This is a genomic window from Vibrio sp. 2096, from assembly GCF_033339595.1.
In the GTDB taxonomy this organism is placed as follows: Bacteria; Pseudomonadota; Gammaproteobacteria; order Enterobacterales; family Vibrionaceae; genus Vibrio; species Vibrio alginolyticus.
Map to the genome: position 1 here is coordinate 173,015 of NZ_JAWOUX010000006.1, position 112,254 is coordinate 285,268.

95 protein-coding genes and 2 pseudogenes (1 of these 97 running past the window's edge) are annotated in these 112,254 nt (G+C 44.7%); 36 read left to right on the plus strand and 61 right to left on the minus strand.

Annotation, left to right across the window (positions count from 1 at the left end; translation table 11 throughout):
* The 6 genes from R7Q41_RS13765 to R7Q41_RS13790 all read right to left on the minus strand — a co-directional run.
* On the minus strand, positions 1 to 175 hold the start of the coding sequence (locus tag R7Q41_RS13765) for an ANTAR domain-containing response regulator (protein WP_213891300.1). It extends 407 nt beyond the left edge of the window; only the first 175 of its 582 coding nucleotides appear in the window; the start codon lies at positions 173 to 175; its stop codon lies beyond the left edge, outside the window.
* A 73-nt stretch (positions 176 to 248) separates the two neighbouring features.
* On the minus strand, positions 249 to 1,166 hold the full coding sequence (locus R7Q41_RS13770) for a dienelactone hydrolase family protein (protein WP_009704599.1): 918 nt from the start codon (positions 1,164 to 1,166) through the stop codon (positions 249 to 251).
* A gap of 229 nt (positions 1,167 to 1,395) precedes the next feature.
* Entirely contained in the window at positions 1,396 to 2,349 is a 954-nt protein-coding gene (locus tag R7Q41_RS13775; RefSeq protein ID WP_213914828.1) for a glycosyl transferase family protein, read from the minus strand.
* Positions 2,346 to 3,251 (minus strand): uroporphyrinogen-III C-methyltransferase, encoded by a 906-nt coding sequence (gene cobA, locus R7Q41_RS13780; protein WP_213905199.1) that lies wholly within the window; start codon positions 3,249 to 3,251, stop codon positions 2,346 to 2,348. The genes R7Q41_RS13775 and cobA overlap by 4 nt, the downstream gene beginning before the upstream one ends.
* 20 nt (positions 3,252 to 3,271) lie before the next feature.
* Positions 3,272 to 5,935: a nitrate reductase gene (locus R7Q41_RS13785; RefSeq protein WP_258470231.1), complete on the minus strand. Its 2,664-nt coding sequence runs from the start codon at positions 5,933 to 5,935 to the stop codon at positions 3,272 to 3,274.
* Between the two features lie 292 nt (positions 5,936 to 6,227).
* Entirely contained in the window at positions 6,228 to 6,662 is a 435-nt protein-coding gene (locus tag R7Q41_RS13790; protein WP_054574324.1) for a GNAT family N-acetyltransferase, read from the minus strand.
* A gap of 379 nt (positions 6,663 to 7,041) precedes the next feature.
* Between R7Q41_RS13790 and R7Q41_RS13795 the strand changes: the two genes are divergently transcribed.
* The 5 genes from R7Q41_RS13795 to R7Q41_RS13815 all read left to right on the plus strand — a co-directional run bounded on the left by R7Q41_RS13795 (position 7,042) and on the right by R7Q41_RS13815 (position 13,678).
* Positions 7,042 to 8,298: an aromatic amino acid transport family protein gene (locus R7Q41_RS13795; RefSeq protein WP_017820237.1), complete on the plus strand. Its 1,257-nt coding sequence runs from the start codon at positions 7,042 to 7,044 to the stop codon at positions 8,296 to 8,298.
* A gap of 611 nt (positions 8,299 to 8,909) precedes the next feature.
* Positions 8,910 to 10,823, plus strand: a complete 1,914-nt coding sequence (locus tag R7Q41_RS13800) for a tetratricopeptide repeat-containing diguanylate cyclase (protein WP_213867764.1) — start codon at positions 8,910 to 8,912, stop codon at positions 10,821 to 10,823.
* A 10-nt stretch (positions 10,824 to 10,833) separates the two neighbouring features.
* Complete coding sequence (locus R7Q41_RS13805) at positions 10,834 to 11,175, plus strand: hypothetical protein (RefSeq protein ID WP_025767691.1); 342 nt, start codon at positions 10,834 to 10,836, stop codon at positions 11,173 to 11,175.
* Positions 11,176 to 11,431: 256 nt separating this feature from the next.
* A complete protein-coding gene (locus R7Q41_RS13810) occupies positions 11,432 to 13,210 on the plus strand; it encodes a S8 family peptidase (protein ID WP_167415988.1) in 1,779 nt (592 codons plus the stop codon).
* A 12-nt stretch (positions 13,211 to 13,222) separates the two neighbouring features.
* Positions 13,223 to 13,678, plus strand: a complete 456-nt coding sequence (locus tag R7Q41_RS13815) for a hypothetical protein (protein WP_025767689.1) — start codon at positions 13,223 to 13,225, stop codon at positions 13,676 to 13,678.
* A gap of 146 nt (positions 13,679 to 13,824) precedes the next feature.
* Here the strand turns inward: R7Q41_RS13815 and R7Q41_RS13820 are convergent, their stop codons facing one another.
* The 3 genes from R7Q41_RS13820 to R7Q41_RS13830 form a co-directional block, all read right to left on the minus strand.
* The gene (locus tag R7Q41_RS13820; protein WP_318144527.1) at positions 13,825 to 14,754 is read right to left on the minus strand and encodes an SRPBCC family protein; all 930 of its coding nucleotides are present in this window, start codon (positions 14,752 to 14,754) and stop codon (positions 13,825 to 13,827) included.
* Between the two features lie 137 nt (positions 14,755 to 14,891).
* Positions 14,892 to 16,133, minus strand: coding sequence for a sensor histidine kinase (locus tag R7Q41_RS13825; protein WP_054576761.1), 1,242 nt, complete (start codon positions 16,131 to 16,133; stop codon positions 14,892 to 14,894).
* A complete protein-coding gene (locus tag R7Q41_RS13830) occupies positions 16,105 to 16,773 on the minus strand; it encodes a response regulator transcription factor (protein ID WP_017820242.1) in 669 nt (222 codons plus the stop codon). Before R7Q41_RS13830 ends, R7Q41_RS13825 begins: the two co-directional genes overlap by 29 nt.
* Before the next feature lie 89 nt (positions 16,774 to 16,862).
* On the opposite strand from R7Q41_RS13830, the gene R7Q41_RS13835 reads away from it, so the two are divergent.
* Positions 16,863 to 18,062: a DUF5666 domain-containing protein gene (locus R7Q41_RS13835; RefSeq protein WP_054574328.1), complete on the plus strand. Its 1,200-nt coding sequence runs from the start codon at positions 16,863 to 16,865 to the stop codon at positions 18,060 to 18,062.
* Positions 18,063 to 18,210: 148 nt separating this feature from the next.
* Positions 18,211 to 18,507 carry a hypothetical protein gene (locus R7Q41_RS13840; RefSeq protein ID WP_054574473.1) on the plus strand — a complete coding sequence of 99 codons (297 nt, stop codon included), beginning with the start codon at positions 18,211 to 18,213 and terminating at the stop codon, positions 18,505 to 18,507.
* A 95-nt stretch (positions 18,508 to 18,602) separates the two neighbouring features.
* On the opposite strand, the gene R7Q41_RS13845 is transcribed toward R7Q41_RS13840, so the two are convergent.
* A complete protein-coding gene (locus tag R7Q41_RS13845) occupies positions 18,603 to 19,652 on the minus strand; it encodes a hypothetical protein (RefSeq protein ID WP_054574329.1) in 1,050 nt (349 codons plus the stop codon).
* Positions 19,653 to 20,091: 439 nt separating this feature from the next.
* Here R7Q41_RS13845 and R7Q41_RS13850 point away from each other — a divergent pair, with 439 nt between their 5' ends.
* The 4 genes from R7Q41_RS13850 to R7Q41_RS13865 all read left to right on the plus strand — a co-directional run bounded on the left by R7Q41_RS13850 (position 20,092) and on the right by R7Q41_RS13865 (position 23,795).
* Entirely contained in the window at positions 20,092 to 20,553 is a 462-nt protein-coding gene (locus R7Q41_RS13850; protein ID WP_005388493.1) for a hypothetical protein, read from the plus strand.
* Between the two features lie 93 nt (positions 20,554 to 20,646).
* Complete coding sequence (locus R7Q41_RS13855; protein ID WP_042521048.1) at positions 20,647 to 21,120, plus strand: copper chaperone PCu(A)C; 474 nt, start codon at positions 20,647 to 20,649, stop codon at positions 21,118 to 21,120.
* Positions 21,121 to 21,728: 608 nt separating this feature from the next.
* Positions 21,729 to 22,484, plus strand: a complete 756-nt coding sequence (locus R7Q41_RS13860) for an SDR family NAD(P)-dependent oxidoreductase (RefSeq protein WP_017634222.1) — start codon at positions 21,729 to 21,731, stop codon at positions 22,482 to 22,484.
* Between the two features lie 429 nt (positions 22,485 to 22,913).
* Positions 22,914 to 23,795, plus strand: a complete 882-nt coding sequence (locus R7Q41_RS13865) for an NAD(P)-dependent oxidoreductase (protein ID WP_054574330.1) — start codon at positions 22,914 to 22,916, stop codon at positions 23,793 to 23,795.
* A 485-nt stretch (positions 23,796 to 24,280) separates the two neighbouring features.
* Here R7Q41_RS13865 and R7Q41_RS13870 read toward each other — a convergent pair whose 3' ends face one another.
* The 4 genes from R7Q41_RS13870 to R7Q41_RS13885 all read right to left on the minus strand — a co-directional run bounded on the left by R7Q41_RS13870 (position 24,281) and on the right by R7Q41_RS13885 (position 28,493).
* Positions 24,281 to 26,038 (minus strand): sodium:solute symporter family transporter, encoded by a 1,758-nt coding sequence (locus tag R7Q41_RS13870; protein ID WP_017821226.1) that lies wholly within the window; start codon positions 26,036 to 26,038, stop codon positions 24,281 to 24,283.
* A gap of 450 nt (positions 26,039 to 26,488) precedes the next feature.
* On the minus strand, positions 26,489 to 27,112 hold the full coding sequence (locus R7Q41_RS13875) for a bifunctional 4-hydroxy-2-oxoglutarate aldolase/2-dehydro-3-deoxy-phosphogluconate aldolase (protein WP_005388506.1): 624 nt from the start codon (positions 27,110 to 27,112) through the stop codon (positions 26,489 to 26,491).
* Positions 27,113 to 27,190: 78 nt separating this feature from the next.
* The gene (locus R7Q41_RS13880; protein ID WP_005437155.1) at positions 27,191 to 28,123 is read right to left on the minus strand and encodes a sugar kinase; all 933 of its coding nucleotides are present in this window, start codon (positions 28,121 to 28,123) and stop codon (positions 27,191 to 27,193) included.
* Positions 28,124 to 28,157: 34 nt separating this feature from the next.
* Entirely contained in the window at positions 28,158 to 28,493 is a 336-nt protein-coding gene (locus tag R7Q41_RS13885) for a cupin domain-containing protein (RefSeq protein WP_005450851.1), read from the minus strand.
* Positions 28,494 to 28,913: 420 nt separating this feature from the next.
* On the opposite strand from R7Q41_RS13885, the gene R7Q41_RS13890 reads away from it, so the two are divergent.
* The 3 genes from R7Q41_RS13890 (at position 28,914) to R7Q41_RS13900 (ending at position 35,336) form a co-directional block, all read left to right on the plus strand.
* Positions 28,914 to 31,079 carry a heparinase II/III family protein gene (locus R7Q41_RS13890; RefSeq protein ID WP_248486268.1) on the plus strand — a complete coding sequence of 722 codons (2,166 nt, stop codon included), beginning with the start codon at positions 28,914 to 28,916 and terminating at the stop codon, positions 31,077 to 31,079.
* A gap of 17 nt (positions 31,080 to 31,096) precedes the next feature.
* Complete coding sequence (locus tag R7Q41_RS13895) at positions 31,097 to 33,262, plus strand: heparinase II/III family protein (RefSeq protein WP_318144541.1); 2,166 nt, start codon at positions 31,097 to 31,099, stop codon at positions 33,260 to 33,262.
* Positions 33,263 to 33,584: 322 nt separating this feature from the next.
* The gene (locus tag R7Q41_RS13900) at positions 33,585 to 35,336 is read left to right on the plus strand and encodes a polysaccharide lyase family 7 protein (protein WP_053349965.1); all 1,752 of its coding nucleotides are present in this window, start codon (positions 33,585 to 33,587) and stop codon (positions 35,334 to 35,336) included.
* Positions 35,337 to 35,806: 470 nt separating this feature from the next.
* On the opposite strand, the gene R7Q41_RS13905 is transcribed toward R7Q41_RS13900, so the two are convergent.
* Together R7Q41_RS13905 and R7Q41_RS13910 are read right to left on the minus strand one after the other, a co-directional pair.
* Positions 35,807 to 37,372 carry a polysaccharide lyase family 7 protein gene (locus R7Q41_RS13905; RefSeq protein WP_318144528.1) on the minus strand — a complete coding sequence of 522 codons (1,566 nt, stop codon included), beginning with the start codon at positions 37,370 to 37,372 and terminating at the stop codon, positions 35,807 to 35,809.
* A gap of 76 nt (positions 37,373 to 37,448) precedes the next feature.
* Positions 37,449 to 38,222 (minus strand): oligogalacturonate-specific porin KdgM family protein, encoded by a 774-nt coding sequence (locus tag R7Q41_RS13910; protein WP_017634227.1) that lies wholly within the window; start codon positions 38,220 to 38,222, stop codon positions 37,449 to 37,451.
* Positions 38,223 to 38,793: 571 nt separating this feature from the next.
* On the opposite strand from R7Q41_RS13910, the gene R7Q41_RS13915 reads away from it, so the two are divergent.
* Complete coding sequence (locus R7Q41_RS13915) at positions 38,794 to 40,539, plus strand: hypothetical protein (RefSeq protein ID WP_318144529.1); 1,746 nt, start codon at positions 38,794 to 38,796, stop codon at positions 40,537 to 40,539.
* Positions 40,540 to 40,767: 228 nt separating this feature from the next.
* Here R7Q41_RS13915 and R7Q41_RS13920 read toward each other — a convergent pair whose 3' ends face one another.
* The 3 genes from R7Q41_RS13920 to R7Q41_RS13930 form a co-directional block, all read right to left on the minus strand.
* Positions 40,768 to 41,811, minus strand: a complete 1,044-nt coding sequence (locus tag R7Q41_RS13920; protein WP_318144530.1) for a polysaccharide lyase family 7 protein — start codon at positions 41,809 to 41,811, stop codon at positions 40,768 to 40,770.
* Between the two features lie 197 nt (positions 41,812 to 42,008).
* Positions 42,009 to 43,298: an MATE family efflux transporter gene (locus tag R7Q41_RS13925; protein ID WP_411979065.1), complete on the minus strand. Its 1,290-nt coding sequence runs from the start codon at positions 43,296 to 43,298 to the stop codon at positions 42,009 to 42,011.
* A 189-nt stretch (positions 43,299 to 43,487) separates the two neighbouring features.
* A complete protein-coding gene (locus R7Q41_RS13930) occupies positions 43,488 to 44,204 on the minus strand; it encodes a FadR/GntR family transcriptional regulator (RefSeq protein WP_054574339.1) in 717 nt (238 codons plus the stop codon).
* A 560-nt stretch (positions 44,205 to 44,764) separates the two neighbouring features.
* Between R7Q41_RS13930 and R7Q41_RS13935 the strand changes: the two genes are divergently transcribed.
* The 4 genes from R7Q41_RS13935 (at position 44,765) to R7Q41_RS13950 (ending at position 50,673) form a co-directional block, all read left to right on the plus strand.
* Positions 44,765 to 45,484, plus strand: coding sequence for a FadR/GntR family transcriptional regulator (locus tag R7Q41_RS13935; protein WP_318144532.1), 720 nt, complete (start codon positions 44,765 to 44,767; stop codon positions 45,482 to 45,484).
* A 142-nt stretch (positions 45,485 to 45,626) separates the two neighbouring features.
* Complete coding sequence (locus R7Q41_RS13940) at positions 45,627 to 47,489, plus strand: putative nucleotidyltransferase substrate binding domain-containing protein (RefSeq protein WP_017634232.1); 1,863 nt, start codon at positions 45,627 to 45,629, stop codon at positions 47,487 to 47,489.
* A complete protein-coding gene (locus R7Q41_RS13945) occupies positions 47,489 to 48,205 on the plus strand; it encodes a 3'-5' exonuclease (RefSeq protein ID WP_005388533.1) in 717 nt (238 codons plus the stop codon). Before R7Q41_RS13940 ends, R7Q41_RS13945 begins: the two co-directional genes overlap by 1 nt.
* A gap of 686 nt (positions 48,206 to 48,891) precedes the next feature.
* Positions 48,892 to 50,673, plus strand: a complete 1,782-nt coding sequence (locus R7Q41_RS13950) for a sodium:solute symporter family transporter (RefSeq protein ID WP_031781211.1) — start codon at positions 48,892 to 48,894, stop codon at positions 50,671 to 50,673.
* A gap of 350 nt (positions 50,674 to 51,023) precedes the next feature.
* Here the strand turns inward: R7Q41_RS13950 and R7Q41_RS13955 are convergent, their stop codons facing one another.
* The 3 genes from R7Q41_RS13955 to R7Q41_RS13965 all read right to left on the minus strand — a co-directional run bounded on the left by R7Q41_RS13955 (position 51,024) and on the right by R7Q41_RS13965 (position 52,887).
* On the minus strand, positions 51,024 to 51,650 hold the full coding sequence (locus R7Q41_RS13955; protein ID WP_154203902.1) for a hypothetical protein: 627 nt from the start codon (positions 51,648 to 51,650) through the stop codon (positions 51,024 to 51,026).
* A gap of 325 nt (positions 51,651 to 51,975) precedes the next feature.
* Entirely contained in the window at positions 51,976 to 52,296 is a 321-nt protein-coding gene (locus R7Q41_RS13960) for a DOPA 4,5-dioxygenase family protein (protein WP_005375836.1), read from the minus strand.
* A gap of 396 nt (positions 52,297 to 52,692) precedes the next feature.
* Positions 52,693 to 52,887, minus strand: coding sequence for a hypothetical protein (locus R7Q41_RS13965; RefSeq protein ID WP_152560954.1), 195 nt, complete (start codon positions 52,885 to 52,887; stop codon positions 52,693 to 52,695).
* A gap of 65 nt (positions 52,888 to 52,952) precedes the next feature.
* Here R7Q41_RS13965 and pdhA point away from each other — a divergent pair, with 65 nt between their 5' ends.
* Genes pdhA through R7Q41_RS13980 form a run of 3 tightly spaced genes read left to right on the plus strand, consistent with a single transcriptional unit; the run spans position 52,953 to position 56,168 of the window.
* Entirely contained in the window at positions 52,953 to 54,047 is a 1,095-nt protein-coding gene (pdhA, locus tag R7Q41_RS13970; RefSeq protein WP_025998586.1) for a pyruvate dehydrogenase (acetyl-transferring) E1 component subunit alpha, read from the plus strand.
* Complete coding sequence (locus tag R7Q41_RS13975) at positions 54,040 to 55,023, plus strand: alpha-ketoacid dehydrogenase subunit beta (RefSeq protein ID WP_017634235.1); 984 nt, start codon at positions 54,040 to 54,042, stop codon at positions 55,021 to 55,023. The genes pdhA and R7Q41_RS13975 overlap by 8 nt, the downstream gene beginning before the upstream one ends.
* Positions 55,020 to 56,168, plus strand: coding sequence for a dihydrolipoamide acetyltransferase family protein (locus R7Q41_RS13980; protein WP_005375831.1), 1,149 nt, complete (start codon positions 55,020 to 55,022; stop codon positions 56,166 to 56,168). Before R7Q41_RS13975 ends, R7Q41_RS13980 begins: the two co-directional genes overlap by 4 nt.
* A gap of 67 nt (positions 56,169 to 56,235) precedes the next feature.
* Here R7Q41_RS13980 and R7Q41_RS13985 read toward each other — a convergent pair whose 3' ends face one another.
* Positions 56,236 to 57,201: an electron transfer flavoprotein subunit alpha/FixB family protein gene (locus R7Q41_RS13985; RefSeq protein ID WP_318144533.1), complete on the minus strand. Its 966-nt coding sequence runs from the start codon at positions 57,199 to 57,201 to the stop codon at positions 56,236 to 56,238.
* 137 nt (positions 57,202 to 57,338) lie between these two features.
* Between R7Q41_RS13985 and R7Q41_RS13990 the strand changes: the two genes are divergently transcribed.
* Entirely contained in the window at positions 57,339 to 59,000 is a 1,662-nt protein-coding gene (locus R7Q41_RS13990) for an electron transfer flavoprotein-ubiquinone oxidoreductase (RefSeq protein WP_206949041.1), read from the plus strand.
* Positions 59,001 to 59,059: 59 nt separating this feature from the next.
* On the opposite strand, the gene R7Q41_RS13995 is transcribed toward R7Q41_RS13990, so the two are convergent.
* On the minus strand, positions 59,060 to 59,944 hold the full coding sequence (locus R7Q41_RS13995) for a LysR family transcriptional regulator (protein WP_042521059.1): 885 nt from the start codon (positions 59,942 to 59,944) through the stop codon (positions 59,060 to 59,062).
* Between the two features lie 117 nt (positions 59,945 to 60,061).
* On the opposite strand from R7Q41_RS13995, the gene R7Q41_RS14000 reads away from it, so the two are divergent.
* On the plus strand, positions 60,062 to 60,733 hold the full coding sequence (locus tag R7Q41_RS14000; protein WP_318144534.1) for a type 1 glutamine amidotransferase domain-containing protein: 672 nt from the start codon (positions 60,062 to 60,064) through the stop codon (positions 60,731 to 60,733).
* 84 nt (positions 60,734 to 60,817) lie between these two features.
* Here the strand turns inward: R7Q41_RS14000 and R7Q41_RS14005 are convergent, their stop codons facing one another.
* A complete protein-coding gene (locus R7Q41_RS14005; RefSeq protein ID WP_017634240.1) occupies positions 60,818 to 61,465 on the minus strand; it encodes a glutathione S-transferase family protein in 648 nt (215 codons plus the stop codon).
* A 118-nt stretch (positions 61,466 to 61,583) separates the two neighbouring features.
* Between R7Q41_RS14005 and R7Q41_RS14010 the strand changes: the two genes are divergently transcribed.
* Positions 61,584 to 62,414, plus strand: coding sequence for a LysR family transcriptional regulator (locus tag R7Q41_RS14010; RefSeq protein ID WP_318144535.1), 831 nt, complete (start codon positions 61,584 to 61,586; stop codon positions 62,412 to 62,414).
* A 9-nt stretch (positions 62,415 to 62,423) separates the two neighbouring features.
* Here R7Q41_RS14010 and R7Q41_RS14015 read toward each other — a convergent pair whose 3' ends face one another.
* The 5 genes from R7Q41_RS14015 to artP all read right to left on the minus strand — a co-directional run bounded on the left by R7Q41_RS14015 (position 62,424) and on the right by artP (position 66,039).
* Complete coding sequence (locus R7Q41_RS14015; RefSeq protein WP_104976564.1) at positions 62,424 to 62,996, minus strand: protocatechuate 3,4-dioxygenase; 573 nt, start codon at positions 62,994 to 62,996, stop codon at positions 62,424 to 62,426.
* 138 nt (positions 62,997 to 63,134) lie between these two features.
* Positions 63,135 to 63,803, minus strand: coding sequence for an arginine ABC transporter permease ArtM (artM, locus tag R7Q41_RS14020; protein ID WP_009696340.1), 669 nt, complete (start codon positions 63,801 to 63,803; stop codon positions 63,135 to 63,137).
* Positions 63,800 to 64,489, minus strand: coding sequence for an arginine ABC transporter permease ArtQ (gene artQ, locus R7Q41_RS14025; protein WP_206949043.1), 690 nt, complete (start codon positions 64,487 to 64,489; stop codon positions 63,800 to 63,802). Before artQ ends, artM begins: the two co-directional genes overlap by 4 nt.
* Position 64,490: 1 nt before the next feature.
* A complete protein-coding gene (locus tag R7Q41_RS14030; RefSeq protein ID WP_054576777.1) occupies positions 64,491 to 65,222 on the minus strand; it encodes a lysine/arginine/ornithine ABC transporter substrate-binding protein in 732 nt (243 codons plus the stop codon).
* 88 nt (positions 65,223 to 65,310) lie between these two features.
* Positions 65,311 to 66,039 carry an arginine ABC transporter ATP-binding protein ArtP gene (gene artP, locus R7Q41_RS14035; protein WP_155489438.1) on the minus strand — a complete coding sequence of 243 codons (729 nt, stop codon included), beginning with the start codon at positions 66,037 to 66,039 and terminating at the stop codon, positions 65,311 to 65,313.
* 425 nt (positions 66,040 to 66,464) lie between these two features.
* Between artP and R7Q41_RS14040 the strand changes: the two genes are divergently transcribed.
* Both R7Q41_RS14040 and R7Q41_RS14045 read left to right on the plus strand, forming a co-directional pair.
* Positions 66,465 to 68,699: a hypothetical protein gene (locus R7Q41_RS14040; RefSeq protein WP_318144536.1), complete on the plus strand. Its 2,235-nt coding sequence runs from the start codon at positions 66,465 to 66,467 to the stop codon at positions 68,697 to 68,699.
* A 141-nt stretch (positions 68,700 to 68,840) separates the two neighbouring features.
* Positions 68,841 to 69,836: an ABC transporter substrate-binding protein gene (locus R7Q41_RS14045; protein WP_318144537.1), complete on the plus strand. Its 996-nt coding sequence runs from the start codon at positions 68,841 to 68,843 to the stop codon at positions 69,834 to 69,836.
* Between the two features lie 82 nt (positions 69,837 to 69,918).
* On the opposite strand, the gene R7Q41_RS14050 is transcribed toward R7Q41_RS14045, so the two are convergent.
* The 7 genes from R7Q41_RS14050 to R7Q41_RS14080 form a co-directional block, all read right to left on the minus strand.
* Entirely contained in the window at positions 69,919 to 70,296 is a 378-nt protein-coding gene (locus tag R7Q41_RS14050; RefSeq protein ID WP_031777276.1) for a nuclear transport factor 2 family protein, read from the minus strand.
* 142 nt (positions 70,297 to 70,438) lie between these two features.
* Positions 70,439 to 71,170, minus strand: a complete 732-nt coding sequence (locus tag R7Q41_RS14055; RefSeq protein ID WP_025767672.1) for a DUF3726 domain-containing protein — start codon at positions 71,168 to 71,170, stop codon at positions 70,439 to 70,441.
* Entirely contained in the window at positions 71,167 to 72,903 is a 1,737-nt protein-coding gene (locus tag R7Q41_RS14060) for a hypothetical protein (protein ID WP_318144538.1), read from the minus strand. Before R7Q41_RS14060 ends, R7Q41_RS14055 begins: the two co-directional genes overlap by 4 nt.
* Positions 72,904 to 73,004: 101 nt before the next feature.
* Positions 73,005 to 74,606, minus strand: a complete 1,602-nt coding sequence (locus R7Q41_RS14065; protein WP_318144539.1) for a BCCT family transporter — start codon at positions 74,604 to 74,606, stop codon at positions 73,005 to 73,007.
* Between the two features lie 109 nt (positions 74,607 to 74,715).
* Positions 74,716 to 75,705, minus strand: a complete 990-nt coding sequence (locus R7Q41_RS14070) for a membrane dipeptidase (RefSeq protein ID WP_006742451.1) — start codon at positions 75,703 to 75,705, stop codon at positions 74,716 to 74,718.
* A gap of 69 nt (positions 75,706 to 75,774) precedes the next feature.
* Complete coding sequence (locus tag R7Q41_RS14075) at positions 75,775 to 77,235, minus strand: aldehyde dehydrogenase family protein (protein WP_033906957.1); 1,461 nt, start codon at positions 77,233 to 77,235, stop codon at positions 75,775 to 75,777.
* A 73-nt stretch (positions 77,236 to 77,308) separates the two neighbouring features.
* Positions 77,309 to 77,707 carry a RidA family protein gene (locus R7Q41_RS14080; protein WP_005375789.1) on the minus strand — a complete coding sequence of 133 codons (399 nt, stop codon included), beginning with the start codon at positions 77,705 to 77,707 and terminating at the stop codon, positions 77,309 to 77,311.
* Between the two features lie 155 nt (positions 77,708 to 77,862).
* Between R7Q41_RS14080 and R7Q41_RS14085 the strand changes: the two genes are divergently transcribed.
* Positions 77,863 to 78,753: a LysR family transcriptional regulator gene (locus R7Q41_RS14085; RefSeq protein ID WP_005375788.1), complete on the plus strand. Its 891-nt coding sequence runs from the start codon at positions 77,863 to 77,865 to the stop codon at positions 78,751 to 78,753.
* A gap of 80 nt (positions 78,754 to 78,833) precedes the next feature.
* Here the strand turns inward: R7Q41_RS14085 and R7Q41_RS14090 are convergent, their stop codons facing one another.
* The 13 genes from R7Q41_RS14090 to R7Q41_RS14150 form a co-directional block, all read right to left on the minus strand.
* Positions 78,834 to 79,940 (minus strand): NADH:flavin oxidoreductase, encoded by a 1,107-nt coding sequence (locus R7Q41_RS14090; protein ID WP_170897001.1) that lies wholly within the window; start codon positions 79,938 to 79,940, stop codon positions 78,834 to 78,836.
* Between the two features lie 662 nt (positions 79,941 to 80,602).
* A complete protein-coding gene (gene cyoE, locus R7Q41_RS14095) occupies positions 80,603 to 81,517 on the minus strand; it encodes a heme o synthase (RefSeq protein ID WP_033906955.1) in 915 nt (304 codons plus the stop codon).
* Complete coding sequence (gene cyoD / locus R7Q41_RS14100) at positions 81,478 to 81,789, minus strand: cytochrome o ubiquinol oxidase subunit IV (RefSeq protein WP_033906954.1); 312 nt, start codon at positions 81,787 to 81,789, stop codon at positions 81,478 to 81,480. The genes cyoE and cyoD overlap by 40 nt, the downstream gene beginning before the upstream one ends.
* Positions 81,789 to 82,391, minus strand: coding sequence for a cytochrome o ubiquinol oxidase subunit III (gene cyoC / locus R7Q41_RS14105; RefSeq protein WP_033906953.1), 603 nt, complete (start codon positions 82,389 to 82,391; stop codon positions 81,789 to 81,791). The genes cyoD and cyoC overlap by 1 nt, the downstream gene beginning before the upstream one ends.
* Positions 82,381 to 84,417 carry a cytochrome o ubiquinol oxidase subunit I gene (cyoB, locus tag R7Q41_RS14110; protein WP_033906952.1) on the minus strand — a complete coding sequence of 679 codons (2,037 nt, stop codon included), beginning with the start codon at positions 84,415 to 84,417 and terminating at the stop codon, positions 82,381 to 82,383. Before cyoB ends, cyoC begins: the two co-directional genes overlap by 11 nt.
* Positions 84,418 to 84,422: 5 nt before the next feature.
* Entirely contained in the window at positions 84,423 to 85,304 is an 882-nt protein-coding gene (gene cyoA, locus R7Q41_RS14115; protein ID WP_005388604.1) for a ubiquinol oxidase subunit II, read from the minus strand.
* Between the two features lie 798 nt (positions 85,305 to 86,102).
* A complete protein-coding gene (locus R7Q41_RS14120) occupies positions 86,103 to 86,861 on the minus strand; it encodes an SDR family oxidoreductase (protein WP_005375778.1) in 759 nt (252 codons plus the stop codon).
* A 110-nt stretch (positions 86,862 to 86,971) separates the two neighbouring features.
* Positions 86,972 to 87,877 (minus strand): 3-hydroxyisobutyrate dehydrogenase, encoded by a 906-nt coding sequence (gene mmsB, locus R7Q41_RS14125; protein WP_053307783.1) that lies wholly within the window; start codon positions 87,875 to 87,877, stop codon positions 86,972 to 86,974.
* A gap of 11 nt (positions 87,878 to 87,888) precedes the next feature.
* Positions 87,889 to 89,028 carry an enoyl-CoA hydratase/isomerase family protein gene (locus R7Q41_RS14130; RefSeq protein ID WP_318107836.1) on the minus strand — a complete coding sequence of 380 codons (1,140 nt, stop codon included), beginning with the start codon at positions 89,026 to 89,028 and terminating at the stop codon, positions 87,889 to 87,891.
* A gap of 8 nt (positions 89,029 to 89,036) precedes the next feature.
* A complete protein-coding gene (locus R7Q41_RS14135; protein WP_248525408.1) occupies positions 89,037 to 89,822 on the minus strand; it encodes an enoyl-CoA hydratase in 786 nt (261 codons plus the stop codon).
* Between the two features lie 38 nt (positions 89,823 to 89,860).
* Positions 89,861 to 91,015 carry an acyl-CoA dehydrogenase family protein gene (locus tag R7Q41_RS14140; protein WP_262645958.1) on the minus strand — a complete coding sequence of 385 codons (1,155 nt, stop codon included), beginning with the start codon at positions 91,013 to 91,015 and terminating at the stop codon, positions 89,861 to 89,863.
* 19 nt (positions 91,016 to 91,034) lie between these two features.
* Positions 91,035 to 92,528, minus strand: a complete 1,494-nt coding sequence (locus tag R7Q41_RS14145; protein ID WP_064354633.1) for a CoA-acylating methylmalonate-semialdehyde dehydrogenase — start codon at positions 92,526 to 92,528, stop codon at positions 91,035 to 91,037.
* 23 nt (positions 92,529 to 92,551) lie between these two features.
* Entirely contained in the window at positions 92,552 to 93,763 is a 1,212-nt protein-coding gene (locus tag R7Q41_RS14150) for an acetyl-CoA C-acyltransferase (RefSeq protein ID WP_017821196.1), read from the minus strand.
* Between the two features lie 275 nt (positions 93,764 to 94,038).
* Here R7Q41_RS14150 and R7Q41_RS14155 point away from each other — a divergent pair, with 275 nt between their 5' ends.
* The 5 genes from R7Q41_RS14155 to R7Q41_RS14175 all read left to right on the plus strand — a co-directional run bounded on the left by R7Q41_RS14155 (position 94,039) and on the right by R7Q41_RS14175 (position 99,056).
* On the plus strand, positions 94,039 to 94,413 hold the full coding sequence (locus tag R7Q41_RS14155) for a MerR family transcriptional regulator (protein ID WP_262635907.1): 375 nt from the start codon (positions 94,039 to 94,041) through the stop codon (positions 94,411 to 94,413).
* 66 nt (positions 94,414 to 94,479) lie between these two features.
* A complete protein-coding gene (locus R7Q41_RS14160) occupies positions 94,480 to 95,649 on the plus strand; it encodes an isovaleryl-CoA dehydrogenase (RefSeq protein ID WP_158159375.1) in 1,170 nt (389 codons plus the stop codon).
* Positions 95,650 to 95,674: 25 nt separating this feature from the next.
* Positions 95,675 to 97,279: a carboxyl transferase domain-containing protein gene (locus R7Q41_RS14165; protein ID WP_262635908.1), complete on the plus strand. Its 1,605-nt coding sequence runs from the start codon at positions 95,675 to 95,677 to the stop codon at positions 97,277 to 97,279.
* 29 nt (positions 97,280 to 97,308) lie between these two features.
* Positions 97,309 to 98,148, plus strand: coding sequence for an enoyl-CoA hydratase-related protein (locus tag R7Q41_RS14170; protein ID WP_017821060.1), 840 nt, complete (start codon positions 97,309 to 97,311; stop codon positions 98,146 to 98,148).
* The gene (locus R7Q41_RS14175; protein ID WP_318076899.1) at positions 98,148 to 99,056 is read left to right on the plus strand and encodes a hydroxymethylglutaryl-CoA lyase; all 909 of its coding nucleotides are present in this window, start codon (positions 98,148 to 98,150) and stop codon (positions 99,054 to 99,056) included. Before R7Q41_RS14170 ends, R7Q41_RS14175 begins: the two co-directional genes overlap by 1 nt.
* Positions 99,057 to 99,102: 46 nt before the next feature.
* On the opposite strand, the gene R7Q41_RS14180 is transcribed toward R7Q41_RS14175, so the two are convergent.
* The 4 genes and pseudogenes from R7Q41_RS14180 to R7Q41_RS14190 all read right to left on the minus strand — a co-directional run bounded on the left by R7Q41_RS14180 (position 99,103) and on the right by R7Q41_RS14190 (position 102,269).
* Positions 99,103 to 99,981 (minus strand): DMT family transporter, encoded by an 879-nt coding sequence (locus R7Q41_RS14180; protein ID WP_053303726.1) that lies wholly within the window; start codon positions 99,979 to 99,981, stop codon positions 99,103 to 99,105.
* Positions 99,982 to 100,372: 391 nt separating this feature from the next.
* Positions 100,373 to 100,909, minus strand: coding sequence for a methyl-accepting chemotaxis protein (locus R7Q41_RS24500; RefSeq protein WP_372036153.1), 537 nt, complete (start codon positions 100,907 to 100,909; stop codon positions 100,373 to 100,375).
* Positions 100,907 to 101,686, minus strand: a pseudogene (locus R7Q41_RS24505) (PAS domain-containing protein); the annotation flags it as partial. The pseudogene R7Q41_RS24505 and the gene R7Q41_RS24500, both read right to left, overlap by 3 nt.
* A 412-nt stretch (positions 101,687 to 102,098) precedes the next feature.
* Positions 102,099 to 102,269: a hypothetical protein gene (locus R7Q41_RS14190; protein WP_318107830.1), complete on the minus strand. Its 171-nt coding sequence runs from the start codon at positions 102,267 to 102,269 to the stop codon at positions 102,099 to 102,101.
* A 174-nt stretch (positions 102,270 to 102,443) separates the two neighbouring features.
* Here R7Q41_RS14190 and R7Q41_RS14195 point away from each other — a divergent pair, with 174 nt between their 5' ends.
* Positions 102,444 to 102,884 (plus strand): phosphate-starvation-inducible PsiE family protein, encoded by a 441-nt coding sequence (locus R7Q41_RS14195; RefSeq protein WP_005375731.1) that lies wholly within the window; start codon positions 102,444 to 102,446, stop codon positions 102,882 to 102,884.
* Between the two features lie 420 nt (positions 102,885 to 103,304).
* Here R7Q41_RS14195 and R7Q41_RS14200 read toward each other — a convergent pair whose 3' ends face one another.
* Together R7Q41_RS14200 and R7Q41_RS14205 are read right to left on the minus strand one after the other, a co-directional pair.
* The gene (locus tag R7Q41_RS14200) at positions 103,305 to 103,913 is read right to left on the minus strand and encodes a MarC family protein (RefSeq protein ID WP_017635732.1); all 609 of its coding nucleotides are present in this window, start codon (positions 103,911 to 103,913) and stop codon (positions 103,305 to 103,307) included.
* 278 nt (positions 103,914 to 104,191) lie between these two features.
* Positions 104,192 to 104,617 carry a TraR/DksA C4-type zinc finger protein gene (locus R7Q41_RS14205; RefSeq protein ID WP_017821066.1) on the minus strand — a complete coding sequence of 142 codons (426 nt, stop codon included), beginning with the start codon at positions 104,615 to 104,617 and terminating at the stop codon, positions 104,192 to 104,194.
* Positions 104,618 to 104,807: 190 nt separating this feature from the next.
* Between R7Q41_RS14205 and zigA the strand changes: the two genes are divergently transcribed.
* Positions 104,808 to 106,007, plus strand: a complete 1,200-nt coding sequence (gene zigA, locus R7Q41_RS14210) for a zinc metallochaperone GTPase ZigA (protein ID WP_017821067.1) — start codon at positions 104,808 to 104,810, stop codon at positions 106,005 to 106,007.
* Between the two features lie 148 nt (positions 106,008 to 106,155).
* Here the strand turns inward: zigA and R7Q41_RS14215 are convergent, their stop codons facing one another.
* The gene (locus R7Q41_RS14215; protein WP_318107827.1) at positions 106,156 to 107,370 is read right to left on the minus strand and encodes a CobW family GTP-binding protein; all 1,215 of its coding nucleotides are present in this window, start codon (positions 107,368 to 107,370) and stop codon (positions 106,156 to 106,158) included.
* A gap of 523 nt (positions 107,371 to 107,893) precedes the next feature.
* The gene (locus tag R7Q41_RS14225; protein WP_318144540.1) at positions 107,894 to 109,165 is read right to left on the minus strand and encodes a peptidoglycan DD-metalloendopeptidase family protein; all 1,272 of its coding nucleotides are present in this window, start codon (positions 109,163 to 109,165) and stop codon (positions 107,894 to 107,896) included.
* A gap of 147 nt (positions 109,166 to 109,312) precedes the next feature.
* Here R7Q41_RS14225 and R7Q41_RS14230 point away from each other — a divergent pair, with 147 nt between their 5' ends.
* Positions 109,313 to 110,185 (plus strand): aspartoacylase, encoded by an 873-nt coding sequence (locus tag R7Q41_RS14230; RefSeq protein ID WP_318107824.1) that lies wholly within the window; start codon positions 109,313 to 109,315, stop codon positions 110,183 to 110,185.
* 207 nt (positions 110,186 to 110,392) lie between these two features.
* On the opposite strand, the gene R7Q41_RS14235 is transcribed toward R7Q41_RS14230, so the two are convergent.
* The 3 genes and pseudogenes from R7Q41_RS14235 to R7Q41_RS14245 form a co-directional block, all read right to left on the minus strand.
* Positions 110,393 to 111,406 carry a CobW family GTP-binding protein gene (locus R7Q41_RS14235; RefSeq protein WP_021707804.1) on the minus strand — a complete coding sequence of 338 codons (1,014 nt, stop codon included), beginning with the start codon at positions 111,404 to 111,406 and terminating at the stop codon, positions 110,393 to 110,395.
* Entirely contained in the window at positions 111,396 to 111,956 is a 561-nt protein-coding gene (locus R7Q41_RS14240) for a carbonate dehydratase (protein ID WP_017821071.1), read from the minus strand. Before R7Q41_RS14240 ends, R7Q41_RS14235 begins: the two co-directional genes overlap by 11 nt.
* 44 nt (positions 111,957 to 112,000) lie before the next feature.
* Positions 112,001 to 112,177, minus strand: a pseudogene (locus R7Q41_RS14245) (dihydroorotase); the annotation flags it as partial.
* Between the last annotated feature and the right edge of the window lie 77 nt (positions 112,178 to 112,254).

A 112,254-nucleotide genomic window follows, 5' to 3' on the forward strand; every position in this document is an offset into this window, starting at 1 on the left:
GCCATCCAACCACAACGCTTGCCGACGGTTCTCGTTGCATTAACGTTTCTAGTTGTGCCAATTGGCAACCGATGATGTTGTCGTAATCTTTGCTCAATAAGCCGGACAATCGAGCCTGCTCTTGTAGGCTATCACAGCACACTATGATGGGTGTTTTTGACGTTGATTGAGTCATGCACATTCCTTGTTTATATCTCACTCACTAAGAGAGACATAACAAGGAATGTGCCAACTAAAGCTGAAGCGTTTTAACTAGAGGCAAGATGTTCTTTGAAGAAGCCGAGTGTGCGCTCCCAAGCGAGTGCTGCTTCTTCCGGTGCGTAGCGTGCTGTTGAGTCGTTATGGAAGCCGTGGTTGACGTTCTCATACATTAACGCTTGATACTGTGCGTCGGTTGCGATCAATTGCTGCTCATAAGCAGGCCATGTGTCGTTAACACGCTTATCGAGCCCTGCAAAGTGAATCATCAACGGCCCTTTGACTTGCTTTTGGATCTCTTGCGCCGCTGGCGTTCCATAGAAAGGCACACCTGCATCGAGCTCTTCTGGCATTACCGCTGCAAGCATGTTGACAATGTATCCACCGAAGCAGAATCCAACCGCGCCCAATTTACCGTTGCCACCCTCGTATTGTTTGAGGAAGTTAGCGGCTGCAATAAAGTCTTGTTCGATCTTGGCTCTGTCCATCTCTTTCTGCATGGCGCGACCTTCATCGTCGTTCCCCGGATAGCCGCCGAGTGGATAAAGTGCGTCTGGAGCGAAAGCAATAAAGCCATCTTTTGCAAGTCGTCTTGCGACATCTTTGATATAAGGGTTCAGACCTCGATTTTCATGAATCACCAACACGGTCGGCGATTTTAAGGTCTTCTTCTGTGGCATCACCAAATAACCACGCCCTTCTCCATGCCCATTTGGAGATGGAAAGGTTTCGTAAGTTGCTTTGATGTCAGGATCGTTAAATGAAACTTGTTCTGCCAGTGCGTAATTCGGGGTTAGCGCGTCGACCAGTGCTGTCATGCTAAAGCCAAGCACAGCAAGGCCACCCAGCCTATTTAGAAACTCACGGCGCGAGATTTTTCCGTGGGCGTATTCGTCGTACCAATCGAAGGCTTCTTGCGGGATCGGATGAGAAGCCTTTTCACTAGGAGTGGTATGCTTTAGAACCATTATCCATGTCCTCTGTGTCTTACCATATGGGATTTTCTCATTCTCAAACGCGAAGCTAAAAACGAACGCGATTGAGGCTAAAACTGCGGTTTCACCACTCTGATACGGAGCAAGGTGGTGAAACACATCATTGGCGAGCTAGGATCTTTTACCTTCTTCAAACAATAGATAATGGATTCAGATTCAACAACTTTGCGTCGTTGGTTTTACATTAATTGACAATAGTGCGTTATTGCAGGCCGCAATAGGCTTGCCAGTACGAGAAGGCGCGTTCGAATGCTTTTTCTCTGTCGTGCATCTGTGCAAACAAGACCACTGTCATGGTCGCAAGAACCGTATTCGCCATTTGGTTCATGTCATCTTCTGACGTCCCAAACGGGCAGTTCGCAGGCATTGGCACCTCAGACAGCATTTGCTCCGTCCAGTAGTGCGATGTCACGCCGCTTGTTTGGCTTAACCATAATGTTTGGCTTACTTTCGGGTTGTATTCTGACTCACCCGATTGTCCTTTGAATGACACAACAGCGTGAGCGGTTTGACCAATCTCGTATTCGACTTCAGCATGAAGTTGTTGGAACCCAGGATGGAAGCTACCACGAATACCAATCGTTGCTTGCCCCGGGTTCAATGCTCGAACCACGGTATTAATCGGCGTTCTAAGCCCATAACGATTCTTCCAACCAATCATGGTTTCTGCTTGAGGAGCAAACGCACTCAGCGGCAGATACACAATGTTTTGTGTTTCTAATACACGCTTTGCGTCTTCTGCTGATTCCGCTTTCGTAATAGCAAATTTGTCGAGGTAGTCTTCAGCGTGTAAACGACCAGATTGACGGTCGTGATAGCCGTGCATCAACACTTTATGGCCATTATCGGCGAGGATCTTCGCTGCCAACAGGTGCCAAGGTTGACCTGCCGCTTCACGTTTACCTGCATAACATGGCCAGTCGATGTCTGCACCAATAGCAGGCATGCGGGATTGGAATGCTTTCACAAAGCCAGCGATTTCTTGTTGAGTCTCGTTCTGTACACGAATCAGCATCAATAACATTGCCATCTGATCATCATCGCACTCACCGTTTAGGTATTCATCCATAACTCGAAACGCTTGGTCAAAGTTCAGTGGTTTTCTACCACGTTCGCCACGACCGACTGTTCTAATACATTCCAAAATGCTGCTCATATTCCCTCGTATTCCGTCACTGACTGTACGGTTTCTATTAGTTGTTCGCGCAGTTTGACAACTTCTCCCATCACAATCAATGCTGGGCTCACGCCTTTAAGTGTAATCGATAAATCATTGAGCTGATTGAGTTGTGTAACGTGCACTTGTTGTTGAGGGCTGCAACCATGAGTGATGATCGCGACTGGGAAATCTGCTCTCAAACCGGAGTTGATTAAACCCGTTTGTATTTGAGATGACTTTTCTAACCCCATATAGAAGACTAACGTTTGTCCGCTTTGCATCAGTTGGCTCCACGCTTCAAATGCGCCTGTTACTACTTGCCCCGTCACAAAGGTAACGCTGCGAGCAACGCCACGATGAGTCAGCGGAATCAAGCTGTTTGCTGAACATCCAATCGCAGCGGTAATGCCGGGAATGACTTCGTACGCGATTGAGTGTTTGACGAGTGCTAACGCCTCTTCGCCTCCACGGCCAAATACGAATGGATCTCCCCCTTTTAAGCGTACAACTCGCTTTCCTTGCTGAGCGAGCGACACCATCAAGTCACAGATTTCTTCCTGACCAATGCTAGGTTGTCCGCATCGTTTGCCCACGTAAATCCAATCGGCTTGTGGCGAAGCCAACTCCAAAATATCTTTGTTAACCAAACGGTCGTAAAGCAGAACCTCTGCCGACATAATCGCTTTCACTGCCTTTACGGTTAACAAGTCAGGATCGTGGGGCCCAGCTCCGACAATCGAGACAAAACCTTTGTGGTTCGCGTCCAGGTCTAGTGAATGGTCTTCTAAAAGTTGGTTCAGTTTGCTTGCTTGGTCATGCTTAGAAAAGCGAGACGAGCGTTCTTGATTCTGACTCGCTTGTCCTTTCTTAAACCAAGACTTTTGATAAGGCGCTTCCATGTGCTTATCCTCTTTATGACTTACTTTATTTGAATCGCCAGACTTTGCTGGTTCGCTTGCTGTTTGCCCTTTTGATGCTGATGGCTGTCGACCATTTGTTTGATTTGAGAAACGCACGAGCCACAGTTAGTGCCGCATTTGAGTTTGTTTTGAAGTTGAGTCAGTGACGTGCAGTCTTGTTTCTCCATCGCGTCATGTATTTGTTTATCGGTGACACGGAAACAACTACAAACCAGTTTGGCACTGCTTTGCGATTGAGTGATGGTAAGCAGTTGCAATAGCTCCATCGGTTTGCCAATCAAGCCGGTAAAGTTGGTGTAGTCGGTTTGAATCGGTTCATTAGACACCACTAAAACAGAGCGAATGATACGAACGTCTCCAACAAGGTCGTAATCCACCGCTAGCCAACCTTGGGCAATATCTATCGTAATCCTGCGGCTCTTTTCCGTTCGACAAAAACTCTGCTTCTTTGGTCGCTTATCGTGTGCAAAGCGCCAAATGCCCAAATTGCTTTCTGCTTGAAATGCGCTGTAGAGAAACTTGCCGGAATCAAACTGTGTACCGATGAACATACCGAAGGTTTTTACCGCCGCATCTTGCACTTCAACATAAGACGACTTAAATGCAGGCTGCCCTGAAATAGGGTCTTTTGCGCTGTTTACTATCGCATTAACACTGCTTTCACCGCCATATCGACCCGCCCAGTGCATTGACATAAACAGCTCCTGAAAACCCAAACCTTCATCAATGGCAACTTTGGCATAAATACCGGTGTTTGAAGCAGGCTGAAACAGCTTGGTGAGCTGTCCTGCTTTTAAGCGATTTTGAGTGGCAGAGAGCGTGTTCATGTACACGGTTGGTTCTAACTCTGAGGCGGCAAGGTGGGCGATATGCCCTGTGCGCGTCATGGTATGCCATTGGTCACGTTGTCTGCCCGTATTGAGCCACCAGCCTTTTGTTCTTTCTAAGCGCGTTGGAGATTCACTGGTCACGACAAAACGCGCTTTTCCATCTGGGTGTGAATAGACGCCATCAGCAAAAGGGCGCTCTCCTCCCCATTGTGTCGGCACCCACTCTTCGTATTCTTGCTCGGTTAAGTTGGCGTATTGAGAAAGATCTAGCTTCAATGGCGAATCTGCATTCATGCCTGTCATCGCGGCATATTCCCTGAATACCGCCCGCTCAGAAGTAAACGCAAAGCCATTTTGTGTCTTTTCCAATGCACACAGAGCTTGCCCAACTTGGCTTATCGCCCACCAATCTGATTTTGCTTCACCGGGAGGCGTTTGAAACTGGCGCTGCCTTGAAAGTCGACGCTCAGAATTGGTCACCATGCCTTGCTTCTCCCCCCAGCCAGCGGCGGGTAGCAATAGGTCCGCGTAATGCGCTACATCCGAATCCGCTGTGATATCGGAAACAATCACAAACGGACAAATCTCTAGTGCACGTTTTACCAATTGGTTATCTGGCAAAGAGACAACAGGATTGGTTGCCATGATCCAGAGAACTTTAATCTCACCACGTTCTACCGCCTCAAACAGTTCAACAGCTTTTAAACCGGGCTGAGTGGCAATTTCTGGTGAATCCCAAAACGCCTGCACTTGCTTTATAGACTTTGCGTCAAAAGCACGATGAACCGCTAACTGGTTTGCCAATCCACCGACTTCTCGCCCACCCATCGCATTGGGCTGACCTGTAATAGAAAACGGCCCACAACCTGACTTGGCAATTTTACCCGTCGCCAAGTGTGCATTAATGATTGCATTGCCTTTGTCGACGCCATTTTCGGCTTGGTTTACCCCTTGGCAAAACAACGTAATTGCGGTTGGGCTTTGCGCAAACCATTGGAAGAATGTCGTGAGTTTTTCTTCTGAAATGCCAATGGAAGACGTCAAATTAGTGACATCGTAACGCAAATCAGAAACTTCTTCTCTAAGTGCATTAAATCCGTCGGTATAAGAATTTATGTATTCAGAATCAATCAATTGTTGTTCAATAAGAAACTTGAGCAGCCCATTGAAGAGTGACACATCACCATCGTTTTTAATCGGTAGATGCAAATCCGCTTGCTGTGCGGTGACCGTTTCACGCGGGTCAATGACCACCAGCTTGAGGTTAGGATTGTTTTCTCTCGCTTGTTGAATACGTCGGAATAAAACAGGGTGCGTCCAAGCGGTATTAGCACCGCAAATGATCAATAGCTCAGTCTTATCAATATCGTCGTAATTGACGGGAACGACATCTTCACCAAATGCTCGTACATGAGCCGCAACCGCCGAAGACATACACAAACGCGAGTTCGTATCGATGTTTGCGCTGCCAACATAGCCTTTCATGAGTTTGTTGGCGACGTAATAGTCTTCCGTTAACAACTGCCCTGACACGTACATCGCGACGGAATCCGGTCCAAACTCCGCTTTCGCTTGATGAATCTTTTCAGCAATCAGATCCGTGGCTTGTTGCCATTGCACCTCTTGCCCTTGAGGTCGTTGCTTGGTGATAAGCTTTGGATACAACAAGCGCGAAGGCATATTCAAACTCTCTGCCAGCGCGACACCCTTCACGCACAGTGATCCCGCATTTGCAGGATGACACGCATCCCCAACGATTCCTTTCGCATTGACCTCGACACCACATCCAACACCACAATAGGGACAAGTGGTTTTTTTGCATCCTTGCGACATAACACCTCCAGTGTGATTCAGCCCAACTTACTAGCAAAAAAAAGCCTCTCCCGAATCGAGAGAGGCAGCAATGCCTTTAACGCTGTTAGTACATTTTCAAAAAGTAATACCCTATACCGCTCTCGCCTGCTATTAAGAGCGGCGCATCGAGTTATCGATGAACGTTTATGTAAAGCAAGTGAGGTGCCAAGATTAAAAACCCTTACCATACAAAAGGTTAGCTTAAAACCAATTATAGCAACGTAATGCTACGCACTGATTGTGTGCAAATTTCGGTCATTATCGTGCAGTATTACTTTACTAATTCCATGACTAACCTGGATTCTTCGTCACCAAAATAATGCGCTTCTTCTTCTAACGTTTTAAAGCCAAGGGAGAGGTATAAAGACAATGCAGGTTGGTTCTTAGGATCGACAGTCAATTTCACGCTTGAGCCTAACGTCAACGGCGCAATAACGTTTTCTAGGAGGGAACGCGCAATACCTTTACCTCTATGTTGAATATCGACGGCCAATGACATGATCCAATATTGATGTGCATTTGTGCTAGTCGTTAGCAATATATACCCTGCGACCTGCTCTCCCTCTTTTGCTACCAGTAAGGTCTCTCCCCAACAATCAAAAGCTTGCCGAAAGAAAAATTGAGGATAGGCGTGTTCTCCAAATAAAGTATTTTCGAGCTTATATATGGCAAATAAGTCCTCTTTTTGCGCAGACAAGATGTCCATTCAATGACTCCTTCTTTAACATGAATGGCAGCAGTATACCTAAATCTCATCTAAATGACGGGACACAAACATCTCAATTAAGTGCTTAAGAAATGTAATATTCTTCCTGAAAATTAGGCCTAACTCACTTAGAACATACATCCGTGATTAAGTTTTAACCGCAAAATCAAAAACCACACAAGATGAAAATTTCAACACATACAACCATTAAACGCATTAAATTTAAGAACTTTATTCTGGTTTATTGAAAAATTCATAGTTGGATAATTTACAACCACCCCAAATTCACAGCATTATTCACCAAGCTTCGCGTGTGATAATAAACACTAAAACCTTTACCATTTTCAGCATTATTATTTTTATAAAAGCGAGTTTTAAAGTGAAAGAATCTCGAAATGCCTTAAATCCTAGTGAAATAAACACAACCACAGCTTGGTCAAAACATGATACACATTGGGTTCTTAGCCTATTTGGAACAGCCGTTGGCGCAGGCATCCTGTTTCTGCCAATTAACCTTGGGATTGGTGGTTTTTGGCCTTTAGTCGCGATGGCAGTACTTGCTTTTCCAATGACCTATCTTGCGCACCGTGGCTTAGCTCGTTTTGTACTATCTTCTAAGATCAAAAACGCAGACTTCACTGATGTAGTGGAAGAGCACTTCGGCGCAAAAGCAGGCCGTTCTATTTCACTGCTGTATTTTCTTTCGATCTTCCCGATCCTGTTGATATATGGTGTTGGAATAACAAACACAGTAGATAGCTTCATGGTAAATCAGGCTGATATGGCTTCTTTACCTAGACCTTTGCTTTCTGGCGTACTAGTGTTTGCACTAATTGCTATTATGATGGCGGGTGAAAAAGTAATGCTACGGGCCTTTGCCATTATGGTGTTCCCACTTGTTGCCATTCTTGCCTTTCTATCATTTTACTTAATACCGAACTGGACCATGCCTGTCATGGATGTGCCAGAAGCGTCAGCTTTTGCTAGCACTATGTGGTTAGCAGTTCCTGTAGTGATTTTCTCGTTTAGTCACGCAGCTGCAATTTCAAGCTTTGCAAATGTACAACGTCGCCATTACGGTAAGCAGGCAGATGCCAAATCCGAAGTTATTCTTCGTCGCACTAGCATCATGCTGATTGCCTTTGTTCTTATTTTTGTATTTTCCTGTGTGTTAACACTGTCACCTGAACAATTGGCTCAAGCAAAAGAACAAAACGTATCCGTATTGTCTTACTTAGCGAACGCAACCGATAATCCATTTATTGCAACACTTGGTCCTTTAGTAGCGTTTGTTGCTATCACTTCATCTTTCCTTGGGCATTTTTTAGGTGCGCGTGAAAGCTTAAATGGTTTAATTAACAAGCATTTTAACCTATCTGAGAAGCGTGTTGATCGTATCAGCGTGGCAGCACTGTTCTTCTCAATCTGGGCGGCGGCGATCATGAACCCAAGTATTCTTGGTATGATGGAAGCATTGTCAGGGCCTGTTATTGCAATGATCTTATTTATTATGCCAATGTTAGCGGTGTATAAAATCGAGGCGATGAAACAATATCGAGGAAATGTCTCTACTTACTTTGTTCTAGCAGCAGGCATTGTGGCGGTAAGTGCATTGATTTTTAGCTTCTTCAGCTAATAACTAAAGACTAGCTTGGATTTTCAGGGGAATACCTTACACAAGGTTAAGGTGATTCCCTGAATTTTCTTACTCTTTAAAAGGTAATCATCGTTACCCTTGACTCTTAAATAAGAGCGAAAACACCCGCAATCATAAGTACTGAAGCGATGCAGGTACGGCCGATAATGCCGAAGTGCGAAGGTTGAATCATTTCATTATGCATAGTTAATCTCCTATTTATTATAAAAGCCATTTTTTATTGGCTTAATAACACTATGTCTAATATCCAGTTTTTTAACAACCCATACAAACATTAAATATTTATGACAGAAACGTAATTTTTTACACTTCACTCTGATTTCGAGCGATGAATCCGCGGCTTAAATCATTAGATTGAGTCCACCGAATATGCTCACTTACCTTCCATCGTTACCCTACCTATGCCATCTTCCAATCATTACATAAGTTTTCAATAGATTTTGTTTTTATAAATCATAATATTATAGAGATCCTTCTCGTCTCTCACTCCCAAAGCACTTTGCCACTGGGAATCCATCCGCACTTAACCAACAAGAAATGGTAGACTTAACTGGTATTCGGTTAAGAGATCACATTTTATTAATACGCTCATGCACTTCTCAATTAAAAAACTGGCTTGCGCACTTTGTACTGCACTTGGACTTTTCTTGCATCCGACCAACGTGCTGGCGAGTACCGAAAAGCAAGCTTATCTGGAAGAACACATTTCAGCAGAAAGCAAGCCCATGTTAAAACTCTACTTTCGCTCGATGGGTAAGCCGCGATCAATTCAAAAAGATGAGTTAAATACGCCACAGCATGCATCAGCGGAGTCTCTTGCTCTGTATTACTTTGCACGAAAGTACCTTAAGCGTTACGAAGGCGTTCCATTACCGAAAGATATGCCCGATTTAATCGAATTCGGTAAAAAGCACCATTTGGAATGGGTCGTCGCTGAAGCACAGCTCAATAAGGCAGTAACAATGATTGAGCAAGACGATAACTGGAACGCAGAATTGTTACTCCATGACGTTGTTTCTACAGCCCGTGATCTTGGTTATCTAGCATTAGAAGGCCGTGCTTACCGCTGGTTAGGCAATCTAGAAGTATCTCGAAATCAACTACGCAGTGGCCTAAAATATTATCGCAATGCCTATGAGTTATTAGAAAAAACAGTATTTGAAATACAAGTCGCGATGACACTGAACAACATTGGGACGGTCTACATCGACGCATCAGATTGGGCTCGGGCCAACAGTTACCTAACGCAAGCTCTCGACACTTACCTAGAGAGCGAATATCAATACGATAATAGCTTTTTTATGGGGGTTATCTACGCAAACCTTAGCATCGTTCACTCGAGCCTCGGAGATAACAAAGAAGCGGAATATTATTTCAATGAAGCCATTCGACTTTCAATGCAAACAGGGTCGGACACAGTCAAGCACCACTCTTTATCCAGCTTTTCACAAATGTTGAGCTCGGTAGGAAAAATTGATGATGCATTAATGGTCGCACAGCGTTGCGTAGACCTGCCCATTCCAAAAAATCTAGAAATGCTAAAAACGTCTTGTTACGAGGCATTTGCAGAGGCTTACCTCGCAAACAAACAATACGATAAAGCTATTACAACAGCACTTAACGTTCTAGAACAAACCAAATCAACCAGTGAATTAGAGCTGCGTCAGCGTATTGATATGCTTTCGGTACTGGTAAACGCTCATCAAATTCTTAATGACTATGAAGCGGCTTTTCATTATTTAACCCAATTAAGAGAGCTAGAGGCTGAGTTTTCTCATCATATTCATGGTGAAGAGATGATTAACATTAAGTTTGACCTCGAAGCTAAGTTAGCCCAGAAAGAACTCAAATTGCTAGAAACAAAAAATGCGCTACAAGCCTCTGAGCTGCGTTCACAGCGCTATCGAGAAATGTTCTACTTTATCGCTATTGCGGCAATTGGAGTCGTTGGTTTTCGTTACGTACTGCGCGTTAGACGTATTAATAAAGCACTCACTCAAGAAAATACTACCGATCCATTAACTCAACTGCATAACCGTCGCTATCTTCACATTTGGTTGGACAAAATGGCTCGTAGAAGCCCAGATAGAACATTTGCCTTAGCCGTTTTAGATGTCGATCATTTTAAAACCTTTAATGATCAATATGGACACGATATTGGCGATAAAATGCTGACTCATATTGCCACGCTATTTAATGAATCCACCCGCTCTGGTGACCTACTCATTCGTTGGGGTGGAGAAGAGTTTGTCCTATTATTCGAAGTACAGCGAGTTGAAGATTGCGCTAAGTTTTTGGAGCGATTGAGATATACTGTTGAAAACACACCATTGGTGGTTGACTCTAAACCATTAAGCGCGACAATTTCCCTTGGAGCAGTGGACAAACTGTCGGCACAAACAATTAAACAAGAATGGGATCAGTGGTTTTTCTTGGCAGACCAAGCTTTGTATGATGCGAAGCAAGCTGGCAGAAACCAGTTCATCATTCACCCTACATCATAAAAAAGCACACATGAAAAAAAATCTAATCATTATTACTTTTGCGCCTCTATTTCTTATGGCGTGCAGTAATCAGCAAGCATCTCAACTGGGAATGCGCAGCAGCAGTGTCAATGTATATGCCCAGCAAATGAGTAACACTCAACTATGTGAAACTCTCTACTACAACCGTGCAACCAACCAAACCAAAGTGGCGATTGGTGCTGAGTTCAATCGACGTGGATTAAACAAAAAGTGGTGTGATAAAGAATTCGATAAGTTGTACATTAAAAAGTGGATTGATAACGTGCTGCCTAAGGAAAAAGCCGAACCCAAGAAACCAATCGCAACTATTCAACCCGCTTCAACTAAATAACCCACCATCTTGAAGCAGACGGTACACTCGTATTTTCTGCTTTTCATTTTTCATTTTTCATGCATGTTCGATGCGACATATAAAAACCTCATGGTTTCAGTAAATTAACAAAGACTTATGTTGTCCATCGAACTTTTAATGTAAACAAGTTGTAAATGGTTTTCGTCCTTATTCTTTGTCGTTAGCTTTGTTTGTTCCTGTTAGCGGAATATGAAACAGGAACTAAAAAATTCCAAACAAAGACATGAGGTCAAAAATGGAAATACGCATTAATCGCCTATTTGCAGCTATGTTGGCAGTAGGCATTGCACCTGCCGTCTCGGCGTTTGATCCACTCTATTCTGAACAATGGCACTTAGACAACACGGGGCAAACTGCGTTTGCGGCTAATCCTGCTGTTGCTGGGAACGACTTAAACACTAAGCTCACTCAGGCAATGGGGATTGCAGGTGTTGGTGTGAAAGTTGCCGTTATTGATTCTGGAGTGCAGATCGATCACCCCGACCTTGCAGGTAATATAGTTACAGGTAGCAGAAACTTCGTCGAAGACTCTTCATTCCCACCAAGTTATCCGGTTGATACTAATGGTCATGGCACTGCTGTAGCCGGTTTGATTAGCGCCGTCGGCAACAACGGTGAAGGCGGACGCGGTGTCGCTTCTCACTCTTCCCTCATCGGTTTTAACTGGTTAGCCAACCAGACATTAGAAGGCTGGTTAATCTCCCATGGCATGGACCCAGCAACACGCGATGTTCGCGTATTTAACCAAAGTTACGGTTTCAGCCCTATAAACCCGATTACTTTTGATGAAAGCGACCCTCAGCTAAAACTTGAAATGGACGTGATGAAAAACGTCAGCAACAGTAACGCCTGGGGTCGAGGTGCTGTATTTGTAAAGTCAGCAGGTAATGGTTACCGCTATTTCAATGCAGGGCGATTCTTCGTATTGCCAAGTAACTTCTTTGCTGGTGGAGACAATCAAGGCTTACCGATGCACAACTCTGCTCAGTCTTATGATAACGCCAATTACTTCAATTTAGTCACTAGTGCACTACGAGCGGATGGTACGCGAGCGAGTTACTCATCGGTGGGTTCGAACGTGTGGGTTGCAGCACCAGCAGGTGAATATGGGCAAGATTTCCCTGCTATGGTCACCACTGATTTAATGGGTTGTGAAGAAGGGCAAAATACCAGTGAAGGCCTTGGCATTAATGGGTTACACGGCGGAACGGAGCTCGATCCGAACTGTAACTATACCAGTACGATGAACGGAACCTCATCGGCTGCGCCAAACACATCGGGTGCCATCGCGGCAATCATGTCAACCAACCACGCACTTTCTGCTCGTGATGTACGTGCTTTACTAGCGGAGACAGCAAAAGTAACGGATAAAGCGCATCCAGGCGTACAGCTTGAATTTACTAACCATAAAGGTGAACAGGTTAGCTACGAGGCCATTGCCCCTTGGCAGAAAAACGCAGCAGGCGTAGATTTCCATACTTTTTATGGCTTCGGTGCTGTAGATTTAGATGAAGCGATGCAACGTGCCCGGATGACGAATCGTGTTTTACCAGCTCAAGTCATTACGCCATGGGTTAATAACGCTACAGAAGTAAGTGTACCCGATGCAAGTCTAGTTGGTGGTTCTTCAAGTATCGCCATTGCCGATGAGCTGACAGTAGAATCCGTTCAAGTGACATTGACATTGGACCACGCTCGTCTGCCCGACTTAGCTATCGAGCTCATTTCGCCATCAGGGACTCGTTCCGTTTTGCAAACACCGCGCAATGGTCTTGTTGGTCAATCTCTTGATCCAACGATTACAGGCTACAAAGATCAATTAATGTTGTCTAACCAATTTTATGGCGAAGATGCAAAAGGCGAATGGACGTTGCGAGCAATAGATACGAACGGCGATGAAGTCTATTCTTACATTGCATATTTCAATTCTTCCACCATCTATGACGTTCCGATGGCAAACAACGCTCAGCCCGGTGTTATTAAGAACTGGTCGATGCGCATATTTGGACACTAAGGAGTCAATAACATGAAATACAAATCATTTTCTATGCTGGCTCTCGTTATCATGACGTCGAGTGTATACGCTGAGCAACAGCTCTCTCAACAACCTGCACCAGAACTGTTTGTGCCATCAGAAGCGGTTGAGATTAATGGCCAAGATTATCGAAAAGTGCAAACTGGCACTGTTAGAACCCTATCTGAAGACGTAAAACTTCAAGCGGGTGATGAGGTGTTTAAGAATGCGTTTAGTAACGTATCCAAAGCCACTGGACTGGTTTATATCACCGTAAACAATCCTAACGAAGCGAAAGCAGTCGCCAAAGAGTTAAAATTAGAAGTTATCTTCGCAGAAGGGGAATCAGCGGTGTTAAAAGCATCTCAAGATCAAGATCTGCTAAGTATTAGCGACTACCTAAACGCAGACAGCCGGGTAAAAGCGTCTAAAATTGAACTAAACAGCGGTAAATACCGTGCACAATAATTCTCTAACAAGAGAAGTTGGCCTGTAAAACCATGCCTCAGCGATTGCTGAGGCATTTTTTTGGGTAGGAACAGATACGCTATTATTCTTTAGTAACATTTCGCATAACTAGTATGATACCTAAACACCCTACTCGCCTGCGCCTGTCATTTCTTAAACAAAATAATTTCCGTTCTTAGCTCTTCTTCCGTGGTTTCCTTCGGACTATTCAGATAGCGTTCGATTCCTAAAGGACTGGTTTTGACTTTCATACCACTCTGACGAACCAAGTTCATCGCTAAAGCCCATGCATTTCCCAAAAACTGATATTCACCTCGGTGTTCAACGACAAATGTTTCACTCTCAGGAATGGTACCGGTAACCGCCCCTTGAGGCGCTGGTACTGAGTTATGAAGAGGAAAGCAAGTGATAAACTCGAATGTACCTTTCTGCATATCCATCGACTGGTAATAACAAAACAATTCACCATTCACGGATAGGGTTTCGTCACTAATTAACTGTTCTAGTTGCTGAACATGCTTCTCAATTACCGAACCTAATTCCTGCAAGCTAGCCACACCCTTGATCCCAATATAATGAATTTGAGGCAACGTTCGGTTCCCAATTTCGACTAAGTCTGAATGCACTCTTCCGGTTTTAAGCTTACTTTTAAGCATGCGTAACCCACGTTGATAATCCATCTCTATCATCGACTTAAACATACTTTTCAGAAAGAACAGATACCAAGGGACGCGAGATTGCATTTGCCATTCGACTAAACAGCCATTTTGTGACGGCGTCACGATTAGAGTCACCTTTCCATGGCTCTTGATTGGACGAAAGAAATGCAGCTCCATATCTAATCGATGCTCTTGAGTACTTTCCAGTACAATCGCGCCAGTCCCAATACGCTGACCATTCCATTGATAACCAGCTCCAACGTGGCCCTGATTATCACTGAATGTCAGCTCGCAGCTTGGTTCAAGAATGATCCATGGTGACCAGCTGGGCCAGTGTTTGAAGTTCTTGAGATAGCCAATAATTTCACTTTGATTCTTATTAATTTCAATACTTCGGCTGACCTGATAAGAGAGCATAACGGTTCCTCGAGTTTCCGCTTCACTAACTTCAGTCTAATTCAAATTCCAGTTTTTTCTTGTTTGACTGCGGGTTAGATGCGTACGACAAGAAAAAGCCAGAGCGTTAAGTCTCACTTGAATCAATACGCACAAAGCTAAGAGCAGAACTCCACTTTTGCACTAAATCGAACACCATCATCGTCCAGTACTAACGCCCACCCCATCCGTTCACATATTCGTTGTACGATAACAAGCCCACAACCATAACCAGCGTTGTACGTCTCGTTGCCATCGTGACGGTTTAGGATCTTAAGCGCATGACCTTTCAACTCAATTTCAATATCTCCCACACTATAGCTAAAGGCGTTTTTAATCAGATTGTTGATTACAATGGTCACAAAACTCTCCGGTGCATTCACGACACCACTATGTTGTTCGTGCAAAGCGTAGTTCGAATCTTGCTTGGCAAATAAAGGAGCCAGCTCTTCCAGTTGTTTTTGTAAACAAGTAAGAAGCTGATGCTCTCCGTAATGCTGAGGCTCTATTTTCTCTTTACCAAGTAAGAGAAACGCTTCTGTCAGTACACGCATCTCGTCACAAGCTGACTGCATCCTCGTGATGGCTTTTTGCGCAACTCGAGGTTGATCAGGAAGACGCGTCAGAATGTCTGTTGAGCCTTTAATCACCATGATTGGCGTTCTCAACTCATGCGATGCAAAACGGCTAAATTCTTGTTCTCGTTTGAAGTAGCCCGCGATATCGTTCTTATTATCCAGCAAAGTCTGCTCTATCTGGCGTGTTTCGCTGAACTTAGTTTCAACTTGGAAAGCGGGTTGATCCGGTGACATTTGGCTAATTTTGTCTTCAATTTGCGCTAATGGCCGAGACAATATTCGCACCATGTAAATGCCATACCCAACCATGACAAATGAAAACAAACCACCGAGCAGCAGCGTAAACTGATGCAGCGAGCTTTCGTATTCGTCCAAGTAATCATCTGAGTCATCTTGAAATACAATGTACATAAGCCCCTTCCCTGAGGGATGGTTCAATACAACAAAGTGTTTATCTTCTTCACCAAGCAGGTATTCGTAAAAACCAGGTGAAGTAAAAGAGAGCAACCAATCCGGTGTCGGAGCTTCACTCCAATATGAGTTGAACTCCAATACGTTTGGCAATGGCGCATCCCAGCCCTGTTTCTCGAAATTCTCACTATAAAGCGCAGCTTCAGTATCGAGCCAGTGATGTAAACTCAGCACTTCCAGTTTGTTTTCTGCCACATAAATCAGCGACCAAAAAAGAGTAAACATCACAAACGTCATGACCCCAAAACCCCAACGGATCTTGCGATAAATGCTTGGATATTCGTTATGCTTTAAGTCGGTAACCTTGTCCATGAATAGTCTCTAATCGTGATTCTTCAAAACCTTTGTCTAGTGCGGTTCTTAAACCATAAATATGGCTACGAAGTGCATCACTTCCAGGTGGTTCGTCTCCCCACACACTATCGATCACTTCTGTGCGCGAGACCGCTGCTGGAGCACGTTGGAGGAGCAATTTTAAAATTTTAGTTTGAATTCGACTCAGCTTAATTTCTTTGTCTTTTCTCGTTACTTTTCCTGTCCGCGCATCTAAACAAATATCTGCAAATTTGAGCGTTCCGATATCTTGTCTTGGACCACGATTAGCCAAAGCATGAACACGCAAACTGAGCTCTTCCATCGCAAATGGCTTCATTAAATAATCATCTCCCCCCGCTTTAAAAGCCGCGATTTTGTCCTCTAGCGTATCTTTTGCCGTTAGGAAGAGAATTGGCGTTCCACATAACTTATCTTGTCGAAGCTTCTGTACCGTACTGATGCCATCGAGCTTCGGCATCATGATATCCATGATGATTACATCGTAATGATTTTCCTCGATTAACTTAATCGCAGCCTCTCCATGAAACGCACAATCGATAATCATGCCTTCGAGCTCAAGATAGTCTGCAATCGTCTCCGAGACGTTATGGTTGTCATCTACAATTAAAATTTTCATAAAATCACATTTCTTCACGATCTCTTCACGATATGCCCAATAAGATACAGGCAATTTCCTAAACTCGCTCGTAAATTGAGGTTAATACAATGAAAAAACTCGCTCTTATTTCTGTAGTAGGTTTGGCATTGTCTGGTTGTGGTGGTTCAGGTGGTGGCAGCAATAGCGATAGCACACCAACTCAACCAACAGTGAAACCAAGTGTAGCGATTGGCTCTGTTGAAGCGGTCAACGCTGAAGAAAGCACGTTAACCGTCAATGGACATACGTATCGTGTGTCTGAGGTGGTTTATGACGACACACAAGTGCAACTGGCCGATGTAAAACCAAAAATGGTGGTTCGCGTGGGGTCAGATATTCGGCAAGCTTCGAATAATGGCGTCCGAGTCACACTTGAACCAACCATTACAGGACGTGTCACAGCGATTGATCATGTGAAGAAAACATTTACGGTAAACGGCGTAGATCTGCAGTTTGACGGTTTAAGTGATGATATAGAGGTCAACGACTGGGTGATGGTGTCATCATTGCCAACTGCTGATGCGGGTTATCGAGTGTTGTCTGTGGTCGAACTCGACGTAGATAACGATTACCCAGTACTTGATAACGACTACGAACTGGAAGGCCGTATTACCAGTATCGATGAAAATGCTGGCACGTTTGAGCTTGGTACAAATATAACCGTATCTTACGACAACATTAGCCAACTTAGCATCGGCCAATGGGTGGAAGTAGAAGGTGAAATGCAAAACGGTATCTTCATGGCACATGAGGTACAAGTTGAAGACTACGACGATCTAAAAAATGACAGCGATGTGGAAGGTATCGTGACTTGGGTTGCCAAGGATTATAGTGAGTTCTCTCTAAACTACCGAGGAGCATTCTTCATCGATAACGCAACACGATTTGAAGACGGCAGCAAAGCGAACCTAAAACAAGGCCAAGAAGTGGAAGTAACGTCTGTCATGAAAAATGGCAAACGCATCGCTACCGTTATTGAGTTTGAGCAACCAGACTTTGACGATAACAACCAATGGCAAGGTAAAGAATTTGAATGTGAAGGATACGTATCAAACTACGATGCTGAAGCAAGAACATTTGAAATCGAGCGTTGCGAAAACGACGCAGATCAATTGCTAAACAACACGACCGTTGTGATTGATGCACAAACACGCTTCCAAGGCATCGAAGAACTCAACCTAAATGGTGCTCGTGTCGAAGTCGAAGGTGTGATCATTAACGACCAAAATATTGCCCGTGAAGTGGAATTAGACGTTTACGACAACTAATCCCTTCTACGCTTAAGAAAAAGTGTCACTTCGATGGCACTTTTTCTTTTCACCTTACTTTGCTTCCCAAGCTCAAACCAACAAATTCTCAGCCAAAGCCTTTTCTCTCCGTTACACTTTACCTATGTTCACAACATTGGTGACAACTATGAAAAAACGCAACCTCATTTTGTTAATCTTGTTTTTTGGTTCAGCCACGAGCTTAGCTAGCGTTATGGATCCTGACTGCGATGCAGAAAAGGCAGCTAAAGCCGCTGCGACAAAAGCCGTGGTTGGTGTTGGGGGTCGCTGTACGCCTAAAGAGGCACTGAAAGATACCGCAGTAGATGCAGGAAAAGACAAATTGCCAGATGAAGGGATGGCGGGTAAAGCTGTTGATGCAATGACACCGGGAAAAGAGAAGAAAACGGTGAAAGACGTAACCAAAAAGCTCAATAAAGATTGATACGCTTTCTTGTAGTTAACTTTAATAGCGAAAGTCCCCCCCCCAAAAAAAAGAGCGCCGATTGACGCTCTTTCCGATCTCTAATAGATAACCAATTATGCGGTCTCTGCTTCACCTATCCAATGATAATGGTGGTTGGCTTTTTTCCCCACTAAACCGAGCTCTGCCAATTCTTCAAATACCTGGTCTACCTCTTCCGCAGACAGCCTAAACTGTTTAGCAACAGCTTTTTTGGTGCACGTAATTTGATGCGTTTTAAGTGCATCGCTAACTTGCTCTAACAAAGTTTTCGGTTCCTTTGGTTCTTCTGGCTCCGGCACTACTGGTATTTCTTGCTCTTCTTCCTCTTTTATATGAGGAAGATAACCCGCAGGCGCTGGATCTATATCGCGAACTGTTTTCAATATCATGCCCTCATTTCTGCGATAGAAATATCGGAACCGTTGCTCTTCACCAATCAAGCCAACAAAAAATGCAGCAAAGAAGTCCAAAAGAATCGAAAGAAATATAACCAAGCCAAGCTGAGCTTGCTGAGAGGTGGTACCAAATGCGTTAGCTAGACTATCAATTAAACCAATCACTGAGCCTTGCGTCACCGGCGGTAAACTATCACGCTCCATAGCCAAGCGTTGCTGCTCTTCACGTAAGGTTTTGTTTTGCTCCTGGATGCGAGTTACACCAGTCGCGATACGTTCCATCTCGATGTATTTCTGCGCTGCCATATTGTTGAGCTCAATCTGCTTATCGATTGCCGCAATCTGACGATTAAACGCTTCCACTTTCGCCTGCTCTACCGAAATATGACTTTGTGCACTATTGGTTGCACTATTAATCCCACCAATACTACCGCCAATGGAAATCGCAGCTAAGACTAAATAAAACACGAGAGCGGTTGCTGCTCCTGTGTAGTTGCGATGGGCTCGGCGCTCACCGTATTCATACCAAGCGTAAAATTTACCTGCTTCAAAAATGATCGCTAAACCACCAAATAAGGTTTGCATCATCGGGTTTTCGTCGATAGACAAAAACAGCAATAGAGAAAAAATAGTCGATGCTAAAATCGCAGCACCGGTGAATGCATATACACTCACCATGGCAAATCGACCTTTAGGGTATCGATATCCAATCTGTTGTTCGTATTTCATTTGAGAAATTTCTTAAGATTAATCGCCCCTCCGACTAAGTAGGACGGACGTTTCTGGCATGTACAAAGGAGCGCAGAATACCGTATCCTTTATTAAATTACTGTCATAATTCCGTTAATGGAAAACAAGTGAAGATTCGGTGTGCATTTTGAATCGATATCAGCCAAATCTAGCACGTAAAAACACCACCACGACACCCACTAACCGAAGCTTCAGTGACATATAAGAGAGATTAATTCGGTATCTTCAGAAGCGACTAAGCAAGACTGACAAGTTGAATTGGAGGTTGTGAATGTCAGCCGAATCAAGACATTAAAGCGTTAAAAATAGGCAACAAAACAAATAATGCACACTTGCATCACCTTTTAGTAAACTGATAATTACATTGTTTGGTTAATTTGTTAGTATCCCGCGCCGAAGAAGATAAGCACTCAATTGTATGGAAAACACTCTAATACAGCACAAACACCATCGCTTGCACGCTATTGCGGTTATTATCGCGGTGTTGTTTCAGTTGTATTTAGCGTCCACAGCCGCTCTTAATCCTACACAAGTTCACAGCACAACTTGGCTCAACAAAGTCCAAAGTGAAAAGGTTTTACTGTGTACCGCAGATGGTTTCAAATGGGTGGATATCAATACGTTGATTGAGGCTAACGCTCAATCTTCTTCTAAGCTCATCCAAGATCTTAACTTACACGACGGCTTTCAGTTTGAATGTCCGCTTCTTCAAGCTGTTCAATTCTTTCTTCTGGTTGCGATTGGGCTTTACCTGACAACCATCCATTGGCTGCGCCGAGTAAAGTATGCACTGACGACTTATCATTTTTCAAAATGCGATAAGCTCGTTTACAAACACATCGCGCCTAAGCACTCTCCGCCGAGTGTTTTTCCTGCCTAACAGGCATCTAATCATTGACAACTTTATTCAAAAATAACGATGACTCTGTTTGTTGTCCATTCAGAGAAGCTATTCATTCAAAAGGAAAAACACATGCTTAAATCATTTAAAACCGCCGCTATCGCGCTTATTGCTGTCATCGCTAGCCCACTGAGTTTAGCGCACGATTATGAAGCAGGAAAAATTCATATCGACCATCCATGGAGCCGCGAAGCGCCACCAAACGCACCTGTTATCGGTGGTTTTTTTCAATTAACCAACCACGGTGACAGTGAAGATGCATTGATCGCAGCAGAAAGCCCAATCGCAGGGCATGTCGAAATTCACACGCATAAGAAAGAAGATGGTGTGATGAAAATGATTAAGATTGACGAAGTGCGCGTTCCAGCCAATGACTCAGTGTTGTTTAAGCCAGGCAGCTTCCATTTAATGATTTTTAACCCAACACAAACTCTTAAAGAAGGCGACCGCTTCCCTATGACGTTAACATTCAAAAACGCGGGTAAAGTGGAAGTAGAAATGGCGGTTGAAAAACAAGGTCACATGGAAAAACACATGCACCATTAATGACGTAAACAAAAGTGCCCGCTGATTTAGCGGGCATTTTTATCTCAGCTTAGTCAAAATCATTATTCCGGTAGATCCTAACTCGACTCTTCAGAATAATGGTGATGAATAACGCTCGGCGAAACGGGGTCACATATCATAACAGCGTGCTCGGGCAAGAGATTCTAAATCACGCTCGTCCCTCACTATTCAGAATGACCTTGAAAGACTTAAGATCCTAAAAAGGTTCCCTACCCGCTTAAAACTCAACCTCTCGACAAAGTTCTCCAACCATCACTTGGCAAGCCTAAATGAAATCATAAGTTTGGCAACAAAGACCCACTGTTAATCGGCTTTCTTTCTACTTGAAACAAACCTCAGCCCAACGAGCTAAGCCGGCAGCTATATGCTCAATTGTTTATATATCCCGATTCTCCTGACTAGATACAAATCATGCACGACCGTAAAAGTCGATATATGCCACTGGATGAGTCAGCATCTCAAAAAAGTACGTGATCGACTTCTCATTGTTGGTGTTTCTCTGTTTATTAAAACCATTTGTATTACAATAATACCCTATGTTAAATGAAAAATCCTTTCCAACTCTACAAACATGAGAGAACACCATTATGTCTACTAAAATTGCATTTATTTCTGGTGCTACTGGCGGTATCGGCTTCCAAGTGGCAAAGCGTCTTGGTCAGGATGGATACACGGTCATTCTAAACGGCATTGAAGATGAAAAAGGTTCGGAGTGTGTCTCCAAACTACATAACGCAGGGATTGAGGCTGAATACTACGGTTTTGACGTTACAGATGAACATGCCGTCGATGAAAACATCAATGCTATTGGTGAAAAATACGGCAAAATCGATGTTGTCGTTAATAACGCAGGTGGTCTTGGTGGTCGTAGTCCTATTGAAGGTATGGAAACTGCTTTTTTCCGTAAAGTCATGGCTTTAAACCTCGATAGTGCATTCTTCGTATCACGCGCAGCGATTCCATTTCTAAAAAAGTCTGATAACGCATCAATTATCAACTTCACTTCAAACGCTGCTTGGAATGCAGGTGGTCCAGGTGCAGGTATTTACGGTACATCAAAAGCCGCCGTTCATACATTAACTCGCGCTTTAGCTAAAGAGTTAGCTCCGGCAGGAATTCGAGTCAATGCAGTATCTCCTGGCACTATCGATACACCATTCCATGCTCAAATCAAAGCAACCAAGCCTGAAGTATTTGCTTCTTGGGCAGACAGTATTATGCTTGGACGCCTAGGCCAGCCAGAGGAAGTCGCCTCTGCTATCTCTTTTCTGGTAAGTAAAGATGCATCATTCATTACCGCAGAAACACTGCAAATTGGTGGTGGTCAAGCTTTAGGCATTTAGTACCAATAAGTCTTTTTACCTATCAGTAAGTACGCTTTAGTACTGATTTGATAACGGCCGCAGTATGTTTGTACTGCGGCTTATCCTTATACCACCTCGCCTTTCACCCCATCTGGAACGTTTCACCCATTTTTGGTATAGACAGTATTCCTCTAGCTGAAACAAAATCACTTGTATTACAATAAATCTTATTTTTACGTTATTTAAGCCTCCTAAAGGCTTTGTTCACGATAAAATGGAAGCGTGATGAATCCGCTTTTCTTATATACACTGATGAATAAAACCCCCACAAACCTTACTTACATCTCACTTTTAGAAAAAATTCATCCCAAGCCCGCTATGCTCATAATTTTCAATTGCAAAAGCCACAATAGTCATTATGATTACCAACAAGCAATATAATCATACAATAGTATTTTTGGAGTTAAAATGACTAAACCTATCATTGGTTTCATCGGCCTAGGCTTGATGGGCGGAAACATGGTTGAAAACCTACAGAAACGTGGTTACGAAGTTGCTGTAATGGACCTCAATAAAGATGCTGTTGACGCAGTACTAGCTCGTGGAAACGCTTCTGAAGCTTCTTCAGGTAAAGAGCTAGCAGAGAAAAGTGATATCGTGATGCTGTGCCTAACAACATCTGAAGTTGTCGAAAAAGTTGTTTACGGAGACATTGGTGTTCTAGCTGGCATGTCAGAAGGTAAAACACTCATCGACTTCGGTACATCTATTCCAGCTTCAACGAAGAAGATTGGCGCTGACCTTGCTAAGAAAGGGGCTGGTATGATTGATGCGCCTCTAGGTCGTACACCTGCCCACGCAAAAGATGGTTTACTGAACATCATGGCCGCAGGCGACGTCGAAACATTCAATAAGGTTAAGCCAGTGCTGGACGATCAAGGTGAAAACGTATTCCACCTTGGCACACTAGGCTCTGGTCACGTAACTAAGCTTGTGAATAACTTTATGGGTATGACAACCGTAGCAACAATGTCTCAGGCATTTGCTGTTGCTAAACGTGCTGGTGTTGATGGTCAACAATTATTCGACATCATGTCTGCAGGACCATCAAACTCACCATTTATGCAATTCTGTAAGTTTTACGCCGTAGATGGCGAAGAAAAACTAGGCTTCTCTGTCGCAAACGCAAACAAAGACCTCGGTTACTTCCTTGCTCTATGCGAAGAGCTTGGTACAACTTCCCTGATTGCAGAGGGCACTTCTAGGAGTCTACAAGCAGCAGTTGATAAAGGCCTTGGTCAAAATGACGTTCCAGTCATCTTCGACTACTTTGCAGAGCTAGAAGCTTAGTCACACTCAGTTGTAACTAAAAGCCCAGCTACCAATGTAGCTGGGCTTTTTTTGTTTTTCCCCAGACGCTCATCACTCCTTGATACCCTAGCCACTCCTTTAAAGTTTTGCAGGGCAGCCTCTTCCAATTCTCTTATATATTTTCCACTCACACTTCAAAACCTCTCTCCTATTTCTGGCGTACACCTCATTAAAGCTACGTCTGATTTAATGCTTTTTCTTTGCTAAGAAGGCACACATATTTATTTAAATAGACAAAGCATCAGGTTTGGGGTGTAAAGTGTAAACACGGCGTGCAAAGAAAGTTAGATTGCTTTTTCGCTTTAGGCTGACGACTCTAATGTGAATATAGTCGCACCTTATTGGGAGTTCCCCAATACAACGAATAACAACAAACGATGCGCCACGCTTTCTCAGTCAGCTTGATCAAAAAATCCCACGGCTTTAACACCGCGGGATTTTTCATTGAGAGTCTTTAACTTTGGTTAGCTTTTCGCGTTAGCTAACTTTGGGCTTTTAGGCCCTCGGGCTGCGTTCACCAATAGAACACCCACCGAGAGAACAATCGCACCACACAAGATAAACAGTAGTCGACCAGATGGTTCATTTGGAATTAGAGCCATAGCTAGGATACCGAAGCCCGCTACGCTGATAAGCTTACCAAGCATGCCGCGCTGTTTTGTATCTAGGTTCTGCTGCTCTTCGCTGTCAGCCACAAGTGGCGTATTCCAGTTCTCGAACAATTGGTCCACTTCTTTCTCACGTTCAAGTGATAGACCTTTGTAGAAGCGCGTTGTCAGCAAGAAGAAACCACCGGTGAAGATAACGTGTGCCGCTAAGCTCAAGCCAACTTTTAGGTCTGCCCACTCACGTCCTGTAAACGCTTGCTCTAGACCGAATAGGCGCTCTACATCTTCTGCTTGTAGTGAGATACCGAAGATGTAAGAAACAAAGCCACCAACAACCAGTGTTGCCCAACCAGCCCAATCCGGCGTCTTACGAATCCACATACCAAGTAGTACAGGAATCAGCATTGGGAAACCAATTAATGCACCGACGTTCAGTACGATATCGAACAGGCTCAAGTGACGTAGTGAGTTAATGAATAGACCGATACCAATGATGATGAAGCCCATCACGATAGTCGTTGCTTTACTCACGATAACCAGTTCTTTTTGCGACGCTTGTGGACGCACAATCGGGCTGTAGAAGTTCATCACAAAGATGCCCGCGTTACGGTTAAGACCAGAGTCCATTGAAGACATGGTCGCCGCAAACATTGCTGACATCAGAAGACCCACCATACCTGCTGGCATTACGTTTTGTACGAATGCTAGGTAAGCTGCATCACCACCTACTGAGCCGTATTGCTCTGCGAAATCAGGCATAAATGCCGCAACGTACCAAGGTGGTAGGAACCAGATGATAGGACCAACAATCATCAGCACACATGCAAGACCTGCAGCTTTACGTGCGTTTTCACTGTCTTTTGCACATAAGTAGCGGTAAGCGTTGATGCTGTTGTTCATGACACCGAACTGTTTAACAAAGATGAACACAACCCAAAGGATAAAGATACTGAAGTAGTTCAGGTTGTTACCCAGCATGAAGTCGCCGTGGAAGTTCGACACGATGTTGCCAATACCGCCACCATGGAAGTATGCCGCCACCGCACAAGTGATCGTCACTGCCATGATAACCAGCATCTGCATAAAGTCAGATGCAACAACTGCCCAAGAGCCACCCGTTACCGCCATTAGCATTAGCACTAAACCCGTAACGATGATGGTCGCTTCCATAGGAATGTTGAAGACCGCTGCCACGAAAATCGCAAGACCATTCAACCAAATACCGGCTGAGATCAAGCTGTCTGGCATACCAGCCCAAGTGAAGAACTGCTCTGAAGTCTTACCAAAACGTTGACGAATTGCTTCAATCGCCGTCACTACACGTAACTGACGGAACTTTGGAGCAAAGTAGAGATAGTTCATGAAGTAGCCAAATGCGTTGGCTAAGAATAGGATTACAACAACGAAACCGTCATTGAACGCGCGTCCTGCGGCACCTGTAAACGTCCATGCTGAAAATTGCGTCATGAAGGCGGTAGCACCTACCATCCACCATAACATCTTACCGCCCCCTCGGAAGTAGTCACTGGTTGAGGTAGTGAACTTACGGAACATCCAACCAATTGCAACTAAGAAGAAGAAGTAGGCAAGAACAACAAGAGTATCAATAGTCATTTTTTCAGCCTTTCAAGTTTGATCATTTTCTAACGTCTAGACTACTCTTCTCATAACCCCATTTGTACTACAATAAGCTTTAATTGTGATCTAAAGCATAAGTTATTCAACGAAAAAAACACGTCAAATCCCTTACTTTCTTAGACCAATGGCTTTCTAGGAGATAATTGCCACTCAGAACACCTCAACATATTGTAATACAAATTGTCTAATTGAAATTTATTAGAGTATGGAATATTTTTCTTCTTCGCGCTTTGTCTGAAGATCAAAAATGCGCGGCATTTCTTTGAAGGAAACGTAATGAGATGTTTCGAAAAAATTGGATAGAAAGTAGGATTTATATGAATGCGATTCTTAACTCTCGCCTCTTTCAAACTTTCAAACACAAAAAAGCGAGCATTGATGCTCGCTTTTCATTCTTTCGCTAGTTTTATCGGGGTGTTACGACACTTATGCTACGTGAGCTACTGCGTCGCGAACCAGTGTCCCTAGTTCATCCCACTTACCTTCATCGATAAGTTTTGTTGGCACCATCCAAGTGCCGCCACATGCCAGTACTGAAGGGATAGACAGGTACTCGTCTACGTTACCTAGGCTCACGCCACCTGTTGGCATGAATTTCACTGGGTAAACCGCCGTTAGTGCTTTAAGCATACCAACGCCGCCAGATGGCTCAGCAGGGAAGAACTTAAGTGTACGCAGACCCATTTCCATCGCTTGCTCAACTAGGCTTGGGTTGTTTACGCCAGGTACGATAGCCACGCCTTTGTCTAGGCAGTATTGAACCGTGCGAGGGTTAAAGCCAGGGCTTACGATAAAGTCCACACCAGCTTCGATCGCTTGGTCAACTTGCTCGTTAGTTAGGATCGTACCTGCACCGATCAGCATTTCTGGGAACTCAGCGCGCATAGCACGAATCGCTTCTGCAGCACACTCTGTGCGGAACGTGATTTCTGCGCAAGGCATACCGTTTTCAACCAACGTGCGGCCTAGAGGGATCGCATCTTCTGCTTTGTTGATGGCAATAACAGGAATTACTTTTAGGTTTGCTAATTGTTCGTTTAATGTCGTCATAAGAGTGTACTCGTCGTCGTTAACTTGAGTTCAATAAATCACTGCGGAGCGCCGATTACTCAACGCTCCGCAAAAGAATTACAAAGGAAGATCTGGCATCACTTCACGTGGAATGATGGCACCTTTATGTTGAATTACCGCGCCAGCCATACAGTGGCCAGAGTAAGCCGATTCCGCTGCATTGCCGCCAGTCAAGCGCTTCGCCAAGAAGCCCGCACTGAAAGAATCACCAGCCGCTGTTGTATCAATCACGTTGTCGACTTTGTTTGGCGCCACGTATTGCGCTTCGCCATTCGCCACAACCAAGCAATCTTTGCTACCACGTTTGATGATGATTTCATCCACGCCCAGTGCAGAGGTTCTCTCGATGCACTGTTCTAGATGCTCGTCACCGTAAAGCATTTGCTCATCTTCAAATGTGAGCAGTGCGATATCTGTGTGCTTAAGGATCTTAAGGTACCAAGACATGGCATTCTCGCGGCTTTCCCACAATTTAGGACGGTAGTTGTTATCGAAAATAACCTTACCACCTTGTGCCTTGAAGCGCTCAAGGAAGCCAAACAGTTGTGTCTTACCTTCTTCAGTAAGGATCGCTAATGTAATACCGCTCAAGTAAACCGCATCGTACGAGTAAAGTTTGTCAACTAATAGCGGAGACTCGTTTTGTTCGAATAGGAACTTAGCGGCCGCTTCGTTACGCCAGTAGTGGAAGTAACGCTCGCCAGTTTCATCGGTTTCGATGTAGTAGATACCTGGTTGCTTTTCTTTAACGGAAAGAACCAGACTAGTATCGATGCCCTCTTCTTGCCATGCTGATAGCATTTCTTGGCTAAAAGGATCGTTACCCAGAGCCGTTACATAGCTGGTTTTGATATCGTGAGCTTTGGTCAAACGAGATAAATACAGTGCGGTATTCAACGTATCACCACCGAATGACTGCTTTAGCTGACCTTCCTTTTTCTGTAGCTCAACCATACATTCGCCAATGACCGCGATGTTTAATGATTTCATGTTGTCACCTTAGCAACTGAGGTTGCGCTATAGATTATTTTAAGAAGTCTTCACGAGCTGGGTTGAAGATGTCTAGAAGAATGCTGTCTTGCTCTAGTGCAACCGCACCGTGCATCATGTGCTTACGAGCAAAGTATGCATCGCCTTCTTTAAGTACTTTCTTCTCGCCTTCGATTTCTGCTTCAAAGCTGCCACGTACCACGTAACCGATTTGATCGTGAATTTCGTGAGTATGCGGAGCGCCAATCGCGCCTTTGTCGAAACATAGGTGAACCGCCATTAGGTCATCTGTGTAAGCAACAATTTTACGTTTGATACCGCCGCCTAGCTCTTCCCACGGGTTCTCATCTAATACAAAGAAAGAATTCATCGTCATACTCCTAAAAAGTCTCTATTAAAGCGAACCCTACGGCACTTCATTCTTAACCATGCTTTATTAAAAGGTCCTCTTAAAAAAGCGTCGTATTGATAAAAGTGAAACGCGAAGCGAAAGGGTCTGCTGTCGAATTGGTAACGAGCATATCCGATCCTCTTTAATTGTCATACAATATATCTAAAAATATGTGATATTCATCAAACGGTGCTCGTTAAAGCATTCCACTTAACGATTGATAACGCCGAAACATCAGTCACAACAAGGATTATCACAACAATACAAATCAATGGGTTAGCTAAATTCGCGTGATTTCACTCTCCCTTTTTGCCACAAAAACTACACCCAAACTTAATATTGTATTACTTTATAGAAAGTTTAAGAAAACAACACACTTCATCTGAGGGTGGTAAAGAAATGACTACACAACCGATTTTGTTGACTGAAGCAGAAGTCGAACTACTAAGAAAGGAAGTCGGAAAGCCGAGCTTAATGGGCAAATCCATTGAAGCGAATCGCAAGGAACTTGAAGCCTTCATGCGTCTGCCTCTAGACGTACCAGGTCACGGCGAAGCGGGTGGCTACGAGCACAACCGCCACAAACAAAACTATACCTACATGAACTTAGCGGGTCGTTTGTTCTTGATCACTCAAGAAGAAAAGTACGCGCAGTTCGTTAAAGATCTTCTCGCTATTTACGCAGAGAAGTACCTCACTTTTGATTTCCACGTACAGAAAAACACTAACCCAACAGGTCGTCTTTTCCACCAGATCCTTAATGAACACTGTTGGTTAATGTTTACTAGCCTTGCTTACTCTTGCGTGGCATCAGTGATGACAGAAGAAGAGCGCACAGCCGTTGTTGAGCGCATTTTCGAACCAATGCTAGACATGTTCACAGTGAAATACGCGCACGATTTCGACCGTATTCACAACCACGGCATCTGGGCAGTTGCTGCTGTTGGTATTTGTGGCCTAGCCATTGGTAAACCTGAATATCTAGAGATGTCGGTATACGGTCAAGACCGTGATGATACTGGCGGCTTCCTAGCGCAAATCTCACAGTTGTTCGCCCCTTCTGGTTACTACATGGAAGGCCCTTACTACCATCGTTATGCGATTCGTCCAACTTGTGTATTTGCAGAAGTAGTACACCGTCACATGCCTGAAGTAGACATCTACAACTACAAAGACAAAGTGATTGGCAACACAGTACAAGCGATGCTGGCAACGGCTTATCCGAATGGTGAGTTCCCTGCCCTAAACGACGCATCTCGTACCATGAGCATTACCGACATGGGTGTTCAAGTTGCAGTGAGCGTTTACAGCAAGCACTACGGTCTAGACGATAACATCCTAGGCATGGCGAAGATTCAAAATGCCGTTTGGATGCACCCATGTGGTCTTGAGCTTTCTCAAGCCTACGATAAAGCCATCGCAGACCGTGAAATCGGCATGCCTTTCTGGCCAAGTGTGGAACTAAACGAAGGTCCAACCGGTAACAACGGTGCACAAGGCTTTATCCGTATGCAGGATAAAACCGGTGATGTGTCACAGCTTGTGATGAACTACGGTCAACACGGTATGGGACATGGTAACTTCGATACGCTTGGCATTACTTTCTTCAACCGTGGTCAAGAAGTGCTGCGTGAATACGGCTTCTGTCGCTGGGTAAATGTAGAGCCTAAATTCGGCGGTCGTTACCTAGACGAAAACAAATCGTACGCACGTCAAACTATCGCGCACAACGCGGTAACGATTGATGAGCAATGTCAGAATGGTTTCGATGTAGACCGCGCTGATTCAGTGCACGGTTTGCCTCACTTCTTTAAAGTAGAAGGCACTGAAATCAACGGTATGAGCGCGTTTGCGAACGACCATTACCCGAACACAGACATGCAGCGCAGTGTGTTCATGCTTAACCTAGATGAGCTTGAAGCACCGCTATTGCTAGACCTTTACCGCATCGAAGGTGAAGGCGGGCATCAGTACGACTACTCTCATCAATACGATGGTCAAATCGTACGTACTAACTTCGATTACCAAACCTTTGGTGAACTGAGCACGCTTGGCGATGACTTCGGTTACCAACACCTTTGGAAAGTAGCAAGCGGCAAAGTGCAAGATATGGCGCTGGTTAGCTGGCTACAAAACAACACCTACTACACTTGGTTAGGCACAAGTAGCAGCGCGAAACAGAACGGCGATAATGAAGTGATCTTCACTCGCACTGGCGCCAATGACCCAAGCTTTAACCTACGTAGCGAACCGGCATTCATTCTGCGCAGCAAGGGCGAATCGACGCTATTTGCTTCTGTGCTAGAAACACACGGCTACTTCAATGAAGAGTTTGAGCAATCGGTGAATGCACGTGGTCAGGTGAAAGATATTCGCGTCGTGGGTTACAACGCCGTTGGCAGCATCGTAGAAATCACTACTGAGAAATCACTGGTTACTGTGATGATCAGCAATGTGTTAGGCGCTGACGACCAAACCCCACACCAAGTAGAAATGAACGGTAAAACCTACAGCTGGAATGGCTTCTACTCTCTAGAAGTGAACGCATTCGGGCAGGAGAAATAATAATGAGCTACCAAACCCTGTCTTACCAACCGCTATTAATGAACTTTGAAGAAGCGGCAGAACTAAGCAAAGCACTTGGCACGGATAGCCTATTAGGAAATGCATTAGCACGTGACATCAAACAAACTGACGCTTACATGGCCGAGGTTGGCATTGAAGTTCCCGGTCACGGCGAAGGTGGTGGTTACGAGCACAACCGTCACAAGCAAAACTACATCCACATTGATCTAGCGGGTCGCCTATTCCTTATCACTGGCGAACAGAAGTACCGCGATTACATCGTGGACATGCTAATGGCTTACGCGAAGGTATACCCGACGCTAGAAAGCAACACCAGCCGTGACTCTAACCCTCCGGGTAAGATCTTCCACCAAACTCTGAACGAGAACATGTGGATGCTATACGCGTCTTGTGCGTACAGCTGCATTTACCACACATTGGAAGAAGAGCAAAAAACACTGATTGAAAACGACCTGTTCAAACAAATGATTGAGCTGTTCGTAGTCACTTACGGTCACGACTTCGACATCGTACACAACCACGGTCTGTGGGCAGTAGCAGCAGTAGGTATCTGTGGTTACGCAATTAACGATCAAGAAGCAGTCGACAAAGCGCTTTACGGCTTGAAACTGGACAAAGTGAGCGGCGGCTTCCTAGCTCAGCTAGACCAACTGTTCTCGCCAGATGGCTACTACATGGAAGGTCCTTACTACCACCGTTTCTCGCTACGTCCAATCTACCTGTTCGCAGAAGCGATTGAACGTCGCCAGCCTGAGCTTGGTATTTACGAATTCAACGACTCGGTCATCAAGACCACGTCTTACGCAGTATTTAAGACGGCATTCCCAGATGGTACTTTGCCAGCACTGAACGATTCATCGAAGACGATTTCGATCAATGATGAAGGCGTAATCATGGCAACGTCAGTATGTTTCCACCGTTACGAGCAGTCTGAAACGTTACTTGGCATGGCAGACCACCAGCAAGATGTTTGGGTTCATATCTCAGGTAAAACATTGTCTGACGCGGTTGCAGCCGCAGATAACATCAAACCATTCAACTGGGGTAGCCTATTCGTAACAGACGGTCCAGAAGGCGAAAAAGGCGGCGTAAGCATTCTTCGTCACCGTGACGAGCAAGACGACGACCCCAATACCGCAGATACAATGGCGCTTATCTGGTTTGGTCAACACGGCAGCGATCACCAGTACCACTCTGCGCTAGACCACGGTCACTACGATGGTCTGCACCTGAGCGTGTTTAACCGCGGTCATGAAGTGCTGCACGATTACGGCTTTGGTCGCTGGGTAAACGTTGAGCCTAAATTTGGCGGTCGTTACATCCCAGAGAACAAGTCTTACTGTAAGCAGACAGTCGCGCACAACACAGTAACGGTTGACCAAAAGACGCAAAACAACTTCGACACAGCGCTAGCAGAAACCAAGTTCGGTTCTAAGCACTTCTTCAAAGCTGATGATGAAAAGCTGCAAGGCATGAGCGGTCGTATTTCTGGTTACTACAACGGTGTAGACATGCAACGCAGCATTATTCTTGCTGAATTGCCAGAATTCGAAAAACCGCTTGTGATTGATGTTTACCGCATCGAAGCAGATCAAGAGCACCAATACGACCTGCCAGTGCATTACTCTGGTCAAATCATCCGCGCGGATTTTGAATACGACGTAGAAAGCACGCTGCGTCCAATGGGCGAAGACAACGGCTACCAGCATCTATGGAATGTGGGTTCAGGCCAAGTTGAAGGCAGCTCGCTCATAAGCTGGTTGCACGACAACAGCTACTACTCGCTAATCACAAGCGCTACAAACGGCGGCAAAGTGTTCTTCACTCGCACTGGCGCAAATGATCCAGACTTCAACTTGAAGAGCGAACCAGCACTGATCTTACGTCAATCTGGCCAGAACCACGTGTTTGCTTCTGTGCTAGAGACACACGGTTACTTCAACGAGTCTATCGAAGCATCGGTTGGCGCTCGTGGTCTAGTAGAGTCAGTAATCGTCGTTGGCAACAACGAAGTGGGTACCGTGATTCGTCTGCAAACCACAACAGGCAACACTTACCACTTCGCTATCTGCAACCTAGACGAAGACAAACAGAACGCTGCACATCGCGTTGAGTTCGACGGTGTGACTTACACTTGGGAAGGCGCATTCGCACAAATTTAATCTTTAGCTAGTCACTAAAAATTAATGTAAAAATCGGGAACTAATTCAAAGCCGGACGTCATGTTCGGCTTTTTTTGATTGTTTACATGACTCTAGATGAACTTATCAATTAGCGTTTAATCATAGTAAAACCGTTAATAACTCTTAGGAAAAACAGACATAACTTAACCTTACGCCTTATCAAAGACACCACTTATAGATATAGAACTCTTCTGAGATTTAATTAACACTTTTACTATTTAACTTATGACTAAACTACTCCCCAATAACACTAAAATGATATTGTATTACAAATATTAAATGGTATAAGAGACGTACTACTGTGTTTATAAAATCAACTAAATTGCTTCTAATAAGCTTCTCTGGGCTTGGATTAATAGGGTGTGGAGGAAATACCTCCCCTACAAGCCAAGATGATAAACCAAATATTCCACACCAAGAGCATGTAGCACCATACTCAATAGCAAAATTTCAAAACATATTGAGTAATTCAGATTTACAAGTATCAGATCCCAATGGGGAGGAGGGAAACAAAAACAGTGACGTCAAAAATGGAGCATTCTCGGATTATAAGAGTGACCACTTTTACGCAGAAAAGGATTCCAATTACCTTGTCTTTAAAATGTCGAACTACAAAATGCGCTCAGAAGTTCGTGAGCGAGAAAACTTCAACATTTCAGAACAAGGCGTCTTTAGAACTTTGTATGCAGATGTTCGATTACCAGAGATTAACCTTGCAATGGCTAGCTCCCCTGCAAACCACGATGAAGTCACTTTCCTGCAAATTCATAACAAAGGCACAGATACTTCTGGTATAGGTGCTATCCCACACCCTTTGTTACGAATCGTTTGGGAACAAGAACGAAACAGTATCACTGGTCATTACTGGGCGGTAGTAAAGAACAATGCCATAGATTGCAGTCTACCTTCTAGCGCATCAGATTGTTATGCAACATCATATGATCGTTATGATTTAGGAAAAGCCGATCTCAACGCATTCACGCGATTCGAAGTAAAAATCGGAGAAAACACATTAACCATTAAAGTGAACGATGAGCAAAAGGTAAATGTAGATGTATCCTACTGGCAGCACCTCCTGAGCTACTTTAAAGCCGGAGTTTACAACCAGTTTGAAAACGGTGAAGCAAAGGTACAATTTAAGCAGCTAGGACTAACCAAAACTGACCATACTGATTCAATAGCCTGGAATATTGACGATTGGAAATTAACCATTCCTGCAAGCAAAAATGATTGGTATGGTTTTGGCGGTGACAGCGCGGCTGAATTAGAGCCTGAGCGTTGTAATTCAAGTAAAGATCCTCTGTCTAACGAAGAGAGCGTTTACCAACGCGAGATTGATTTATCATACTTCAATGTTATTGACGGTAGCATGCATTTCCGTGCCGATATGGGTTACGGCACGTCAACGGCCAACTCCAGTTACATCCGTTCAGAGTTGCGAGAGCTCTACATCAGTACTAACTCCCCGGATTGCAGCACCAGCGATGAAGAGACAAGTTGGTATATTGAAGATAGTCGTACCGGTGCAACTTCGCATACGCTAAACGCAACACTAAGAATTAACGAATACCCTAAAATCGACGGTCAATTACCAAAAGTCGTGGTAGGCCAGATACATGGTTGGAAAATCAGCCAAGCACTCGTGAAGCTACTTTGGGAAGGTGACAATAAGCCAGTCCGAGTTATTCTGAACGATAACTACAAACTTGATAACAACAAAGACTGTACTGATTGCAACGCATTCAGCGTTAAGCTTGGTACCTACGCGGTAAACGAAGACTGGCAATATACGATCCGTGCCGATAAGGAAGGACTGTTTTTAGCCACCTACGATGCAGATGGCAGTAATATGGTCTCGCACACACTGAAGTGGGGAGAAGCATACTCAGACACCGCTAACAACAAGTCCTATACTCTTACTGAAAGATGGGCGTCGCCTGATATTGCGTTTTACTTCAAAGCCGGAATTTACCCTCAGTTTAAACCTGATAATGCATATCGAGGAGAAATCTTTGATGTGAGCTTTAGTGCTTTGAGCACTCTTCATCAATAGTCATTTCAATCTCTTAGCAATAGGCTTGCTACTTTGCTCTAAAGCAACGAACAAAGCTCATACTGCCGCCACGGGAAATTTATTTTCTCGTGGCCTCTTCTTTTAGAACACCACAATTCAAATCGCTTCACGCATAGTGTTTCCTTCTACGATAAATATATAAATCAACCTCCACTTAGGCAGCTTAAAAACAGCTTCTATAGTTTCATGAGATATTTATCTACCCTAACGCTGAGTTATTTTAAATTTAACCAATTAAACTACTCTAATATACATTCGCACTTAAAAATAAACATTGCCAGAAGATAAAAGCAATCAATAATTATTACTTACCTATGGTGATAAATTTTTAAATTAATTTATCTATGTCAATTAAAATAATATTTGAGGGCTTTTATTCTTCTATAGAAAAAAAGCCCTCAGCTACAAAGCCGAGGGCAAAGGACTTCAATCAACTAAAAGTGATAGAACTAGCCTTGGTACTTACCAAAAGATTGTTTTAATTTATAGAAAGTAGCTTGTGCGTAATCATCTGGATTACCGTACATATTCTGGTTATAGACACCGGCTTTAAAGTACATATATCTGCCACCTTCGTCATAGCCACTGTCACTCATATCTACGACTTGAACAACATCATCTTTACCATCACGTTTTACCGTAACTGTCATTGTGTTGCCTTTCACATCAATGATGTAGCTGAATTTTTCACCTAGCGCGATGCCATCGTCACCGATTTCACCAGTCATATCACCCACTAAGCTGTAGTAATCCTCTGTTCCAGTTTTGGTTTTTTCGTGAGCAAAGTAAACTGTACCTGTTGGTTGGTCTGGTAGCTTACGATAATAAAGACGAATTGGCTCATCATCTTTGTCATGAATCTGGCCGATAATAAAGCGGCCAACTTCATGCGACTGACCAGTTGTGGTTGCGTGGTCAATCTTCAGAGTAGCTTCAAGCGTACCGTCTACACCACCCGCTTCTTTTTGATCTTCAACTGGTGCAGAACTGAATACCCAGTTATTAGGATTTACACCTTTTGTGCTGTAAGACTTATCACCAGCACGAAGCATGGTACGTAACTCAGTTCGCGCGTATTTAGTGTTTTCAGAAGTTCGAGCGCCTTTCACATAGCTCTTGAATACCATTCCGCCATCATCTGCTGTGTAGAATATATCAGAGTGTTGGAAGCCGTTAGCCAAGTCCCACTCATCAATATCATCAGCACGACCATCTTTGTCATGGTCGAAAGGTGTCGTCAGTTTCCAACGTGTTAAGTCAAAGTTTTCACCCGGTGCATTTGTCGCGAGTGGCTCTTTCGGTAACGTAGGGTAAGGCATTGCTTTAGAAAGATCACACGTCACAGTCGTTTCACAAGGACGGACGATTGGTGCTCCAAAGTCGCCTTTACGATTCTTTTTGAGTAAATCCTTTTGTGCCTTTTGCTCCGCTTTCATTTGCGCAATCATAGCCGCTTCAGCGTTAACGACGTCATCAGTAATGATGTGACTTGCCGGACAGGCATTAATTCCGCAATTAACTGCCGCTAACTCAGTAACTGAGTTCCATTGGTTTTTGCTATTACCGTGGCCAACGTAACGAACATAGCGTGCTTTTACTGCAGGCTCAAACTGGAAGCGCTCTAAGCCAAGTGCGCGACCAGAGCTTTGCGCACCCTCAATAACCGTCACCCAGTTTTCACCATCAGTACTAAACTGAACATCAAATTTGCTGACGCGTTCGTTACCTTTGCTGAACGAGGCTTGAATTGCGTCGAACTCATAAACCGAGCCGTAATCCAACATCGCCCACTCACCATCACCATTTGCTGACCAACGTGTCATAATATCTTGGTCAAACAACTGCTCTGGAACATTACCATCATGACTACTCGCCGTTATCGTAACGGGAGTCAGAATATCAGCACCAGTTTCTTGGTTGTTTGGAAATGGAGCTACCATGGTCGCCGTACTATTACAGCCCACAGCAAGTAAAATAGAAGAAGCTAACAAGCTTTTGAAGAAAATATGCTTCATGTAATCTAACACCTACAATATAAAAATGAATTAACAGCTCTTTTGCTGTAACAACAATTAGGCAATAACACTCGGGTTAAAAGCTGTATTTAAGGCCAAGGCGTGTTCTCAATTGGCGGTCATCCGTGGTTGAACCATCCTTACCTTTGACATTCCACAATTCAAAGTAAGGACGGAAATCTCCCATTTGGTAACCAACAATTAAGCCAGCATCCCACTCAGAATCTTTCCAATCAGATAAACGCACTTCGTCATAGTTTTTGTTGTAGTTGATCTCATAGCTCAGCTTGACGTTATCAAGGTACTCGTTATCAAACTGACGCATATCGTAAGAGCCTGTCAGTGTCCACTTACCTTGTTCAACTGTTTTCCCAGCAACGCTTACCGAAGTACCATCCGTTAGTGTTTTGTTACCTGCACCATCTGAATAAACTTGAAATTCGTGTCGGTAACGTAAAGCGGTACTTAAGCCAAAAGAGGATTTGTAACCAACACGAACTTGTGGTTTATAAGTGGTTTTTTCGTCATCATCGCCAAAAGTAATAGGCATCCCTGGTTGGATAAACCATTGTTTATTTATTTGGTAGCGAACTCCCCAATCAAACTCAGAATCACCAGCAACGAGTTGATCCCAAAAATGCGAGTTGTCGTAACTATGGAATTTTTGTTCAACACCAAAGTTCAGTTTGGTCTGATCGTTAATTTTAGAACTACCACTAATTTTGATACGTTGGGCATAAGTTTCACTCTCATGCTTATATTCTGCGCGATAGTCTAAAGTTGCTGCGGAAACCGCTCCCGCCATTAATGTGGAAGCAACGAATAGGGACATTGTTGTAACTGCTTTCATGATTATATCTCTCTGTATATATTTTTGGGGATACCACTTAAATCCCTGGATTTGATTCAACACTATTGAATTAATGTATGACAAATACTAGTTAATTCATCATGAGAGTTCTGTGATATTAATCATGTAAGTGCCCCTCAACTGACAATTTGTATTATTATATATTCAAAAGTGTTAGCTATGTCTGATTCTAAAACGACCTTTGTAGACATCACTTACAGAGAAATGTTTTAACTCGTTTCATATGATAAAGAAGAAGATTAAAAAAACATAAAAAACAATAAATTCAATGACTTAAAGTCAAAAATCTTGACATGAAATCAAAATTCCCTTGCTAAATCACCTTTAGTTTTTGCTGTTCCTCTATAAAGAAAGCTGTCAACCTCATAAAGGTTCAGCTCTTATTGATGTTGATATTCAACTATTTTGTGTGACTTATTCATCACTTCAGTGAGCAATCATTGTATCTAGTGTGAGTCGGATCATTCTATTGATAAAACCATCTAGATGACAGAAATTATTTGTCTAACAATATTACATAAATAAAAACACATAGAAGTGAGTACCTACCATGCAAGTAACAAAAATTGCAGCAGCAATTGCTATTTCCACAGGTTTGTTAACCGGATGTAACACTGATTTAAGGGATGCACCATCGGCTCCCCCACCAACAGAAACTGAGTCTGAGTTGAGCCAAGGTATGTGGGATATTTCAACACCAGCCACTGTGGCGAAATCCGATGATGAGCACGACCTGCCAAACGTCTATGTCTTTGAAGACGGTACGCAAAAGTATTATAACGATGATGATAACTTCGGTACTTACACAATCTACACTTCAACTTATACCGAAGATAAAGATACAGAGACGCTTACATTCAACCTTTATGACGAGAGCGATCTAGGTAACCCTACCGAGTTAACAGGGACTTATGAAGTTTCAAACGGCATGTTAACCATCTCAGGAACAAATGACGGAAACTTCACCGGTAACGATGAATCAGAAAACGATGCGGTGAAAGATGCAGTTGCAGCGGCAAATAATGACACTGGCGATAACAACGTCGTACAAATTTTGGATACCAATAAAGGTGGAACAGAAGAAGACACCGGTGAGTTACGAATCAAGCTGTCTGATTCAACGAGTGTTTCAGAAATTTCAACAGGCCGACTAACTGTAGATCTAACTTACCAGCATCATGAAGAAACAGAACAGGAAGCCGACGGTTCTGGTGACAATGCTTACATCTCATTTTATGCAGCAAAAACCTCGAATTCCAACTTGCATGGCGAAGTGGCATTTGAAAACGGCAAAATCAAATACCGCGATGCAAGTGGAAACTTGACGGAAACAGGCGACACGTTTGAGTTAGGTGAAAACCTCGCGATAGAAGTCAGTTGGATAGAAAACTTCTTCTCTTTTTCGGTTAACGGTAAACAAATAGGTGAAATGTTACCTGTCGCTGATGGCACCGCTGTAACCTATGTATCACTGAGACTAGGTGATAATGGCAACACTACAAACTTTGAATTAAATGCAGACAACTTGAAGATTTACTCTAGTGATTCGGGCTCTGAAGTGTTGGTTCTAGAAGAGGATTTTGACAACTACATTCCAGGCTTAGACCTCGCGACAATTTACAACAGTGCATCAAGCGAAGCGGTTGTCATTTCAGACGGAAGTTCTAATCCTGATAAACCGTCAGAAGACGTGAGTGAAAACTTTGACTCATACCCAGTAGGAACAAATATCAGTTCAGCAAACTCTAGTTGGAAAGAATACAATACGGTTGCTGATGACTCCTCCACCTTGACGTCCGTGGCTGTAGTAAGTGATGACGTATCAAAGAGCGGCGCTAACTCTCTGCTAATATCCGACACAGATACGACCAACAAACCATACGTTACGCGCGAGTTTTCAAACGGAGCAACATCAAACGGTAGCGTGTCATTCGATGTTTACATTCCGTCAGACAACGAAAAAACTACATACATTAATGTTGGCTCAGGTAAAAACAACTCAGATCGTTACTACGAATTGAGAATTTCGGGCAGTGGTAAAGTTGAAGCCGAAGCAGGATCAGATGACGTAGAAATAGGCACTATTACGACTGACGCTTGGAACTCAATGTCCCTAGCTTGGGATGGTGATGAGATTAACGTTTCTATTAATGGAAAAACGGTTGATGCGCCAAGCCAGTCCGAAACAGGCTTAGACGCAACGAATACACCATCACAGCTCACTATTTACGTAGGGGACACAAGTGGTGCTTCAACAAAAGCATATTTCGATAACATCGATTCAAAGCAACTCTAGTGTTATTTTGTAGCACTTGATACTAGGCCAGGCTTTCGAGCCTGGCTTTATTTTTTTACCTCTTCAGAAGAACAAAATTCAACACAATACTCTAAATTCAAGCCAGTCCCAGTGATTGCTTGCTCTATCTTGTTTCTTACCTTTTAAAGAATTCCACTGAAAACAAAAGCCTCATCAAATCGATGAGGCTTAAGTAGAAATCGAGTAGCTCTTAGTTTTCTATTAGTTTCAATTTTGATTTAGCTTGAGCTTAGAAAATGTCACGCTGTTATAGTCACCGTTTTTCTTGTCGACTGAAAAATCACCGGTGCCCGCACATCCTGTACCCCACACAGGGTGAGACTCACTGACGCTACATTGACCATAAGCTCCTGCTTTAAAATAGAACATGTCTTCTGCGTAGCTATGCTCAAAGTCCTTACTATCAATCCCCTTACTGAGATCTATGGAATAAGTCACTGTCTCGTGGCGTTCTGTTTCAAACGTCAAGTTCATCATAGTTCCTTGAACTTCTATCTTGTAGCTGAACTCTTCACCAAGAGCGATACCTGCTTGGCCTGGTTCTTCAAGGTTATCCCAAGTATTTCCCCATACTGGATATGCAATATCAATACGATTTGGATCTTCCTTCGCTAGGTTACGCTCGTAGTTCCAAAATACAGAGCCCATTTTGTGTTCTGGGAATTTTTTATAGAAGATTTTAATGGGTTCATTTCCATGTCCATAACCTTTACCCTCTTTTATTCTTGCATCAATTTTTTTCGCGTGGATTTGACCGACAACAACAGAATGAGCAGGCCCTTTTTCTGGAAATTTGGCGTGTTCAGAAACATGGTTCACTTTCAAGGTCGCTTCCAACGTTCCACCTACGCGACTGTGTTTAGCAGCCTGAGGGTGGCTCGATAAAGCCCAATGGTTTGCTAAATCATCGGTTTGAATAGAAAAGTCAGCGCCACGAGGCATTTCACGTAGTTCAGAGCGAGCATTCTTCGAGTTTTTTGTCGTTACCGCTTTATTCTGCACTTCAAACACCAAGTTGCCTTCTTCGTTCAAGAAGAAGAAGTCTTTGTGTGAATAACTCAGCATCGCCACACCCTCGATTTCGTCCACTTTTCCGTCTTCATTGATATCGGAAGGAATAGTGATCTTCCAGTTTCGCATATCAAATTTATCGGCAGGGACTGGATAATCAACGCCATTATTTAAATCAGAAGCGATAGCAAGAGTTGGTAAGGTAACAGCCATTGCGGCTACGAGTAGATTGAGTTTCATGTTCAAACCTTATTATATGTAATATTGTCATACATATAATAAGGTTTGCAACGGAATGATTCGAGGAAAGAAGTTATGATGTGCTCTATTGATCACAATTTATAAACTCGATAAACCCCAAAATGATAAGCTAGACATACTCCTCTTTAGTCCATAGCATCTACGAATATTTTCGACCTAATCCAATAGTCATAGAATCAATCGTACATTAGCTTGTCTGCCTTATTAATATCGAAATCTTTCAGAGACTTACGTGCTAAATGCCTAAATGGCCATGCCTTAACAATTTCTTCAAACGGCATGATTGCAAACACCCAAAACACTGAAAGGTCCAAGTATAAAATCATCAAAGCACATAACGGTATTGAGATTACCCACTGACCGGTAAAGTTAATCTTAAACACCTCCGTTGTTTTACCTAACGCTCTCAAAATATGACCATGAACGGTGTTATAGCCACGTACTATCGGTAGCAGTATGTAAAGTGGAGCAATCGCGGATAACGCTTTGTAAGTACTCGGGTCTAAGTCGGGATACAAATCAGGAAGAACGAAACTAAGTGCAAAAAAGAAAAATGCTGAAACGAACGAGATCATCACGGCCATATCAATACTAATATCGACATTGTTACGCAGCTCATCCATTTTTCTTGATCCAATTGCTTGGCTAATCGTGATTGCCGATGAATGCGCCCAAGCAGTAATGAACTGAGTACCCGCTTTGATCCAAGGCATCACGATAGTCATAGCGACATAAGCATTTAAGGTCAGTTGCGAGTACAGCAACATGTATATCGTTGCGCCAGTTTGTAACATTGTGACGTTCGCCGCGACGGGGAAAATCTCTTTAAAATGCTTATTTATATTGCTTTTCAATGACGCATCAAGCTTCTTAATAGACAAGATGATAGAATCATCAAGCTTAATGCACATGGTTAAATATAACAGCCGAATACTAATAGCAACCAAACTACCCGCCGCGGCGCCTTGAACGCCAATACCTTCAAAATTAGTCAGGCCGTGAATCAGAACATAAGACATCGCCACGTTGACTGGCAATTCAATCAAATAGCCTTTAAATGGAACTTTGGTCCGTCCAAGCGCATTGAACACCGCAATCATAACCTGAGTAATGGCATTGAATATGACGATGAACTTAGCAATTGCAAGGTAGCATTTTGTCTCCGCATAGAGATCAACGTTATCCGTCAACTTACTGATTAACGCTTCATCAAAGACAGTAATCAACAGCCAGAATAAGGATGCGACTAGAACGTTGATAACTAAAGCTGCCCAGAAACCTTTATTTAACGATAGATAATGACCAGAGCCTACCGCACGGCTAAGTACCAATTGAGACCCATTTGCTAGAGCCATTTGGATACCTAAAACAAAAGAAACTATTGTTGTAGCAATCCACATAGCAGCAAGTGAAACTTCACCTAATGGCGTAACAAGCAGCGTATCAATCATAAGCATTGATTGCATCAACAAAGCATTAAGAGCAAGCGGCCAAGCAAGAGATAAGTTTTTCTTTATATATGGTTGGGAAAACATTAGTAAACCTTTGTAATGAGGTTAAACGTTTAAACTAAAGAGCTCTGTCATTAGGCAAAGTTCATGACAAAAAGAAACGACAGAAAACTCTTTTTAGTCAATAAAAATGTACGCAAGCTCTTAACTATTCACGGCGTCGGAAAGCCTCTGATTCTCATCATTTAACAGCGTTTCAGAGGCTAAACGAGCTTGAAATGAGTTTCCGACCATAATTGCATCATAAATTGCACGGTGCTCATTAAGGCAGAACCTCCCTCCTTCAACTGACTTGTCAATAAACACCTTAAATATGGTCGAAAGTATATTGCTGAAGGGAACGTAGAATTGATTATCGGTACAAAGGAATATCGTTTGATGAAACAAATGATCGTTAGCAATCCACTCATCATAATCGTGACATCGTGCAGCCATCGTCATTCTTTGAAATACAATTGACAACAGCTTTCTTTGCTCAGCATTGGCATTTTGGGCTGCCAGCGCACACGCCTCTGGTTCTATGGCTTTACGCAATCCTAAAAACTGAGATAGAAACGGCTTAGTATCTTCTAAATCTTGGATCCACTCTAAGAGTTGAGGATCAAGAAAATGCCAATAGTTTCTTGGTAGTACCGTAGTTCCAACTTTTGGTTTAGAGATAATTAAGCCTTTAGCAGACAGCAACTTCGTCGACTCTCGTAGTGCTGTCCGACTAACACCAAACAACTTACACAGTTCTATTTCACTCGGGAGCTTCTCATTTTGACTTAATTCTCCTGACAATATTTTGCGAGAAATCTGTCTTGCTACTTGTACATGTATCTTGTGATTTGAATTCCCGAGAAGTGAAAACTCTGCCATCTATATTCCTCATTGCCAGCAGCCTAAACGACTTGTTTAGCTAATAATTAGAAAAGGCCAAATGAAACACGCTTTGAAGGCGGAGACTTTCTGTGTAAATGTAAAGCACTGTTATTTAGCGTCTAAAATCTAACGATCTTATGAATATGATTTTTACTCGCGAGGTATATTGGCCAAACTCAATATTGAATGGTCGAGTAGTAACATCATACACACCGATCTTTAGTATATAATAATACAATATCACTTTATTTAACAAGAAACCTGACCTTCTATTCAAATTGTGTGCTGTGTATTGAAAATCAGTGAGTACAATAAGTAGGCGCGACTAGAGTTAACTAACATATTGAGCTAACAGATAAATAAGGAATGATGTAAGAATCGGTGGCCTCATCTGTTATACGCTAAGTATCATAATCATGAAGGCTTCATAAAGCAGTCGGAGATTCAAAATGGATTTGTGAAGACAACTGTTATTACGTAAACATCTTCTTGGTGAGCTACACTTTGGATGATATAGTCCAAGCTTAAATAATACAATTTTAACGATAAGTGATTTTATGTCTGGTGAATTTCATTCTATCTCCGGTTCCAAGCGCAGCTTACATGTACAAGTAGCTCGCGAAATTGCTCGTAGCATTTTGTCAGGCAAGATCCCTCAAGGGTCCATTCTTCCAGGAGAAATGTCCCTGTGTGAACAGTTTGGTATCAGTCGCACAGCTTTGCGTGAAGCCGTAAAACTTTTAACATCAAAAGGTTTACTCGAGTCACGTCCAAAAGTTGGTACTCGAGTCATCAACCGAGCGTACTGGAACTTTTTAGACCCACAATTAATTGAATGGATGGACGGTCTAACAGAGATAGATCAGTTCTGTCATCAATTTTTGGGGTTACGACGCGCTATAGAGCCTGAAGCTTGTGCACTCGCAGCGAAAAATGCCACTGCGGAACAGCGAATTCAGCTATCAGAAGCATTCCAACATATGTTGGAAGTCGCTAAAGCAGACGAACTGGACAAAGCGCGCTGGATGGATGTAGATATTCGTTTCCATAGCATTATTTTTAACTCAACCGGAAACGACTTTTTCTTACCGTTTGGGCATGTTCTGACTACAATGTTCATTAACTTTATTGCTCACTCATCTGAGGAAGGCAATACGTGCATCGAAGAACATCGTGAGATTTATGAAGCAATAATGGCAGGCAATGCTGAAAAAGCACGTCAAGCTTCGGCTAACCACTTGTTGGAGTCAAAACATCGCTTACCCGAAGCCAGTTAAGCTTAGGGCTTGGGCGATCTAATAACTAGGCAAAAGCACGCATCTCGCGTGCTTTTTTAATTTCGTTTCCTCCAATTCTTTATGGCACACCATCAATATTTTGATATATAGTAATACAAATGTATTTTAAGAATGTTGTGTTATGACCGACTCGCTACTGCCAAATATCATACAGTTTATCAGCCAGATTGATCCGTTTGACAAGGTACCTAAAGGTGCACTTCGCGAGCTTGCTTCATCTGTTAAGATCACTTATTTAAGCAAGGGGGATGTTGTTGATCAGTATTCTTCTAAGAACGAAAAGTCACTTTATATTATTAGAACTGGCTCTATCGAACAGCGTAAATCTGATGGCATATTGAGAGCTAAACTTGGTCCGGAAGATTTGTTTGGCTTCACTTTTCTTGGTAACGAAGTCGAAAGCGGAAAAGAATACAAAGCAATTGCAATCGAAAATTCATTAGTTTATGTAATTCCAAATGCTGCGCTAAAAAAGTTGTGCACTTCTCATCCTGAATGTGCTGAACATTTTGCATCACAAGCTCAGGTACGGCTAAAGTCAGCATTAGATGTCGTGTGGTCTAACAAAGAAAAAGGGTTGTTTATTCGGCGTGTAGAGGAAGTTGCTAGTGGTCGAGTTGCAATTGTAACCGCTGAGCAATCCATTCAGTCAGTCGCCAACGAGATGATCGATAAGTGCTCTCCCTGCGCTGTCGTTTATCGTGATAATAAAATAGTTGGACTGATTACCGACCGAGATATGACAAAGCGAGTCATCGCCAAAGGATTAAGCATCTCAACACCAGTCGTCGAAGTCATGTCGCCTGATCCTAAAACAATTCATCCTGATGATTTAGTTCTGCACGCAGCCTCCATTATGATGCAGCACAACATAAGAAATTTACCCCTAGTCAGAGACAATAACGTCGTTGGCGTTTTGACAACAACGCACTTGGTTCAAAACCATCGAGTCCAAGCAATATTTTTAATTGAAAAGATCAAATATGCTGGCAGTGTCAAAGCTTTGTCTAGTTTTACGTCTGAGCGCCAAGCTATTTTTGAAGCATTAGTCGAAGGACGGGTTTCACCAGAAATCATTGGTAAAGTGATGACCATGATTATGGATGCGTACACTCGTAGGTTAATACAAATAGCCATTGATAAGTTGGGAACACCTCCCTGTGACTTCTCTTGGATTGTGGCAGGCTCTCATGCTCGCCAAGAAGTACATATGCTGTCAGATCAAGATAGCGCCATCGTATTAGATGATTCGGCAACAGATAACGACCGTATCTACTTCAAACATTTAGCAATGATAGTAAGTAATGGCCTGAATAAATGTAACTATCCATTGTGTCCAGGGAAATTTATGGCAGCGACCCCTAAATGGTGCCAGCCTCTCTCTGTTTGGAAAAAGTACTATAAGAAATGGGTGGCAAATCCTGAATACGAGCGCCTCCTCAATATCAGTGTCTTTTTAGAAATCCGAACCGTTTATGGAAACAAAGACTTTGAACAGATACTTCGCGATGAGCTTCACTCTAACATCAACGCTAATAGAGAATTCCTTACGATGTTAGTTAACGATGCGGTGAAAACAAACCCACCGCTAGGAATATTCAATAGCCTAGTATTACAAAAATCGGGAGAGAACAAGAAAACGCTCGACGTAAAAAAATACGCGATTAATCTAATCATTGATCTTGCAAGGATTTATGGTCTGGCAGTTGAATGTGACCTCACTGCAACTGATGAGCGTTTTAAAGCAGCTAACGAAAAAGGACTGCTCAGCCATGACGCGTACAAAAATATAATCAACGCATATCAATTCATCTTGTCGTTTCGATTTGCCCATCAATTAGAAGCACTAAAAAGTGGAGATGAGCCAAATAACCACATTGACCCCAATACGTTCGGTAGTTTTGAACGTCAACATTTAAAAGACGCGTTCCGCATCATTGCAGATCTACAAGAAGTCGCCAAACTCCGTTTTGGGAGCCGATAATGAAGCGCTTACTTGAGTACTTTCATCCATTGACACGAAAAAATCGTCAGAGACAAAAGCACTGTAAAAAGAAGCACATCCCTCTTTATCTTAAAAAGCTGCTTCGCTCGCCAAATCTGGACGTAAATCAACGAGCTTTTGACACTGAGTTCATCGTTCTAGATCTTGAAACAACTGGCTTAGACAGTGAGGAAGAAGTCATTCTTTCCATGGGCTGGGTAGAGATTCGACAAGGCCATATTGACTTAGCAACAAGTCAACACCTTTATGTACATAGCGACTCAAAAATTAAGCCCGAAACCATAGTTGTTAACCATATTACCCAACAAATGCTGACTGATGGAATCTCTATTCATGAAGCAATGCGGACATTCTTTAAAGCAGCAGAAAACAAAGTTATTGTTGCGCACGGATGTATAGTCGAAACTAGCTTTATTAATCAATATTTACAGCGAGTTTTCAACATAAAAGAGTTGCCGCTCATTTGGATAGACACCTTGCGAATAGAAAAAAGGTTACAAAGAGCTATCAATGCTTCCGATGAATCAGATGTGACTCTAGCAGCGACAAGGGAACGTTACGGGTTACCCGCTTACAACGGCCATAATGCACTTGCAGATGCAATTGCAACTGCAGAGTTACTATTAGTTCAACAAACCCGTATCGCACCTCAGACAAAAGCGACAGTCGGGCCCCTTTACCGGCTTAGCCTGTAATCATCCAGATCACAGGCCTATTTGCTAAACATGTTCTCTGTCACAATTTGGTATCATCAGCATTTACCTTAATTAATAATACAATATCATTAATGGAGGCGACGTTAGCAAAATGCAGCGAATAGCCATTGTCACTTGCCAACATCAGAGCGAGTGTAAACTGATTAGTTGCTCCATATCATAACTACATTTTAGAGAGCTTAGCATTGCATGTGCGCAATGATTGTCGAAGATCTAGCAGCGTTACATAAACAACCGAATTCAGGTGATGTCCCCTCGAACGTCATCTGCAGTGGTTAGTAATCATGTAAAGCCGCTGTTGCGAACTTCAGCCGACAGCTCGCGGTACTAGTACCGTTTGGCCCATGCAGTACAGGCTTGCATGGGCTTTTTTTTAACAATCCTACATCAATCGATGTTATATCCCTCTGCCAGATATGCATAAATCCGCGTCCATTCTTATTAGAGGACTTAAGATTCTTTATAAGTATATTCATAGAACCCATACCTAAACTCGACACTTTTAGCAGCTTCAGAGAAAAGCAATATCTGACACCGATCACTTGTATGATTAATTAAAGGGTTTATTACGCCTTACTGGTCACGGTTTTGAGTTATTGTACTACAAATAAGAGGAGCGAACGTTACTATTACTTAGGACAATAAACTACTTCAAAGGTCTAAAGATGGAACTCAATACTCTCATTGTGGGCATCTATTTTCTATTCTTAATCGCAATAGGTTGGATGTTCAGAACTTTTACTAGTACTACAAGCGACTACTTCCGAGGTGGCGGCAACATGCTTTGGTGGATGGTTGGAGCAACGGCGTTTATGACTCAATTCTCTGCTTGGACATTTACTGGCGCCGCTGGTAAAGCCTACAATGACGGTTTTGCTGTCGCTATTATTTTCCTTGCAAACGCGTTTGGTTACTTCATGAACTTCGCTTACTTTGCACCGAAATTTCGTCAGTTACGCGTCGTAACTGTCATAGAAGCCATTCGTATGCGTTTTGGTACAACAAACGAACAAGTATTTACTTGGTCTTCGATGCCAAACAGTGTTGTCTCTGCAGGTGTATGGCTTAACGCCCTCGCTATTATAGCTTCAGGTATTTTTGGTTTTGATATGACAGCAACCATCTGGATTACCGGTTTAGTTGTACTTGCGATGTCGGTAACTGGCGGCTCTTGGGCGGTTATCGCCTCCGATTTCATGCAAATGGTCATCATCATGGCGGTAACGATCACATGTGCAGCCGTTGCTATTGTTCAAGGTGGTGGAGTTACTGAAATTATCTCTAACTTCCCAGTCGCAGAAAGTGGCAGCTTTGTTGCAGGTAACAACCTGAACTACTTAAGCATCTTTAGTATTTGGGCGTTCTTTATCTTCGTTAAGCAGTTCTCTATTACAAACAATATGTTGAACTCTTACCGTTACCTAGCTGCAAAAGACTCTAAAAATGCAAAAAAAGCAGCTTTGCTAGCATGTGTATTGATGTTGGGTGGAGTTTTCATTTGGTTCATGCCTTCTTGGTATATTGCAGGCCAAGGTGTTGATTTAGCGGCAGCTTATCCAGATGCTGGTAACAAAGCAGGCGACTTCGCGTACCTATACTTCGTTCAAGAATACATGCCAGCAGGTATGGTTGGACTTCTGGTCGCTGCAATGTTTGCTGCTACGATGTCCTCTATGGACTCTGGTCTTAACCGCAATTCAGGTATTTTCGTAAAGAACTTTTATGAACCGATCGTTCGTAAAGGCCAAGCATCAGAGAAAGAGCTAGTCGCAGTTTCTAAAGCAACATCGGCGGTATTTGGCGTTGCAATTATTCTAATCGCGCAGTTTATAAACTCTCTAAAAGGTCTGAGTCTATTCGACACTATGATGTACGTTGGTGCGCTCATCGGGTTCCCAATGACAATTCCAGCGTTTTTAGGCTTCTTTATCAAGAAAACTCCAGACTGGGCCGGTTGGGGAACTCTAGTCGTGGGTGGCATCGTTTCCTACCTTGTTGGGTTTGTTATCACAGCTGATATGGTGTCATCGGCGTTTGGCCTTGAGGAGTTGACTAGCCGAGAATGGTCTGATGTGAAAGTAGCAATAGGTCTAATCGGACACATGACGCTAACTGGTGGCTTCTTCATGTTGTCGACTCTATTCTACAAGCCTCTAACTGACAAACGCCAAGCAGATGTCGATAAGTTCTTTGAAAACCTATCAACGCCTCTTGTAGCGGAATCAGTGGCACAGAGAAAACTCGATAACAAGCAACGTCAAATGCTGGGTAAACTTATCGCGGTCGCAGGTATAGGTGTCATGTTTATGGCTCTGCTACCTAACCCAGTATGGGGGCGCTTAGTGTTTATTCTATGTGGTGCCATCGTCGGAGGTGTTGGTCTACTACTTGTAAAAGCTGTGGATTCAAGCGCTGAACAAGCCTCTGAACCTGTGACAGAAAGTTAAATCTCTTATTCTAATAAACGCGGCTATTCTTTGGCCGCGTTTTTTAATTCTAAGTTCCCAGTACGAACACTTCCCCCTTTTACGAAGACATATCATCTTGTCTAGGGTTATCGAATTGCAGCTTTATTTTGTCATTCGATAAGGCTAAACCAGAACGTGATAATCTGATCGAGTTAAAAGTGCAGCCTACCTTGCTTAAGTAAACGCCCCAAAGCCATCCAAATATCTGATGAAGTAAAGATCTCGGCTCGTATACTTTGTTACCGCTTCGTGATTTAGACTCGCTAGTCCTTTACATCACCACCTAGTCTACAAGCCAAACTATTCCCGCTGAACAAACCATCTCGGGATTACTTAGGTACACTATTTTCTCTTTTTGCAGATGGCACAACAACCGCTACCAATAAAGCTAACAACAGGAACACGGGGCTAAGCATTAATCCATGCCAGATTGAATACCCATCATGGAACAGCCAGAATATACCAAGCGTCAGTAGGTACGAAAAGTAGCTGCAAAACACCAAGCTAATCGCGACAAAGCGCTTTTGATTAATAATAAGAATCCGCACTAGATACTGGCTAAGAATACCAGAGCAGCGCATGGCAAGTTGCCAATTAATGATAAAGAAAGCAAGCGCAATAAACCCAGCTACGACCAGTGCATCATGCGTGCTTAAAATGAAGTAGCTACCAAATCGGCTTATGATGACCGGATAATCGCCTTCGTATATCGTTGACCAAGATATTGCGTTCGCTGCTGCTACGTAATTGGCAAAATAAGCAATGGCGTAGAAAGTCGTTTGAGAACTGAACGGCTGAAATACATCCGTACAAAATCCTCGCCACTCTTCTTTGTTGGCGGTAGGCCCAACCCAGTCACGTTTTTTTTGAGCGGTACGCCCGGCAAACGCAGGCCCGTTGCGAAACAACAGCCAAAATATATAGAGTGCAAGTATAACCAAGAGTATTGAAAACATACCCTTCCCCCTCATAAATTATCGGCGCCACTGCCAATGGCGTTGGGGTCGTAAACTGCACTTCCCTGCTATACCTATTTGATTTATCAAAGACTTATTATTTTATTACCACCAAAATTCATTTAATGGCATGCTAAACAGCAACATTTTCACGCTTTGTGCGTGAAGTTCGAAAGCCTACTTTTAGGTTTAGCACAAAAATAACTACAGCAAAGCGTAAGAGAGGGATTCCGCACCCATCAATGAAGATGAGGCGTTAAGCAGAAGCTGTGACCGCAATGAGAAGAGAAGGATTCAAAGCGGTCATGCATGGGCGAGAAGGCAACTATTTCTCTAACTTTTCTTCAAATACACCAATCTCTCTGCCCAACCAAATCGCGCGTTCTGTGTGATCGAGCAACTCTTCTTCGCTTACTGGGTGAATAAGCACAGAAAAATCGCCTCGAATCGTATCAAGCCACGCCAAGAACTCTTCACTCAATGATTCTAGGTGAATTTCAAACATCGGCATCTTGTGTGGGCCAACTAACCTTCCAACTAATGGAAACACACGCAGCACATCTTGACGCTCTTGACGGATGATCTCGTTCAAGGCTTGCGCTTTATCTTGTTCTCTTAGGGGAAAATAAACATGAGCGTGGTACATAACTTCTCCATAATCACTTCCGCTTGAGCACCACCTACTTTGGATAAGCTCAAGGACTGCCGAGGGTATACATTTGTAATGCCGTCACCCTACCTTGATTCCACTCAGTTGGGAAGAAGTTATGCATTCTCATAAGGTCGAGGCTTCGAGCACAACAAAAATTTGCAATTCATCATATAGCAACTGTTTGAGTTGATTCATTAATAATGACTCACTTTGTCAAATTTTACAGCCAAATTTTGTTGCAAATATGTTTCATTAACCAGTAATTAAATTCGAGTTTAAAAATGCTACCAACAAAATAGCAGCATATTACTCTGCAAAATCAGGGTGTAAGCAAAACTTTACTACTGAGCGAAAGTCAAAATGAAGCATAATTTAACAATTTGTTTACACTTATTGTATCTGGCTATACCACGATTTAGTTAGAGGGTTAGATACAGAAAAGCCTTTCTCTGTATCTTGCGGTGAAATAATCGCAGCGATGTTATCGACAAATAGTTTAAGGGACGAACAGATGCCTACCGCTATCGAAAGCACACGCAACCTTAGGTATGGCCTTTGCGCTGATATCAGAGTTTGAGTACCCATACAAACTCTGGTTTTGTATGAATAGCTGCAGTCCAAAAGACCCGCAGCGTCAAAAGGAGCTTGAGATGAACGTTCAGGCATTACCCATGCATCGGTTTATCGACCATCGTGGGGACCTAGTCGGCCAACTACCCAACTGGGCTGACACTGAAACATTGGTCGGGTTTTACCGAGACATGGTATTAACTCGCACTTACGACAACAAAGCAGTTGCCTTGCAACGCACCGGTAAGCTAGGGACCTATCCCTCACACTTAGGCGCGGAAGCCATAGGCATTGCGGTAGGCAGAGCACTTAAAGCCGATGATGTTTTTGTCCCTTACTACCGCGATATGCCTGCGATGTGGTGTCGTGGCATTGGCATGGAAAAGAACCTTCAATACTGGGGGGGCGATGAGCGCGGGAGTGATTTTGCTCCTGAGGGCAGTCCGGTTCCTAGCCGAGACCTTCCCTACTGTGTACCCATAGCGACGCAATGTACGCATGCTGTCGGGGTGGCTTCCGCGCTAAAAATTCAAGGTAACCATGAAGCTGCGCTAGTCATGTGCGGCGATGGTGGTACATCCAAAGGGGACTTTCTTGAGTCAATAAACTGCGCAGGTACTTGGAATATTCCACTTGTTTTCGTCGTAAACAATAACCAGTGGGCAATTTCAGTGCCGCGTAGTCTCCAATGTGCCGCCGATTTCTTATCAGAAAAAGCGCAAGGTGCAGGTATACCGGGTATTACTGTCGATGGTAACGATGTCGTCGCCGTTTATGATGCAACTAAAACCGCCCTTGAGAGAGCAAGAAAAGGGAAAGGCGCAACACTCATCGAAGCGGTGAGTTACCGACTGAGTGACCACACTACGGCCGATGATGCGACTCGTTATCGTAAAGAAGATGATGTTCAAACCGCATGGCAATACGAACCTATCGCACGTCTTAAAACGTATCTCCTTAATCAAGGCGCTTGGAGCGACGAACAAGAACAGCAATGGCTAGATTACTGTAAAGAGCAAGTAGAGTTAGCTGTTGAACGCTATCTGAGCTTACCGCCACAAGCACCAGAAACCGGTTTCGATTATTTGTATGAATCGCTACCTCAAGAGCTTCATGCACAAAGAGATGAACTCATCAACAAGGCAATGAGAATGCAGGGAGGCAGACATGGCTGAGCTAACGTTGGTTGAAGCAGTAAACCTTGCCCTGCACCACGAAATGCAACAAGACCCCAATGTTGTCGTATTAGGTGAAGACGTGGGCGATAATGGTGGTGTATTTCGTGCCACTGTTGGACTCAAGCAAGAGTTTGGTCTTAAACGAGTCATCGATACGCCACTCGCTGAAGCCTTAATCGGCGGGGTTGCGGTCGGTATGGCAACGCAAGGATTACGACCTGTCGCCGAATTTCAGTTTCAAGGTTTCGTTTTTCCTGCGATGGAGCACTTAATGTGCCACGCGGCTCGAATGCGTAACAGAACTCGCGGTCGGCTCACTTGTCCCGCGGTTTTCCGTGCGCCATTTGGCGGCGGTATCCACGCTCCGGAACACCACTCAGAAAGCGTGGAAGCGTTATTTGCTCACACTGCTGGATTTAAAGTGGTGATTCCTTCTTCTCCACAACGCGCATACGGCTTACTTCTCGCTGCAATTAGAAGCAATGATCCCGTCATGTTCTTCGAACCGAAGCGCATATATCGCACCGTTAAATCTGAAGTCGTTGATAACGGCGAAGCACTCCCACTCGACACCTGCTTCACCTTACGCAAGGGGCGAGATATCACGCTCGTTACTTGGGGCGCATGCGTCGTAGAGTCACTTCAGGCCGCGCAAACCTTGTCTAGTCAGGGAATTGAAGTCGAGGTGATTGATTTGGCGAGTATTAAGCCAATTGATACCGCGACGATTTTCAGCTCACTAGAAAAAACTGGACGTTTACTCGTTGTTCATGAAGCGAGTAAAACTTGTGGTGTGGGATCTGAGCTATTAGCTCGAACCGCTGAACACGCCATGTGCTTACTTAAAGCCCCACCTAAACGAGTAACTGGAATGGACACCATTATGCCTTATTACCGTAACGAAGATTATTTCATGGTTCAGGAAGAAGACATTGTGACCGCGGCGCGCGAACTCGTGGAGGATTGGAAATGAAGACGTTTAATTTACCCGATCTCGGTGAAGGTCTCGCTGAGTCAGAAATTGTGAAATGGCACGTTAATGTCGGAGACATGGTTAAATTAGATCAAGTGATCTTAACCGTAGAGACAGCAAAAGCGACGGTCGACGTCCCTGCCCCCTATTCGGGCCGTGTGGTCAGCCGTCATGGTGAGGAAGGTGAAATCGTCAATATTGGTGCATTACTGCTAGAGATTGATGAAACAGGTGCCGGGAGAGAAGTAACAGCAGAGAAAAAAGCCACTGCTGACGCCGCAACCGTCGTCGGTAGCGTTTCTCACCAAGCGCATCATGTTAACGTTGATGATTTCTGGATTGGTGGCAACCACAACACGACAGAAAGTAACCTCGTTACCGCCCTGCCTTCGGCTCGCTTGTTGGCACAAAAACTTGGGGTAGATCTTAACCTTGTGTCAGGTAGTGGCCCGAACGGACTTATCGTAGATGCCGATATTTACGACGAAGCCGGAAAACAGCGTCCAGGCACCGAAGTTTTGAAAGGCGCTCGACGTACCATGGTATCGTCTATGACCGAATCGCACGAACATGTTGCTGCCGTAACCATTACGGAAGAAGCATTGTTGGAAGATTGGCTGCCAAACGAAGATATCAGTATCCGCCTTGTTCAAGCGATTGTTCATGCGTGTCAAGAAGAGCCCGCTTTAAACGCTTGGTTTGATGCCGAAACCATGACACGCTGTGTACACACAACGGTCAATGTAGGAATTGCAGTAGATAGCCGTCATGGATTGTACGTGCCAGTCTTGCGCCACGCAGATGAATACGAGCCACAAGATGTTCGTCGTTGGCTCGATCAAACCGTTGAAGGGATCAGAGAGAGAAAAATCGGTCGTGAGCAATTGCAACACGCGACGATTACGCTTTCCAACTTCGGCGCGATTGCCGGTATTTACGCGACACCTGTCGTCACACCGCCACAAGTCGCTATTGTCGGCGCGGGCCGAATACTCGACCGAGTTGTGATAAGAAATGGTCAAGCAATTTCGGTGAAAGCAATGCCGCTATCCGTAACGTTTGATCATCGCGCTTGTACTGGTGGTGAAGCTGCAAGGTTTACAAAAGTACTTGCAGAGCACCTGCAACGTCCGAGCGAAAAGTAACTTATAAAAATCAAATGATAAAGGCTTCCAGTCCGGAAGCCTTTTGTTTTAGGAAGCAAGACTATATCTACAGCTTCTCTAACAGCTCAGGCATTACCACAAACAAATCGTCGACCAATCCATAATCTGCAATGTCAAAAATAGGCGCATCAGGGTCGCTATTAATTGCAACAATCACCTTGGAATCTTTCATTCCCGCCAAATGCTGGATCGCGCCAGAAATTCCGACGGCAATGTATAACTCCGGTGCAACAATTTTGCCGGTTTGCCCAACTTGATGGTCATTAGACACATAGCCCGCATCGACCGCCGCTCGTGACGCCCCTACCGCTCCACCTAGCTTGTCAGCCAATTGTTCTACTAAAACAAACTTCTCTTTACTCCCGAATGCACGACCACCCGACACTACTACTCTAGCCGCTGGCAATTCTGGTCGCTCACTTTCTGGCGTTTGTTGCGAAACAAACTCACTAAGTTTATTGATAATCACCGTGTCGACTTGAGTAAGCTTAGGGACAACTGGCGTGTCAGATAGCTCTGCGGCATCAAAAGCCGTACTTCTTATGGTCATCACTTTATAGGGATCATTCGACGTGACTCTCGCCAATGCATTTCCAGCATAAATTGGACGAATCACCGTATCGATAGACTCGATTGTCATCACGTCAGAAAGTTGACCAACATTAAGCAACGCCGCCACACGAGGCATCACATTCTTACCAAATGTACTGGCAGGAGAAAGAATGTGTGAGTAGTTTTTGGCTACTTGTGAGATCAAAGGTGCGATATTTTCCGCTAATCCATGTTCATATCCCTTCGCATCAACCCAGATAATTTCTGCAACACCTTGAACACAATTCAACTCATCCAAAACTGATTGGCACTGATAACCAATAAGCAACACAGAAACAGGAAGCGATTTATCATCATCCTTAATCTCAAATGCCGCTTTAATTGCACACAGCGTCCCTACAGCCAACGATTGGTTGTCATGCTCTGCGAGCACAAGTGTTACTAATGGTCGGTCTTCCATGGTCATGCCTCATATAACACGTCAGATCCATTACTTGAGCTTAGTCCACTTCACGTTAACGTCAACTGAGCTATAGTTTTCTGTATAGAAACCAAAACCTGTCACGCAGATGACGATAATAGAAAGGAAGCATAAAGATGGAACGAGAATGCATGGAGTTTGATGTCGTGATCGTGGGGGCCGGACCTGCAGGCTTAAGCGCCGCTTGTCGGCTAGCTCAACTCAACCAAGACAGTGAAGGTGACGCACTTTCAATTTGCGTTGTAGAAAAAGGCTCAGAAGTGGGCGCACATATTTTATCTGGCGCTGTTTTTGAAACTAGTGCCTTAGATGAGCTTTTCCCCAATTGGAAAGAAATGGACGCCCCGCTAGCAGCCTCAGTTCAACGAGATGATTTCCTTTATCTTACTACTGAACAAAACCATATTCGCGTTCCCCACTTCCTTACACCGCGTCCAATGATAAATGGCGAGAATAATTACGTAATTAGCCTTGCCAACCTTTGCCGTTGGCTCGCTAACCAAGCAGAAAATCTTGGGGTGGAAGTTTTTCCGGGCTTTGCCGCTGCAAGCATCAATTATGATCAGACTGGCGCCGTGACAAGCATTAACACGAGCGATATGGGACTAGATAAGAACGGCCAGGCCAAACCTAACTTTGAACCAGGTATCGAGCTAAGGGCAAAATACACCCTTTTTGCTGAAGGTTGTCGCGGACATCTGGGTAAAGAACTTATTCAAAGGTTCGACCTAGACGCAGGAAAGCAACCACAGCACTACGCGCTTGGCCTAAAAGAAATATGGGAGTTACCCACTGACAGTAAGGATGTATCTGGCAGTGTTATCCACTCCGCTGGCTGGCCCTTGAGTGAAACAAATACCACAGGCGGCGGTTTTCTCTATCACATGGAGAACAACCAAATCGCCGTCGGGCTTATTGTCGACTTGAATTACAGCAATCCTTACTTGAGTCCGTTTGACGAATTTCAACGCTTTAAGCACCATCCTGCTATTGAAACACATTTGAAAGGTGCTCAGCGCATCGCTTACGGCGCAAGAGCCATTGCGAAAGGTGGGCTTTCCTCTCTGCCGAGACAGCAATTCCCTGGCGGTTTATTGATTGGTTGTGATGCGGGGACTTTGAACGTCGCAAAAATTAAAGGCAGCCACACAGCAATGAAATCCGGAATCATTGCAGCAGAAGCGGTACATACGGCCCGACAAACTGGAGCTTCTGAGCCAGACTACCAGTCGTTGTTTGAATCATCATGGTTGTATGACGAACTCGCCGAAACGCGTAACTTTGGCGCGAACATTCATAAGTTGGGCAGCATACTTGGCGGTGCTCTTTCGACTTTTGAACACAACCTGTGGCAACCACTGGTTAAGAAGCCGTTACCTTGGTCTATCAAGGACTATTCGCACGATCATGAGCAGTTAAAACCTAAACAAGAGTGCCACCCAATTGCATACCCAAAACCAGATGGTGAAATCAGTTTTGATAAGCCTTCGTCGGTATTTTTGTCGGGAACACAGCACGAAGAGAATCAACCTTGTCACCTTGTTCTGACTTACCCTCACATTCCAATTGATGTGAATTTAGGTATGTATGACGAACCGAGTCAGCGCTATTGCCCCGCTGGGGTTTACGAAGTGGTGGAAGTGGACAATAAGTTGAAGTTTCAGATAAATGCCGCCAACTGCGTGCATTGCAAAACCTGTGACATCAAAGATCCTTCGCAAAACATCACGTGGAAAGCACCAGAAGGTGGCGGTGGACCGAGCTATCAAAACATGTAGATACGTTAGTATGTTGACGATCTAACAAATGGATAAACAAACCGATTGGCAGAGCCTCATTACTCCTGCCAATCGACAAAATGATCAAGCAAGAAGTCGATAGCCAATCGCGCTCGTAGTGGTAGAAAGTGACGATTCTGATAAACAATCCAGCTGCTGTTGCCGCTTCCCCAATACGGCTCTAGTATTGGCACCAAACGACCAGACGAAATAGCATCGTTGAAACTACTCTTCGGTAAGTACGCCACACCTAATCCTTCTGCACAGGCTTGCAAGACCGTGTGTGCGTTATTGCTCTTCCATCTGCCCTGCACTTTTACGCCATCTAAAGGCTTGCCATCTTTTTCAAACAACCAAACGTCTTTGTTGGCAATAATGCAGCTATGACGCTTGAGTTGCTCGGGGTGCGTTGGCAAACCATGTTCATCGAGATAACGCTGACTGGCTGCCGCTGCCATGGGACGATCCACCAGCTTTCTCGCAACCAAGCCTGAATCACTCAACCTACCGTAACGAATGGCAAAATCGAAACCATCTTCAATAAAGTTGACCATGCTGGTGTTGAAGTTGATTTCTACCGTGAGATTAGGATGTTGCTTGGCAAACGCCATCAAGGCAGGCGCTACATGGTTTTCAGAAAACGCACCAGCGGCACTCACACGTAACGTACCACTCAATTGAGTTTGCTGCGTGGTGAGTTGCTCATTGGCTTGCTGAAGCCCAATCACCAACTCTTTACACTGTTGATAATACGCTTGCCCCGCTTCCGTTAGACTCACCATTCTTGTCGAACGTGCTAACAAAGCGACACCTAATCGCTCTTCTAGTCTTGTGACTTGGCGACTGACGTGACTGGTACTGCAACCTAACTGTTTTGCCGCTGCAGAAAACCCTAAGCTCTCAGCAACCGTAACAAACTCATTGATGCCTTCAAAACTGTCCATACTTACCTTTGCTATATAGCAATAATGTTTTGCCAATTAATCGTATTATCACTTATTTGATTAGCAATTAGTATGAAGGTGTTCAACAAATACACGTAAGCCAAAAAGGAAACCATCATGAAGAAAGTACTCATCATTGTGACGAACCATGCGACCCTAGGTGAAACTGACCAAGCAAACGGAACTTACGCGCCAGAGCTCACTCATGCCCTTAGCGAACTGCTGGGTGCAGGCTTCGATTACGACATTGCCTCTATCAAAGGCGGGCAAGCACCACTGTACGGAACCGACATCGAAGGCGACGAAGTGAACGAGAAAATTTTGGCGGATGATGATTTCCAGAACCGCATCAACAACACGATTCCAGTGTCACAAATCAACGGTGACAACTACGATGCGATCTTCTATCCGGGTGGTTTTGGTCTTCTTTCAGACCTAGCGAGCAACGAAGATTTTGCCAAGATTTCCGCAAAACACTATGAAGATGGCGGTATTGTGGCAGCAGTTTGTCATGGTCCGGGCGCTCTTCTTCCTATCACGCTTAGCAATGGCGAAAAGCTGCTTGCGTCTAAATCAGTAACAGGTTTCACTCGCGAAGAAGAGATCGACTTCGGCACCATCAACGATATCCCATTCCTATTGGAAGAATCTCTTGCACGTGGCGCAGCGCGCTACTCTAAAGTGCAACCATGGCAAGAGCTTGTAATTGTGGATGATCGTGTCATCACAGGTCAAAACCCAACGAGCGCACACGGCGTAGGCAGAGCGATTGTTGAACACCTAGCTTAAACGCGCCGGAAACTACAACTATCCTAGAAGAGGAAAGCGTGCTTTGTCATGCTTTCCCTTGCTACAGGCGATCGCAAGATGCGCTTATACTTCTTCCCCTGCCTCGTCCTCTTCTACGATATCCGTTTCTTGGCTCGCCTCTTCCAACCATTGCTGTAAAGATTCACTTGCTAGCACCTTCTGTTGGTAAGCTTTGGCACCTTCGGATAACTCGATGCCGTAAGTTTGGAAACGCAATGCCACAGGTGCATACATAGCATCCGCTATCGACCATTCTCCAAATAGCCAACCGTTGGGATACAGTTTGGCTTGCTCTGCCCAAATAGCGTCAATGCGAGCAATATCTTTACGTGCCCCCTCCGTTAGATCGACTTTTCTGCGTGCGCGGATGTTCATTGGGAGTTCGCTTCTTAAGTTAAAGAAACCCGAATGCATTTCTGATGCGATGGCGCGTGCTTTAGCCCGTTCTGCAGACTTACTTGGCCATGCTTTGCCTTGTAAGTATTGCTCGTTAACGTATTCCAAAATCGCTAATGAATCCCACACTGTTGCGTCACCATCCACTAAGGTAGGGACTTTCGCGGTTGGTGTAATATCTTCCAAGGTCTTATAAAAATCTTCTGTGAATAATTTGAGCTTGGTGACTTTCACATCCAGTTTGAATTGAGAAAAGATCAGCCATGCGCGAAGTGACCAGCTTGAGTAGTTTTGATTAGCAATAAACAGTTTCATGACGCCTCCATGCGGTTCGTGTTTTGAGTACCCATTCACAATATCTGATTGTATTTAAGGGGACTAACGGATAGTTTTGATGGAACACTTCAACAAAAACGATGGATGAGTTTTAGATATGGATATCGATGCGTTACGCAGCTTTCTGGCTTTTGTCGAAACGGGAAGTTTCACTCGTGCAGCCAAGCAGATCAATCGCACCCAATCCGCGTTCAGTGCTCAAATGCGTAAGCTAGAAGACGAACTCAGCGTCAGTTTGTTTGAAAAAGAAGGTCGCAACCTAGTATTGAGTGAAGCGGGACTGGCACTGCGCTCTCACGCCGAACTATTGGTTAACTTGCACAATCAAGCACTGAAACAAGTGAAGCGCTATGAAAACAAGCGCCCTCTTCGCTTAGGTTGCCCTGAGGATTACAACGACAATATCCTGCCTAAAGTCATCCGCGTATTACAGCAATCTGAGCCCACATGTTCAATTCAAGTCTTCAGTGAGCCAAGCATCACCTTGAGAGAAAAACTTGATGAAGGAAAGCTAGACGCAGCTATTGTGACAAGAGCACCGGACAGTGAGGAAGGTTACTGGCTAGCAAGCGACAAAGGCGTGTGGATTGCTCATCCTGATTTTGACATTGAGAACGCCCACCCTCTCCCTCTCGCCCTATTCCAAACCGACTGCAAATACCATGCGGCAGCAGTAGACGGATTAACCAAACGTGGTACTCCTTATCAACTACTGGCGTGTTGCAATACGGCCTCCGCACAACGAGCGATTGTACGTTCGGGCATGGCTATCGGTGCGATGGGCAGTATTAGCGTTAGCGAGGATCTTAAGATCTTAGGCAATATGCCATCGCTGCCTTCCGTAGATATTGTACTGGTCACGGGCGTCGAGCCTCATCCGATACTGGATAAAGAATGCTTGGCGCAATTGGTTGAGTTAATGGCTTAACCGGATTAGCTAGCCAATCACAAAGTTAAATTGGCCCGTTAACCGCCCGTCGATTCGTATAGTTTCAAACTGCAGATAATCACGGGCTTTGCCTCCCCACCATTCATCGCCAGTATTGCCTTTCAAGTACAACTGAGTGGTCAGAAGTTCTTGATTATCTCGCAACAACTTAACGTGAATGTGCGGTGGGCGAGAAGCATAAGGTACAGGGTACAAGGTCTGAAACAAGTAGTGACCATCCGATTGAGTTAAAACTGCACCAAAGCCAGCAAAGTGCGCATCAAACTTATCGTTATTTGGTTGCTTAGGATGATCGTAAATCCCCTGCCCATCGCATTGCCAGATTTCTACTTTGATGCCTGAAACTGGGTTTCCCGATGTATCTACTACTCTGCCTTGCAACACGATAGGTTCACCGACCAAGCCTTCTGATTGCAGAATCAAGTTTTGACGAAGAGGAATATCCACTACTGGATAAAATGGCCCTTCTGTTTGTGCTGGCGTCGGCCGCATTGGTGTCGTCGCTTTTAAAGAGGGTGCGAACAACAATGTCCACAGCGCTAAAAAGTGTCTTCTTTCCATGGTGCCACCAATACAATTGCATTGAATTAAGTTTGGTGGAACTTGAGGGATTTGCCATAACGAATATAAAAAATGCCCCTGCAAGAGAGTCATTTGCAAAGGCACTGTGGAACGAGATGATGAGTGTTGATTGAAGGTTTATGCGGCTTCGAACGCCAATGCTTTCTTCTCTACCTGACGGAAAATAAGAGTTAGCACACCATTTACCGTTAAATAAAATGCGCCCGCAATACCAAATACCGTCAACGTATCGTAAGTTTGTGCGTTAATGCGCTGCGCGTAACCCATCAGATCCATGATCGTAATCGTGCTTGCTAGTGACGTGCCTTTGAAGACCAAAATCACTTCGTTCGAGTAAGCAGGAACAGCACGACGAATAGCGTATGGTAGAAGCACTTTCAGTGTTGCTGTTTTGTTCATGCCTAATGCACGACACGCTTGCCATTGACCGGAAGGAATCGCGTTAAACGCTCCTTTGAACAACTGAGTGCTGTAAGCAGCGGTATTGAGTGCTAGTGCTAGCATCGCACAGAACCAAGGTTGGCTTAACCATGTCCAGAATACGCTTTCTCTTACGACATCAAACTGACCTGGACCGTAATACACCAAGAAGATCTGCACCAACAAAGGTGTACCAGTAAACAAGGTGATGATGCCACGACTTAACCAATGCAAACCCGGAGTACGTAAGATCAGAGTCAGCGTCATCATCAAAGCTAAGAGACAGCCCACCACCAAAGAAGCGGCGGTCAATTGAAGGCTAGTGCCTAAGCCATCCAGCATTTGCCAAACGTGTTGTTCGTTCATGCGGTCGCCTCCTGTCCCATGCTCATACCTTGAATTGAGAATTTCTTATCAATCAGTTTTACGGCACGTTGCGTAATCAAAGTAATGCCTAAGTAAATCGCCGCAGCGGTTGCGTACCATGTAAACGCTTCATGCGTCGCTGCAGATGTTAGCTGCGCTTGTTTCAACAAATCCGTTACGCCAATCAGTGATACAAGCGCGGTGTCTTTCAGCAGAACCAACCATTGGTTAGTTAAACCTGGTAGTGCGTGTCTTACTGCTTGTGGTAAAACAATGCGAACGAAAGCGTGTGCTTGACTGATGCCGAGTGCACTTGCTGCTTCTCTCTGCCCTCTTCCAACGGCTTTTAATGCGCCACGTAGAGTTTGAGAAGCGTAGGAAGCGAAGATCAATGACAACGCCACCACGCCAGACAAGAACGGGCTAACTTCAATAAAGTCGCCGGTGATTAAAAACAGAACCTGCGTCGAACCAAAATAGATGAACAACACGACAAGGATTTCTGGCAAACCACGTACAATCGTCACAAACGCCGTCATTGGCCATTTAACGAAAACGCGGCGAGACATTTCACCACTGGCGAATACCACTGCCAGAATCAAACCGACTAAAAGGCTTGTGAAGGCTAGCTGGACAGTCATCCAACTAGCTTGAACAAGCGATAAAGAGTAACCCATTAGTGCCATATTACTTACCGAAGTACTTGTTGTAGATTACGTCGTATTCGCCGTTCGCTTTCACTGTTTGCAGTGCTGTGTTCAGCTTGTTCACTAGCTCGTCGTTACCTTTATTTACTGCGATACCGAAACCGTTACCGAAGTATTTAGGGTTAGTGACGTGCTCACCCACGTAAGCTAGGTTGTCTTCTTTCTTGAACCATTCTGCTACGACTGCTGTGTCACCGAATACAGAATCAATACGGCCATTTTTCATATCGATGAACGCGTCTTGGTAGCTTGAGTAAGGAACCGCGGTTACGCCCGGCATTTGCTCAATCAGGTAGCTTTGGTGTGTTGAACCGTTTTGAACACCAACACGCTTACCTTCTAGTGCTTTTTGATCAGCCACTTTTTCTTTGATAGAAACAAACGCTGCTGAGTTGTCATAGTATGCATTCGTGAAATTCACTTGCTCCAAACGCGCCTCAGTAATGTCCATTGCAGAGATTGCCGCATCGTAGCGCTTGAATTTTAATGCTGGGATCAAGCTATCGAAAGATTGGTTGTGGAAGGTGCATTTTGCTTCGATTTCTTTACATAGTGCATTCGCCAGATCCACATCAAAACCTTGGATTTGGTTGTTTTCATCCATGTATTCGAATGGGGCGTACGTCGCTTCCATCGCAAATTTGATCTCTTCTTGTGCTGCTGCGTTCGCTGAGACAAGTCCGATTAGTGAAGCTAGTAGAATCTTTTTCATTGCAATACTCCGTGTGTACTTAGTGGGCTGACACTCGCAATGACAGCCGAGCTTATCTGTTAAATAGACTGAACTTTAAAAACGTGATTTAGTGATTTAAGTAGTCAGCAAACTGGGCAGTTTGCGGGTTAGAAAACGAATCATTTGTGCCGTGCTCAACGATGTGTCCTTTTTCTAAATACAGTACGTGACTAGCGATTTTCTTGGCGAAATCCACTTCGTGCGTCACAACTACTTGTGTAATTCCGGTTTCGCTTAAATTTTTAATAATCTTAACGACTTGGTTAGTAATTTCCGGATCAAGCGCAGCGGTCGGTTCATCAAAAAGCAAGACTTCCGGTTTCATCATCAATGCACGAGCAATCGCCACACGTTGTTGCTGACCACCAGAAAGTTGCATCGGCCATGCATCCGCTTTGTCTGCCAAATGCAGCGTCGCAAGAATTTGCATTGCCAGCTTCTTCGCTTCTTCTTTATCCATGCCAGCGACTTTTACCGGAGCCTCAATCAGGTTCTCCATCACTGTCATATGCGGCCATAGGTTGTACTGTTGGAACACCATGCCCACTTTACGACGAAGCGCTAAACCTTGCTTCTCTTTGATTTCAGTTGAAAAGTCGAATGCGTCATTAGCGATGTTTAACTGGCCGTTATCCGCTCCTTCAAGAAGGTTAAGAACACGTAGTAGAGAGGTCTTCCCTGCACCACTCGGACCGAGTAACACCAGTGTTTCGCCGCTTTCACACTTAAAGCTGACATCGTGAAGCACTTGTGTCTCACCGTAGGATTTATTGATTCCGCTTACCTGAATAGTCATGCTGACATACCGCATTAATTGTCACTTGGCATTTATATTACTCAAAAGGATTTTTTATGCAATAAAAATGTATAAAAATTAATTTTGTTAAATTTTTGTATGATAAGTAATCAATACAACAGAGAATATGACTGGTTTAATCAGTTGGTTTTAACTGAAATTGTTGATGAAAATCCAACAATATGATGGCAATCGAAACAAGGTTAAAATTCTGGTTACTTTTGTGCTTGTGTAGACGGAATTTTGAGTCTTTGAACGTACTACACCCGACGCAGACCTTCTCATTTTTGCCGGGCTTCCCCCCTCGATTTCCGGTAAAGCCTTCTATCGGCGGGTTCCTGATTAGGACTTTGTGAATAGACTATAATTTCTCTTTGTATTCTGGCCCTTAATTCGAGTCATCTAAGTATGAGTGAGATAACCCCATGTTGAAGTCGCATTGTTTTTCTCTCATGGCACTTGCTTCTCTGAGCTTACTTTCTATACCCAGCGTTTGGAGTAGAACAGCAATCGTATTACCTGGGTTGCATGAACAGGGTATTGATCTTCAAGATAAGCCTATCTCTGCTGCGGCTACACGTGAATGGGAACTGGATTATGCTGATATCTTATTCGGCGCTTACGAAAGTAAAAGTCATAATGAGCGTGTACAAGCACTTGGTTACATGTACAACCAAAAGCTGGAACTTAACTCAGGTTGGCTGGAAAACGATATACGTAATCTCGCAGAACTGAATGGAATTGACTACGAAGATTTCTTTCTCCACTTTTCTGAAGACACTATCCTAGCTGAAGTCGACTCAAGCCATGGTGAGAATACTCTACTCAATCGAAAACCGATGATCGTTGGCTATACCGCCAGCGCTGACCACGCCGGCTTTTGGCTATATCAACCACCGCCATGGGATGCTGATGTATTTGGCCAGGCGAATAATGGTGGAGCCCTCTATGTCTATCACTCAGAGAAGTTCGACCGCTTAGCCTTTACGTTCTCTCAGTTTGCTCAAGGCGGCAGCTTCACGATTGAATACCCTTCTGCTATCGACTCGTTTGGTCGGGTAACAGAATGGAAACGCTTCGCGATTAAAAAAGACAAAACTGAGAACATGACTAAAAACCAAACAGTAAACTGGTCTGTTCCTTCGGATTGGGTTCGCGCTACAACGCATGATGGTAGCGGAAAAACTTATGGTGGCGGTCAGTACTTTGGCTCCACCTTTTTACGCGACGGCGGCCGCCTTTACTTTGCGAAAATTACTTGGCATGACGGCAACATAGAAAACCGCCCACGTCTCGAAAACATTCAACTCAAAAACAGCTTCCCTGCCGTCAATATCTCAGGAGCACCAACGGAGACTCCGGAAGGCCAAACCATTCAACGCTGGCGTAAAATTCGTGGCTTCGACAAATCTGCAGATCGAAACCAAGACAATTATCTTTCTTGGAATGAATACAAAAACCGTTCGAATAAGAATGCAACGGCCCGATTTCGTTGGGAGTCACGGGTTATTCCATTTGGTCGTATGTGGAATCAAACCTCTTCTTGGGCATTGACCAATCTCGGTAATCCCGTTTTTACCAATACAATGCGCCACTATTACCAAGCTGAATGGGCGAAACAAGGTTTAAATGGTGCGTACAACGACGATACGAATAAGTTACTCGGTGCAAATCAGTTCTACATATATTCCGGAGGCACAGTGGATGAACTTGGTTTGGTGGCGGGTAGCCAAGCTGCTGACGATGCTTACAAAGCGCAATTCTCGGCGTTCTTGAATAAACTGGCAACGCTGGATGAAGATGCGTTAATTGGCCTCAACATAGGTACGGCAAACTTATTCGGTCGTAATGGGCAAAACCTCTTGGTTAACGCTGGCTCCTTGTACTTGCGCGAGCACTACCTTTTCCCTGCTACCGGCTTTAGTGGCTATGCTGGCTTGGCTAAATTTTGGGATAACTCTGCACTCGCCAAAGCGGGTCAGAAAGTGATTTATCAAGCGACCACGCGTTATGGTCGAGTTCAATACTTTGGCAACACTGAGGATAACTGGAAACAGGACCAATACTCTGCACTAGCGGTGTTCTACTTAAACTATCACCCTGAGCGCAGTTACTTTAATCAGTGGAACAATGGCTACTTATATGGAAGTAATAACACAACTGGTGACAACTTCTGGAAAGCAGGCGTACCAAAGAATATTGCTTATCAACCTAGCACCTTGCTTGCCGTTGATTTGGGAGAGCCTGCCAATCAAACACCAGAGGGATATCAGGCGACTCCGGTAATGATGTCCACCAGCACGCCCTATCCTGCCGATTACACAGTCATTGGAGATGCTTCTATGAGCAAAGTGGCTCATCCTGACTTGCCCAATGGCTCTATCGATTTGTTACCAACCCATACGTACTTTGCGTATCACTCAGACGATACGGTAGTGATGCATGGCCCTACAGAGATGGTGTTAGCCCGAGAATTCACCAAAGGCAGAGTTCTGTATCGAACTGATTTCTTTGGCAAGAATATCGATTATTTCTCCTCACCGAAGATAACTATCGCACTTCCAGAACCTATGCGACCTGTAGATCAAGACGGTAACATCGGCGACTATGTTTCTCACATTGAGATCGGCGGCTACGAAGGGGTGTTCTTGCTGTATTAACTCCCTTTCAACCACTCTGACTAAACGCTTCATAAATCGCCGTTTTTATGCTTAACGTCACTGAAAAAAACTTGTTCACTGAATCTTTATAAACCGATGTATATACTGAAGTAAATGACAACGACAAGGAAATTCAGTCACATGAAGACGACACCTTCAATGCTCTCTGTTCTGCTGGTATCAGCATTATCTACTCATGCAAATGCGGACGAATGCGGAAAAATAACCATCGCAGACATGAATTGGAATTCGGCCAGCTTAATGGCGCACATCGACCAATTTGTCTTAAATGAAGGCTACCAGTGTGATGCGGAATTGATCCCTGGTGATAGCGTTCCTACAGGCACCTCTATGATTGAAAAGGGGCAACCTGACGTTGCGCCAGAGTTATGGACAAACGGCATTAAAGAAGCACTTGATAAAGGGATTGCGGATAAACGCTTGCGTATCGCTGGTGAATCGCTTGTCAATGGCGGTGAAGAAGGGTTTTGGGTTCCCGCCTATCTGGTAAAACAGTATCCAGAGCTCGCGACGATAGAAGGCGTCATCAAGCACGCCAAACTATTTGAACACCCAGAAGATGATGACAAGTTCGCGTTCTATAGCTGCCCTGCTGGTTGGACATGCCAAATCACCTCCGGTCACTTGTTTAATGCATTAGGGTTAAGTGAGCACGGCTTTGAGATGGTTGACCCAGGCTCTGGCGCAGCACTAGCTGGCACCATCGCTAAAGCCTATGATCGCAAAATGCCTTGGTTTGGTTACTACTGGTCACCGACCCCCGTATTGGGCAAGTATGATATGGTCAAAGTGGATTTTGGTAGCGGAACAGATTTAGAAGAGTATCGCAACTGTACCACCCAGCCTGATTGCGTTTCACCAAAAGTAACAATGTACCCACCTTCTCCAGTTCGCACAGTAACAACTGAGGCGTTTGCGAGCAAAGAACCCCAAGCATTCGCGTACTTGCAGAAACGCGGATTTACCAACGAGCAAATGAGTGAAATGCTGGCCTGGATGGAAGATAACTACGCGGACGGTGAAGAAGCGATGTTTTACTTCTTTAATACCTACCCTGACTTGTGGAAAGGCTGGGTATCTGAAGACGTCGCGGTGAGAATCGAAAAAGCGCTTTGATGATTAATACTTCGAGTGCCACAAATCATTTAACCTCCCATACCATTTGAATAAACGGCATGGGAGACTAATCAACGACTCGTTAATACATGGTGTGACCATTCAATGTTTCTTTGGGTATCTCTTGCAGAGCGTCCCAATGTTCAACGATCTTCCCATTGTGATCAAAACGAAAGAAATCCATCGTCACGTATTCAATATCATTAGGCCATGTTTGGTGAGTGTGTAGTGCCACCAAATTCCCTTCAGCAATGGCTCGCACAAACGTAATATCTTTATCGGGATACTCATTTTGCATCCGCTCAAAATACTCGATAAAAGCCTCGGGGCCATTTCCAACTAATGGATTGTGCTGGATGTACTCATCACCTACGTAGTCTTCAACTGCCTTTCTTGGGTTACCTCTATAGGCGGTTTCGTAAAACGCAATGGCATTTCTTTTATTCTCTTGCAGATCCATTTTTCTTACCTGTGTTGCTCCATCTTGCGGATAACGGTAATCATAGTCTTTGAACTTCAGAAGTGACTGAACATCGCGCACAAAAAAGGCCGCTAAACAGCAGCCTTCATCACTTCTACTTGGAATCATCGCCTTTCATAGCTTAAACCACACCACCAGCACCGAGCATAGAACGCTCACTGTTCTCCACCAGCAACGCGGTTGCGGTTTGTTTCAGCGTTTCCCATTCTTGGTCTTCGACAAAGATACCATTTTGCCAAGAAGCTTGTTGCGTACGGCTTAACTCATCGCCTTCAATGTGGGTGGTATATCCTTGTGCACTTTTCTCGATATCGAAATCGTTCACGGAGAGCTCGATAACCATACTATGCAAATCCGTATCATGCCCATCAAACTGATCCGAGAAAAAGACTTCTGGTGCGATTCGTCCGCGGTTTAACACATAAAGCGTTCGCTTGGGACTAGAGCCATTGACCCACTGTGCTCGACACGCGATGCCTTTCGCAGAGAGCTTCAACAACTCACTGAAACCCAACCAACGGTTATGACACTGTTTCAACGTAATGGTAATCGACTTACGGTTGATCATTTTCTCGAGCGCGAAATCCAACACCGCGGGTAAATGACACGCCACACTCCCGTTGTGCAGTTCTACCTCTATGCTTGACGGCGTGCTGTTGGTCACCGATACGGCGCAGTCTGAATCTAACCCAAGAAACAGACTGGCGTTATTAAAATGGCGAACTCCATGTAAGCCAACCATTTGCAAGTCCGCCACCATGTTCGCAATGACATCCGCCTCACCACAGTGACGGCGCATGCCAAGAAATGCCTTATTAACGGCGGCCACCAATTCGTTGTGAGAGACGATCATAATTCAAATCCTCCACTGATTTTTTGATTATCACTTTGCGCAATTTCGTCACGTGGCGGCATGCTAGGGAAAATCCATGTGTCTGCCAGTTTAGGGTCGTGAATTTCATCTAACAACGGCGCACCTTGGAAGAAAGTTACTCGAACCCAACGATCCGAGCGCGGATCAAACTTAGTCGCGCCAAAGATCGCCAATTTACAGCGCAGTAAGTGCATTGGTAACGCATCTTTACGCAGCACATTCATTTGAATATCCCCCATCGCACGGTTGCCTAGCGTCCATACGCGACGTGTGATCGAACGATAAGCCGGTTTTTGCAATAGAAACTCTGCTACGGACATTTCTACATCACAGTCAAGCAAGGCCTGGTACAAGCGATTCACTTGTCTGCCGATATCAAGCGGCAGTTCTTTTTCTTCTCCAGCCTCTTCCCCGCGAACACCAAGCCTTGGCTCTTCTTTATCTTGTGAGCGATACCAGAACCAGTAGTTGTTCTCGGCTAGTGAGTAATCCGCATCAATCGCCCAGCGGTACTTGCTTTGCAACACTTCCAGTAAATCTTGGATCTTTTTCCCGCCCGGAATAGATAACGTTTCATCCGTATTCATTTGGCTAGCAAATTCATCCACTAAAGATGGGTAGAGTTCGATCAAGCAAGAGGTGAGAATTTCTTGGGCTTCCACACTCATTGTTTTCTTATGCTCGACCAAACTCGCCCAGTTCGGATGTAATGCCATTAACGTTGTTAGCTTCGATAGCAGTTGTTTGATGTCTGCTATCGCTTGATGATTGAGCCTGTCTTGATGTTCATTGATGGTGATGACTTGCTCTAAATGACGCTGTGCTTTTTGCAGCAATCCTTGCAAAGGAGCATGGAACGACGCTTCACATGGCATCGCAAAGACTCGCGCTACCGCACGTTCACGAGAGGTCATCCATTGGTCAACAATACACGGATGATTAATCAAGTATGGAGCCATGCCTAAGCCAGTAGCATTGCCGACACCAAGGTAGCGCTGCAAGCCACGATGCAAAGCCACCGCGTTGTCGCCACCTTGTTGAAGTGCCAGATAGTGCACCCAATCTAGGCTGAATTCACGCAACATATATACTGCACACATTTGCGCACTAAAAGACTGGCTGAAATCTGAGTTGTTCTCTAACAGTTTGAAATCGGCGATACCAAACTTTCCGTTACCATAAACAGCTGTGGTACGCAGGATATAACCCACTTCCGCTAACTCTTTCGGCTCAGGCTGCTCGCCTTGAGAAAGAGCGCTAACAATGTGCTCAAACACGCGCACACTTTTGTTTGCGCGAGCAAGAACAAGTACGTTGTTTGGATTACGTCCCGCTTCTTGCAGCGGTACATTTTCTCGCAATCTTTCCAACAAAGTAACATCAACATCGCCTTGAACCAGTGCAAATGTGACGTCCCACTTTTCAGCAATTACGCGATCATTACGCTCGTCGTCGGCAATTTCTTCACAGAATACCACCAAATGATAAACGTGCTCTGGCGTGGTCAATTTGTAAATCACATGACCATAACCACGAGGACAAAGCTGCCACTCATGCTTGGTTACTTGCCAGTTTTGGCTTGCCATATTACGAATCAGACTGCGAACAAAGCTGATTCGGTTTTGGTGCATTGCGCCAAGCCTTTCGGCTGCCATGACAATCGCTGCATCGCGCATAGTTGCTTCCGTATAAGTAGAACGATGTGCATCCATTTTGCTCACCACCTATTTGTTATTGTAAGAATACTAGGGTTTGTGCGGATGCAGGAGGAAAACACCCGCACAAGCTCCACGTTGTTTGAATTAGATAATTGTTATAGCCCTTGCTCTTTCGCCATTTTGATTGCGATTTGCGGCGCATTCCAAAGTGACGGTAACAGAATCAGCGAAACCGGAACCGCGGTAATCACAATGAAAGATTGCAGTGCAGAGATGCCACCAGAGCCAAGAGAAATCAGGATTAGTGCCGTCACACCCATAATTACGCCCCAGAAGGTACGGATGATCGCATTCGGCTCCGTTTCACCACTGATCACGACACTGATTGTGTAGGTCATTGAGTCGCCCGTCGTGACGATGAAGATCGTGGTTAAAATCAGAAATAGAATTGAAGTCAGCATTGGCATTGGTAGTTGCTGAGTCACCGCAAGCAAAGCACCTGGCAGGTTAAAGCCTTCGAACGCCGCACTCACACTGCCCGGTTCAGCAATTTCAAACGCTAGGCCAGAGCCGCCCACAATCGTGAACCAAAAACAGGTGGTTAACGGAGCCACAATACTGATGGTGGAAATGACTTGGCGGATAGTTCGACCACGGGAAATACGCGCAATAAAAATTGCCATCATCGGACCATAACCCAGGAACCAGCCCCAGAAAAATACTGTCCACCAGCTTAGCCAACCTTCATCACCACGGTAGGTCGCCATTGGGATAAAGTTATCCAGCATGCTCCCTACACCTTGAATGTATCCGTTAAAGATAAAATTCGTAGGGCCAAAAAACAGGATGTAAACCATCAATGCCATTGCCAGAATCACGTTGTAACGACTAAGCAGTTGCATGCCTCGGCTTAATCCACTGAGTGCTGACAAGGTGTAAAGAGCAATCGCAAACAAGATGATGATAAGCTGAGTGGTAAAGCCATCAGGAATATCAAACAGCGCATTTAACGCGTAGCTAACCTGCAAGCCTAAAAACCCAATTGGCCCGATGGTGCCCGCGGCTACCGCGATAATGCAGCACGCGTCAATCAATGCACCGAGTTGGCCTTTAAGTGCTCGTTCGCCCAAGACTGGGTAAAGCAAAATACGGGGTTTTAGTGGTAAACCTTTGTCGTAATGCAGGTGCATCACCACGATGGAAGTTAAGCTACCTACAATCGCCCAAGCCAGAAAGCCCCAGTGCATAAAGGATTGCGACAACGCATTCACCGCACCTTGCTGCGGGTTATCTTGCGCGCCGTACAAAGGGGGTGGGCTAACGTAATGCGCGATAGGCTCAGCCGCGGCCCAAAAAACACCACCACCAGCCAATAAGGTACAGAAAATAATCGCCATCCAGCGGAAAGAATCCATTTCTGGTTTTGCAATCCCGCCCAACATCACCTTGCCTGTTCGCCCTGCAGCCAAGCCAAGACCAATAAGAAAAGTGAGAAGCAGCAGTAACTGCCAGTAAGGACCAAACACCTGAACTGCCCAGCCAAAGCCGGCGTTAACGATCGTAGATAACAACTCGCCGTCATAAAGTGCAATAGCAACGAACAACGCGATAAAACCACCGCTATACCAAAAGGCCGGGTTATTCAGTCCTAATTTGTCCGTCGTGTTTTCTGTTGTTGATGTGTTGTGTGTTGCTTTTGACTTGCCCGATGACACGCTCATCGTGGAAGCTTTCATGCTATTGGTTAAATCAGACATACTCTGGCTCCAGAGGTTCTTTGCAGCTGCCAAAGACTGGCTACAAATGTGAGTTTTACGCCTGCCGTATTGTTGTTATGTAGGCAGGCGGTTCCTAATTTTGGGTGTACTATGAAATAGGCTCTAATCCTTCTTTGAGGAAGTTAAACCAGTTTTCACCCAATATTTTTCCTGCCTCAGATTCACTGAATCCGTGACGCATTAATCCGTTGTAGATGTTCTCCATCCCTGCACTGCCGCAGAACCATGGCAGCGCATCTGGCCATCCCGAGTTACTTGCCGAACCTTCGCCGTAATCCATCGCTTTTGACCAACGACCGTTGCGCATCCACTCCAACACTTGTTGCGGCTGGTTTAAGCACAGATCACTACCGATGCCTAAATGGTCGACGCCAAACATGTCTGCGGTTTTCGCTACCATCTGGCAGAAATCATCCAGAGTGCACTGGCTGCCATTTGGCAAATGGAATGGATATAAACTGAATCCAATCAAACCACCGCGCTCCGTCAGTGCTTTGATCACGGTGTTGGACTTGTTGCGCAGTGCGTCATGCGCAAATGTCGGGTTAGCATGGCTGATACAAATTGGACGCGAAGAGAGCTCGATAGCTTCCAACGTCGAACGCTCCGCGCTGTGGGACATATCAATGATCATCCCGACTCGGTTCATCTCTTCAATCGCTTGCTTACCAAAGCGAGTTACGCCGGAATCGTTTTGTTCGTAACAACCTGTCGCCAGTAAGCTTTGGTTGTTGTAGGTCAGTTGCATGATCAGCAGACCTTGGCGGCGCATCACTTCAATCAGACCAATTTCATCATCGATAGGTGAGCAATTTTGCGCGCCGAAGAAGATGCCGACTTTGCCTTCTGCTTTGGCTTTTTCTACATCTGCCATTGAATAAATAGGCATGATGAGGTCCGCATTTTGCTCGAAGCGCAAGTTCCACTCAGCAAAACGCGTTAAGGTTTCGCGCGCAGTTTCGTGGTAGACGATGGTGGCATGAACGGCGGTAATGCCACTCGCCTTAAGCGTTTGGAAATACTCTCGATCCCAATTGCAGTACTGCAATCCGTCAATCACAATCCGTTGTTGGTACATAACCACTCCTTAAACAATTTCTTAGCCTTTTCGTGCGGGCAACTGACACCATCAGTTACCCTGCCGATCTTAGTAAGGACGCTGATAAGCGGTTTTCACTACGGTGTAGAACTCTTTGGCGTACTGACCTTGCTCACGAGGACCAAAGCTAGATTCTTTACGGCCACCAAATGGAACGTGATAATCTGTACCCGCAGTTGGCAAGTTAACCATGACGCAGCCCGTTTGGACTTGCTGTTTGAAGATCGCGCTATTACGCAAGCTTTGCGTGATAATGCCGCCTGTCAGGCCAAAGCGCGTATCGTTCGCGACTGCAATTGCCTCATCCAGATCAGAAACGCGAATCACGTTTGCCATTGGTGCAAAGACTTCTTCTTGGTTCACTTCCCAGCTGTTTTGTGTGTTCAAGAACAGGGTTGGTGACATGTAGTAACCGTCATGCTCTAGGCTCAGACGCTCACCACCGAAAGCCAACTCCGCGCCTGCTTGGCGTGCGTTTTCGATCCACTCAAAGTTCGCATTCAGCTGGTTACCATCAACCACAGGGCCCATGAACACGCCCTCTTCCAGTGCGTGACCCACTTTAAGTTCGCTCATGCGTTTGATTAGCGCTTCAACATACGCGTCGTGAATTCCGTCCATAACCACAAGACGAGAAGACGCGGTACATTTTTGACCTGCACCCGAGAATGAGCCTGCGATTGTCGCTTCGACAGCAATTTGAATGTCTGCATCATCTGCCACTACGAGCGCGTTTTTGCTGCCCATCTCTAGCTGACAACGTACAAAGTTTGGTGCCGTAGCCGCTGCAACTTTACGGCCTGTGTCCACAGAACCAGTGAAGCTCACGCCGTTCACATCCTTCGAATTGATAAGGGTATTACCTACTTGCGAACCGCTACCCAAAACGAGGTTAAACGTGCCAGCAGGTAAACCTTGGCGATGGATAATCTCTGTCAGCGCGACGGCACTTGCTGGGGTTAGGTTGGCAGGCTTCCAGACGACGCTGTTGCCAAACGCAAGTGCTGGCGCGATTTTCCAAGCAGCTGTTGCTGTTGGAAAGTTCCAAGGAGAGATAATGGCGATAACGCCGACGGCTTCACGAGTAACTTCAACGGAGACACCTGGACGGACGGAAGCAGCGTTATCGCCAATTTGACGCAGAACCTCAGCAGCAAAGTATTGGAAGAATTGGCCAGCACGGTAAATCTCACCTCGACCTTCAGCAAATGGCTTACCTTCTTCACGCGAAAGCAAGGTTCCCAATTCGTCACATCGTGCAATGAGCTCATCACCAATCGCTTGCAGCACTGCTTGTTTGCGCTCGATTGGTGTTTTTTCCCACTCTGGCTGCGCTGATTTAGCCGCTTGAATCGCTTGCTCTACTTGCGACACACTCGCTTGTGAGAAATCGCCAATGTTTTCGCTGATATCAGAAGGGTTAATATTGGCGATGGTGTCCATGCCCGATTGCCACTCACCCGCTATATAGAGGGATTTTTCTGCTTGAACATTGTTAATAAAAGTCATGGTTCTTTCCTTGTTCTTCCGATTTGTGATGGCAAGCCACCCACTCACTGATCTCTAATTGTTCTTATTGGATTTATTCTGGTTGGCTTGCCGACGCGTAGACGACAAACTCCACCAACATCTCTTCTCGTGCTAACCCTGCAACCACCATGGCGGCGCGATTTGGGTACGGCGCTTCAAAATATTCCGCGTACACTTGGTTAACGGTCTTTAAGTATTCTCTGTCAGTCACATAAATCAGGACCTGCAACACCGAGTCCAAAGACTCCCCGGCACACTCCAGGGTGTGAATGAGATTGTTAAAGGTTTGACGTGTTTGTGCTTCGATACCGCCTTCCACAACCGCGCCTGTGTCATCAATAGGAATTTGAGCCGTATACAGAGTTCCGTTGTTGACTATCGCCCATTCAAGCGGCGCTTTAGAAGCAAATAGACTGGTTTTAACTGGGTGTTTTTTAGTAGGAGTATTCACGTGCCTTTCAACCTTTGTAACAGCTTTGTTTCAATATGGTTAAATGATGCACATTGACAGGCGATAAATCTAACGGTAAATTTTTGACATTTGATAAATTAAACTTATCACTCTATTTAAAATAACGTAAATAAAGGGATTAAGAGGCATTAGGGATGAGTATTAAGCTTCAACAATTAATGCATTTTGTGATGGTAGTCGAGGAAGGAGGCTTTCGAGCCGCTTCACATCGTGCAAATCGTTCTCAGGCGGCACTGTCAACATCGATAAAAGAGCTTGAAAAAATTCTAGGGCAAACGCTGTTTGAACCCGGAAACAAAACCAAATTGACCCCGTTTGGTGAAATTTGTCTGCCCAAAGTGGTTCAGTTTCTCAATATCTACAGTGCGCTGGACAACGATCTCAAAGCTGCCGCGGCCGGACAGCAAGGGAGAGTGCGAATTGCGAGCGTTCCTTCTGTTGCAGCGAAACTCATCCCTAGCGTATTGGGTGCCTTTTGCGAGCAGTATCCAAATGTAGAAGTAAGCTTGATCGATGATAACGCGGCGGGCGTCGAGGCTCGCTTACTCTCCGGTGAAGTCGACTTGGCGCTCGGTAACCCCTCTCACCTCGATGAGGGCGGCATTGACTTTACGCCGCTGTTAGCCGATCCAATAGGCGTGGTGTGTTTAAAGGACAACCCTATTGCAAGTCATCCAGAAGGAATCGAGTGGCAAACTTTGTTGGAACAACCCTTTATCCGTAACGGCACTTGTACACTTCTCGATCCAACCCCAGCAAGAGCTCTGAGTCAGCAAGCGCTCTATTCGGTCGAAAATATTACTTCGCTGTTTTCTGTCTTAGAACTTGGGATTGGTGTCACGACCCTACCGAAGCTTGCTTTCCCAACCAATGAAACACGCTTGGTTTGGATCCCGCTTATCGATCCACCACTTGAAAGGCAAATTGGTATATTTACGTTAACCGATCGCACGATCTCGCCTCAAGCTAAAGCATTTCACGATCTTTGTGTGCATTATTTAAACTATCAAAAAGAAGATAAATAATGGTTCGATTAACATGCGGATAATTAAAAGCCTCCATATTCAGAGTGGAGGCTAATTTGTATTTGTGTATTCGCTTCGTTCTATTTTTTGCGACGATTTCGGTTCTTATACACCACGCAAAAGTTACCACGCTTGGTACGACACTTTGAGCAACGTTCACAATCTACTGGTGCGCGATTGCCTTCTTTCCAACGTTTGATCAACTGTGGCTCAGCCAATAAAGGGCGTGACACAGCAAAAAATTGGATACCTGTGTTTTCTGCAATTTTCTCAATCGCATCAATGTCGCTCAGCCCGCCGACAGTAATCACCGGTATGCTAACGTCCTGACTGATCACGTGACCATATTCGTGAAAGTAACCTTCTTCTTGTAGTGTGTAACCATCGAACGTTTGACCAACAAGTTCGTTTGCTTTGCCGTGAATATTGCCAGATACGATGATCGCATCAACGCCTACTTCTTCAAGTTTCTTACTGACGACGCGAGTTTCATCGAACGTTAAACCGCCGTCAAAGAACTCTGTTGCCGTCAGTTTAACGAGGATGGGAAATTCGCTTCCAACCAGCTTTCTGGTTTCAGAATAAATTTCTAAAAGAAAGCGCATGCGATTTTCTAAGTCACCGCCATATTCGTCTTCTCGACGATTATAGTACGGGCTTAAAAACTGGTTAATTAAATAAGTGTGCGCCGCATGAATCTCTACGCCGTCAAAACCAGCGTCTTGAGCACGTTTACTCGCCAATGCGAATGCCTTTACGATGTAGTCTATTTCGTCCTTTGTCATCGCTTTGCCTTGCGTATTTGTACCACGCTCAGGCACGTCACTCGGAGCGAAGATGACACGCTCACCGACGTTATGGGTGGTTTTGGTGCCACCGTAAGCAATTTGCATCACGATTTTAGAATCTAGTTGATGTACTAGCTCTGTTAGCTTTTTGTATTCTTCAATAAAAGAGTCGTTGTAGATCCCCATCATACCTGCGTTGGGTTTCTCTTCTTCAACGATATTGGCATAACCCGTGACAATAAGCCCAACTTCCCCTTTCGCAAGCGTTTCGTAAATATCGTAAAGCTTTGCCGTCATGTGACCATCTTCGGTCGCCATGTTCTCCCACGTTGCGCTTCGCACAAAACGGTTCTTTAGGGTCATGTTGCCAATGCGGGCTTCGGAAAACAAAATGCTCAAAACCAGTCCTCTTAAAGTTGTCTTTATGTTTTATCTTTTCGCAAGTAAACAAGAACGAAAAAGGAACAGCGATACACGATGTATGGCTGTTCCTTCTCTGAATCCTTGAGACCTGCAAACTACAGGCGCACCTTAATGCCTCGGAGACGACAAAACTTTAATCTGGGTTAAGGTTTAGTGAGTTTTTAGATTATGTAAATGGATGATTCTTAATCGTGTTCATTTCACTGGAGTTAAGATGCTTCGTCACCCACTTTCAGTCGTAAAACTTGTGTATTTCGCTAGCTGGTGATTCAACTCAAACATTCACATTGTTAGTTTGTATGCTGCTATGGGAACTAGCACTACCCCAAATGTTTACATTACAAACTATCGATATTGAATTCTCATATGGTAAATAGAGTTATTGCGCTGTTTATACTTTTTAGCTTAATAGTCGCTATCTCTTGGCATTATTACGCGTCAGCGGAAACACGCGACCCACTATGTTTTACACACTGGTTGTTTTTGCTTTTAGATATGAATACGTGATAGTGAAGCTAGAGGAGGAACAGGAAAAACAAAGGACAATAGAAAGTTAAATGACCTTACTTCTAGGTAAGGTCATTCATGCATTCAGCAGCAAAAGATATTGGCGCTTAGCAAACGCTTAGGTTTGGTTGTTACAGAGCTAGAGGAATCAACTCGACACCAAGCACACCACTAATCCCCATCACCACTAGCAGTGAGACTTTAAACACCGACTTTGACCAAGCGATGTAGTTGTTGTCATCAATGCTGCGAAAGGTCACTTTCGTCCACATAAAGCAAACAACCGCTGCAACCGCTAAGTATTCATACCCGGCTTCACCTAGTAAAAATAACCCCAATGATGCTGCTCCAAACGCCACGACATACGCTTTCATGTGTCGATGCGCTTTATGAATGCCTTCTTTAACTGGCAATACGGGAATCCCGGCTTCTCGGTAGTCTTGCATGCGGAACATGGCAATGGCATACGAGTGCGGCATTTGCCAGAGACAGAACATGGTAAAGAGTAAAATCGCTTCCAAGCTAATGAAGTTTGTTACCGCCAAGTAACCCACCAATGGCGGAACTGCGCCTGAGATACTTCCCACTAAGGTTCCATACACCGAGTTACGTTTGTACCACATCGTGTAAAAGAACACGTAATACACGTAGCCAAGCAACACGACGACAGCGGATAGTGGGTTTACTCGGATAAATAACAGTGCGGTTCCTACCAGCAATAATGCAAGTGCATAAACAAACGCAATATCGATATTGATGTTGCCTTTCACTGTTTCACGATTTCGTGTACGTGCCATCTTTTGGTCGATATCACGATCGAAAATATTATTCACCACACAACCTGAAGCGATGACTAACCCAACACCAACTAACGTCGTAACGAACAACATTAGACTGGCTGGTTCTGTTTTTGCGGCGAGGAAGAACCCCGCCGCAACAGAAATCAGGTTGCCGAAAATAATGCCCGGTTTAGTGATAGACAAATAACTTTTCAGCATACCTTGGCCTACAACTTCATGTTGACGTTCATGTTGTAGATGATCCATACCGAGCCAGCGATAAGGATAAGTACAACAATGGCGGTAAACATCAGTGATACAAGGTTCCAACGTCCGTCGGATGTTTTTGTTTCCATGTGCAAGAAGTATTTAAAGTGAACAAATATCTGCACTAATGCACATCCAAATAGAATCGCATAGGCCGTTGTATCTGGTAATGATTTCGTCCAAACAAAGTAGAACGGAATTACCGTCAGAATCAGTGAGGCAATAAAGCCTTTCACGTAATCTGACGAACTGGTTTCTACATGTTGATCCATTACATTACCCCCAGTAAGTAAACGATGGTAAAGACACAAATCCAAACGATATCTAGAAAGTGCCAGAATAGGCTTAAGCAGTTAAAGCGCATTGCCATATTGTCGTTCAGACCTTTCGTCGACAGTTGATGATACGTTACCGCTAACCAAATCAGACCAAAGGTTACGTGCAGGCCGTGCGTACCAACCAACGTAAAGAATGCCGATAGGAATGCACTTGTTTGTGGCCCATAGCCTTCTTCAATCAGGTGATGGAACTCATAGACCTCCATACAGATAAAGCCAAGACCAAGCGCGAACGTGACTAACATCCAACGTTTGAGACCAGCAACGTTGTTGCGCTTCATCGCGATAATGCCAAAACCAAATGTGATACTGCTAAACAGCAGTAGCATGGTTTCGACAAACACAAATGGGAGTTCGAAAATGTCTTTACCTGTTGGGCCCGCAATTGAATTGCTCGACAACACAGCGTATGTCGCGAACAAGGTCGCAAACAGTACACAGTCACTCATCAGGTAAACCCAGAAGCCAAATAGCTTGTTGCCATTCGTGTCATGGTGGTGATCATGGTCGTGATGTGCTGCGATATTAGTTTGCATACGTCACCTCCAGATCATCTTTACTTTCGCTGTCTTTCACTGAGTTTTTCTTCGCTTCTTCAAGCTGAGCTCGACGTTCGGCCTCAATTGCTTTGATCTCTTCAACTTCCACGTAGTAATCCACATCATCGTTATAGCTATGCTGAATACACGTCACGATAATACCGACCAAACTTGCCGCCGCTAGCCACCAGATGTACCAAATCATGCCGAAGCCAAATAGGAGCGACCAAGCCGACACGTAGATGCCTGTTGCCGTGTTTTTTGGCATATGAATACGTTCGTATTCCACTTCTTTATTTGGATCGAACTCGCCACTTTGTTTCTGGTACCAGAAGGCATCCAGCACATCACCTTTTGGTAGGTGCGCAAAGTTGTAGAACGGCGGTGGAGACGATGTTGCCCACTCAAGAGTACGACCACCCCACGGGTCACCAGTTAGATCACGGTTTTGCTCGCGGTCACGGATACTCACGTAAATTTGGATGAACTGAGACAATACGCCCAGCGCAATCACAACCGTACCTGCTGCGGCAATCGACAACAGTGGGAAGTATTCTGGGTTGATGTCTTGGCTTAAACGACGAGTCATCCCCATGAAGCCCAGCGCGTAAAGCGGTAAGAACGCCATTAAGAAACCAATAATCCAAAGATAGAACGCGCGTTTGCCCCAAGTTTCATTCATGGTGAAACCGGTCGCTTTCGGGAACCAGTAAGTGATCGCAGCGAAACATCCAAACACCACACCACCGATGATAACGTTGTGGAAGTGAGCGATAAGGAATACTGAGTTATGCAGAACGAAATCTGCGCCCGGAACAGCCATTAGTACGCCCGTCATACCACCAACAGTAAAGGTGATAAGGAAGCCCACCGTCCACATCATTGGCGTCGTAAAGCGGATGCGGCCTTTGTACATCGTGAATAGCCAGTTGAAGATCTTCACCCCAGTTGGGATAGAAATGATCATCGTGGCAATACCGAAGAAGGCATTTACGTTCGCGCCAGACCCCATCGTAAAGAAGTGGTGTAGCCAAACGACAAAGGCAAGAATCGTGATAACTACGGTAGCCCAAACTAGCGATGTGTAACCGAACAACTTTTTACGTGAGAAGGTTGCGGTGACTTCTGAGAACACACCAAAAATTGGCAAAATCAAGATGTACACTTCTGGGTGACCCCAAGCCCAAATCAGGTTGACGTACATCATTACGTTGCCGCCAAGATCATTGGTAAAGAAGTGCATGCCTAGGTATCTATCCAGCGTAAGCAGAGCGATAGTCACCGTTAGGATTGGGAATGAAATGATGATCAAAATGTTTGCACACAGAGACGCCCAAGTGAAAACTGGCATCTTCATCATTGGCATAGACGGTGTACGCATACGCAAAATGGTCGCGAAGAAGTTCACGCCTGTTAACGTCGTACCAACACCTGATATCTGCAGCGCCCAAATCCAATAGTCGACCCCGACTCCTGGGCTTGCCTCAATACCTGAAAGCGGCGGATACGCTAGCCAACCTGTACGACCAAATTCACCTAAGCCGAGAGACATGTTTGTTAGGATGACACCAACAACAAACAGCCAGAAGCTCAAGTTATTCAGATACGGGAAAGCCACGTCACGTGCACCAATCTGCAATGGCACGATGATGTTCATCAAACCAATGACCAATGGCATCGCTACAAAAAAGATCATGATCACGCCGTGGGCAGTAAAAATTTGATCGTAGTGATGCGGTGGCAAGTAACCTGCTTCACCCGCAGAAGAAAGGAGTTGCTGACTACGCATCATGACTGCGTCAGCAAAACCACGAACAAGCATCACCATCGCTACTGCGATGTACATGAAGCCAAGTTTTTTATGGTCTACTGAAGTAAACCATTCATTCCACAAATATTGCCACTTTCCGGCTTTGGTCACCGCGTAAACTACGGCTAAACCAACCAGCGCCACAACCGCTAGGGTGATGACGATAATAGGTTCGTGGAATGGAACTGAATCAAGAGTTAATCTTCCAAACATTACGATTATCCTTGGTTTTCAGGCAAACAGTTCATTGAACCAGGATGCTGAGTCACAACGTCGGTGAACAAGAACGGAGGAACGCTAGAGAACAAAGTGACTGGCTCTGCGATACTTGGCGCTGCCAGTGAGCTGTATTGCTCCCAATCTTCAATACGATCAGGGCTCGCCTTCACTTTCTGCACCCAATTTAGGAACGCAGCACGATCAGACATTGCTGAAGCTGTGAACTTCATTTGCGAAAAGCCTTCGCCGCTGTAGTTCGATGCAAAACCCTTGTAGTCACCTTCGTGGTTCGCTATCAGGTTGAGCTTGGTTACCATTCCTGGCATCGCGTAGATCTGTGTACCTAAGCGAGGGATGAAAAACGCGTTCATGATGTTGTCCGAAGTCAGTTTGAACTGCACTGGCACGTCTTTCGGGAACGCCACATAGTTCACCGTCGCAATGTTTTCTTCTGGATATATGAACAACCATTTCCAATCGAGTGACACCACTTCGATGGTCATTGGTTTAACATCACTTTCCAAAGGTTTGGATGGCTCTAGTTCATGAGTTGAACGCCATGTGATCGTCGCAAGAATCGCAATGATGATGATTGGAATTGTCCATACCACCACTTCGATTTTGGTCGAGTGTGACCACTCGGGTGCGTACTCTTCTTCAGTGTTAGAGGCGCGGTATCGGTAAGCGAAGTAAATCGTCATTAAAATCACAGGGATTACAACGATCAACATCAGCAAAAGAGCAGTAATAATTAACTCTTTTTCTTGCACACCAATGGCACCTTTGGGGTCAAGTAAAGCTGAATTACATCCTGAGAGCATAAGTATGACGGACGCCAAACTTCCCCTCGACAAGATGCGTTTATATCTTGAGGCTTCCATTAACTTTCTCGATGGTTGTCTGGTTTCAAAGCAGATGCCAATCAAAGTAAATAAAAGCTCACAAATAGCGCAGAGGTAATGTATGAGAACAAGAAAAAACTTCGATAAGTAGTTATTATACTTACAATTTTTCAACTTCGTCATCAAGCATTTAACCAGCTAGAATGAACCGTTATTTGCTACGATACGATTGGTATCAAGCCAAGAACCAGTTGTTATAGTCATTAGAATGTTTATGTGTTGAGCATGAGTAACGTCGGGCTCAGAGCGAAACAAAACGGAATTGAGTGGAGATCAAAACCACACTCTTAGTGTGAGTTTATTGTTACACTTTGAAACACTATGTTACATTTGGCGCATTATGAGGAGTAAAAAGTTAAAGCTCATTAGCCACAACTGGAAACTAACCTTCCATTAATGGAAGTTACACACTTTAAATCGAATATTAACCTCAACACGAATTTCTCGTGCTTCAACAATTAATTATTTAAAAACAAATAGTTGAAACTTAAAATTGGTGAGACTGACTATCAACTTCATTTACGCAGATAGCCTTAATGAGAAGCGGAAACTAAAAAACCAAAAGTGTGATCAGCATCAAATTAATGATTTAACTTAATATTTGAGTGGTATTTACATCTCTTTATTGGATTGCGAGAAATCATTCTCAAGGTAAATCCAAACATAAGTTGTAAATACATTTGGGTTGCGCAGAATTAGCACTCCACAACATAGAAAATGTTGAAATGGAAAGAAACTTATTATTCAGGTCTATCAGAGCCTTATTTAAGTGGTCACTTACATACGAATACCGCCATCCACTTCTAAAACCCTGCCAGTAAAGTAATCACTCTCAATAATGTATTTTACTGCATGCGCGATTTCGCTTGTTTCGCCCATCCTGCCAACTGGGATCATCTTTTCTAATCGCTCTATGGCTTCTGGTTTCATTTGCTCTGCCATCGCGGTATGAACTACACCTGGTGCAACCGCCGCCGCGCGAATACCGTATCTTGCGAGCTCACGGGCCCATGTTGTCGCCATGGTCGCGACCGCCGCTTTTGACGCAGAATAATTGGTTTGTCCGATATTCCCTGCTCTCGCAACACTAGAAATATTGATGATAACGCCTTGGGAGCCACTCTCAATCATCTTGACGGCAGCTTCACGCCCACACAAAAATGTTCCTGTCACGTTAACGTTCATGACCAAATTGAATTGATCTAAAGACATCTTACTGATCACGCCATCTTTTGCTTTTACAAGTAACCCATCTCTTAACACGCCAGCGTTATTGACTAACCCATTGAGTTGACCAAAATCTTGGATAATCGCTTCAAACGTGGTTTCAACATCGATTTCGTTGGTGACATCCACTTGATATGTCAACGCTTTCGCACTCAGCATTCGACACTGCTCTTGTGTTTCCATTAAGCCACTGGCGTTTACATCCAACAACGCTAAATCAGCGCCAGCTTGAGCAAGGGTAATGGCCATCATTTGCCCAAGCCCCTGCCCTGCTCCTGTAATGGCAATAACACTACTTTTTATGTCCATATTGGTGCACTCCATAGCTCGTAATGTTCTCTATCTCAACCAGTCTAAGTTGGCCGAAATGATGCGCGTTTTAGGTCACCATCTCGGGCTGGTTTGTCACAAAACTCGGTCTAGCCTTTCTTACTCTTGTATAACTCAAATAAGCTTGAGAAATCGAGCTCGCCGTGGCCGCTCGCGTTGTGGAAAGAATATAAGTTGCGCGCTAACGACCCCATCGGAACCGAAGAATGTGTTTGTAACGCCGCATCTAACCCCAAGCCGAGATCTTTTAGCATGAGTTTGCTCATAAAGCCCGGCTGGTAATCGTGACTGGCTGGCGCACTGTCCATCACGCCTGGGCAAGGATTGTAAAGCTCCAATGCCCAATTTCGGCCAGAGCTTTGCAGCATGATGTTTGATAGCACTTTTGGATCGAGTCCATGATCGATACCTAGGTTTAATGCCTCGCACGTACCAGACATTAAAATGCCGAGCATAAGGTTGTTACAGATTTTAGCCATTTGACCATCGCCTGCTTTGCCAGCATGGAAAACATTTTTTCCCATATACTGCAAAATCGCATTGGCTTTAGAAAACGCTTGATCCGAACCACCAACAATAAAGGTTAATGTCGCCGCTTTAGCGCCAGCAACGCCCCCCGAAACGGGCGCGTCGACAAACAACACGCGTTTATTTGCCGCTTCATTGGCGACTAATCGCGCAGAGTCCGGATCAATGGTTGAACAATCAATCATCAAGGTACTTGGCGAGACAAGATTGAGGACACCTACGCCGCCGTGTAAGTCGCCAAGATACACGGAACGAACGTGAGATCCTGCTGGTAGCATCGTGATGACCGTGCTTGCACCATCCACGACTTCCTCGATAGAGCTCGCCACCACCGCACCAAAAGGTGCAAGTTGCTTTGCCGCTTCGCTATCGACATCAAATACTTGCACGTTAAATCCAGACGCTAATAAGTTTTGCGCCATCGGATGCCCCATTCTTCCTAAACCGATAAATGCGATGGTACTCATGATCATTCTCCTTATTGACCTAGTGTTTGTTCACCCAAATCAGCAAGCGGATGTTCGTCATCCGGCCAAAGTGAGGTAAACAAGGTATCGATGATATCTTCATCGACTTCACTGACATTGTTAAACATCCAGTTAGGTTCGCCATCCCGGTCAATAAGCCGAGAACGGACGCCCTCTTTAAACTCACCTAATAAGGCACTGCGAACCGATAAACTCAGCTCCAAGCGGAAGCAACCTGCAAGTGGTAAACTGTGGTATTCTTTCACTTGTCTGAAGCAAATATGCGCGGTGATCGGACTGCCTGCGGCGAACGTTTGTTTCGCGTTTTCTATCCACTGACTGTTCCCGTCGATAGCCATGATTCGCTGTGCTATCGTATTAAGATCAAAGCCTTTGCACGCTTCCTCTATCTGATCTAAGTATGGACAAATTTGCGTGGTTGGTTTGCTATCAATAACCTGTTCTTCCATTAATTGTAGTCGCGCAGTTACCAACTCTTTCGCATCTTCTTTGCCCCACTGGAGCCGCTTTAGCTCATCCAGTAAGGTGGGATACTGCTCTTCCAACAGTAACCAATCGGCCAAACCAATAGTGACAGCGTCACTTGAATTCACCATGGAGCCTGTCAATCCGAGGAATAAACCCACTTGCGGATCTATCTGGCTTAAAAACCACGTACCTCCCACATCAGGATACAGTCCAATATTGATTTCTGGCATAGCAAGGCGTGATGTTGTTGTCACAACTTTATGGCTGGTTCCCATAAAAAGCCCCATCCCACCGCCCATGACAATACCTTCTCCCCAACCGATAATGGGTTTGTTGTAAGTGTGGATGAGATAGTCACACTCATACTCCAACGAGAAATAGTTCGTACAGAACTCTACGATTTTTTCTTTACTCTCGTTATGCATGACGTGATACATAGCTCGAACATCACCACCAGCACAGAATGCTTTTTCTCCAGCGCCAGTCAGTACCACACAAGCCATATGTGGATCATCTTGCCACTTGATAAGCTGATCGTTAAGTTGGACTAACATGTCATACGTCAATGCATTCAATGAAGCGGTGTTGTCTAACGTTGCGATACCAATGCGGTGCACGCCATCTAAGCACTCTATTTCACTAATGGTTACCATCCCTGCCATGTGGCCTCCTATCGGTTTTTCCATTGCGGTGGGCGTTTTTCTAAAAAGGCGCGAACACCCTCAACTTGATCTTCCGTATCAAAAAGATTCAGAAACAACTCTCGCTCTTTCATTAAGCCGTGCTTAAGTGGCGCAGAGCGCATATTTTGAATGAGCGCCTTACATGCGGCGACAGAAGATGGTGACTGGTTCGCAACAGATTCAGCAAGTTCCAGCGCTTTACTTAAAGCTTCACCTTTGGGAACCAACTCCTCAACTAGGCCTAGTTCTTTTGCTTTGTCAGCGCTGACTTGCTCTCCACATAAAATGATACGCTTTGCCCAGCCTTCCCCTACTAACGCTGGGAGGTTTTGGGTACCGCCAGCGCAGGGCAAAAGTCCGACTTTGGCTTCAGGTAAAGCAAGTACCGCTTGCTCTTCAACGACTCGAATATCACAAGCTAATGCCACTTCTAAACCTCCACCCATGGCGTAACCATTAATAGCGGCAATGGAAACACCACGGAATTCCGAGAGCGTTTCAAAGGCTTCACCAAAGCATCGCGCCATGTCTAACGCAACCGCTTTGTCACCGTCAGAAAATAGCTTGAGATCTGCACCAGCAGAGAAAAACTTTTCTCCACTGCCGGTTAAAACCAGTGCGTAGACCTGCTTATCATTGTTAAGTGTGAGTATCAGCGACTTCAGTACCTTGAGGCTCTCTGCTGTCCACGTATTGGCTGGCGGGTTGTTCATTGTCACCAGCGCAACGTGATTAGTGATCGTATGTTGAATGGCTTCTTGGGTTAATGGCATATCTGAATCCTTTCTCAATGAGCAAATCCAATACTTCGCTACAGCAAGGCCGATTCCTCAGAGAGCAAACGGCGCGCGATGATCAAGCGCATGATTTCGTTCGTTCCCTCCAGAATTTGATGCACACGCACATCTCTGAAATGACGCTCCATTGGATACTCTTTGATGTAACCATAGCCGCCATAAAGCTGCAGCGCTTGGTCGCAAACCTGAAAGCCCACATCGGTTGCGAACCGTTTTGCCATCGCGCAATAAGCCGTGGCATCTGGGTCATTTCGGTCGAGTTTGCTGGCGGCATAGCGCACTAACTGCCGCGCAGCCACTAGCTCTGTTGCCATGTCTGCCAATTTGAATTGTAAGGCTTGAAACTGCGCAAGCGACTTGCCGAACTGCTTACGCTCCTGAATGTATTGTGTCGCCTGCTCAAGGGCCTGTTGAGCCGTACCGACGGAACAGGTCGCAATATTTATACGCCCTCCATCAAGCCCTTGCATCGCAAAGACAAAACCTTGCCCTTCTTCGCCCAGTAAATGGCTAGCTGGAATAACGACATTTTCAAAAGTAACCGCTCGTGTTGGTTGGCTGTTCCAACCCATTTTGGGTTCTTTGCGCCCATAGCTGATACCATCAGCGTGAGCAGGAACAACAAATGCGGACACGCCTTTGGCACCCGCTTCTCCGGTTCGCGCCATCACGACCAAAACATCTGTCTCTCCTGCGCCAGAGATAAAGGTTTTGCCACCATTCAACACGTAAGTATCACCTTTTTTGCTCGCGGTTGTGGCCAGCGAAGCGGCATCCGATCCCGCATTAGGCTCGGTTAAGCAATAGGAGCCTAACCACTCCCCCGTAACTAATTTCGGACAGAACTGCGTTTTGGCTTCATCGGTAGCAAAACTGGCTATCATCCAACTGACCATATTGTGGATAGTCATGAAAGCGGTCGTCGACGTACAGCCCATTGAGAGTTGTTCAAAGATAATTGACGCATCCAAGCGGCTTAACCCTAAGCCGCCATGTTCTTCTGGTGTGTAGAGACTGAGAAACCCCAGTTCCCCCGCCTCTCTCAATACGTCTTTGGGGAAGATCTGCTTTTCATCCCACTCCGCCGCCATCGGTGCTAAACGCTCATCGGCAAATTGTTGAGCGGTATCGGCAAATGCACGTTGATCTTCATTAAGTTCAAAGTCCATAAAAGCTCCTTTTATTCACTCAGCGCAGTTGGATAGTCAGATTAGGCCCCGTTGGAATATCGTCATCAAACCAACGCGCCGTCACCGTTTTGGTCTCGGTATAAAAACGCACTGCTTGTTTACCATATGCATGTAAATCACCATAGAAACTGCCTCTCCAACCAGTAAAGGAGAAAAATGGTAAAGGAACTGGAATAGGCACATTGATCCCAACCTGACCGACTTGAATGTCATGCTGATATTTTCTCGCAGCAGCGCCATTAGCCGTAAAAATGGAAGTGCCGTTCCCGTATGGGTTGCGATTCACCAACTCAATGGCCTCTTGCAACGTTTCGACTTCCATACAAACTAAAACAGGGCCAAATATCTCTTGCGTGTAAATCGACATGTTCGCTGTTACACCGCTAAACAAGGTTGGGCCAATCCAGTTTCCATCGGGAAAGCCTTCCACTTCACACTGACTGCCATCGAGTTCACACACTGCGCCTTGTTGTTTGCCATCTTCAATTAGGTCCAATACGCGTTGTTTAGCTTGCTCACTGATCAGTGGGCCATAAGCAGCTTGCTCATCGTCCCAAGGCCCTGGGTGTACTTTCGCCATTGCCTGTTTGAGGTCTGTAATCCATTGTTTTGAATCGCCGACAAATACCGCAACAGAAATTGCCATACAACGCTGCCCCGCAGCCCCTACGGAGGCTCCGATTAGGTTATTCACCACTTGATCTTTGTTTGCATCAGGCATGATCACCATGTGATTCTTTGCACCAGCAAAAGCTTGAACCCGTTTAAAATGTTTAGTCCCTGTGGTGTAGATATAACGGGCAACGGGAACCGAGCCAACAAATGACACCGCTCGAATATCAGGATGAGCCAGAAGAAAGTCGACTTGCTCTTTGCGGCCATGAACGATCTGCAACACTCCTTTCGGCGCGCCAGCTTGCTCAAATAATTCAGCTAAACGAATAGAGGTCAATGGCACTTGTTCGGAGGGTTTAAGCACAAATGTATTGCCCGCAGCGATAGCGATTGGGAACATCCACAACGGAATCATGGCAGGAAAGTTAAATGGCGTAATGCCGCAACACACACCTAGGGGCTGAATCATTGAGTAACTATCAATATCCGTGGCAACGTTTTCGACGGTTTCGCCCATCATGTTGCTAGCAATGTTTGCCGCCTGCTCAACCACCTCGATACCACGCCACACATCGCCTTTAGCATCCGCTAAAATCTTACCCGTTTCATGAGAAAGCAGTGTGGCAAGCTCATCATGATGCTCTTTGAGCAAGTGCTGATAACGAAGCATGACTCTGGCACGCTCGGATACTGCCACTTCCTTCCAGGATTGGAATGTCTCTTTCGCATTATCAATGGCAGCTTCCATCTCGTGCTCTGTGGAACATGGAACGTACGCAATGACATCATTAGTGGCAGGATTGGTTACCTCAACCCAATCCGATGTTTGAGATTCACGAAACTCGCCACCAATAAACAAGGGAACCAAACGAGTCATCATTTACTCCTTTCTGATTTCAATTAAAGCGGTATTTCAATGCCTATCGCCGTGGCTTCTCCACCACCGATACAAAGTGACGCAACACCCCGCATCACTTTTTTGGCTTCGAGATCACCATTGGTGCCTAGCGCTTGTAGCTGACGCAAACTGTGAATCAATGTCACCAGAATTCGTGCGCCACTAGCCCCTATCGGATGCCCAAGTGCACAGGCTCCACCTTTAATATTTACTTTGCTCGTATCTAGTCCAAGTTCCGCCACCGCTATTTGTGTCACAACGGCAAAGGCTTCATTGATTTCCCACAGGTCCACTTCATAAATTGACCAATCTAGCTGGAACAGCAGTTGCTCAATTGCGTAGACGGGTGCCAAAGTAAATTCTGCAGGTTTTCTGGCATGTGTAGAGTGCGCCTTGATGATCGCAAGTGGTTTAAGCCCCTGATGACGCGCAGTGTCTTCATCCATAAGCACAAGAGCCGCCGCGCCATCTGAAATGGCACTCGAATTAGCAGCGGTCACCGTACCTTTTTCATCGAATGCAGGTTTGAGTTGAGGAATTTTACCAAGGTCAATCGAGCGTGGGTGCTCATCGTAGTCCAGCACCGCTTGTTCTGACTTGGTATTGAGTGAAACCGGCGAAAGTTCATCGGCAAACAAGCCTCGCTCTTGAGCTTCCAACGCACGTTTTGCCGACATCACGGCCCATTCATCCATTTGCTCTCTGGTGAACTTAAGCCTGTCAGCGACTTGCTGAGCATAAACACCCATTAAGTGCCCTTCGTAAGCATCTTGTAGCCCATCGAGAAACATGTGGTCATACGTAGACTGGTGCCCCATACGCATTCCCTTTCTCGCCTCCCTCAGCAAATACGGCGCATTGGTCATACTTTCCATACCACCAGCAATGGCAGAGCGAATCGTTCCAGCTTTAATGAGATCGTGCGCTAACATGACGCTCTTCATGCCAGAGCCACACACTTTGTTAATGGTGGTGCACCCTACGCCCAAAGGAAGATCTGCCCCCATAGATGCTTGCCTAGCAGGAGCTTGTCCACACCCTGCTGGAAGCACACATCCCATGAACACTTCATCCACCGAAGTCACATTCACTTCGTGCATTGCCGCCTTGATCGCCAGTGCGCCTAATTGAGGAGCAGAGTAAGTTTGCAACTTGCCTTGAAAGCGCCCAATTGGCGTTCTTTTCGCGCTGACAATCCAGATGTCTTTTCCCATGATTCGCATTCCCTTAAGGTATATGTGAACACTTGGCAGACTGATGACACCCTACATAGAATTACTCACCAAGCGCCACACCAGCCTTTATCGCCTTTTTCACTAACAAACTTTCATTCCGCGATTTCTTGACGTTTACGTAAGCATAGCACTAGCCTTTACAATGAGATGAAAAAACACACCAAGCAGACGTTTATATTTCAAAGTTGATGTTCGGCCTTCCCATTTAAGGTTCGATTTCCAGAAACTGGATTTTTATTCGAGGTAAGTATGTTATGGAAAAATACAAGATCAGTGACCTCGCCAAGGAGTTTGATATTACTACTCGCAGTATCCGGTTTTATGAAGACGTGGGTCTGATTGAACCAGAGCGAAAGGGCAATATGCGCGTTTATCAACGCAGGGATAGAATTCGCCTCAAACTGATTTTAAGAGGGAAACGACTCGGTTTTTCGTTGGCAGAAATTCGTGAACTTTTCGAGCTCTACGACATGCAACAAACCGACGGACAGTTATTGAAAATGCTCAATATCATTGAAGAGAAACAAGCCGTCCTACAGCAACAACTCAACGACATCAGCGTCGTTATGGCAGAGTTGAATGCCGCTAAGGAGCGTTGTATTCAAACACTCAAAAGCAAGCAGACATAAACGCTATACTCAATTAGCAACACCGCTACAGGCTTTTCCACCTTACCTCTGATACCGGGAGACGTTATGAAAAGCACCTATACCCCACTCAATTTCGGACTTGGTGATACCATCGATATGCTCCGAGAACACGTTAATGCCTTTGCTACGGAACATATTGCGCCCATCGCCGCTGAGATAGACCGCGATAACCAGTTCCCGAATCATTTATGGCCTTTGTTGGGAGAAATGGGGTTGCTTGGTGTGACCGTCGATGAAGAGCTTGGTGGTGCAGGCATGGGATACCTCGCTCACGTTGTTGCCATGGAAGAAATCAGCCGTGCCTCTGCGTCTGTCGCTTTAAGCTACGGCGCTCATTCTAACCTGTGCGTCAACCAAATCTTTCGTAACGGCACGCCTTCTCAACGCGAAAAATACCTTCCAAAACTCATTGATGGTACGCACGTTGGCGCCCTAGCGATGAGTGAGCCCAATGCAGGTTCAGACGTGATAAGCATGCAACTGAAAGCGGAGAACAAGGGCGACCATTTTGTACTGAATGGCAACAAAATGTGGATAACAAACGGGCCCGATGCTGACGTAGTGGTGCTTTACGCTAAAACGGATGTCAGCGCAGGTTCACGTGGCATTACCGCATTCATTATTGAACGTAACTTCGCAGGTTTCACTCATGCTCAAAAGCTGGACAAGCTAGGCATGAGAGGCTCGAATACTTGCGAACTTGTATTTAACCATTGCGTAGTGCCAAAAGAGAATATTCTTGGCGAGTTGAATAAAGGCGTCGAGGTGTTAATGAGTGGGCTGGATTACGAGCGCGTCGTCCTTGCTGCCGGACCACTCGGGATAATGCAAGCTTGCATGGACATTGTGGTCCCGTACGTACATGAACGAGAGCAGTTTGGAAAATCCATTGGCGAGTTTCAGTTAGTTCAGGGCAAGATCGCCGATATGTACTCTCGAATGAGTGCAGCAAAAGCGTATGTATATACCGTCGCAGCGGCTTGTGATCGAGGTAACGCAACACGCAAAGACGCCGCTGGCGCGATTTTGTACAGTGCAGAACTCGCCACACAAATGGCACTCGATGCAATACAACTGCTCGGTGGGAATGGCTACATCAATGAATACCCTGCTGGTCGTTTGCTACGTGATGCAAAGCTTTATGAAATCGGCGCGGGTACCTCAGAGATTCGCCGCATGTTAATAGGCCGAGAACTGTTCGAAGAATCTCGCTAACGGAACATACGACAAGGAAGTCATTATGGCCATTATCAAAAGTAAAACTAAGCCAACTGACGAGTTATTTCTTTCCAATAAAGCCGTGATGGAAACGTTGGTCACTCAACTTAATCAACACATCGAGACCATCAAACAGGGCGGCGGTGAAAAAGCCATTGAGCACCAGAGGCAAAAAGGAAAACTCCCCGCACGAGAACGCATCGCGCGCTTGCTTGATGACAACACTGACTTTCTTGAAATCAGCCAGTTTGCCGCCTGGCAAGTGTATGACGAAGCGATCCCCTGCGCTGGTGTTATCGCCGGCATTGGTATCATAGAGGGGATTCAATGCATGGTCATCGCCAACGATGCTTCGGTAAAAGGCGGAACCTACTACCCACTCACGGTAAAAAAACACCTTAGAGCGCAAGAGATTGCCCAACGTTGCCAACTCCCCTGCGTGTACTTGGTGGACTCCGGTGGCGCAAATCTCCCTCATCAGTCCGACGTCTTCCCCGACAAAGAACACTTTGGTCGCATTTTCTTTAACCAAGCGAGAATGTCGGCGAAAGGCATCCCCCAAGTTGCTGTTGTGATGGGGCTTTGCACTGCTGGGGGCGCGTACGTTCCTGCCATGGCGGATGTGTCCATTATGGTTAAAGAGCAAGGCACCATTTTTTTGGCGGGGCCACCTTTGGTGAAAGCGGCCACTGGCGAAGTCGTGACGGGTGAAGAGCTCGGCGGTGCAGACGTGCATTGTCGAAAATCTGGTGTCGCAGATTATTACGCTGAAAATGATGAACATGCCCTAATGCTTGCGAGAGAAGCCATTGCCAATGCCAATAGAACAAGACCTGTTAAGCCAGAAAACACCGTGCTTTCTCCCCGCTACGACGCAGAAGAAATCTACGGAATTGTGAATGCCAACTTACGACTGTCATTCGACGTTCGAGAAATTATTGCCCGCATCGTCGATGATTCTGATTTCGACGAATTCAAAGCCTTGTACGGCAGAACGCTAGTGTGTGGCTTCGCTCGTATTCAAGGACACTTGATTGGTATTGTGGCAAACAACGGTATCTTGTTTTCTGAATCGGCACAAAAAGGCGCGCACTTTATTGAGCTGTGCGCCAAACGGAAAACACCGCTTCTCTTTCTCCAAAACATTACCGGCTTTATGGTCGGAAAAAAGGTTGAAGAAGAAGGCATCGCAAAACATGGCGCCAAGCTAGTGATGGCCGTCGCTTGTGCTGACGTGCCGAAGTTTACCGTGATCATCGGTGGATCGTACGGCGCTGGTAATTACGGCATGTGCGGCCGAGCGTATGATCCAACCATGATGTGGATGTGGCCGAACGCGCGTATTTCTGTGATGGGCGGAGAACAAGCAGCAGGCGTTTTAACACAAGTTCGAAAAGACGCGAAGGAACGTCAGGGGGAAGCGTGGTCAGAGCAAGAAGAGCACATTTTTAGAGAATCGATCATAGACTTGTATGAAACACAAGGACATCCCTATTTTGCGAGTGCTCGGCTATGGGATGACGGAATTATTGACCCTAAAAAAACGCGCCAGGTGTTGAGTCAAGCGTTAATGGCAGCATTAAACGCCCCCATTCCTGATAGCGAGTTTGGCGTCTTCAGAATGTAAATATCCAAAGATGAATTAAGGAAGTAAGTATGCAGGAAATGCAACCAAGCATTATTCCCAACGCCCAAAGGCAAGATGATGTTCTTTGGCATGTCGATGATAATGGCGTAGCGACCATTACCCTAAACAGAACAGCTAAACACAATGCTTTTGACGCTTGTACGATCGACTTGCTGATCCACCGCCTAGATTATCTCGCTTTACGAACGGATGTGCGGTGCTTGGTATTAAGAAGTAACGGTAAGCATTTTTCATCCGGGGCCGATTTGAATTGGATGCAGTCGATGGCCGACAGCACGAGGCAAGATAACTTCGTTGATGCCCAAAACTTGGCAAGACTCATGGAAACATTAGATTCGTTCCCTCAACCCACCATCGCAGTTGTTCAAGGTTCCGCTTATGGTGGCGCTTTGGGGTTGATTTGTTGTAGTGATATCGCCATCGCAAGCCAAAGTGCCAACTTTTGCTTAAGTGAAGTTAGGCTTGGTTTAGTTCCAGCGACCATTGCGCCTTACGTCATGCGCGCGATGGGGAATAGACAAGCTAGACGCTATATCTTAAGTGGTGAAGTCATTTCAGCCGAAGATGCCGAACGGTTTGGTATTGTGCACGAAGTGAAAGAAGCCAAACAGCTTGAAAATGCGGTCGATAGCGTAATCAAGACGTTGCTACTTAATAGCCCAGATGCGATGCGTAAAGCGAAAACGCTCTGCCATCAATGTCATCAAAACCCCATCGATCAACAACTGATTCACTATACTAGCAAGCTCATTGCGGACATTAGAGTATCACCCCAAGGTCAAGATGGGCTGCAAGCGTTTCTTGAAAAACGTAGCCCAAGTTGGGTCACCAAGTCACAGGACAAGTAATGCTGCCTTCAAAAGTAAAGATTGTCGAAGTAGGTCCTAGAGATGGGTTGCAAAATGAATCTCCTGTTGCGACCCAGACTAAAATCCGGCTGATCAACTTACTCTCTGATACTGGGCTAACTCATATTGAGGCGGGCTCTTTTGTCTCACCCAAGTGGGTGCCACAAATGGCGGACTCAATAGAGGTCATGAAAGCAATAACACGGCGAAATCATGTTACCTACTCTGCCCTGACACCAAACCTAAAAGGCTTAGAACAAGCGTTGGAGGCTGACGCCAATCAGGTCGCGATTTTCACTTCATCCTCAGAAGGATTCTGCCAACACAATATCAATTGCTCGATTGCAGAAAGCCTAACTCGCTTCGAACCTGTAATGCGATTAGCCACCAAACACGGCATCCCTGTTCGTGGCTATCTATCCTGCGTTGCCGACTGCCCTTACGATGGCCCGACAGCCCCTAAACAAGTGGCGAGCGTGGTCAAATCACTCATCGATTTAGGGTGTTATGAGGTGTCTCTAGGCGACACAATCGGTACAGGCACGCCAAACCGTATCGCTGCTATGCTAGAAGCCGTCATGTTGGTTGCACCTCTTCCCCAGCTTGCTGTCCATTTCCACGACACATGGGGACAAGCTCTCACCAACATTTATCAGGCACTGAGTATGGGCATCAATACCATCGACAGTAGTGTAGCCGGGCTGGGTGGATGCCCATACGCTCATGGCGCATCAGGAAATGTCGCAACGGAGGATGTACTATATTTATGCCAAGGATTAGGAATAGAAACGGGGATCGACTTAGAGCTACTGGCTAAAGCTGGCTGGATGATCAGCGAAGAGCTGGGTCGGCAGCCTACATCAAAAGTGTCATTAGCATTGCGTAACCGCGTATTATCACTTTCGTAGAAGGCCATCCGGCACCTCAAATTCTCCCAACCCAAGTTAATTTGCTCTACTTTCGAGTAGTGAAGCGAAACCGCCCGCCAGTACGGTAAATAATTAAAGAAAATAAGATAAGCACACAACCTACTAATTTATTTGCCGTTAGCACTTCGCCATACCACAGCACGCTCAGAATAACCGTCCAAACTGGTTCTAATATCATAATTAGAGCAGCGTTACCTGCCTGAACAAATTTTTGCCCCATGGTTTGCATTACGTAACGCAAGCTCGTCGCTAATAAGGTACTCAACGCAAACCACCACCAAATAGAGGAGTCCACCTCTGCCGGGAAAGATTCCATAAAAAATGAAACCAACAAACCTAAACAACCTGCTGAAAAAAGTTGCACGCAAGTAAGCAGCAGCACAGGTAGTTTTTGAGAGTATTTGCTGTTCACATTAAAATGAAGCGCCAAAACCAGTGCTGCACCAAGAAACCACAATTGACTGGCCGATTGTTTCCAGCCACCAACTAAAGAAAGACAAGCAAGACCTAATACAGCGATAGGCAAAGAAAGCCAGAAAATTCGTTGTGGTCGTTGACGAAACATAACCCATGCAACAATCGGCACAAACAGCATGGAAAGGCTCATGATAAATGCGCCTTCCCCGAGAGTATCACTGATAGAAATAGCGTAAATCCATGTCATAACGGCACTGCCTAACAGGAGCCCGACACCACCAGCAGAAAGCACATCTTTTAAGTTTGCTTTCAGCAAAGGTCGGTAACATAGAGGCAGTAAGCAGAGCGAAGCGATAGTAAATCGCGCCCCAATAAAGCCAAAAGGTGGTAAACCCTGTATTGTTTCCTTAGAGAATATCCAGCCAAGTGCCGCGATCATCGTCGTCGCAACCAGAATAACCGTCGCTTTGCGTTCTGAGTTAAACATAAGTACTCACAAAATATGGAACACACAATAGCGCAGCAAGAGAGTTTTACTGCGCTATTGTGTAAATTTGAAAGGGGTTTGTGTCGAGCGAAAAAGTGAAAGCCCGATCCTCTCCTGTATTGTTGTCACGCAGATTGAAGTTCTGCTGCTAGATACATTAAATGCAGGCAAAGTCTTAAGGCAAGCCTTTTCGCATACTAAATTACTTTAGCATTCTATACAGCAAGCAAACTGGCTAAAACCTGTACCGGGTGTCGAACTACCTCCCCTTCAAAACGCTTAACTTGACTGCGGCAGGAGTAGTATTGCGACTTCAGCGCTCCTCAATACAGGTTGAATAAGGCGAATTGCTTTTTACCAATCGCCTCTGCAATGAAAACTTATTGATTAACTACAACGAGCGGTTAAATTGCTCCACGGCCTCTACAACACGGCTAGCGCCATCTTGTATTTCATTCATCACATTACCTGCTTTTTCAGAGAGCTCTAGCGTATCTAGTGCTTCTTTTTGGCATTTAGCGATCAGCTTAACTGCGTTATCCGTTCTCTGTAGGTTTTCACTTACCATTGTGACAATTTCATCGGTGGTTGCATTGGTTCTTGTAGCAAGCTGTCTGACTTCATCAGCAACAACGGCAAAGCCTCTACCATGCTCACCCGCACGAGCCGCTTCTATCGCCGCATTTAACGCCAATAAGTTAGTTTGGTCAGCGATACCACTGATGCTATTTACCAACTCGCTAATACGCGATGAGTGCGCTTTAAGCTCGTCAATCGCCGTGTTCGCTTGCTGCATTTGCTCGGAAAGTATCTGCATCTTTTCTAACGTTGAGCCTATAACCTCTTGCCCTTGCAGGGTTTGTGTTCCAGTTTCTTGGGAGATTTCGTTCGCCAATTGCGCAGCCTGGGCCATTTTCTGTTCCTGCATCACCTGCTGGGTAATATCTGTCGCGAACTTAACGACCTTGTAGAGCTCTCCTCTGTCGTTATGGATAGGGTTATATGAAGCCTCTAACCACACCTCTTCACCATAACGGTTAACTCGTTTGAATCGCTCTGATGAAAATTGCCCTTTTGCTAAACGTTGCCAAAACTCACGGTAAGCTTGAGAGCTCGACTCTTCCTGATCACAAAACATGCGATGATGCTTCCCTAGAATCTGATCAAGCGTATAACCCATTGTGTTTAGGAAATTATCGTTGGCTTTTAAAACATGACCATCTAATGTGAACTCAATCACCGCCATAGAACGACTTAATGCATTTAGCATGTCCTCTTGCTCACGAGATGATTTGATCGTTCGCGTAAGTTCAGAAGCAAAAACAAAAAAGCTTTCTACTTCTCTGCGCTCATTTAAAACAGGCTGGATAATCGTTCTTAACCAGGCTTCCTCACCATTACCTTTCTGTACTTGCAATGCCCCATTCCAGAACACTTTATCTTGGACGGCTTTCTTCATTCGATGAAAGTGATCTGTATTGCGCGAATTTGACGGTACCAATTCAGTAATTGATTTCGTTAAGATCTCATCATCATTTAAGAAAAGTTCTTGCTGTAGCTTAGTATTTGCAGAAGTAATGATGCCTTTACTATCCAATGTTAAGCGGATCATCTCTTCATCTAAACTGGTTTGGATTTGCTGCAGGATTTGCAACTCCTGCTTTAATCGTTGATTTTCTTGTTGAAGCGACTTATTAAAAAACATGACTTTCTCTCATTCGACCGACCTTCGGACTAGTCAAAGGTTTATTATTTGTATACCGAATAAACTGCAAGCGGCAAAATCGTTTGGTTGCATATTCAAACGCGATTTCTATTTCTCATCAAAGGACCCCGCTGGGAATACGGCGATTTTTTCTACAGTGTAACCTAAGCGCAGTATACTGAAATTTCTTCAGCGCCCAAGCTGTTTATATATTTATCAATATTAAAGCTCTTTATCGCCAGTTTGAGGTTTGTATTTGTGGATATACTTATATGGAGAAGTGTTGTGTTCAGATCAATAAGCCTTTTCATTAAAAAAGGACCTTGACTTAGTTCCAATAATTTTCGCCGTTTTACCGCTTTTCCACCCGACTTTTGAGCGATTACCCACTCCTTATTCGCTTGTATTTCTATTAACAACGCACGGAGGAACCAGCAACAAGCGCATCGATTTGCCCAGTATCAATACGTTGTGGTATCCGCTCATTCAGTTTGCCGTGAAGGTGATGAATCACCACCTCACCAGTCGACTCTTCACGATCAGAAATGAGGCAATGAGGTAATGAGGTAATAACGCATGACACCAGAGATTACATTATGTGTCCAACATTGTGCCCACACCTAAGTTTCATAACTTCCTTCCCTCGGACGCTTCTATCTCTCACCACAGCAACTATGCTTTAAACGACATGTATTCAATTGTCTAGCTTCAACATATGAAGGTTAAGTGAACATAAACAAGCGAAGGAAACAGGGCCATGGAAGTCGATAAAAATGATAAGTTAACAAAAAAATTACAGATAGTGATTCATTGGTCTGTAAGAGTATTGTCGATAGTTATGTTGTTTGTAATCGTCATGGGTGTGATAGATGTTGCATGGACGATATATCAAAAACTTATCACGCCACCTAAACTCATTCTGACGATTTCAGATATGCTAGCCACTTTTGGTGCTTTTATGGCCGTTTTAATTGCTATTGAAATTTTCATCAATATAACTATTTACCTGAGAGAAAATGTTATTCATGTAAAAATCGTCATGGCCACCGCGCTGATGGCAATCTCCCGAAAGGTCATTATTATAGACTTTGAAACCTTGTCTCCAATGTACCTGATTGGAATTGCGGCTGTAGTTCTTAGTATGAGTCTTGGTTACTGGCTGATCCATAAACTGCCCAATAAGAGCCATACTGAATAAACTTCTCAGCCTCCCGAATTTTCAGATACTCTCAAGGCATGAAAAAGTCTTGTCTTGGCACGTTGAAGCTAATAAATTCCTCCATGCTAGGCTCTATATACTGCGAGACTACAAGAGTATAGAGTAGTGCCTAGGCGGAGAAATTATCGATATTGTTTTCTAGCAGCTAATCTTTGAGTATTGGCACAGCTCAATGGGGGCAAGTGTTGCTCCAGTTCCCCCATCTGATATATACCCTCAACATCTATGCATTTTACTTTCAACTTTTCCGTGGTCCTCTTAAACAAGGTCGTCACGAGTAGCCTGAAGGATTACATCCGGCTAGAAGTAACAGCCAGAAAAGTGATTGTCAGGTGGTTGGTCATCTCGCCGTAAAATTAGCTCTTAACGTATACCTTCAGCTCAGTTTGCGAAAAAGCCTTAAAGGTCAAAGTAACTTTCAATCCCATTCAGAGTGTTGGTCGTGGCCACAGCGGCTAATATCAACCCCATGATCCGACTTACAGCACTAGCTCCTGTATTCCCAATAATCCTGTGTATGCCGCTGGCCATTAATAGCAAGATATAAACAACCAATAGTACCAGCAGCATCATAGCCACGGTCTGGACTTGCTCCCAAATATTAAACCGCACGTTCTCTGTGAGTAAAACGGCGGCTAATATTGCGCCAGGGCTAGCAATTGATGGAATGGCTAGAGGAAAAACTGCTGTATCATGATGACTATTGAGCGTTCTGATTTCTTCTGCTGGTTTACTCTCACCAAATATCATAGTCAAAGCAAACAAGAACAATACGATACCGCCCGAGATTTGAAACGCAGACAAGGGAATACGCATTGCTGTAAGTATGATTTCACCAGCAACAACAAAAAACAGTAGGATAGCAGCGGAGAATAGAGTCGCAAACAGAGCGACCTTACGCTTTGCCACTTCTTCATAGCTTTTTGTGGCTGCGATAAAAACGGGCACAGTACCTATGGGATCGATGACAGCAAAGAAAAAGATAAAAGTTGCCACAAAGTCAATCATGCTACTTCTCCAGTACCAATTTAGCTTTAAGGATAGAAGATCAGCTTGAAGTAGCAGAGAAAATGTTTGACGCTAACATAGCGAGAGCTCATTCAGAAAAACAAAAATGGTGCGTTATTTACAATACAGAACTTACTTCTATCCTATCGATAACTATTAATATCTCAAAGGTAATGACTACCATACCTAACGGTAGTCGCCATCGCTTTAGACTTCTCAGAGAACATCAAAAAAACAAGTGAACGAGAAGAATATCGACGTCATAAGATAGTGAGGCTTTAGTGTTTATACCAGTGCTCTTTTGACTCCATTTGAGCTTTTACTTCTGCACTATATTCAGCAGTAGGTCGTGCCAATAACCTTGGAATGCCGATAGGTTCTCCGGACTCTAAACAATAGCCATACTCCCCTGCGCTCAAGCGAGCCAACGATCGTTGAATCTTAGGTAACAGCTTTTGCTCTCTATCTATGATTCTTAATGCGATTGCAGATTGCTCCTCACTGGACGCCCTATCGCTTTCGTCACTGAATTCCATTGGCGCAATCATCTCTTCTTTCGCGCGTTCAATATGCGCTAACGTCAATTCATAAAGCTCAAATAATCGGTTTTCAAAAAACGCGAGCTGAGCTTCATTCATATAATCCGCCTCGGGCGCTGCAAGAATTTCTTCTTCTGTCATGACATGCTTTTTCTCTTCGTTCATAGAACCTCCACACCGAGATAAGAGTTCGATCTCTAAATTCCGGACATCTGAACCTGTGCAACTAAACGACAAATAAAGCCGCCAATAAGGTGCAGTACTCGACACAGTAACAAACTGCTTGATGCCAGAGTTAAGATCACCGACTATATTAATTGTTACATTATAACATTACACTATAAAGAGCATGAGCATGAACACCCAGAAACTCCCTGTTACGGTTTTATCCGGCTTTCTAGGCGCAGGAAAAACAACCGTTTTAAGTCATATTCTTAACAATAGACAAGGCAGAAAAGTCGCGGTCATCGTCAACGACATGAGCGAAGTCAACATCGATGCGGCAACTGTTCAGAATGAAGTTTCTCTCAACCACAGTGAAGAAAAGTTGGTTGAAATGAGTAACGGCTGCATCTGTTGTACCCTGCGTGAAGATCTACTTGAAGAAGTCACTAAACTCGCGCAAGAAGGCAGATTCGATTACTTAGTTATCGAGTCCACTGGCATCGCCGAGCCACTTCCCGTTGCAGAGACTTTTACGTTTGCTGATGAAAACGGGCTATCACTTTCAGACGTTGCACGTTTAGACACCATGGTTACGGTGGTTGATGCGATTAACTTTCTGCGTGATTACGATGAAGCTAAGTTCTTAACAGAGACAGCCGAATCCTTAGGTGAAGACGATGAACGCAGCGTCGCCGACTTACTCGTCGATCAAGTCGAGTTCGCTGACGTGATCCTGATAAGTAAAACCGACCTCGCTGAGAAATCAGAAATCGAAAGGCTTCTTGCGATTCTTAAAACCCTAAACACATCGGCCACTATTCTTCCTATCTCGAATGGTGAAGTAGAACTTGATGCCGTACTCGACACACAAAGTTTCAGTTTTGAAAAGGCGCAACAAGCCCCAGGTTGGTTGAAAGAAATGCGAGGCGAGCACATACCTGAAACCGAAGAATACGGCATTTCCAGCTTTGCCTATCATGCGAGACGCCCTTTCCATCCAGAGAAGTTTTACGACTTCCTCCACAATGCGAAAGATTACGGCAAACTGATTCGTTCCAAAGGTTACTTTTGGCTAGCAACCAGACCAGAGTTTGTCGGTCAATGGAGCCAAGCGGGAGGCATCGCACGTTATGGTGTTGCGGGTATGTTTTGGAAAGCAATTCCGAAAGAGGAATGGCCGACGGCTCAAGATTACTTAGATGCTATAAACGACATTTGGCAAGAACCTTATGGCGATATGCGACAAGAATTGGTGTTCATTGGTCAGGGATTAGAGCAAGAGAAATTGATTGCTCGTCTAAACGAATGCTTGTTAACAGAAGATGAGATGGAGCAAGGGCTCGACTATTGGTTATCTCTGGAAGACCCTTTCCCTGAATGGGAACAGTAAACGACTGAGATTCAAAAAAGCCTCCCACCATTCGGGAGGCTTTTTCGTTACACAGAGCCAATTTTGGTATACCGAGCCAATTCAGTAAGTCCGTTCTTGGTACAAGCCGAGATTCAAACATGCACCAAGGGAATCCTCACCAGTACATTCAAACTGTCTTCTTCTGGCTCAACTTAGCTATTTTCTTTGGCCAAGGATCTTCAAATGTTGCCCCCTGTTGCCATTGCTCCAATTCCGCATCCGTTAAAAAGCAGTTTTCCAGCGCATCAATAAACACATCGACTTCGTTTTCTTGCCCAATCACCGTTAAGCGACAACGACGATCACCAAAGCGGCTTTCAACACTGTCTATCTTATCTTGCAGGATTTGACGATGTTCCTCAGTGAAGTTTTGCGATTCGTCATTGATTACCGAAGCGCGCCAAAAGCCTGTAATTTCAAGCCCCACATTGCCGCTTGCTTGGCTCCAAAGCAGTGAAACATCGTCTCGAGTTGGAAACCAAAAGAACCCCTTACTGCGGAACACACCTTTAGTTAAATACTGGTGGCAGGTACTCCACAAACGCGCAGGATGAAAAGGTCGATCATCTTTGATCACTTTGGCGACAAGGCTTTGTTCGTCTTTATCAGAGAGATTCAACGGCTCATTCACCGTCTCACGAAGTTCTGCGATTAACTGCTCAACAAGGAAGAAATTGTAGTCTTGCTCACCTTTCAACATGCGGATATCCAAGTTTCCCCATGACGTTTTGATTATCTCGGTGTAAACATTAAGCGGATGAATCCCCTGCGCGATGTTGCGAACGGTATTGTCATCCACTTTGTCCGTCTTGGTGAGCATGACACGGTTTGAGAACATAATTTGCTCTACCAACAAGTTTTCAACGCCGCGAACACCCTGCTTTACGTTCTCTTGCCACTTCGGAATTAAGGCAGAGCCTTGTCGATAGTCATCTCGCAACCAAGTCGCATCCACCAACGTAATCACGTCTTTGAGTGCGAATGGTGCGTTGTTTTTAAAATACTCAACCAAAGGCAAAGGATGACTACTGCCCGACGTTTCAATCACAATCCATTCTGGCCATTTTTCTGCGCAGAGCTTTTTAAGGGCTTTATCGAGCTGCTTTACACCACTCGGGCTGCTGATGCTGTCTCCACTGATCGTGACAAAGTTGCCCTGCTCTTCACTCACCGCATCGGTATTTAAGATAAGCACGCCATCAACGTCTAACTCACTCATGTCATTCACAATAACGGAAAGATCAATACCAGAAGAATCGGCTTGTTGAAGAATGTTGCGTAAAAAAGTGGTTTTCCCTGACCCGAGAAACCCATGCAAAATAGTGACTGGAATTGATGGCATACCTTTGACCTACAAACTCTGAATAAACACATGTTATAACATAACAATTTGATGAGTTATAGAAGGAATCCAATTGCTGTCTTAGACCCAAAGCTTAAGAATCGGTAAAGACCACAGAGACTGATTTTTCAGAACTCGCCTTCGTTTCTCAGCACGTTTCATCACCAGCAAAGGTCTGACTATTGATAAAAACAATAAGTGGTTACAAAACGACCATTGCTTTGTTTATAAAATTGGAGAAAGATGACAATACAGCGATTTATAGGAGTTGGTGTTATGACTTTAGTTCTTACCGTTCTTATTTTCCTAAGTTGTATTGCGATGCTCGCAATTGGTGTGATGTTTTCACGTAGGCCGATCAAAGGCGGAGGTTGTTGCAAAGCGTCCGATGTTGCGGATGTGGACGCACGTAAAAGAAAAAATCGCAGTCATTATTCTTCTAGGAACACATATTGAGACTCACCTATTGCTCCAACCTCACAACACAAAATAGCATAGCTGAGCCCTAACAAATTGTCGGGACTCAGTTTTTCGTTTCTACTAGATAATCAAACTCTGATACTCGCGCCAAAAATGAAGGTTTCTGGATGTTAGGAAGCGACTTCGCGATAGGTAAGTCGGCTTTCATTGCATCAACCGGACGATTACGAACTAAAACTTCAAAATGTAAATGTGGTCCGGTTGAACGACCAGTATTCCCAGAGAGGGCTATTTTTTGCCCACGCTTTATAACTTGACCTTTTTTAACCAAGATTTTATTCAAGTGTAGGTAACGAGTTTTGTACACACTGTTATGTTCAATCACTAAATAATTACCGGCATAAGGGTGCTTGCGGACCGCAATTACTTTTCCATCCCCAGTAGAATAAACTGGCGCACCGATTGGTGTCGCGAAATCCGTTCCGTTATGCGGGGTGACTCTTCCCGTCACTGGGTGTTTACGCTTAGGGTTAAACCCAGAGGTGATTCGGCGGTATGCCCTATCGACAGGATAACGGTTAAACGCTCGCTCCAAACTGTTACCAGCTCTATCATAGAACCGTCCATCCTCGGCTAGAAATGCAGCGACTTCGCCCTTCGCTAAGTTAAAAGAAATAGCCTTAATCTCACTATTGCCAGTTTTGTGTTCACCTAAATATTGCTGTTTCACTAATATATCGAAACGGTCACCGGCTCTAAGAGATCGCGCAAAATCAATCTTATCTTTCATCACCTGCGTAATATTTGCGACGTGGCCTGATGCCAATCCTACTCGATGTGCCGAGACTGAAAAACTCCCTTTGATTTCTCCCGAAAATAAGGTTTCACGCCATTCCCCTGAAATTTCCTGAAATTCGTAAGAGAAGGAGCCATCGTTTTCTCTAGTGTAGATAGCCTTCTCTACAAGGCTCATATGATAAATTAGTCGACTCAATTGCCCCATGTCATCCATCACTAATTCAAGCTCTTCTCCGGGCTTAATCATATCTAGCTGGAGGTGATCAAGATCAACTGAGAGAATTTGCTGCAAAATACCGTAAGGGAGACCCAATTGAGCGAAGATACCACTGAGCGTATCTCCCACTTCAACTATGTAGTGTATTTGTTTAGGTTTAGGTTTAGGTTTAGGCAACGGAGTCAAACTGCTATCTGAGGGAACCACTATCTTTGATGATGGAGGTGGTGACGAATCACTGCTTTGATTCAGTTGAGTGCTGTGACTATCTTGATTTGGCTCATCCTCTGTAGGTAGAAGCAAAGCGACCGAAAAACAAAACACAGCAACGATTAAAGCAATAAATTTAAACTGACTCATGAGAAACTAAGTATCAATAACAACAATTGTTATGTTATAACATATCTAGGATTATTTTTACTCAGTTTAGTAAACGTTTATTCAGTTCACTGGATTGGCTAAGAGAAGACCAGTCATTCAACCCATTCTCTTTGAGAAGGCTCAATAATGAACACATTCAATTCAGCACTTATCGTTGCAGGAACACACGGAAACGAACTTTCTGGTATTTATTTACATAAACTAATCAAAGAAAAACGTTACTCTGTCAATAGATCAACCTTTTCAGCCTGCTCGATCATCGCAAACTCCGAAGCAGTAAAACACAACGTCCGATACATCGATACAGACTTAAATCGCGAGTTCTCAGCAATGAATAGCAATCATTGTCCTAATTTGCATGAAAGCAAGATTGCACATCAATTTATCGAGAAATATGCAAACCAAGAAAAACTGTTGATTGTTGACCTGCACAATACAACAAGCAATATGGGAGCGACGTTGATTTTGCTTTCTAACGATGTGTTTTATCGGAAACTGGGCGCGTACGTCAAACAACGAATGCCATCAGCACATGTCCTTTTCGAAGAGCGAAAAGAATGGCAAGAGCAACCTTACCTTTGTACTGCTGGGCAATATGGAATAATGATTGAGGTCGGGGCGCAAGCACATGGTGCGCTAGAGTACAGTACGTTGGAGTTGATGAAACAGATGCTTACCGCAGTATTGGACTATGTTGAAAAGCACAACCTCAACCAAATAGGCTTACTGAGCGATTATGAGGCGTTTTTTTACACCGAAGAAATCAGGGTTCCACTTGATCAAGAGGGTATGCGGCAAGCACTAGTACACCCTACTATTTGTGGCAGAGATTTTGAGGCGGTCAAACCAGGAGCACCTTTATTAGCGACTTTCGCTGGTTATGATATCCATTGGAATGGCAAAGGGGAAATTTACCCGCACTTTATCAATGAGAGCGCCTACAGTACCGCAAATATAGCAATGGCCCTCGCTAAAAAAAGACGTGTTTCTTCCGTGTAACTTAAAGCAAGTAATTAGGCCACGTGTAACGTGGATACCTCACCCCATGAATAAAACTGTGCCTGAACCGCATAGGCAGAAAATACGGGTACTAACCCCACCCTAATACGGCAGCATAAGTGCCCTAAGCGCAGCTTTAAAAGAAACCCCACTAGAATTTTAAGGAGGTAAGACATTATGGTTAAAAGGAGAGTTTTCTCTTTTCTATCATGATGCCTTCTCCAAACATCGAAATAATCTATCTTCAAATTGGTCATCTAGACCGGAAGAGATCAGTTCTAGGCGGCTTTCTGAACACTCGTCTAGTTCAAACTCTGTGAGTCCATCTGATGTTAGATTGTAACCAAAAATACCGCTTCCCGTGATAAAAACCGCTTTCATTCGTTCGACCTTGAGGTCGAGCAGCAATAATCTCAGCTTTTGATGATCGAACACGTTTTCAGCGGATATACGCCAACCGATACTGTAGAAACCTTCCCCCTGATTGGTTGCTTTTAGAATGCCGCTCTCAGGCATAGGCAACTCAGGAACAAGTGACTTTTTCTCTCTTTCACGATAAAGAACAGAGGGCGTTTTTTGCACGTCAATACGAGTCGCTCCCTCACATTCATGAAAAGGGATAGCGCCATGTTCAGCGAAAATCACTTTTGTTTCCCGCAGACCGAGCTTTGCTATATAAGCCGTCAGCTTTTGCTCATCTTCATCTTGATAGAGATCGCGCTTATTACCTACCACTGTATCTGCGATAGTGATTTGCTGGTTAAACGTTTCATGCTCAGTGTACTTAGGATCCGATAGTTTACGTGCATCGACTAAAGTAATGTTTTTTTGCAAAGCGAGAATTTGACGATAATACTCGGTCGATAGCACTTGCAGTACTTCTTTAGGATGACCAAGGCCTGTAGGTTCAATCAACAATCGATCTGGCCTTGCTTCAGACAATAATTGATTTAAGGCGATTTGCATCGGAAGACCTGCTGCACAGCACATACATCCCCCGGGGACCTCTCGAATAAACACTTGGTCTTGTTGTTTTTTTTGGCCTTGTAACAAGCTGCCATCAATACCAACTTCGCCAAATTCATTGACCAATACAGCCCAACGTTCATGACTCGGTTTATGGGTCAATAAGTGCATTATTGCCGATGTTTTCCCCACCCCGAGAAAGCCAGTGATGATGTTAGTCGGCACTCGCGAAATCAGTGGCTTATTAAAGTTCATTGGCAATTCTCCGGTAGCCTTGGACTAGTTCATGGTTGGCAGAAACGACGGATTCGGAAAAAGCTGAATATTCTGGCGGCACTTTAGAGATACTCTCTAAATCAAAACCGACACCAATATTGGTCATCGGTGGTACATGGAAATAAGCGGGTAAATCGAGGCCATCGACGACACAGTTATGACGAATAACACACCTCTCACCGATGACGCTATTGAACACGACGGAGTTGAAGCCAATGAAAACATCATCACAAACCTGGCAAGGACCATGAATAATCGAACGATGAGCAATGGATGAGCGCTCACCAATGGTCACCGCAGCCCCTGCCTTAGAGTGAATTACGACACCATCTTGGATATTGGTGTCACGTTTGATGACGATAGCTTCCATGTCTCCATGGTTATTAACTTCGTCAGCTCGAATAACAGCATAGGGTCCAATAAAAACGTTATCCTCAATAATGACTTTGCCACAGATAATAGCGGTTGGATCGATAAAGGCTGTTGAGGACACCTGTGGCATATGGCCCGTTGGGTTTCTTCTTAACATAATGCTTCCAGTTTGTTTATGGCTCTTTTTTTACGGTCAGCGACTTAACGATTGAAGGATAAACGCATCGCTCCAGCTGGTTTATCGATGACTTTGTTATTGGCATAAACTAGCGCGCCATTGACCCAAGTCTTTTGAATTTGAGCTGAAAATTCATGTCCAGCAAAAGGCGACCAACCACAGTGATATAAACTGTTTTCGTTGCTAACTCGTGTTGGGGTGTGCGACGTGAGGTCGTATGAAGCGCTGTTCACCGCTCAACGAGTGAACCATCTGTATCACCAGATGAACCTAGGAC

Excerpts from the sequence above, each read along its gene's own strand:
- R7Q41_RS13770 (WP_009704599.1), bottom strand. The coding sequence starts at position 1,166 with ATGGTTCTAAAGCATACCACTCCTAGTGAAAAGGCTTCTCATCCGATC.
- R7Q41_RS13775 (WP_213914828.1), bottom strand. The coding sequence starts at position 2,349 with ATGAGCAGCATTTTGGAATGTATTAGAACAGTCGGTCGTGGCGAACGT.
- cobA (WP_213905199.1), bottom strand. The coding sequence starts at position 3,251 with ATGGAAGCGCCTTATCAAAAGTCTTGGTTTAAGAAAGGACAAGCGAGT.
- R7Q41_RS13785 (WP_258470231.1), bottom strand. The coding sequence starts at position 5,935 with ATGTCGCAAGGATGCAAAAAAACCACTTGTCCCTATTGTGGTGTTGGA.
- R7Q41_RS13790 (WP_054574324.1), bottom strand. The coding sequence starts at position 6,662 with ATGGACATCTTGTCTGCGCAAAAAGAGGACTTATTTGCCATATATAAG.
- R7Q41_RS13800 (WP_213867764.1), top strand. The coding sequence starts at position 8,910 with ATGCACTTCTCAATTAAAAAACTGGCTTGCGCACTTTGTACTGCACTT.
- R7Q41_RS13805 (WP_025767691.1), top strand. The coding sequence starts at position 10,834 with ATGAAAAAAAATCTAATCATTATTACTTTTGCGCCTCTATTTCTTATG.
- R7Q41_RS13810 (WP_167415988.1), top strand. The coding sequence starts at position 11,432 with ATGGAAATACGCATTAATCGCCTATTTGCAGCTATGTTGGCAGTAGGC.
- R7Q41_RS13815 (WP_025767689.1), top strand. The coding sequence starts at position 13,223 with ATGAAATACAAATCATTTTCTATGCTGGCTCTCGTTATCATGACGTCG.
- R7Q41_RS13820 (WP_318144527.1), bottom strand. The coding sequence starts at position 14,754 with ATGCTCTCTTATCAGGTCAGCCGAAGTATTGAAATTAATAAGAATCAA.
- R7Q41_RS13825 (WP_054576761.1), bottom strand. The coding sequence starts at position 16,133 with ATGGACAAGGTTACCGACTTAAAGCATAACGAATATCCAAGCATTTAT.
- R7Q41_RS13830 (WP_017820242.1), bottom strand. The coding sequence starts at position 16,773 with ATGAAAATTTTAATTGTAGATGACAACCATAACGTCTCGGAGACGATT.
- R7Q41_RS13835 (WP_054574328.1), top strand. The coding sequence starts at position 16,863 with ATGAAAAAACTCGCTCTTATTTCTGTAGTAGGTTTGGCATTGTCTGGT.
- R7Q41_RS13840 (WP_054574473.1), top strand. The coding sequence starts at position 18,211 with ATGAAAAAACGCAACCTCATTTTGTTAATCTTGTTTTTTGGTTCAGCC.
- R7Q41_RS13845 (WP_054574329.1), bottom strand. The coding sequence starts at position 19,652 with ATGAAATACGAACAACAGATTGGATATCGATACCCTAAAGGTCGATTT.
- R7Q41_RS13850 (WP_005388493.1), top strand. The coding sequence starts at position 20,092 with ATGGAAAACACTCTAATACAGCACAAACACCATCGCTTGCACGCTATT.
- R7Q41_RS13855 (WP_042521048.1), top strand. The coding sequence starts at position 20,647 with ATGCTTAAATCATTTAAAACCGCCGCTATCGCGCTTATTGCTGTCATC.
- R7Q41_RS13860 (WP_017634222.1), top strand. The coding sequence starts at position 21,729 with ATGTCTACTAAAATTGCATTTATTTCTGGTGCTACTGGCGGTATCGGC.
- R7Q41_RS13865 (WP_054574330.1), top strand. The coding sequence starts at position 22,914 with ATGACTAAACCTATCATTGGTTTCATCGGCCTAGGCTTGATGGGCGGA.
- R7Q41_RS13870 (WP_017821226.1), bottom strand. The coding sequence starts at position 26,038 with ATGACTATTGATACTCTTGTTGTTCTTGCCTACTTCTTCTTCTTAGTT.
- R7Q41_RS13875 (WP_005388506.1), bottom strand. The coding sequence starts at position 27,112 with ATGACGACATTAAACGAACAATTAGCAAACCTAAAAGTAATTCCTGTT.
- R7Q41_RS13880 (WP_005437155.1), bottom strand. The coding sequence starts at position 28,123 with ATGAAATCATTAAACATCGCGGTCATTGGCGAATGTATGGTTGAGCTA.
- R7Q41_RS13885 (WP_005450851.1), bottom strand. The coding sequence starts at position 28,493 with ATGAATTCTTTCTTTGTATTAGATGAGAACCCGTGGGAAGAGCTAGGC.
- R7Q41_RS13890 (WP_248486268.1), top strand. The coding sequence starts at position 28,914 with ATGACTACACAACCGATTTTGTTGACTGAAGCAGAAGTCGAACTACTA.
- R7Q41_RS13905 (WP_318144528.1), bottom strand. The coding sequence starts at position 37,372 with ATGAAGCATATTTTCTTCAAAAGCTTGTTAGCTTCTTCTATTTTACTT.
- R7Q41_RS13910 (WP_017634227.1), bottom strand. The coding sequence starts at position 38,222 with ATGAAAGCAGTTACAACAATGTCCCTATTCGTTGCTTCCACATTAATG.
- R7Q41_RS13915 (WP_318144529.1), top strand. The coding sequence starts at position 38,794 with ATGCAAGTAACAAAAATTGCAGCAGCAATTGCTATTTCCACAGGTTTG.
- R7Q41_RS13920 (WP_318144530.1), bottom strand. The coding sequence starts at position 41,811 with ATGAAACTCAATCTACTCGTAGCCGCAATGGCTGTTACCTTACCAACT.
- R7Q41_RS13925 (WP_411979065.1), bottom strand. The coding sequence starts at position 43,298 with ATGCAATCAATGCTTATGATTGATACGCTGCTTGTTACGCCATTAGGT.
- R7Q41_RS13930 (WP_054574339.1), bottom strand. The coding sequence starts at position 44,204 with ATGGCAGAGTTTTCACTTCTCGGGAATTCAAATCACAAGATACATGTA.
- R7Q41_RS13935 (WP_318144532.1), top strand. The coding sequence starts at position 44,765 with ATGTCTGGTGAATTTCATTCTATCTCCGGTTCCAAGCGCAGCTTACAT.
- R7Q41_RS13940 (WP_017634232.1), top strand. The coding sequence starts at position 45,627 with ATGACCGACTCGCTACTGCCAAATATCATACAGTTTATCAGCCAGATT.
- R7Q41_RS13945 (WP_005388533.1), top strand. The coding sequence starts at position 47,489 with ATGAAGCGCTTACTTGAGTACTTTCATCCATTGACACGAAAAAATCGT.
- R7Q41_RS13950 (WP_031781211.1), top strand. The coding sequence starts at position 48,892 with ATGGAACTCAATACTCTCATTGTGGGCATCTATTTTCTATTCTTAATC.
- R7Q41_RS13955 (WP_154203902.1), bottom strand. The coding sequence starts at position 51,650 with ATGTTTTCAATACTCTTGGTTATACTTGCACTCTATATATTTTGGCTG.
- R7Q41_RS13960 (WP_005375836.1), bottom strand. The coding sequence starts at position 52,296 with ATGTACCACGCTCATGTTTATTTTCCCCTAAGAGAACAAGATAAAGCG.
- R7Q41_RS13965 (WP_152560954.1), bottom strand. The coding sequence starts at position 52,887 with ATGGGTACTCAAACTCTGATATCAGCGCAAAGGCCATACCTAAGGTTG.
- pdhA (WP_025998586.1), top strand. The coding sequence starts at position 52,953 with ATGAACGTTCAGGCATTACCCATGCATCGGTTTATCGACCATCGTGGG.
- R7Q41_RS13975 (WP_017634235.1), top strand. The coding sequence starts at position 54,040 with ATGGCTGAGCTAACGTTGGTTGAAGCAGTAAACCTTGCCCTGCACCAC.
- R7Q41_RS13980 (WP_005375831.1), top strand. The coding sequence starts at position 55,020 with ATGAAGACGTTTAATTTACCCGATCTCGGTGAAGGTCTCGCTGAGTCA.
- R7Q41_RS13985 (WP_318144533.1), bottom strand. The coding sequence starts at position 57,201 with ATGGAAGACCGACCATTAGTAACACTTGTGCTCGCAGAGCATGACAAC.
- R7Q41_RS13990 (WP_206949041.1), top strand. The coding sequence starts at position 57,339 with ATGGAACGAGAATGCATGGAGTTTGATGTCGTGATCGTGGGGGCCGGA.
- R7Q41_RS13995 (WP_042521059.1), bottom strand. The coding sequence starts at position 59,944 with ATGGACAGTTTTGAAGGCATCAATGAGTTTGTTACGGTTGCTGAGAGC.
- R7Q41_RS14000 (WP_318144534.1), top strand. The coding sequence starts at position 60,062 with ATGAAGAAAGTACTCATCATTGTGACGAACCATGCGACCCTAGGTGAA.
- R7Q41_RS14005 (WP_017634240.1), bottom strand. The coding sequence starts at position 61,465 with ATGAAACTGTTTATTGCTAATCAAAACTACTCAAGCTGGTCACTTCGC.
- R7Q41_RS14010 (WP_318144535.1), top strand. The coding sequence starts at position 61,584 with ATGGATATCGATGCGTTACGCAGCTTTCTGGCTTTTGTCGAAACGGGA.
- R7Q41_RS14015 (WP_104976564.1), bottom strand. The coding sequence starts at position 62,996 with ATGGAAAGAAGACACTTTTTAGCGCTGTGGACATTGTTGTTCGCACCC.
- artM (WP_009696340.1), bottom strand. The coding sequence starts at position 63,803 with ATGAACGAACAACACGTTTGGCAAATGCTGGATGGCTTAGGCACTAGC.
- artQ (WP_206949043.1), bottom strand. The coding sequence starts at position 64,489 with ATGGCACTAATGGGTTACTCTTTATCGCTTGTTCAAGCTAGTTGGATG.
- R7Q41_RS14030 (WP_054576777.1), bottom strand. The coding sequence starts at position 65,222 with ATGAAAAAGATTCTACTAGCTTCACTAATCGGACTTGTCTCAGCGAAC.
- artP (WP_155489438.1), bottom strand. The coding sequence starts at position 66,039 with ATGACTATTCAGGTAAGCGGAATCAATAAATCCTACGGTGAGACACAA.
- R7Q41_RS14040 (WP_318144536.1), top strand. The coding sequence starts at position 66,465 with ATGTTGAAGTCGCATTGTTTTTCTCTCATGGCACTTGCTTCTCTGAGC.
- R7Q41_RS14045 (WP_318144537.1), top strand. The coding sequence starts at position 68,841 with ATGAAGACGACACCTTCAATGCTCTCTGTTCTGCTGGTATCAGCATTA.
- R7Q41_RS14050 (WP_031777276.1), bottom strand. The coding sequence starts at position 70,296 with ATGGATCTGCAAGAGAATAAAAGAAATGCCATTGCGTTTTACGAAACC.
- R7Q41_RS14055 (WP_025767672.1), bottom strand. The coding sequence starts at position 71,170 with ATGATCGTCTCTCACAACGAATTGGTGGCCGCCGTTAATAAGGCATTT.
- R7Q41_RS14060 (WP_318144538.1), bottom strand. The coding sequence starts at position 72,903 with ATGGATGCACATCGTTCTACTTATACGGAAGCAACTATGCGCGATGCA.
- R7Q41_RS14065 (WP_318144539.1), bottom strand. The coding sequence starts at position 74,606 with ATGTCTGATTTAACCAATAGCATGAAAGCTTCCACGATGAGCGTGTCA.
- R7Q41_RS14070 (WP_006742451.1), bottom strand. The coding sequence starts at position 75,705 with ATGTACCAACAACGGATTGTGATTGACGGATTGCAGTACTGCAATTGG.
- R7Q41_RS14075 (WP_033906957.1), bottom strand. The coding sequence starts at position 77,235 with ATGACTTTTATTAACAATGTTCAAGCAGAAAAATCCCTCTATATAGCG.
- R7Q41_RS14085 (WP_005375788.1), top strand. The coding sequence starts at position 77,863 with ATGAGTATTAAGCTTCAACAATTAATGCATTTTGTGATGGTAGTCGAG.
- cyoE (WP_033906955.1), bottom strand. The coding sequence starts at position 81,517 with ATGGATCATCTACAACATGAACGTCAACATGAAGTTGTAGGCCAAGGT.
- cyoD (WP_033906954.1), bottom strand. The coding sequence starts at position 81,789 with ATGGATCAACATGTAGAAACCAGTTCGTCAGATTACGTGAAAGGCTTT.
- cyoC (WP_033906953.1), bottom strand. The coding sequence starts at position 82,391 with ATGCAAACTAATATCGCAGCACATCACGACCATGATCACCACCATGAC.
- cyoB (WP_033906952.1), bottom strand. The coding sequence starts at position 84,417 with ATGTTTGGAAGATTAACTCTTGATTCAGTTCCATTCCACGAACCTATT.
- cyoA (WP_005388604.1), bottom strand. The coding sequence starts at position 85,304 with ATGGAAGCCTCAAGATATAAACGCATCTTGTCGAGGGGAAGTTTGGCG.
- R7Q41_RS14120 (WP_005375778.1), bottom strand. The coding sequence starts at position 86,861 with ATGGACATAAAAAGTAGTGTTATTGCCATTACAGGAGCAGGGCAGGGG.
- mmsB (WP_053307783.1), bottom strand. The coding sequence starts at position 87,877 with ATGAGTACCATCGCATTTATCGGTTTAGGAAGAATGGGGCATCCGATG.
- R7Q41_RS14130 (WP_318107836.1), bottom strand. The coding sequence starts at position 89,028 with ATGGCAGGGATGGTAACCATTAGTGAAATAGAGTGCTTAGATGGCGTG.
- R7Q41_RS14135 (WP_248525408.1), bottom strand. The coding sequence starts at position 89,822 with ATGCCATTAACCCAAGAAGCCATTCAACATACGATCACTAATCACGTT.
- R7Q41_RS14140 (WP_262645958.1), bottom strand. The coding sequence starts at position 91,015 with ATGGACTTTGAACTTAATGAAGATCAACGTGCATTTGCCGATACCGCT.
- R7Q41_RS14145 (WP_064354633.1), bottom strand. The coding sequence starts at position 92,528 with ATGACTCGTTTGGTTCCCTTGTTTATTGGTGGCGAGTTTCGTGAATCT.
- R7Q41_RS14150 (WP_017821196.1), bottom strand. The coding sequence starts at position 93,763 with ATGGGAAAAGACATCTGGATTGTCAGCGCGAAAAGAACGCCAATTGGG.
- R7Q41_RS14155 (WP_262635907.1), top strand. The coding sequence starts at position 94,039 with ATGGAAAAATACAAGATCAGTGACCTCGCCAAGGAGTTTGATATTACT.
- R7Q41_RS14160 (WP_158159375.1), top strand. The coding sequence starts at position 94,480 with ATGAAAAGCACCTATACCCCACTCAATTTCGGACTTGGTGATACCATC.
- R7Q41_RS14165 (WP_262635908.1), top strand. The coding sequence starts at position 95,675 with ATGGCCATTATCAAAAGTAAAACTAAGCCAACTGACGAGTTATTTCTT.
- R7Q41_RS14170 (WP_017821060.1), top strand. The coding sequence starts at position 97,309 with ATGCAGGAAATGCAACCAAGCATTATTCCCAACGCCCAAAGGCAAGAT.
- R7Q41_RS14175 (WP_318076899.1), top strand. The coding sequence starts at position 98,148 with ATGCTGCCTTCAAAAGTAAAGATTGTCGAAGTAGGTCCTAGAGATGGG.
- R7Q41_RS14180 (WP_053303726.1), bottom strand. The coding sequence starts at position 99,981 with ATGTTTAACTCAGAACGCAAAGCGACGGTTATTCTGGTTGCGACGACG.
- R7Q41_RS24500 (WP_372036153.1), bottom strand. The coding sequence starts at position 100,909 with ATGCAGGAACAGAAAATGGCCCAGGCTGCGCAATTGGCGAACGAAATC.
- R7Q41_RS14195 (WP_005375731.1), top strand. The coding sequence starts at position 102,444 with ATGGAAGTCGATAAAAATGATAAGTTAACAAAAAAATTACAGATAGTG.
- R7Q41_RS14200 (WP_017635732.1), bottom strand. The coding sequence starts at position 103,913 with ATGATTGACTTTGTGGCAACTTTTATCTTTTTCTTTGCTGTCATCGAT.
- R7Q41_RS14205 (WP_017821066.1), bottom strand. The coding sequence starts at position 104,617 with ATGAACGAAGAGAAAAAGCATGTCATGACAGAAGAAGAAATTCTTGCA.
- zigA (WP_017821067.1), top strand. The coding sequence starts at position 104,808 with ATGAACACCCAGAAACTCCCTGTTACGGTTTTATCCGGCTTTCTAGGC.
- R7Q41_RS14215 (WP_318107827.1), bottom strand. The coding sequence starts at position 107,370 with ATGCCATCAATTCCAGTCACTATTTTGCATGGGTTTCTCGGGTCAGGG.
- R7Q41_RS14225 (WP_318144540.1), bottom strand. The coding sequence starts at position 109,165 with ATGAGTCAGTTTAAATTTATTGCTTTAATCGTTGCTGTGTTTTGTTTT.
- R7Q41_RS14230 (WP_318107824.1), top strand. The coding sequence starts at position 109,313 with ATGAACACATTCAATTCAGCACTTATCGTTGCAGGAACACACGGAAAC.
- R7Q41_RS14235 (WP_021707804.1), bottom strand. The coding sequence starts at position 111,406 with ATGAACTTTAATAAGCCACTGATTTCGCGAGTGCCGACTAACATCATC.
- R7Q41_RS14240 (WP_017821071.1), bottom strand. The coding sequence starts at position 111,956 with ATGTTAAGAAGAAACCCAACGGGCCATATGCCACAGGTGTCCTCAACA.